The sequence below is a fragment of the Nocardiopsis sp. NPDC057823 genome (assembly GCF_042797335.1).
GTDB lineage: Bacteria > Actinomycetota > Actinomycetes > Streptosporangiales > Streptosporangiaceae > Nocardiopsis > Nocardiopsis changdeensis.
This window is the reverse complement of the sequence record NZ_JBHVLR010000007.1, coordinates 1-113,543: the sequence shown is the minus strand read 5'-3', so window position 1 is coordinate 113,543 and position 113,543 is coordinate 1. Positions and strand designations below refer to the sequence as shown.

Genomic DNA, 113,543 nt, shown 5'->3' with positions numbered 1-113,543 from the left:
CGGCCCCCTCCAGGGCGTAGAACCCCATCTGGGCGCCGAGGCTGTCGGTGAGCAGGAAGCGCTGTCGGGTGCGGGCGTGCAGGGCGGCGTCCTCGAAGACGAAGGCCCCGGTGTGGAAGCCCAGGTGGTGCAGGTAGTCCTCCTCCGAGCCGAAGACCAGGCTCCGGACGGTGGAGTGGATGCCGTCGGCGCCGGCGAGCAGGTCGGCCTCCAGGACGCGGCCGTCGGACAGCCGCGCCGCGACGCCGTCGGGGCGCTCCTCCACACCCGTCAGGGCGGTGCCGTAGACCAGGTCCACGCCGGCCGGGAGGGACTCTCGCAGGGCCAGTTCCAGGTCGGGGCGCATGAGCGAGACGACGGAGCCGCCCAGGGCCTCCGCGAAGCGCTGGAATCCGACCGAGGCGCGGCGGCGGCCCCGCTCGTCGACCAGGACGGCCTCGGAGAAGTCGTGGCCGAGTTCGCGCAGGCGGGGCAGCAGGCCCATGATCCGGGCGGCGTCGTAGCCGGGGCCGAAGAAGTCGATCATGTAGCCCTGGGGGCGCGGGCCGGGGGCGCGTTCGACGACGGTGACCCGCCAGTCGTGGTGGGCCAGGCGCCGGGCCAGGGCCAGGCCGGCGATCCCGGCTCCGGCGATGACGGCGTGGGGTGTGCTCATCGTGACTCCTCAACGGCTCCGAGGAGGAGCCTGCGCAGAACGGGGACGACGGTCTCGGCGGTCAGGGAGGGGTCCAGGGGGCGGTGCAGCATGAGCCCGTCCACGGCCGAGGCGAGAACGCGGGCGGTGGTGTCGGGGTCGGGGACGCCGGCGGCGCGCATCCAGTCGGCGAGCAGGTCGCGGAAGTCGGCCAGCAGGCGGGTGAGGGCCTGGTGCAGTTCCGCGTCGCGCCCGGCGGCGAGGTAGGTCTCGATGAAGAGGACCGAGGTGGGGTCGTCGCCGGAGTAGGCGTCCAGCTTGCCGAGCATCAGGTCGAGGCCCTCCCGGGCGGTGGTGCCGGGGAGGTGGGCGGCGCCTTCGAGGACGACGCCGGACATGGTGCGCAGGGCGGCCTCGTTGAGCAGGGCGCGCAGGGAGGAGAAGTGGTAGTGGACCAGCCCGGGCCCCACCCCGGCCCGCTCGGCCAGGACCCGGGTGCTCACCCTCGCCCAGCCCCGCTCCGCGATGAGTTCCGCCGCGGCGGCCAGCAGGCGCTCCCGCACCTCCTGCGCTCGCTGTGTGGTCATGCGTCCTCCCGAACAGGTTTTGGGCGATCGCCTTGGACGAGTGCCCAAATCCGAGCATGCCACATGGCGGGGGCGCTCGTACACCCCCTACCGCTCTGCCGGGCTCACCCCCAAGGCCCCGCCCTCACGCCAGGCAGGCCCCTCGCCCACATCCGGGCCCAGCCCACAAGCCCACCCCCGCATGCGCGGGGAGCAGACGGACCCGGATTCCGCTCCCAAGGAACGCAAGGGATCATCCCCGCGTGCGCGGGGAGCAGTCGGCGTTGGTGACCGACGCGAACGGCCGGTTGGGACCATCCCCGCGTGCGCGGGGAGCAGCCGGGGCCCTGGTGAACGACGTCGGCGTCGTCGGGACCATCCCCGCGTGCGCGGGGAGCAGGTCATCCCCAGGCGCAGCATGATGACGGGCTTGGGACCATCCCCGCGTGCGCGGGGAGCAGTCCTTCACCCGCAGCGCTTCGAGTGCGTAGCGGGGACCATCCCCGCGTGCGCGGGGAGCAGGGGTAGTCGGTGGCGATGGTGCCGAACCCCTCGGGACCATCCCCGCGTGCGCGGGGAGCAGCTCGAGGCGCTGCTCGCGATCGACGTCGCCGTGGGACCATCCCCGCGTGCGCGGGGAGCAGCGCCTCCGGTAGTGCTCCGCCACCCACTCGGTGGGACCATCCCCGCGTGCGCGGGGAGCAGCCGTCCAGGGCGCCAGCGAGGGACGCGCCGTCGGGACCATCCCCGCGTGCGCGGGGAGCAGCGGGTAGATGGCGAAGCCCATGCGCAGGGCGCGGGACCATCCCCGCGTGCGCGGGGAGCAGCCCCCGCACGTGGTCCGTGAGCTTCGCCGGATGGGACCATCCCCGCGTGCGCGGGGAGCAGGCCGGGCGGCGCTGGATGATCAGCGCCCCATCGGGACCATCCCCGCGTGCGCGGGGAGCAGGACGGCTGGACGCCCGCGGGGCCGGAGAGGCTGGGACCATCCCCGCGTGCGCGGGGAGCAGGTGCCGGGGGCCGATTCGAGTTGCCGGGGTTAGGGACCATCCCCGCGTGCGCGGGGAGCAGAGGTGGGCACCGCGGGGCGCGCGCTGTAGGCGTTGGGACCATCCCCGCGTGCGCGGGGAGCAGCGCATGTACGCCAAGTCCGACGCCGACCGGATCGGGACCATCCCCGCGTGCGCGGGGAGCAGAGCCAGCACCACCGAGACCAGGACGCAACGGAGGGACCATCCCCGCGTGCGCGGGGAGCAGGGTCGCGACGGGCGCGGCGCCGGGCAGGGTCAGGGACCATCCCCGCGTGCGCGGGGAGCAGCCGCGACCTGGAGCAGGACGCGGACGGGCACGGGGACCATCCCCGCGTGCGCGGGGAGCAGCGCCGCCACGCCAAACGCGCCGCCCGCACCGGGGGACCATCCCCGCGTGCGCGGGGAGCAGGACGCGGTGACCAAGCTCTACCAGGTGGGGTTGGGACCATCCCCGCGTGCGCGGGGAGCAGACCGCGGGTTTCTTCGACCGGCCCGTTTCGATGGGACCATCCCCGCGTGCGCGGGGAGCAGATGGGCTCCAACCCCATGTCCGACCGGTACCGGGGACCATCCCCGCGTGCGCGGGGAGCAGTCGGCGGGGGGTGCGTACCCTGCGTACCCCAAGGGACCATCCCCGCGTGCGCGGGGAGCAGCCGCGAAGATCACCGGATGGCTGATCGCGCTCGGGACCATCCCCGCGTGCGCGGGGAGCAGCTTCATCATCTGGCTGATCCGCTGGACGGACAGGGACCATCCCCGCGTGCGCGGGGAGCAGGTCATTGCGGGTCTCCTCTAGGCAGGTGATCCGGGACCATCCCCGCGTGCGCGGGGAGCAGGAGGAAGGTACTGCGGATGGTGAAAGCAGAGGGGGACCATCCCCGCGTGCGCGGGGAGCAGATTGTCGCTGCTGGCGTGGGGTACCGGCAGTGGGGACCATCCCCGCGTGCGCGGGGAGCAGAGTAAATGACCTGCGCGGATACCCCTGGGAACAGGCCGATTTTATGACTTTTCAAGAAACGGACAAAACGCCCGGCCTTGCTCGGTGGGCTCTCAGGGGTTTCTACCGGATGGATCGGGTCCGGGCAACGGGAGCCGTGGATCGGCGGGCGGCGGGCGGCACGGATCCCAGCGAACGCGGCGTCTGAAATCCGCCAGCGCTCCTGCGCCCCTCGGGCGACAATCCGCTCATGACCGTTGGAGCACAGGGGATCCGCATCCGGCATCGCGGCCAAGAGCCCCAGGTCCATCCCACCGCCTACGTGGCCCCCACGGCCACGCTCGTCGGTGACGTCCGCGTGGGCCCCAGGGCCCGGGTGATGTACGGCGCGGTGCTCGACTCCGAGGGGTCCCGGATTGAGATCAGGGAGGCCGCGGTGATCTGCGAGAACGCGGTGTTGCGCGCGTCCGCGGTCGCCGGTGACCAGCCGGTGCTCGTCCACGACCACGTCTTCGTGGGCCCGCACGCCACTCTGCTGGGCTGCGAGGTCGACAGGTGCGCCTATGTGGCGACCGCGGCAACGGTTCTTCAAGGCGCGCGTTTGGGGGCCGGCGCGGTCGTCGCCGTGGGCGCACTCGTCCATGCGCGCGCGGTGGTGCCGGACGAGTTCTTCGTGCCGCCGCGCACCGTGGCGCTCGACGCGCCGCTACGGCTGCTGGCCCCGGGCGACCCGGAGCTGGCGGAGGCCATCGGACGGGTGGGCTTCGCGAAGGCGGCCTTCGGCGTCGACGCGGAGTGGACCGACCGGATCAGCCGGTACGAGCGCATCGCGGAGGTGCGCGTCGCCGAGTTCGGCACGCACGCGGACGACGAGGTCCTGAACCCCGACTAGCGCCGCGGCTCCGCCCCCTGGTCCGTGGTGAAGTGACGCGCTTCCCGGGTACCCCTCCGGCCGTGCGGTCTTCTCCGTCTGTGGTGTTCCTGGTGGCGATGGGTTGAGCCACGGGAACGCATCCGCCCGCCGGGCCCGTCCGCGCCGCGGTGGCATGGCCCCGCCGTTCTCCGCTCCCGGACGCCGCCGGTCACGCGGTACCCGCGCCGGGCCGACCACCGACGGCGCGCACCCTCGGGGCGGGGAGCGCCCTGCCGGTTCGCGGTTGCCTGTGCGCCCTCACCGAAGGGGGCCGAGACGCGGTTCGCCGAGATCGCCGCCCGTCACCTCATGCAGAAGGCTCGGGAGTCGTGTCCGTCGTCCCGGCTCCCGTATGCACGGGGAGCATTCACGAACAACCTTCTGGCACATTTATCCGGGTTCTTGTCGTATGTCCGAGAGACAGTCAAGGCGCCCTTCCCTCCCCTGCATTTTGGAGCCCCCCATGATGGGTACCTCGCACGCCGCGACCGGCCTGCTCGCCGGAGCCGCCGTCGCGGTCGCCGTCCAGACCGATCCGTTCACCGCCCTGTGGTGCGCCCTCATCGGCGGCGGCGCGGCTCTGCTCCCGGACCTGGACGAGCCCGGGTCCACGGTCGGCCGGTCGCTGGGACGGGTGACGGAGCTGGCGTCCCGCAAACTCCGGGACGCCTCCAAGGCCGTGTACCGCAGGACCGCCACCGACGTGGAGCGGCGACATCCACAGGAGGGCGGGCACCGGTACCTCACCCACACCGTGCCGGCGTGTGCGGTGTTCGGGCTGGTCGCTCTGCTGGTGTCGCTGGTGCCGTTGGGTGCGGGCCTGGTGGTGTTCGCGATGGTCGCCCTCGGACTGGGGACGGTGCTGCGGCCGATGAAGAAGCTGGGCTCACTGAGGAAGCGCAAGCACGCGACGCTGTGGATCGCCGGAGGACTGGCGGTGGCGGCGATGCTGGGGTACGAGCAGACACCGGCGTGGTGGTTGATCGGTTCGGTGGTGTTCGCGGGGGCTCTGGTGCACGTCCTCGGAGACTGGCTCACGAGGTCGGGGGTTCCGCTGGCGTGGCCGTTCGTGGTGAACGGGAAACGGTGGTGGATGTTCCGCAGCCCGGTGGCGTTCCACACGGGGAAGTCGCCGGTGGAGGTGGGGATCAGGGTGGTGTCGGTGATCGCGGCACCGGTGACGGTGCTGCTGGGGTCGCCGGTGCCGCCGGTGTGATCGGGGCGGTCTCCCTGTGGCTGACAGGCTGACAGGACCAAAGGCCATCCCCGCATGCACGGGGAGCACTGCTCCGGGGTAGCGTCGTCGGCCGACTCGCCGGGAGCATCCCCGCGTGCGCGGGGAGCACGGAAGGTCGCGGCGTAGGCTCCAGCGGGCCCCGGGACCATCCCCGCGTGCGCGGAGAGCACGACAAGACCGCGAATGCCGGGATCCGCCTGGAGAGACCATCCCCGCGTGCGCGGGGAGCACGCCATGGAGTGGTCGCGCTACCTGCGGTCGGCGGGACCATCCCCGCGTGCGCGGGGAGCACCATTTTACCAAATCAGAGGTGGTTAACCACCCGGGACCATCCCCGCGTGCGCGGGGAGCACATCGCGTACCTCGTCATCCAGCGCGCGGACCAGGGACCATCCCCGCGTGCGCGGGGAGCACACCGGAGGCACCTCGGGGAACGGGGTGGACCCGGGACCATCCCCGCGTGCGCGGGGAGCACAGTAAATGACCTGGGCATATGCCACCGGGAACCGGCCGATTTTATGACTTTTCAAGAAACAGACAAAACACCCAAGCTTCGTTCTTAAGCTCCAAGGCTTTCTACCGGACTGAGCGCACCAAGGCAACGGGCACCCCCACAGTCACCGCGATCCCACCACAAACGCCACGACGGAGAAGCCCTTGTCGGGTTCCGGGGAACACAGAACGCCCCGCCCGCATAGGTGCGGGCGGGGCGCGCAGCTCCGGTCAGGCGGCCCACTCCTTCGGAGGACGGGGGCGCCTGGGCAGCGGCCTGGGCGGTCCGGTCGGTGGGCGGGGGCGCGGGATAGGATGCGTCACCGATCCTGCTTTCTTACACGTGGAACTGTGGATTTCGGGATTGAGGGCCCCGGGGAGCGTTGCCGCGCTCTCCTGGGCCCGTTTCGCGTTCGGGACGCGAAGTCCGTTCAGGCCGCGGTGGTCCAGGGGTTGCCGGTCAGGTCGTAGGCAAGGAAGAACCACACCTGCCGGTGGTCGGCGATGCCGTTGTCGCCCCAGGATGTGGCCAGGGCATCGACCAGGGCGAGCCCCCGACCCGATTCGGCTCCCACGTCCAGCCCGGCGGGGTCGGCCACCAGGTACTCGCGCCGCCCCTCCGGGGTGGTGCGCCCGTCCGGGTGCCCCTGGTCGGTGCAGGTCAGGTGCAGGCCGGTGCGGCTGCGCTCGCAGCGCAACGTGAAGGTGCCGAACGGCCGCCCCGAGCGGGAGTGGGTGAGCGCGTTCGCGGCCAGTTCGCTTCCCAGGAGCGTGAAGAGGTACCGGTAGTCGGCGTCGCGTTCGGCGGCGCTGGCGTCCAGGAACGCCCGCACCAGCGGCATCAGCTGCGGCGAGGACCCGAACTCGTAGGAGCGCACCTTGTAGTGCGCCCGGCGGGCGTGCGGGTTGAAGTAGTGCCGGCACCGCCGCGGCACCAGCTCTCCCAGAGGCAGGGTCACCTCCGGCAACGGCGGCATCGGCGGGGGAAAGGGAACGATTGCGAGCATGACAAAGACACTCCTTGGCATGGATGTGGTGAAGAACCTCGAACGAACCCGACCGGTACGTCCATCCGCGCAGGGTGAACTTGCGCATTCCACAGGCGCGGGGGACGGCCGCGGCATAGTCTGACCAGCAAGAACCCTCACCCACCCTAGGTAAGGGAGCGCTCACCAGCCGCACATTCATCATGCTCTGGAGATTCTCCACAGTCAAGCGTTATGGAGAATCTCCAGAGAGCCTTGATAGGTTGCCCCCATGAAGAACTCCCTCAGCCCGACCATCCGCCGCCGTCGGCTCGCCCGCATCCTGCGAGACCTGCGCGAGGACTCCGGCGACACCCTCGACATCGCCGCGAAGAAATCGGGTATCCCCCGAGCCACCCTGGGCAAGTTGGAGACCGCTTCCCTCAAGCGCATCCGCCCCGCCCAAATCGACGCTCTCGCCGAGCTCTACCAGGTGGACCGGAGAGCTTGGGAGAGCATGCACCAACTCGCCAAGGACGCCGCGGAATCGGGCTGGTGGTCCAAGTACAAGGATGTCTTCAGTTCCAGCGGGCTTCCCTCTTTCGAGGTCGAGGCCTCGTTCATCCGGGTCTATGAAGCCCAGGTGATCCCCGGCCTGCTCCAGACCCCCGACTACACGCGGGCCGTCTTCCTTGGCGCCAACGCCTACTCCGAAGAGCGCATTCAGCGCCATGTGCAAGCCCGCATGGAACGCCAGGAGATCCTGAACCGGCTTCACCCACCGGAGTACGCCGCAGTCATCGATGAAGCAGCCCTACGTCGGCATGCGGGTGGGGACGCCGTCATGCGCGAACAGTTCCAACACTTGGTCGAAATGGCTACGAAGCCCAACGTCGCCATCCAGGTACTGCCCTTCACAGCAGGGATGCACGCCGCCAATCTGGGCAGCTTCCAGATCATGGAGTTCCCGGAGCCAAGCGATCCGACCATCGGCTACGCCGAGACCCCCACATCCACCCTGTATGTGGAGGGGCCGGATGAGATACGCCGATACGATGCCATGTGGCGTGAGGCGAGCAGTGCCGCGCTGACCGTGGCCCAGAGCATAGACTTCGTTCGCGACATGAGCGAACCGCTGAAGGATTCATCGTGACAGATCTCGTTTTTCGCAAGAGCAGCTACAGCGGTGCTGGTGAGAACTGCGTCGAGGTCGCGCACATCCCTGTGAACTTCCGGAAGAGCAGCCACAGCGGGCAAGGGCAGAACTGTGTCGAGGTCGCGGACCTGCCCTGCGGGGCGGCCGTCCGGGACTCCAAGCACCCCACCGCCGGGCACCTTCCCTTCCCCTCCCCCGAGTGGGCGGCCTTCCTCCGCTCCACGCTGTCTTAATAGTGGTCCCGCGGGTCGTGGTGCGCCCCTCCGGTCACCGGCGGGGCACACCACGGCCGACCTCGACCCCCCTCACGGTCCTTCGAACCGCAGGTCCTCGATCGCCGACAGGTCGATGCCGTAGCGGGTGTACAGCTTGACGGTGTTCTCCCCCGTCAGCTCCTCCTCCGCGTACCCCAGCAGCGCAGCCACCCGCACCACCTCTCCGCGGCTGTCGGCCTCGATCTCCAGGTACGTAGGGATCCGGGGCCAGCTGTCGATCTCCAGCCGCGCCCCCTCCAGCACGAAACTGTGCCTGCGGTTCTCCTGGTAGGCCTTCGCCGTGTACCCCAGCTTCCCCAGCAGCACGTTCGCCGTCTCGAAGTCCCCCACCTCGGTCTCGGTCTCCCGCGTGCCGTCGATGGCGTCGGAGACGATCTCCTTCACCGCGAGCGTCACCCGCTCCCCCGTGTCCCGCAGCCGCACCCACCGGGACACGTCCCCCTCCGGCGCGAGGTCGTACACGTAACGCCGCTGGAGCACCTCCCCCAGGTCCGTTCCGCCCTTGTCGAGGATGAGCCGGGCCACCCGTTCGGGGTCGACCTCCAGCACCCTGGCCTCGTACTCGACGTCCCCGCCCGCGCTCAAGCGTCCGCCCCCTTGACCAGCGGCGCGTCCCACGTGAACTTGTGGAACCCCACGCTGTAGTACAGCCCGCGCGCCGACGGGTGCCCGGGCGCCCCCAGGCAGGCCACCGTCGCGTGCACGGCCCCCGCCCCCTTCGCCAGCCCCATCCCGCGCAGGAGCATCGCCCGCCCCAGCCCGAGGCGCCGGTAGTCCGGGTGGGTCCCGACCGGCTCGAACTCGACGGTCCGGTTCACCTCGTCGAACCACATGATCCCCGAGGACGCCATCGTCCCGTCCGGCGCCTCCACCAGGACGTGCAGGTCACCGCGGTACGCGGCCGTCGCCCGCACGCCCTCGTACGCCTCGATCGAGTACGCGGAGGGACGCCACGCGTCCAGGTGGGCCTGGACGGCGGCCTCGGCCCCCGCCTCGTCGGCGGTGCGGAACCGGAAGCCGTCCGGCAGCTCCGGCCGTTCGATGTCGGTGAGGTCCCGCTGGTTGAACTGGGTCCAGGACCCCTCGTCCCCGAGCGCGTCCGGGTCGGTCCCGTACCCGTGCGCCGCCCACCGCTCCAGGGCGGCCCCGTCGAGGGCGCACGGCAGCACCGAGCGCTCCAGCCCCGGCGCGGTCGCGTCGAACCAGTCGATCACCTCGTCCAGCAGCCCCGCGTGGTCGGGATGGACCTGGTGAGCCAGGTAGGCACCGGTGACCTCCTTGACCGTCCCGTCGCTGAGCCGCGCCCGGCGCGGCAGCTGCGCCCACCCCCACGCCACCAGGTCACCGTCGGAGAACCACAGCCGGCGCCGCCACTTGTCGGCGAAGGCCGCATGCCCCCTGCCCCAGTTCCAGGCCAGTTCGCCGTAGGACGCGTCGCTGTTCACCAGTTCCGGGTGGGTGGCGGTGAGGCGCTGCGCCAACCCCTGCATGAGTTCCACGTCCGCGGCGGTCAAAAGTTCCGAGCTCGTCATGGTGCCCCACCGTGTCAGGGCGCCGCGGAGCCGTCGACCGATTTTCCGCTCCCGCCCACCGCGTCCGCCCTTGCCAGGCCCTCCCCGCTCCCCCGCCCGCACCCGCCGCCTTCCGGCCGGGCCGACACACCCGCCCCGCACGCCGCCCCGCCCGCCCGCGCCCGGCCCCGGGTCACCCCTCCGACGAACCGCCGTGGACGGCCGCGTAGACGCGTTCGGCGTAGTCGTCCAGGGCGTCGGAGCAGGCGCGCAGGCGCTCGGCGGCGTCCCGGGCCTGCGGAAGCGCGAGGACGTCGCGCTTCTTGAGGTCGCGGAACCAGCGGCGCAGCCGCTCCAGGCTCTGCTCCTCTTCCTCCAGCTCCGCGAAGGTGAACTTCTCCTTCGCGATCTCCTTGGCGATCTCCTCCAGGAACCGGCCGCAGTCGGTGGCGTACTCGCCCCACTCGTCCACCCGCGCCGCCGTGAAGGCGTCCACGATGAACTCCCGCGCCGCCGCGTCGCGCGGCTCGACGTCGAACACCGCCACCCGCCCGCCGCCCTCGGCCGCCAGTTCCCCGGCCCGGGCCGCCGCCTCGCGGAAGACCTCCGCCGCCGGCAGCGCCCAGGTCCCCTGGGACACCGGCACGGCGCCCGCCCGCCGCAGCTCCCGCCACACCGCGACGCGGTGCCGGGACGGCCTGGCCGGCACCTGTACCACCGCGAGCATCCACCGCACCGCATCGTCCGTCACAGGCCCGACCGTAACACTCGGTTCCGCGGCCGGGAGCCGGTGGGGCGGGAGCCGGTGGACCGGGATCCGCTCCCGGCCTCCCGGGCCGCTCCGCTCCGAACCGGTCCGGGCGGTGCCGCCACCATCCCCTTCCCCACCCCTCTTCAGGCCCGCAGTAACAGGTGTTACATTCACCTACGTGACGGCATCCTCCTCCATGCGCCCCGTGGCCCCGCTCTACCTCGCCGGCTTCACCACCGCGTTCGGCGCCCACGGCGTCGCCGGCGTACTCGGCGCCCAGAGCGACGACATCGGCCTGTCCCTGATCCACCTGGGCCTCATGCTCGCCCTCTACGACGTGGCCGAAGTGGTCCTCAAGCCGCTCTTCGGCGCGCTCAGCGACCGGATCGGCCCCAGGCCCGTGATCGTCGGCGGCCTGGTAGCGTTCACCGCCGCGTCGCTGCTCGCGCTCATCTCCCCCACTCCGCTGCTGCTCGGCCTGGCCCGGCTCGGGTAGGGCGCCGCCGCCTCGGCGTTCTCCCCCGCCTCCTCGGCCGCGGTCGCGCGCCTGGCCGGGCGGGAGCGGCTGGGCCGCTCCTTCGGCCGGTACGGCGCGTGGAAGAGCCTGGGCTACGTCCTGGGCCCGCTCATCGGCGTCGGCCTCGCCCACCTGTGGGGCATCGGGTCGCTCTACCTGGCGCTGGGGCTGCTGTCCGCCGTCGCCGCCGTGTGGGTGCTGCTCGCCGTTCCCACCCTGCCGGTCGTGCCCCGCCCCCGGTACACCGTCGCCGACCTGGTCCGGCAGACCACCGAACGCGGCTTCCTCGTCCCCACCCTGCTGCTCGCCACCACGACCGCGGTCCTGGGCGTCGCCGTCGGCTTCCTCCCCCTGCTGGCCGTCCGCCTGGAGCTGCACCCCCTGGCCGGGGCCGCGGCCGTCGCGCTGCTCGCGCTCGCCTCGACCCTGGTCCAGCCGGCCGTCGGACGCCTGCGCGACGAGGACCGGGTGGGCACCCGCACCGGGGGCATGCTGGGCCTGTGGGCGGCCGCCGCCGCGCTCCTGCTGCTGGCACTGCTCCCGAACGCGGTCACGCTGTTCGCCTGCGCCGCGGTGATCGGCCTGGCCGTCGGCACCGTCACCCCGCTGGCCTTCGCCCACCTGGCCGCCGTCACCCCCGAGGAGCGCATGGGCCGGACGATGGGCAACGCCGAACTCGGCCGCGAGCTGGGCGACGCGGGCGGTCCGCTGCTCGTCGGCGCGGTCGCCACCGCGGCCGGTCTGCCCGCCGCCCTCGCGACCCTGGCCGCGGCCGCCCTGGGCGGCGGGGTCCTGAGCCGGACCGCCCTGCGGCCCCCGCGAGAGCACAGAGGGCCCGGTGGCCCCGGTGCCCCTGGAGAACCCGGCGCCCCCGCAGACCCCGGGGAGCCCGGGGAGGGCACGGGCGTCCGACCCGCGCCGTAGGCTGAACCCGCACGTGAGAAAGGGGATCGGCATGGCCGGGGAGACGCAGGTCGAAACGACGGTGGCCGAGGTGATGGCCGAGCTGGCCGCGCTGGAGGACCCCAAGGTCCGCCGGGTCAACGAGAAGCACGGCGACGACCACGGCGTGAACCTCACGAAGCTGCGCGCGGTCGCCAAGCGGCTGAAGACACAGCAGGACCTGGCGGTCGAACTGTGGGCGACCGGCGACACGGCGGCGCGCCTGCTGGCGCTGCTGGTCTGCCGCCCCAAGGCGTTCGGGCGCGAGGAGCTGGACACCATGCTGCGCGAGGCGCGCAGGCCCAAGGTGCAGGACTGGCTCGTCAACTACGTGGTCAAGAAGAGCCCGCACGCCGAGGAGCTGCGCCTGGCCTGGTTCGCCGACCCGGACCCGGTGGTCGCGAGCGCCGGGTGGGCGCTGATCACCGACCGCGTGGCGAAGCGGCCCGAGGGCCTGGACCTGGCCGGGCTGCTCGACACCGTCGAGGCGCGGATGAAGGACGCCCCCGACCGCTTGCAGTGGGCGATGAACGAGTGCCTGGCCCGGATCGGGATCGAGCACCCCGGGTACCGGGAGCGGGCGATCGGGATCGGGGAGCGCCTGCGGGTGCTGGAGGACTACCCCACTCCCCCCGGCTGCACGTCCCCGTTCGCGCCCGTCTGGATCCGGGAGATGGTGCGTCGGCAGGAGGCGTAGGCCCCGCGCGCCGGATCGGACAACGAGGCCGAAAACTCCCCTACGATGTTCGGGCCGACTTCCCGAATCCCCCCGCATCCGCCAATCCCGGGAAGCGGCCGACACCGAGGAGATCGCTGATGGGCTACGCCATGCCCGGGCTGTGGGTCACCGAGCACACGGTCACCGTCCCCCTGGACTGGTCCGACCCCGGCGGGGAGCGGATCGAGCTCTTCGTCCGGGAGCTGGTCGCCCCCGAGCGCAAGGGGGACGACCTCCCCCTGCTCGCCTTCCTCCAGGGCGGACCCGGCGGGGCCAACCCCCGCCCGCTGGAGCCCTCCGGCTGGATCGGGGAGGCCGTCGGCGAGTACCGGATCGTCCTGGTCGACCAGCGCGGCACCGGGCGCAGCACGCCCCTGGACGCGCGGGCCGTCGCCGAACGCGGCGACGCCGCCGCCGGGGCCGACTACCTGTCCCGGTTCCGCGCCGACTCGATCGTGCGCGACATGGAGCACGTCCGGCAGTCCGTCTACGGCGGCAGGCGCTGGACCACCCTGGCCCAGAGCTACGGCGGCTGGCTGACCCTGGCCTACCTCTCCCACGCCCCCGAGGCCCTCAACGCCTGCTACATCTGCGGCGGCGTCCCCGGCGTGCCCGCCGACGTGGAGGAGGTGTACCGCCGGACCTTCACCCGGGTGGAGCGCAAGACCGCCGAGTACCGCCGCCGCTACCCGCAGGACGTGGAGGCCGTGGCGGCGATCGCCGACCACCTGGCCGCGAACGACGTGCGCCTGCCCGACGGCGACCGGCTCACCGTCCGCCGGTTCCAGACCCTGGGCATCGAGTTCGGCCGCAAGCCCGGGTTCGAGCGGATGCACTGGCTGGTGGAGAGCGCGTTCATCCGCCCCGGCCGACTGTCCGACGGCTTCCTCCAGGAGGTGCTGGTGCGCACCTCCAGCGCCGCCGACCCGCTGTACTGGACCCTCCAGGAGGCGATCTACGCCGACCGCCCCGGCACCGCCACCGCCTGGGCTGCCCAGCGCGAGCGCGACCGGCGCCCGGTGTTCGCCGAGGACGCCCGGCCGCTGATGTTCACCGGCGAGATGGCCTTCCCGTGGATGTTCGAGGAGGTGCGGCTGCTGAAGGAGCTGCGCCCGGCGGTGGAGGAGCTGGCCCGGCGCACCGACTGGCCGCCGCTGTACGACGAGAAGCGCCTGGCCGCCAACGAGGTCCCCGTGGCGGCCGCCGTGTACTACGACGACCTGTACGTGGACGCCCACCTGCAACTGGACACCCTGGAGGGGGTGGGGAACTCGTGGGCGTGGGTCACCAACGAGTTCGAGCACGACGGCATCCACTCCGGCCGGGTGTTCGGGCGGCTGCGGGAGTCGGTGCGCGACCGCGGGGGCGAGCCCCGCTGAGCGGCCCGGGGCCCCGGACGGCCGCGCGCCGCCGCTGACCGGCCGCGGCCCCGCCCCCGTGCGGGGGCGGGGCCGCCCGGGTTCAGCCCAGGTCGGCGGCGGTGGGGACGACCACCCCGTACAGGTCGCCGATGGTGGCCAGGGCGGCGGCGTGCAGCTGCGCGGCGGGCACCTCGGCCACCGGGGAGCGCAGCGTCCGGGTGGCGCAGGCGTCGGCGACGACGGTCGGCCGCAGCCCGTTGAGGAAGGCGCCCTCGGAGCTGAAGGTGACGCACATGTGCGTCATGAAGCCCGCGATGACGACGTTCCCGCCGCGGCCGGTGGCGTTGACGCGCTCCAGCAGGTCGGTGCCGACGAAGGCGTTCGGGGCGCCCTTGACGACGACCTGCTCGCCCTCGGCCGGTGCCACGCGCGGGTGGATCTCCCCGATCTCCTCGCGGATGTCGTAGGGGCTGCCCTCGCCGCCGTCGTGGACGACGTGGACGACCGGGGTCCCGGCCGCGCGCGCCCGGGCCAGCAGGTCGGCGGCGGCGTCCAGGGCCTCGTCCCAGCCCTCCAGTTCCATCACACCCCGGGTGTAGGTGTTCTGGTAGTCGATGAGGACCAGGGTCGCGTCGGCGAGCGCGGCCGGGGCCGGGTCCAGGCCGCTGATGTCGCGCAGGGTGGTGGAGGCCATCGGTGTCGTTCTTCCTTTCCGTGCCGTGCCGCGGGGTGCGGCGTCGGCGGTCCGCCCTCGTGGGGCGGTCACCGTCCACGCTAGGATCGGGACCCCGATGTCGGCAATGTCGTGCGAACCGCAGATTCGGACATGCGGGGCGGGCGCTCCGGCCGGAGGGCGGGCCTGCGCGCGGGGCCATGGACGGGGACGAACAAAGGGGGGTGCCGTGGACGGGCGGCTCGTGGTGGTGATGCTCTTCGAGGGGGTCGACCTGCTGGACGTCACCGGCCCCGCGGAGGTGTTCTCGCTGCTGCGGCGGGAGATGGGCGGCCCCACCGGCTACGAGGTGGTGCTGGCCTCGCCGTCCCTGGACCCGGTCACCACCTCGGCGGGGGTGCGGGTGCTGCCCGACGCCACGTTCGACGACGTCGCCGGGCGGCGCATCGACACGCTGCTGGTTCCGGGCTCGGTCGAGACCGGGGAGGGCTCCGGGATCCGGGCGGTCGCCGACCCGGCGGTGGTGGACCAGGTGCGGCGGCTGGCCCCGCGCTCCCGGCGCATCGCCTCGGTGTGCGTGGGCGCGCACCTGCTGGCCGCCGCCGGGCTGCTGGAGGGCAGGCGCGCCACCACGCACTGGTCGACCGCCCGCCAGCTGGCCGCCGAGCACCCCGGGGTGGAGGTGGACGCCGACCCGATCTTCATCCGGGACGGGGACATCTGGACCGGGGCGGGGCTGAGCGCCTGCATCGACCTGTCCCTGGCCCTGGTGGCCGAGGACTTCGGGCGCGAGCCCGCCCTGCGCGTGGCCCGGCAGCTGGTGGTGTACCTCAAGCGCCCCGGCGGGCAGAGCCAGTTCAGCGTGGCCCTGGACCCGGTGTCGACCACGCGCCGCATCGACGACCTGCGCCACCACATCGCCCGCAACCTGGCCGGGCCCCTCACCGTGCCCGACCTGGCGGCCCACGCCCATGTCAGCGAGCGGCAGCTCACCCGGATCTTCAAGAACGAGCTGGGGACCACCCCGGCCGCCTACATCGAGGCGGCCCGGGTGGAGGTGGCCCGCCAGCGGCTGGAGACCACCGACGACGCCCTGGAGCGGGTGGCCTCGGCCTGCGGTTTCGCCAGCACCGACACGCTCACCCGCGCGTTCCGCCGCGTCCTCAACACGACCCCCGCCCGGTACCGGGAGCGTTTCCGCCTCTCCCCCGAGGCCGTGCGCTGATCCCACCCCCGGCGCGCTCGGGCACGGCAGCACGCATCCGCCCGGGTACGGGCCGACGCTCCACGGCCGTCCGCCGACCCCACCGTCCGGCGGTGACCGGGCGGACGTTCGGGCCACCTCCGCCCCGCGGCAGCGCGGGGCGCCGCGCGGCAACCCCGCAGCACCGGGCTCCGGGCGCGGTGTCCTAACCTCCCAGGTGGCGCAGCAGCAGGGCCCGTACCTCCTCCAGGTCCGTGGGCCCGGCCAGCACCGAGTAGGTGTTCTCGCGTTCGCGCCCCCGCTCCAGGACATGGCCGTCGCCGGTGCGGGACAACCGGTAGCGCTCCTCCAGGTACCCGAACGTGATGGAACAGCCGTCCCCGTACGGGTACGCGGGCAGTCCGGCCGCCTCGGCCCGCCGCAGGATCTCGGGGGTGGCCAGGTCGACCGCGGCCCCCTCCGCGAGGACGTCCAGCAGCGGCCCGCCGCGCCCGTCCTCGTAGGCCCGGGCGATGTCGGCGTAGCCGGCCCCGGCCAGCCGCCGGGCCCGCTCCGGCCCCGGCACCCCGGGCGCGAACCCGACCCGGGGCGACCCCAGGGGCCCCGGGGCGCGCGCGTCGCCGGCCAGGGACATGAGCACCCGGCACACGTCCTCCCACACCGGCGTGGAGTACACCGCCTCCCCCACGGTGGGCGGGAAGTCCGAGCGCCGGCGCAGCTCGTAGGCGTCGCCCACGCGCGACAGGCGGACCGACCCCGAGGGGAGCGTCGCCACGAACGGGTTCCCGAACAGGGTCCGCCCGGGCTCGAACCCGCAGTCGCGGATCCACCCGGCGACCGGCCCGGGCAGCTCGCCGAAGGCGAGGTCGCGCGTCCCCTCGGGCGGGCTCTGCGCCGCGACCGCCTCCCACAGGTACGCGCAGGCCTCCTGTTCGGTGTCGAACTCCGCCGGCTCGGGCCCGGTGGTGTCGGGCGGGTACCGGGAGGGCCGGTACAGCTCGCGCAGGGTCACCGCGTACCGGCCGCCGTCGAGCGGGTAGAGGTTCCAGGCGCCGCGGCAGTACCCGCCGCGCGCCCTGTGCTCGGCGGGCAGGTGGGCCAGGAAGGGGTCGCGGCGGCCGTCGTAGGCGAGGTGGGCGTCGTGCCCGGCCGCGCGCAGCCGCCGCTGGAGTTCGGGGAAGTCCACCCCGGTATCATCCCCGCCCGCCCGCCGCCGGGCGCACCCGGCCCCGGGCACGGAGTGCCGGGGCGGGGCGGGGTCCGTCCGGGCTCAGCGGGTCAGGCCCGACTCCAGCAGGCGGCCCACCGGCCCGCGGGCGGCGAACAGCACCAGGCCCAGGCCGATCCCGGCCGTCGCGATGACCGTGAAGTAGGACGCGTTGTCGATGACGGTGAACAGCTGCCCCAGCAGCCCCGACAGGGACGAGCCCAGGGCGAGGGTGAGGAAGTTGAGGCCCACCATCTGCGACCGGAACGCCCGCGGCCCGATCCGGGTGGCCAGGGACAGCCCGATCGGCCCCACGAACACCTCCGAGGACCCGGCGAGCACCATGAACAGCAGGATCAGCACCAGGGGGATGTGCGCCTCCCCGGTGGCCTCGGAGACGACCAGCAGGAACAGGTACGCGCAGCCGATCTGGGTGAGCCCGACCGCGAACTTGGCCACCGGTCCCGGCTGCCGGTCCCCCAGCAGGTTCCAGAGCCCGGCGATGAGCGGGGTGATCAGCACGGCCGCCAGCGGGCTGGCCGTCGTGATCCAGGCGACCGGGAAGGTCCACCCGCCGATCTGGAGGTCGATGCGCTCGGTGATGAGGATCGAGATCGCCGTGAACTTCTGGAACAGGAACCCGAAGTACAGGCCCGAGACCAGGAACAGCGGCAGGAACCCCAGGATGCGGCGGCGTTCGTCCCGGGAGACCGCCGACGACCTCGTCATCGTCACGAAGTAGACGGCGGCGGCGGTGAGCGCCGCGAAGGTCACCACCGTGGCCAGGTTCTCCGCGCGCAGCAGCCCGGTGGCGGCGGCCGCGGCCACCGCTCCGACGGCGGCCAGGGCGACCAGCGCCACCAGGGGCCGGCGGTGGGCGGGCAGCGGGTCGTTGACCACGCGGGCGCGTTCGGGGAGGGACTTCATCGAGGGGATGTACTGCACCAGGGCGGCGCCCATCCCGATCGCGGCCAGTCCGAACCCGTAGTGGAAGCCGAGCTCGTTCTGGGCCAGCCCGGTGGTGAGGGGGCCCACCACCGCGCCGATGTTGATCGCCATGTAGAAGTACGAGAAGCCCTCGTCGCGGCGGCGGCCGTCGGCGGCGTCCATGACGAAGCCGACGATCGAGGTGATGTTGGTCTTCAGGGCCCCGGTCCCGGCGACGATGAGGGCCAGGCCGACGCCCAGCCCGGCGAGGCCGGGCGCGAACGCGAGCACCAGGTGGCCGGCGGTGATGACGACCGCCCCGTACAGCACCATGTCCTTGGGGCTGACGAGCCGGTCGCCCAGCCACGCCCCGAGGATCTGGGACAGGTACACCGCGCCGCCGTAGGCGCCCACGATCCCGGCCGCCGCGGCCGGGTCCAGGGCCAGGCCGCCCTGGGACAGCTCGTAGAGCAGGTAGAACGAGAGGATGCCCTGGAGGCCGTAGAAGGAGTAGCGCTCCCAGAGCTCGGTGAAGGCCATGCTCCACAGGCCGCGGGGCAGGCCGCGCCGGGAGGCCCGGCCGGGGGCGGCGTCGGGGGCGCCGTGGGTGTCGGGGGTCCCGGGGTTCCGGGGATCGGTGTGCGTCATTCTGCCAGTCCCGCCAGTCGTGCTCCGAAGCGTGCGATGAGCGAGGTCTCCCGCGAGCCCCGGCTCTCCTCCCAGTGGTCGGCGACCCCGAAGAGCCGGTACATGCCGTGCACACCGGTCCAGCGCAGTGGTTCGGGCTCCCACCTGCCCGAGTCGTGATCGTTCCATGGCAGCCGGGTCGCGACGGTGTCGCGTCCGGCGGCGCGGTCCACCAGGGTCCGCGCGGCCAGCCGGGTCGCGGTCACCCCGTGTCCGGCGAAGCCGCGGACGACGCCGACGCGGGTGGCGGGGTCGAAGGTGACGCCCGCGCACCAGTCGCGGGTGACGCCGATGGCACCGCGCCAGGCGTGCTCGATCCCGAACTCCACGCCGGGGAAGAACAGCCGGAGCCGTTCGCTCAGGGTGCGCACGGTGCGGGCGTCCACGACGCCCTGGCCAGGGGTGCCCGAGGCGTAGGCGTAGGGGGTGCCGCGGCCGCCGATGGCGATGCGGCCGTCGGCGGTGCGCTGGGCGTAGACGAAGGTGTGCGCGGCGTCGCCCAGGCACTCGCGGCCCCGCCAGCCGATGCGCTCCCACACCTCGTCCGGGAGGGGCCGGGTGACGATCATGGACGAGTTGACCGGGATGACCCGGCGCGGGCCCAGGCCGGGGGCGGTGCCCGCGACCGTCCCGGAGTAGGCCTCCAGGCAGACGAACACCGTGGCGGCGCGCACGGTGCCGCGGTCGGTGGCCACCGCGCCGGGGTCGACGCGGGTGGCGGTGGTGCCCTCGGCGATGCGCACGCCCCGGCGTTCGACCAGGTCGGCCAGGCCGCGGACGAGCTTGGCCGGGTCCACCCGGGCGGTGGCGCGGGTGAACAGCCCGCCCAGCGCCGGGCCCACGGCCACGCGCTCGGCGACCCCGGCGGCGTCCAGCAGCGACAGCTCGGACTCCTCGTACCCGAAGGCGAGGTCGGCGGCGTGGGCGCGTTCGAGGCGGCGCATGGCGGCGGGGGTGGTGGCGACCTTGAGGTGCCCGCCCCGGTGCTGGTCGGCCTCGATGCCCTCCTCCTCCAGCAGGCGCAGGGTGTCGTCGACGGCGGTGATCATCTCGCGCTGGAAGACGCGGACCGCCTCGACGCCGTCCCGGCCCCGCGCCTGCGCGGCGCGGGCGTAGACGGCGCGGTTGCCGGGGATCAGCGGGGACATCCAGCCGCCGTTGCGGCCGGAGGCGCCGTAGCCGACCTCGCGGGCCTCCAGGACGGTGATCCGCCATCCGGGGTTCTCCAGGCTCGCGGTGTGGGCGGCCCACAGCCCGGTGAGGCCGCCGCCGACGATGACGAGGTCCTGTTCCTCCTCGGGGAGCGGAGTGGTGCGCCGGTCCGCCGCCCGGCCGGGATCGGGGGGCGCGGACATCCAGTGCGAGATCGCACCGTTGCGGTAGCCGGTCATGGACGTCTCCTGTGGGGGTCGTGGGGTGTGCGCGGCGGGGGTCAGTACGTGGGCGGGGCGATCGCCCACAGCACCCGGGCCTCCTCCCGGCCGGTCGTCTCGACGACCTTGTGGGGGCTGCTGCTGCGGTAGTGGATCGAGTCCAGGGCGGAGAGGCGGTGGACCTGGCCGTCCACCTGCACCTCGACCTCGCCGGACAGGACCAGGAGGATCTCCTCGGAGTCCCCGTGGGTGTAGGGCTCGACCCCGGTGGAGCCGCCGGGCCCGAAGTGCCCGAGCAGAACCTCCAGGTGGTCGAAGGCCCCGGGGGTGAGCTTGAACTTGGTCGCGCCCTCCCCGAAGGCCATGCCCCGGGTGTCGCTGAAGCGCAGGACGGCGCTGGCCGCCGCGCCCGGCGGGGCGAACAGGTCGCCCACCGAGAGCTTGAGGACGGCGCACAGGCGCTGGAGGGTGCGGACGCTGGCGTTGGCCTGGTCGCGTTCGATCTGGGACAGGTACCCCTCGGTCAGGCCGGTCTGCTCCGCGACGTCCTTGAGGGTGAGGTGGAGGGCCCGCCTGCGGCGGCGGAGGCGGGAGCCGACGCCCGCCTCGGCGCCGGTCTGGTCGTTCGGCATGGTGAGGAACCTAACAGAACCCCGACTGGGAGCACAATGGATGTTGCCAGCACTAAAGTTTTCTTTAGTGCCCGGCCGTGAGCAGCCGCGATGCCGAAACGCGCGGGTGACGCCGACCGGTCCGGGTCAGCCGTGCCACTCGCAGAAGAGCACGGTGGCGTCGTCGTTGAGCGTGTCGTGGTGGTAGGCCAGCACCTCGTGCACCAGGCGCCGCAGGGTCTCGGGGACGGGCAGGTTGTCCGCCTGGTTGCGGATGACGAAGTCCACGAACCGATCGACACCGAACTCGTTGCCGTCGGCGTCGCGGGCCTCGATGACGCCGTCGGTGTAGAAGAGCAGGCGGTCGCCGGGTTCGAGCCGTTCGCGGCACACCGTCACCGGCAGCCCCAGGTCCATGCCCAGGGGATGGGAGGGGTCGCACTCCAGCTCGCGCACCTTCTCCCCGCGGATGAGCACGGGTGGCAGGTGGCCGCAGTTGACCCACTCCAACATTCCGGTGGTGAGGTGGAGCTCGGCCAGGACGGCGGTGGCGAACCGGGTGCGCACGAACTCCTGGATCAGGGTGGCCTCCACCCCCTGGGGGATCTCGGCCAGCGGCGTGCCCCTGCGGCGCTCGTTGCGGAAGGCCCCGACCGCGAGGTTGGCGATGAGCCCCGCGGCGGTGTCGTGGCCCATGGCGTCGAAGATCGCCAGGTGGACGGTCTCCTCCGTGATGGCGTAGTCGAAGGAGTCCCCGGCGTTCTCGTAGGCGGGCTCGGCCGCGGCGGAGATCGTCACCCGGGCGTCGGCGAAGGTGCCCGGGGGCATGAGCGTCCACTGCATCTCGGCGGAGACCGACATGGGCTCGGTCCGGATGAGCCGCGCGTAGGAGTCGCTGTTGGAGCGCTTGGCGATGACCAGCAGGCCCACCATGGCGGCCAGGTCGCGCATCGCCGAGCGGTCGGGGTCGCCGGCCCAGGCCACGTGGAGCACGCCCAGGCGTTCGGCGCCGTCCAGGATGGGGACCCAGTAGCGCGGCCCGCCGTCCGAGCGCACCGCCACGCCGGTGATGTAGGCCTGGCCCGCCGGCGAGTGGTCGATGGACAGGTCCTCGCCGCCGCCGTGGGCGTCGGGGCCCACGCCGGTGACCTCGCGCAGGACCTGCTGCTGGTGGTCGGAAAGGTAGAACCGGGCCTCGGGCAGGCCGGCCGCGTCGGCCTTCTTGGCCACCAGCTCCGGTAGCTCCTCGAAGGTGGCCAGGTGCCCGGCCCGCACCAGGGAGACCATCAAGTCGTTGGACGAGTGTTGTACGGGCATGGCAACCCCGTTCCCCCGAGGGCCTCTCGGCCCTCCCCTCCGCGGTGTCTTCGCGACCGAACGTCCATGGTCGCACATCCGCCACACCAGGCACAGATACCCACATAGCACTCATTTCGACCAGACCCGGCCATCCAATCCGCATCGGATTAGGTTAGGCTCCCCTCACCACATGGCGGGATCGAGGAGGAACACCGTGACGGGAGCACGAGGGCGCACCGCCCGGCTCGGGGGTATCGCACTGGCGGGGCTGCTGGCGGCCGCGCTCACCGGCTGCGGGGCGGCGGCGCAGGACGACGCCCCGGCCGCGGCAGACGGGGGCGGGGGCGGGGGCGGTGGTGCCTACCCGATCACCGTGGCGACATCCCAGGGCGAGGTCACCGTCGAGTCGGCGCCCGAGCGGGTGGTGGCGCTCGGCTTCTCCTCCGCCGACGAGCTCATCTCCCTGGACATCGACCCCGTCAAGGTCGCCGTCGACCCCGACACGCTGGCCGAGAACGCCCCCTGGCTGGTCGACCCCCTCACCGAGGCCGCCGGGGACGGCGACCTGGCGTCGATCGCCGACCCCTCCCTGGTGACCGCCGACGGCAGCCCCGACCTGGAGGCGATCGCCACCGCGGCGCCGGACCTCATCATCGCCGAGGTCTACCAGGTGCCGGACCGGGCGGCGTTCGACCGGCTCAACGCCATCGCCCCCACCATCACCCCCGACACCGACGCCTTCAACCCCGACTGGGACGAGCGCCTGCTCTCCACCGCCGCCGCGGTGGACCGCACCGAGCGGGCGCGGGAGCTGATCGCCGAACTGGAGGAGGAGTTCGCCGCCGTCGGCGCGGAGGTGCCCGGGATCGGGGACCGGACCTACCAGTGGGTGCGGGCCGACGACAACGGCTACGTGTTCGGCAACGGCTCCCTGTTCGAGCTGTTCGGGATGCGCCCGGCCGACAACCAGGACAACACCCAGACCGCGGCCGCGCTCTCCCTGGAGAACACCGGCGACCTGGACGCCGACCTGCTGGCGGTGTGGGCGCAGACCGAGGAGCGGCAGGCGGAGCTGGAGGCCGACCCGCTGTTCCGGGAGCTGCCGTCGGTCCGCAACGGCACCGTCTACTTCGCGGGCCTGGACTTCGCCAACGCCATCAACTCCCCCGCGCCGATCTCCCTGCGCTGGCTGCGCGACGAGCTGGCCCCAGTGGTCGGCGCCCTGGCCTAGACGGCCACACGGGAACGCCCCCGAGCCCCGCGGCCCGGCGAGGAGCCGGTCCGGTCACCGAACCCCGGCCCCCACCACCCCGCCGGGAACCGGCACCGATGGGCGCCCGGCCGGGTGGGGCGGGCGCCCCTGTCCCCGCCCGGGCGGGGACGGCACCGGTGGGCGCCGCCCCGGGGCGGGGCGTCATCACGCCGGGGTGTCCTCGGGGGCGGGTGCGGCCGCCCGGGCGCGGGACCGCGCCCGGGCGATCCCCACGAAGGCGACGGCCGCCAGGACCACGGTGTAGATGCCCAGGGTGATCGGCCCGGCGAAGAGGACGCCCACGTCCCCCTGGCCGATCGCCAGCGCGCGCCGCAGCTCGGTCTCGGCCAGCGGCCCCAGGATGACCGCGATGAGCACCGGGGCGAGCGGGATCTCGTAGCGGCGCATCATGAAGCCGAGCAGCCCCAGCAGGATCAGGAGCCACAGGTCGGTGGTCGAGTACGACGCCGCGTAGACCCCCAGGACCGCGAACCCGGTGATGCCCGCGTACAGGTACCGGCGCGGGATCAGCAGCAGCCTGGCCCACAGCGGCGCGAACGGCAGGTTGAGGACGAGCAGCATGACGCTGCCGACGAACAGGCTGGCCAGCAGGGTCCAGACCAGGTCCGCGTTGCGCTCGAAGAGCAGCGGACCGGGCTGCATCCCGTACTGCTGGAAGGCGGCGAGCATGATGGCGGCCGTCGCGGAGGTGGGCAGCCCCAGGCCCAGCAGGGCGCCCATCGCGGTCCCCGCCGTGGAGCTGGCCGCGGACTCCGGCGCCGCGACCCCCTCGATCGCGCCCTCCCCGAACTCGTCGGCCCCCCGGCCGCGGCGGGCGCGGAACCGGGCGAGCCGGCGCTCGGTCCCGTAGGCCAGGAAGGTCGGGATCTCCGAGCCGCCCGCGGGGATCGCGCCGAAGGGCAGGCCGAATCCGATGCCGCGCAGCCAGGCGGGCAGCGCCCGGCGCAGGTCGCCGCGGCCGAGCCAGGGCGTCCCCCCCGCGCTGACGGGCGCCGCGGCGTGGCCGCCCCGGTGGACGCGCGACGCCACGTGGAGGACCTCGCCCAGGGCGAGCAGGCCCACGGTCACGGTGACCACGCTGATGCCCTCGAACAGGGAGGGCACGCCGAGGGTGAAGCGCGCGGCCCCGCTCTGGGAGTCGATGCCGACCATCGCGATGGCCAGGCCGATGGTGAGGGCGATGGTGCCCCGGACCATGGACTGGGCGACCACCGCGGAGGTGGCCAGGAACGCGAAGACGGCCAGCGCCAGGTATTCGGCCGGGCCGAACCGCAGGGCGATGTCGATGATGACGTTCGAGAAGAACGCCACGACCGTGGTCGAGACGACCGCCCCGAGGAACGCCCCGACGGCGGCCGTGGCCAGGGCCTGCGGGGCCCTGCCGCGCCGGGCCATCCGGTGCCCCTCGATCGCCGTGGCGATGGCGGAGCTGTTGCCGGGGGTGTTCATGAGGATCGACGTGGTGGAGTCGCCGAACAGGCCGCCGTAGTAGACGGCGGTGAACATGATGAACGCCCCGGTGGGGTCGAGCTTGAAGGTGACCGGGAGCAGGAGCGCCACGGCCATGGCCGATCCCAGTCCGGGCAGGACGCCCACCGCCGTGCCCAGGAGCACGCCGACGAGGGCCCACAGCAGGTTCTCGGGGGTCAGCGCCGCGGCGAAGCCGCCCGCCAGGAGTCCGAAGGTCTCCATGTCAGAGCACCCCTCCCAGGATGCCGGAGGGCAGGTTGAGTCCGAGGCCCGCCACGAAGGCCAGCTGGACGACGGACGAGTACACGAGGGCGACGGTCGCCTCGAAGAGGGGGCGGCGGCCGCCGAAGGCCCAGGCGACGCCGAAGAACAGGAGCGCCCCGGACAGCAGCCACCCGACGGGCTGGAGGAGCAGGGCGAACAGGACCACGGAGCCGAGCACGGTGCCGACGGTGCGCCAGTCGCTGTGAGCGGCGGGCGCGGCGGTGTGGGGGCGCTCGCCCTCCATCAGGGCGCCGACGACCCCGGCGCCCTCGGGCCGGTCGGCCTCCCCGCCGTCCGGCTCGGGGGCGGGGCGGCGGACGACCTGGAGGACCAGGACCGCGCCCAGGACGATCATGAGGGCCGACACCAGGGAGGGGAAGAGCCGGGGGCCGGGCGAGGCGGAGTTGTCCGGCACGTGCATGGCGCCGGTCTGGACGGCGAGGAAGACGCCGATGGCGACGGTGAGCAGGCCGACGAAGATCTCGCTGCGCCCCCGCCACCAGGAGCGGGCCCCGGGGGCCGCGGGGGCCGTGCCGCCGGGGGCGGCCTCGGTGCGGTGGGTGGTCATGACAGTCCCAGCTCCTCGGTGACCTCGGTGATGCGGGCGATCTCGGCCTCCAGGAACTCCTCGAACTCGGGTCCGGACTGGAAGGTGTCGTCCCACCGGTTGCGTTCCAGCGTGTCCTGCCACTCCGGGGTGGCCACCATCTCCTCGACGACGGCGGTGAGCTCGGCGCGCTCCTCCTCGGTGATGCCGGGCGGGGCCATGAAGCCGCGCCAGTTCGGCAGGACCGCGTCCACCCCCTGCTCGGGGAGGGTGGGGTGCTCCTCCAGGCCGTCCACGCGCTCCGGGGCGGAGACGCCGAGCACCCGCAGGTTCCCGGCCTCCACCTGGTCGCGGAACTCGTTGTAGCCGGAGACGCCGACGTCGATGCTGCCGGAGAGCAGGGAGGTCAGCGCCTGGGCACCGCCCGCGAAGGGGATGTAGTTGACCTCGTCGGGGGAGACCCCCTGGGAGCGGGCGGCCAGTCCGGCCAGGAGGTGGTCGGTGCCGCCCAGGGAGCCCCCGCCGACGGCGACCGAGCCCGGGTCGTCCCGCCACTCCTCGACCAGGTCGCCCATGTCCTGGAGCGGCGAGTCGGCGCGGACCACGAACACCTCGTAGTCGTCGGCGACCCGTGCGATGGGGACGACGTCCTCCAGGGTCTGGGCGGAGTCGTTGACGATGATGCCGCCGATCATGACCGTCCCGGTGGTCATGAGGGTCGTGGCCTCCCCCTCGCGCCGCACCGTCTGGGCCAGCCCGATGGTGCCGCCCGCACCGGGCAGGTTGAGCACCTGGGTGTTGTCGACGATGCCGTTGACCCGCAGCGCGTGCTGTGTCTCGCGGGCCACCAGGTCCCACCCGCCGCCGGGGTCGGCGGGGACGAGGATGTCGATCCTCGCCCGCGCCTGGGACTCGTGCGTTCCTGTGAGCGCGGCGTTCACCGCGGCGGCGCCCACGACCAGGGCCGCGCACACGGCCCCGGTCGCCCGGAGGGCCCGCTGCTTGTCCATCTTCACTCCCTCTCGCCCCGATTGGTCCGCCTGGCGGACCGAACGGGCCGCTGTTCGGTTCAGGAAATGATGCGGATCACGTTTGTCCGTGTCAATGGGGCCGCGAAACCTTTGTGCAACATTCCCCCTCCCTCCGGCCGAGGAAGGGGGAACCCCTGGTGAATCCGGGATTTCCCGATCAGGGGAGGGCGGCGACCGGCCCCCGGAGCGCTCTGGCGGGGGCGTGGGCGATGCGTTACGCTGACCACCACAGTCCACTTGATGGTCTTATAGGTCCACCTAGCGGACCACATGAGAGGAGGGCGCATGTCCGGTGACTCGGACGGGGGCGTCCGGAGCGTGACGCGCGCGATCGACATGCTCGACCTGTTCGACGAGCGGAACCTGCGCTACACCACGCGCGAGCTGGTGGAGCGCACCGGCCTGGCCAAGACCACCGTCCTGCGCCTGGTCGGCACGCTGGAGCAGCGGGGCCTGCTGTGGACGGGCCCGGACGGCAGGATCGCCGCGGGCCCCGGCCTGCTCCGCTGGGCCCGCCTGGCCCACGCCGTCTGGCAGGTGCCCGAGGCGGCCCGCGCCGTCATGCGCGAACTCGTCGCCGACACCGCCGAGACCGTCAACCTGTACGTGCGCGCCGACGCCGTCCGCGTGTGCGTGGCCCAGGAGGAGGGGCCGCAGCGCCTGCGGCACGTCGTCAACACCGGCGACGAGATGGTGCTGTGGGGCGGTGCCGCGAGCAAGGTCCTGCTCATCGGGGCCGACGACGCCACCCTGCTGCGGGTGGCCGCCGCCTCCCCCTACGGCCCGGCCCACGTGGACCGGCTGCGCGCGCAGGTCGAGGACGCCGCCGAACGCGGCTACGCCGTCAGCCACGGCGAACGCGAACACGGGGCCTCGGGTGTGGCCGCCCCCGTCTTCGGGCGGACCGGGCGGACCCCCATCGCCGCGCTGGCCGTCGGCGGGCCCACGGCCCGCTTCACCGACGCCGCCGTGCGGGGGTTCACCGAGTCCGTCATGGGCGCCGCCCGGCGCATCTCCGAGATCGGCCTGGACCCGGCCGGCGGCGCCCCGGCCCCGGGGGAGGACCGATGACCGGCACCGGCGGAGACGGCCCGCCCCTGGCGGGCGTCCGGGTCCTGGACATGACCAACGTGCTGGCCGGCCCCTACGCCGGCTACCAGCTCGCCCTCATGGGCGCCGACGTCGTCAAGGTCGAGGTCCCCGGGACCGGCGACCTGGCCCGGCGGCTGGGCGCCTCGGCCGAGCTCAACGACCGGCGGCTGGGCGCGTCCTTCCTCGCCCAGAACAGCGGCAAGCGCTCGCTCACCCTGAACCTGAAGTCCGCCTCCGGCCGGCGGGTCATGCGGACGCTGCTGGCCGGCGCGGACGTCCTGCTGGAGAACTTCCGCCCCGGGGTGCTGGAGCGCCTCGGCTTCGGCCCCGACGTGCTGCGCGAGGTCAACCCGCGCCTGGTGTACTGCGCCATCTCCGGGTTCGGCGCCGACGGCCCGCTGAGCGACCGGCCCGCCTACGACCAGATCGTGCAGGGCCTGTCGGGGATGATGGGCGCCACCGGCACCCCCGACACGGGGCCGCTGCGGGCGGGCTTCCCCATCGCCGACGTGCTGGGCGGCCTGGCCGCCGCCTTCGCCGTGTCCACCGCCCTGGCGCGGCGCGAACGCACCGGGCAGGGCACCCACCTGGACGTGTCCATGCTGGAGACCGCGATCACCGCCATGGGCTGGGGCGTGTCCAACTACCTCTCCACGGGGGCCGAGCCCGAGCGCATCGGCAACGAGAACGCCACCGCCGCGCCCTCGGGCACCTTCGCCACCGGCGACGGAGCGCTCAACATCTCCGCCAACAAGCAGGAGCAGTTCGAGGTCCTCTGCCGCGTCGTCGGGGCCCCCGAGCTGTGCGGGGACCCCCGTTTCGCGCGGCGCGAGGACCGCAAGGCCCACCGGGAGGAGCTCCGCAAGGCCCTGGAGGAGCACTTGCGGGCGCGGTCCGCCGCGGAGTGGGAGGAAGAGCTCTCCGGCGCGGGCGTACCGGCGGGACGGGTGCTCGGGGTCCGGGAGGCCCTGGAGTCGGAGCAGATCGCCCACCGCGGCCTGGTCCACACCCTGCCCTTCCCCGGCTCCGGCGACCGCGGGCTCCGGGTGCTGGGCAGCGGGGTGCACGTGGACGGGTCGCCCCTGGCGCCCCGGACCCCTCCTCCCCTGCTGGGCGAGCACACCGTCCCCGTGCTGCGCGAGGCCGGGTTCGACGACGCCGAGATCGAGGCCCTGCGAGAGGAAGGCGCGGTATGAGCACACAGGACACGGCGGGGTCCATGACCCACGAGGAGATCGGCGCGTGGTGGTCGACCGCCATCACGCGGATCGCCCCCGGGGAGATCGACCTGCGCGGCTACCCGGTCCAGGAGCTGATCGGGCGGGTCTCCCTGGTGGAGACCGTCTGGCTCCTGCTGCGCGGCGAGCTGCCGGACCCCGAGCGCGCCCGCCTGCTGGAGGCGGCCCTGGTGGCCGCGGTCGACCACGGGCCGCAGGCGCCCTCCATCGCCGCCGCCCGGATGGCCGCCACCTGCGGTGTGGGGCTCAACAACGCGGTCGCCACCGGGGTCAACCTCCTGGGGGACGTGCACGGGGGCGCGGGCCAGCAGTGCATCGCCCTCCTGGAGCGGATGGCCCTGCTGCGTGAGGAGGGCGCGTCCGCCGACGGGGCCGCCGAGGCCGTCGTGGCCGAACACCGGGAGCGCGGGCAGCGGGTCCCCGGCTTCGGCCACCGCTTCCACCCCCGCGACCCGCGCCGCGACCCCCTCGTCGACCGGGTCCGCGAGGCGGTCGACCGGGGCCTGGTGCCGCCGACGCACCTGGAGTCGGGGCTGGCGCTGGAGGCCGCGCTGGCCCGGGGGCGCAGCCGCCCCGTGCCGATGAACATCGACGGCGCCACAGCGATCGTCTACGCCTCCCTCGGGTTCGCCGCCGAGCTGGGGCGCGGCCTGTTCGTCCTGTCCAGGTCCGTGGGCATCCTCGCCCACGCCTGGGAGGAGAGCGGCGGCGGGGCCCGGATCAAGGGCCCGCTGCCCCGGCGGGTCCTGGCCGGGCACCACGGGCCGGAGACGCGCCACCTGCCGCGGTGACACCGGCACCCGGGGTGGCCGCGGGGTCTCACGGGCACCCCGGGGCGGGGGCGGGACGGGGCGCCGTTAAAGTGCCGATCATGGACGGGCACCCCGGTACACGCGGCACGCGCACCCTCGCGGTGCTGCTCGCCGTGCTCGTGCTGGCCTGCCTGGCCTGCGCCCTGGTGCGCACCGGCACCGCGGCGCACACCGCCCCGCCCGCGGGCGCCGGGGGCGTCCCGGTGGCCGCGGCCACCGACGCCCCGGCGACCGACAGCGGCGGCGCCGGGCACGGGGACCACGCCTGCGGGGTGGCCCCCGCTTCGGCGTCCGCCTCGGGCCCGCCGCTCCTCCTGGCCCCACTCCCCCTGCTGTGGGCTCTGGTCCGCGCCGCGCACGCGCCGGCCCCGCCCGTCGAGGACGCCCCCGCGGCGCCCCGGCACGGGCCCGGGCTGCTCACCCTGCTCTGCGTGCAACGGGTCTAGAACACGACCGCGCCGACGCCCTCCGCGTCCGCGCCGCCTCCCCCTTCCCCGGACCGCCCCGACCGGCGGTCCCGTCGTGATCCCTCCGTGCCCCGCGCACGGACCCGTTGGAACGGAAGAACCGTGAACCAGAACACGACCTTCACCCTCGTGATGCTCACCGTCCTGGGCCTGCTCGTCGGCACGCTCGTGTACCTGTCGAACCGCCCCCAGGACTCCCCCGGCTCCACCGGCGCCTCCGCGGCGGCGCTCGGGGACCAGGCCTCCCCCTCGCCCGCCCCCGCCGAACTGCTGGTCCGCGAGGACAGCCGGTACCTCGACCGGGTCGAGGGGGCGCCGGTCACCGTCGTGGAGTTCCTCGACTTCGAGTGCGAGGCCTGCCGCGCCCAGTTCCCCGTGATGGAGCGCATCCGGGAGGACTACGAGGGCCGCATCGACTTCGTCGTCCGCTACTTCCCGCTGCCCGGGCACACCAACTCCGAGCCCGCCGCCGCGGCCGTGGAGGCGGCCGCCCGCCAGGGCGCGCTGGAGGAGATGTACGCCCTGATGTACGAGACCCAGGCCGAGTGGGGCGAGTCCCAGGAGGACCAGAGCGAGGTGTTCGTCGGCTTCGCCGAGGAGCTGGGCCTGGACGTCGGGGAGTTCACCGCCGACATGGAGTCGCAGGAGGTCGCCGACCGGGTGCGGGCGGACTTCGACGACGGCGTGGCCCTGGGAGTGCAGGGGACCCCGACGATCTTCGTCAACGGGTACCGGACGCCGAGCATGCCGACCTACGAGATGCTGGCCTCCCTGATCGACGCCGGGCTGGCCGAATGAGCACCGCCGCCGGGCTCCGGCGGCGGGGCGCGGGCGTCCCGGCCCGCGCCCTGCCCTGGCTGCTGGCCCTGGGCGGGGCCGTCGGCCTGCTCGCCGCCACCGCCCTGCTGGTGGAGAAGGTCCGCGTCCTCCAGGACCCCGGCCACGTGCCCTCGTGCAGCATCGACCCGGTGCTGTCGTGCGGAACGGTCATGGGGACCTGGCAGGCGGAGGTGTTCGGGATCCCCAACCCGGTCCTGGGTGTGGTCGGGTTCTCGGTGGTGACCACCGTGGGCGTCGCCCTGCTGGCGGGGGCGCGGTTCCCGCGCTGGTTCCACCTGGGCCTGTGGGCGGGCACGCTGTTCGGGGCGGGGTTCGTGCACTGGCTGATCTTCCAGAGCCTGTACCGGATCGGCGCGCTGTGCCCGTACTGCACGGTCGTGTGGGCGGTGACCGTGCCGGTCTTCTGGTACACCACCCTGCACGCCCTGGACGCGGGCCACCTCCCGGCGCCGGGCGCCCTGCGCCGGGCCGCGGACGTGATGGTCCGCTACCACAGCACGTTCCTGTGCCTGTGGGCGCTGGCCCTGGCCGCGGCGGTCACCCAGGCGTTCTGGACCTACTGGACCACCCTGGTCTGACACCGCCCGGCCCTCCCGGGCACGCCGGCGGGCGCCCGACCGCGTCGGGCGCCCGCCGCCGCGTCGTCACCGGGCGCCGCGGGCCTCCTCGGCGGTGTCGTGCTCGGCGGCGCGCACGAACCTCAGGATGGCGGCCAGGGCGTCCTCGTCGAACCCGGCGAGCTCCTCCCGGGTGCGCGCCACCAGCCCGGCGTAGGCGGCGGTGACGCGGGCCACCCCCTCCTCGGTGGGCTCCACCAGGACGCGCCTGCGGTCGCCGGGGTCGGGCACCCGGCGCACGCAGCCGGCCGCGACGAGCCGGTCGACCATGCGCGAGGCCGAGCCGGTGGTCAGGTTGACGTGCTCGGCCAGGGCGCCCGGGGTCATCGGCCCGTGCCGGGCCAGGGCGTGCAGGCACTGCACGTCGGTGTCGGTGACCCCCAGCCGGGCGGCGACGACGCTGTTGAGCTGGACGACGCGGATCCCCCAGGCGGGTATCGCGTCCTCGACGAGCGCCCTGACCAGGGCGTCCCTCTCGTTCCGTGCCATGGGCGGCGCTCCGTTCCACTCCCCGTTCGCTGCACCGCGCAGCAAAGCCATGCTACTTTAACTGTGTCACGCAGCTACCGCGTCACGCAGCTACTGCATGACACATCTACTGTGCTGCACAGCAAACGGCCACCAGGAGAGGACCCTCACCATGACCGCACCGCCCGCCGCCGCGACCGGCCCACCGCCCCTGCTCACCGGGCGGACCGCCGCCGTCGCCCTGGCGGTCGTCCTCGTCGCCGCCTTCATGGAGCTGCTGGACGCCACCATCGTCGGGGTCGCCGCCCCGGCGATCGCCGCCGACCTGGGCGCGGGCGAGGCGGCACTGCAATGGACGGTCGCCGGGTACACGCTCGCCGTCGGCGCGGGGCTCGTCACGGGCGGACGCCTCGGCGACCGGTACGGGCGCCGCCGCCTCTTCCTGCTCGGCCTGGCCGGATTCGCCCTCGCCTCCGCCGCCTGCGGCCTGGCGCCCTCCCCCTGGGCCCTGGTCGCCGGGCGCGTCGCCCAGGGGCTGGCGGGCGGGCTGATGATCCCCCAGGTGTTCGGCGTCATCCGCGCCTCGTTCGCCCCCGCGGCACGGGCCCGCGCCATGGGCGCCTACGGCGCCGTCCTGGGGCTGGCCTCCGTCGCCGGGCCCCTGCTGGGCGGCCTCCTGGTGGAGGCCGACCCGTTCGGCCTGGGCTGGCGCGCGGTGTTCTGGGTCAACGTGCCGGTCGCGGCGGCCGGCCTGGCCCTGGGCGCGCGCTTCCTGCCGGAGTCGCGGAGCGGGGACGGGACCGGGTTCGACGGCACCGGCGCGGCCCTGGCCGCCACCGCCGTGGTCCTGCCGCTGCTGCCGCTGGTCCAGGGGCGCGACTGGGGGTGGCCCTGGTGGGGCACGGCCCTCATGGCCCTCTCCGTGCCCGTCACCGCCCTGTTCCTGTGGTGGGAGCGCCGCCTGGTGGCACGCGGCGGACGGCCCGTCCTGGACCCCGCGCTGCTGCGCGGCCGGGCCTTCGCCCTGGGCCTGGCCGCCTCGCTGCCGTTCTTCGGCGCCCTGGGCGCCTTCTTCCTCCTGCTCTCCCTGTACCTCCAGGGGGGAACCGGCCGCGGCCCGTGGGAGGCCGGCCTGGTGATCCTGCCCTTCGCCGCGGGCTCGGTCATCACCTCCGGTATCGGGGTCCGGTTCGCCGACCGGGCCGGGCGCGCGGTCCTGGTCGGCGGCGCCCTGCTCCTGGCCGCGTCCCAGCTCCTGCTGCTCGCGCTGCTGCACGGGGACGCCCCCTCCTCCACGGCCCTGGCCGTGCCCCTGTTCGCGGGCGGTCTGGGACTGGGCCTGACCGCCCCCTCCCTGGTCAACGTCGTGCTGGCCGGGGTGCCCGCCCGGGACGCGGGAGCCGCGGGCGGTGTCCTGAGCACCGTCACCCAGATCGGCGGCGCGGTCGGTGTGGCCGCGCTGGGCACCGTGTTCTTCGCCCGGCTGGAGGACGCGCTCGCGGGCGGCTCCTCCGCGGCGGCCGCCCACACCCACGCCCTGGCCGCCGTCCTGCCCTGGCAGGTCGCCTGCTACGCGGCCGCGGCAGTGCTCCTGTTCCTGCTCCCCGCCCGACCCCACGAGGAGACCTCCCCATGACACCCCCGACCGGCATCGACCCCTTCGCCCCGGCCGTCCGCGGACTCGACGAGCCCCACCCGGCGCACGCCGCCCTGCGCGCCCTGGGACCCCTGGTGCGGGTCCGGGCACCGGCGGGCGGCCCCGCCTGGATCGTCACCGACGACACCCTGGCCCGCCAGGTCCTCGTCGACCCGCGGATCGTCAAGGACCCGGCGTACGCGCCCGGGCACTGGGACCCGCGGACCGCGGGGCTGGAGCCCACCGCCGCCGCGCAGCCCTCGCTCACCACCACCGACGGCCCCGCGCACGAACGGCTGCGCCGGGCGCACGCGCCGCTGTTCACCGCGCGCCGGATCGGCTCCTACGCCGGACGGGTCACCGGCCACGCGCGGCGGATGCTCACCGGCCTGGCCGCGGAGGGCGGGCCCGTGGACCTGATGGCGGACTTCACCACGCGCTTCCCGCTCACCGTGGTGTGCGACCTCCTGGGCGTCCCCCTGGACCGGGTCGACCAGGCCGTCGCCGCCTGCCGCCTGATGCACGGCGACGGCCCCGAGGACGTGGGCCGGGCGATGGCGGCCTTCGCGGACCTGGCCGCGGCCGCCCTGGAACCGGGCCGGGACGGCCTGGCCGTCGAGCTGCGCGCACGTGTCCCCGACCTCACCGAGTCCCAGGTGCACTACCTGCTGTTCACCCTGATCTACGCGGGGCAGCTCACCACCGACCCGTCCCTGGGCTTCCTCATCGCCGGCCTGCTCGGCCCCGGGGGCGCTCCGCGGGGGACGCGGACGGGATCGTCCGCGAGACGCTGCGCCGGCACTCCCCCGCGCCCTTCAGCCTGTGGCGGTTCACCGCCGCCGAGGTCGAACTCGCGGGGGTCCGGCTCCCCGCCCGCTCCCCGGTGCTCGTGGACATCCAGGGGATCAACACCGACCCCGACCGCGCCATCGGCCCGGACCTGGCGTTCGGGGCGGGGCCGCACTACTGCACCGGCGCGCAGCTGGCCCGCCTGGAGCTGGCCGCGGTGGTCGAGGTCCTGCGCGCGGACCTGCCCGGGGCCCGGCTGGCCGTGCCCTTCGCCGACCTGCGCCGGCACGGGGTCGGCGGGATCCAGGGCAGCCGCCCGGTCTCGCTCCCGGTCCTGTTCTGACCGTCCCGGGGCCGCCCCGTCCCGGGGGCGGGGATCAGCCGGCCGCGGCCGGGGTGACCCGGACCAGGACGTTCTTCATCAGCGGCTGGTCGCTCTGGGTGCTGTAGTCGGCGATCCCGACCAGGGCGTTCATCTCCGGCATGTAGCCTGCGGCGCTGCCGCGCGGCAGGTCGTAGCGCAGGGCCCGGTAGCCGCTCAGGCGGCGGCGGGTGCCGTCCTTGGAGCGGGACTCGATGTCGACCAGGGCGCCCTCGGCGATGCCGCGGGCGCGCATGTCCTCCGCGTTCATGAGGACCAGGGTGCGCAGGTTCCTCACGCCCCGGTAGCGGTCGTCGTCGGAGTAGACGGTGGTGTTCCACTGGTCGTGGGAGCGCATGGTCTGGAGGACGAGCACGTCGCGGTCGGCGGGCACCACGTCGGGCAGCGCCGCGGTGGAGAACTCGGCCCGCCCCGAGGGGGTGAGGAACACCAGCTCGCGGGCGGGCTGCTTGATGCGGAACCCCAGCGGGAGCCGCACCCGGCGGTTGAAGTCCTCGAACCCCGGCAGGACCCTGGCCATGGTGTCGCGGACGCGGTCGTAGTCCCCGACGTAGTCCTCCCAGGGGGTGGCGCTGTCGGGCAGGGCCGCCCGCGCCATCCCCGCGATGATCGCCGGCTCCGACAGCAGGTGCGGGGAGGCCGGGCGCTTCATGCCCACCGACAGGTGGACCATGCTCATGGAGTCCTCCACCGAGGTGGCCTGGAGGCCGGTGCGCTGCTCGTCCTTCTCGGTGCGGCCCAGGCACGGCAGGATGAGCGCCTCCCGGCCGTGCTCCAGGTGGCTGCGGTTGAGCTTGGTGCTGACGTGCACGGTGAGGTCGCACCGGCGCAGGCCCTGCGCCGTGTACGAGGTGTCCGGGGCGGCCAGGACGAAGTTGCCGCCCATGCCGACGAACACCCGGACCCGCCCCTCGTCCCCGTCGTCCCGGTTCATGGCCTCGATGGTGCCGACGGTGTCCAGGCCGTGCTCGCGCGGGGGGTCGATGCCGCACACCGACGCCAGCCGGTCCAGGAACTCCTCCTTGGGGCGGTGGTCGATGCCGCAGGTGCGGTTGCCCTGCACGTTGCTGTGCCCGCGCACCGGCGAGGGGCCCGCGCCCTCACGGCCCAGGTTGCCGCGCAGCAGGAGCACGTTGACGATCTCGCGGACGGTGTCCACGCCGTGTTCGTGCTGGGTGATGCCCAGGCACCAGCTGATGAGGGTCCGCTCGGACCGGTGGTACACCTCGGCCGCCTCCAGGATGGCGGCGCGGGACAGGCCCGACTGGTGCTCCAGCTCCTCCCAGGGGGTGTCGGCGCACACCTTGCGGTACGCCTCGAACCCGGACGTGTAGCGCTCGATGAACTCGGGGTCGACGGCCCCGGGATCGGTCTCCAGGCGTTCCAGCAGCGCCTTGGCGATGCCGCGCATGAGCGCCATGTCGCCGCCGGGCCGGACCCGGAGGTTGAGGCTGCTGGTGGGGGTGGCCTTCATCAGGGCCATGTCGACGAAGTCGTGCGGGACGATGGCCCTGCGGGCGGCGGCCTCGACCATCGGGTTGACGTGCACGATCCGCGCGCCGCGCTTGCGGGCCTCGGTGAGGGCGGTGAGCATGCGGGGCGCGTTGGAGGCCGCGTTGACGCCCATGATGAACAGGGCGTCGGCGGTCTCCCAGTCCTTGAGGTCGGCGGTGCCCTTGCCGGTGCCCAGCGCCGCGGTCAGCGCGCGGCCGGACGCCTCGTGGCACATGTTGGAGCAGTCCGGGAGGTTGTTGGTGCCCAGCTCGCGGGCCATCAGCTGGTAGAGGAAGGTCCCCTCGTTGCCCAGGCGCCCGGAGGTGTAGAAGGCGGCCTGGTCCGGGGAGTCCAGCCCGCGCAGGTGGCGGCCGACGAGCTCGAAGGCGTCCTTCCAGGCGATCGGCACGTACCTGTCCGTGTCGGCGTCGTAGACCAGCGGTCCCACCAGCCGCCCCTGGGCCTCCAGGTCGTGGTCGCTCCAGGTCTTGAGCTCGGTGACGGTGTGCCCGGCGAAGAACTCCTTGCCCGCGCGCCTGTGCGTCATCTCCCAGGCGACGTGTTTGATGCCGTTCTCGCAGATGTCGAGCTTGAGGCCCTTGGTGTCGTCGGGCCAGGCGCAGCCGGGGCAGTCGAAGCCGCCGTTCTCGTGGTTCATCCTGAAGACGGCCCGGGGGCCGTCGATCCACTCGCCCTCGCCCTTGAGGACGTTGGCGACCGACAGCGCCGCGCCCCATCCGGCCGCGGGGTGGCGGTAGTCGCGCCGGGACCACCGTTCCTTCTTCTCGTCCGCCATGAGGCCCTCCCCCGTCGTCGTCCGCGGTCCCCGCCGCGGCGGACGGAAAAAAGGAATTCCTTGCGGACGTTTGAATCGGCCGATACCGACACCTCCGGGGATATCCGGAATACCCCCGGAAGCGCACCGGCACCGATCGCACGGACACGCTCCTGTGCCGTGGAACCGCAGCTCACGGCGCCGCCATCATACGGCCCGGGAGATGCCCCGACAATCACCGGGGGAATCCGCGGGCGCCGCCCCGCCACGACACACCGCGACCTTTACCGCCCGGGGAAAGGGGCCGGCGCATGCGAACATGAACGGCGGACAATGGCGGCTTCGGCCCCTTCCGGTGAAATCTCCGGCGGCCGGCACGCCGCGGCCTCCGCACCGAACGCCCTGGTGTTCCGTGTGCGGGCGCACCGCACGGACCCGCGCCCCCGGGGGGCGGCCGGTCACGGGGCGCCGCGGGAGGCGGCGGGGAGGGACGCCGCGGCCGCGGCCAGGACGCGCCTGAGGGTCTCCTTCTCGATCACCGCTCCGAGCCGGGCCAGCGCCCGGGCCCCGTGCGGCCCGCCCCATCCGGCCAGGACGCGCACGGCGGCCGAGGCGGCGCGCTCCGCGCGCACCTTCCGCGAGCCGCCCGGGCCGGTGCCCGTGAAGACGGCCGTCCGTTCCAGGACGGGCACCGCCGCCTCCCGGGCCTCCTCGGGCAGCAGGTCCGCGCACCAGACGGCGCCGTGCAGGATGTCCTGGACGTGCGGCCGCAGGTGGTCCGCGGAGGTGTCCCACCGGTCCCGGGGCCCCGCCTCCGGCAGGGACGGCGCCAAGTCGAGGATTCCCAGCACCGTCGCCGCCGCGTCCGGGAGCGCGGCCAGGTGTCCGGCGGTCCGGCGCCGCCACGCGGCGGAGGGGCGGGTGGACGGCGGTTCCAGGAGGTGGACCAGCAGGTCGGCCGTGCCGGTGCCGTTCCACAGGTCGGGGCGGGCGGTCGACAGCAGGTCGCCGAACAGGTCGCCCGGGGGGAGGACGTCCTTGGGGGTGCGCGACCGGTCCAGGCGCTGGAGGAGCCGCAGCAGGCGCACGTGCTCGGGCCCCCGGGCGGGCGGGCCGGAGCCCTGATCCCCCCGGTCCCCGAACCGGCGGGCCCCCATCTCCTCCAGCCGCTCCAGGTGCTCCGCCGGGGCGCCCGCGGTCAGGCGCTCGCAGACGGCGAGCACGGAGTGCACGTCCACGACGTGGGCCAGGCACATGTCCAGGTACAGCGACAGCAGGCCGGCCTCCCAGGGCGCCCCGTCCTCCCGCAGGTGGAGGTGCAGGACGCGGTACACGTCGTTGGCCGCCGCGTCCGGCGGGGTGAGGGTGCGGCCGATCCCGTGCCGGCGGGCGGGGACGAGCTCCGTCCAGACGAGCAGCCGGTGGCGCAGGTCGGCGGGCAGCGCGTCGGTGAACACGCGGGGAGCCCAGGCTGGGCGCGGCCCGGTGCCGGCCCGCCCGCGCCGGGCGGTGCCCACCGCGGGGGTGTCGCGGACCACGGCGTCGAGCCCCTCCACCGCCGCGGCGAGTTCGGGGGTGTACAGCAGCGCGAGGAACTCCGCGGTGCGGATGCCCCCGAGCGAGAACCGGGCGGCCGCCCCGTCCGCCCAGGCGCGCGCCCCGTCCCCGGGGCCGGGCGCGGACGTCACGGCCGTCCGCCCGTCCGGGGCGCGGGGCGGGCGGGCGCGGTCCCGGGCAGGCCGGAGGCGGCGCGGCGGCCGCTCCGGGGGCTCTCGTCCACGGCGGTTCGGGGCACGGGGGCGTCTCCTCCACGGCAGGGGTCCGGCGGTCCGCCCACCCTAGCCGCCGGGCCCGACACCGGCCGGTCCTGCGGCCGGTCCTGCGGTCAGTCCGCGGAGGGGTCGTGGTGGCGGCCGATGGGCAGCATCAGCGGCCGCCCCGACACCGGGTCGGTGATGATGCGGCTGCGCAGCCCGAAGACCGCCTCCACCGTCTCGGGCGTGAGCACCTGCTCGGGGGCGCCCGCGGCGTGCAGCCTCCCGTCGGCCAGGGCGATGAGGTGGTCGGCGTAGCGGGCCGCCAGGTTGAGGTCGTGCAGCACCATCACGATGGTCGTGCCCAGGGACCGGTTGAGGTCGGTGAGCAGGTCCAGGACCTCCACCTGGTGGCTGACGTCCAGGAACGTCGTCGGCTCGTCGAGCAGCAGCAGGTCCGTGCGCTGGGCCAGCGCCATCGCGATCCACACCCGCTGGCGCTGCCCGCCGGAGAGCTCGTCCACCGGACGGTCGGCCAGCCCCAGGGTCCCGGTGGCCTCCAGTGCGGCGGCCACCGCCTCGTCGTCCTCGCGGGTCCACCGCGAGAACACCCCCTGGTGGGGGTGGCGGCCGCGGCCCACCAGGTCGCTCACCGCGATCCCCTCGGGGGCGATGGGCGACTGCGGCAGCAGCCCCAGAGTGCGGGCCACCTGCTTGGACGGCATCCGGTGGACCTTCTCGCCGTCCAGCAGCACCTGCCCGGACCGGGGGGACAGCAGCCGCGACATGGCCCGCAGCAGCGTGGACTTGCCGCAGGCGTTGGCGCCGACGATCACGGTGATGCGCCCCGGCGGCACCGCCAGGTCCAGGTCCTCGATGACGGTCCGGTCCTGGTACCCCAGGGTCAGGTCCTCGACGAGGAGTGAATGGGCCGTGGTCACAGGGAGCCTCCCGCGCGGTGGGTGCGGACGATCAGGTACACGAGGTAAGGCGCGCCCAGCACGCCGGTGACGACGCCGACGGGGAACCGGGTGCCGAGCAGGAACTGGCCCGCGAAGTCCGCGACCAGCACCAGCAGCGCGCCGACCAGGGCGGCCGGCAGCAGCAGGGACCCGCCCGGGCCCACCAGGCGGGCCGCGATGGGGCCGGACAGGAACGCCACGAACGCGATGGGGCCCGCGGCCGCGGTCGCGAACGAGATGAGCCCCACCGCCGCGACGATGAGGACCAACCGGGTGCGGTCCACCCGCACCCCCAGCGCCGCGGCGGTGTCGTCCCCCAGCCGCAGGGCGTCCAGGTCCCCGGCCCGGGCCAGCAGCACCGGGGCCAGGAGCGCCAGGGCGGCCGCGGCGGGGACGACCGCCTCCCAGCCGGCCCCGTTGAGGCTGCCGGTCAGCCAGCGCAGCGCCTCCTGGAGGTCCCACTGGGCGGCCCTGTCCAGGATGTGGTCGGTGATGCTGTGGAGCATCGCGGCGATGCCGATGCCCACCAGCACCAGCCGTCCGCCCGCCACCCCGTTGCGGTACGACAGCAGGTACACCAGCAGCGCCACGGCCAGGCCGGAGGCGATGGCGAACGCCGACACCCCGAGGCCCTCCAGGGAGAGCACCACGATCGCGAAGGTGGCGCCCGTCCCGGCCCCGGCGCTGATGCCGATGATGTCGGGGCTGGCCAGCGGGTTGCGCAGCATGGTCTGGAAGGTGACGCCGGCCAGGCCGAAGCTCAGTCCGGCGACCACGGCCAGCACGGCCCGGGGCAGCCGGAGCCGTCCGACGGTGAACGAGGCGCCGGGCACGTCGCGGCCCAGGATCACGCCGATGACGTCGCCGGGCGGGTAGAAGGTCCTCCCGACCATGAGGGTGACGGCGAACCCGGCCGCGATGAGGACGCCCAGGACGGTGATGACGACCAGGCGCCGCCGGCCGCGGGCGCGCCGCCCCCGGGCGACGGCGGACACGACGGCCTCGCCGGGGGCGGGGACGGGGGACCGGGTGGTGTCGATGGCGGAACCGCTCACAGTGCACGGACCTTGTGTCGGCGGACGATGGAGATGAAGACGGGGGCGCCGATGAGCGCGGTCACGATGCCGACGTCGAGTTCCGCCGGCCGGGCGACGATGCGGCCCAGGATGTCGGCGGCGGTCAGCAGGGCGGCGCCGCCCAGGGCGGAGAACGGCAGCAGCCAGCGGTGGTCCCCGCCGATGAGCATGCGGAAGGCGTGCGGCACCACCAGGCCGACGAACGCGATGGGCCCGGTGACGGCGGTGGACGCCCCGCACAGGACCACGGCGCCCAGGGAGGCCGTGGCGCGGGCGGTGGCCACCCGGGCGCCCAGCCCGGCGGCGAGTTCGTCGCCCAGGGCGAGCAGGTCCAGGCCGCGCGCGGACAGCAGGCACAGCAGGAGGCCGACCACCAGGAACGGCAGGACCTGGGACACGGCCTCGAAGGTGCCGCCGCCCACGCCGCCGATCTGCCAGGAGCGGACGCTCTCGGCGATGTCGCCGCGCGGCAGGGCCACGGCGGTGATCAGCGAGGTGAGCGCGGCCGAGGTGGCCGCTCCCGCCAGGGCGAGCTTGAGGGGGGTGGGGCCGCCGCGGCCCAGGGAGCCGACGACGTACACGGCGACGGCGGTGGCCGCGGCCCCGGCGATCGCCACCCAGATCCGGGAGGTGGCGGTGGCCAGCCCGAAGTAGGCCATGCCGGTGACCACGGCCAGCGAGGCGCCCATGTTGACGCCCAGGATGCCGGGGTCGGCCAGCGGGTTGCGGGTGACGCCCTGCATGACCGCTCCGGCCAGGCCCAGCGCGGCACCGGCCAGCACCGCGAGCACGGTGCGGGGGATGCGCTTGGCGACGGCCGCCCGGCCGAAGCCCTCGGTGTCGCCGCCCAGGGCGGCGAGGATGTCGGGCCAGGAGACGCTGCGCGAGCCCACGGTGACCGAGGCGAACATCAGCCCCAGGAGCACCGCGGCGAGCAGGAGCAGCCACAGGGCCTTGGCGCGCCGGGGGCGCCGCACGACGGCGGCGCCCACGGCTGCTGAGGTGTCGTGCACGGTCACTCGGCCTTGTCGGCGGCCTCGGACAGCAGCGACAGGTAGTCGTCCAGGACCCAGGAGATGGCCAGCGGGGTCGGGTTGGCGGCGGTGCCCAGCGGGTCGGTGCCGGGCAGGGCGACGATGGCGCCGCTCTCGACGGCGGGCATCTGGGACAGCAGCGGGTCGCCCTCCAGCGCCTCGACCAGCTCGTCGCCGCCGTAGGTGACGATGATGTCGACGTCGCCGAAGGCGTCGGCCTGCTCGGCGCTGTGGGTGAGGGAGAACGCCTCGGTCTCGGCGGAGGCGGTGGCGACGCTCTCGGGGGTGGACAGGCCCAGGTCCTCGAAGAAGAGGGCGCGGGTGTCGTGGGTGGTGTAGAAGCTGACCTCGCTCAGGTCGGAGGTGTCGACGTGGGTGAGGAACATCGTCGACTTGCCCTCCAGGGAGGGGTGCTCGGCGGCGGCCGCGGCGATCTCCTCCTCCAGGTCGGCGACGAGCGCCTCGCCCTCCTCGGCCATGCCCATGGCCTGGCTGTTGAAGCGGATCATGTCCTGCCAGGGGGTGCCCCAGGCGGTCTCGGGGTAGGCGACGACGGGGGCGATCTCGCTGAGGGTGTCGTAGTCCTCCTGGGTGAGGCCGGAGTAGGCGGCCAGGATGACGTCGGGCTCGGTGTCGGCGACCGCCTCGAAGTCGATGCCGTCGGTCTCGTCGAACAGCACGGGGGGCTCGGCGCCGAGCTCCTGGAGCTTCTCGTCGACCCAGGGCAGCAGGCCGTCGCCGTTGTCGTCGCCGAAGTCGGCGGCGGCCATGCCCACGGGGACGACGCCCAGGGCCAGGGGGACCTCGTGGTTGGCCCAGTTGACGGTGGCGATGCGCTCGGGCTCGGACTCGATGACCGTGGTGCCCAGGGCGTGCTCGATCGTGATCGGGGTCCAGTCCCCGGAGGCCCCGCCCTCCGGCCCGGCGGGCTCGTCGGAGGAGCAGGCGGTGAGCCCGAGGGTGAGCAGCGCCGCCGCGGCGGCGGCGGTGGGCGTGAGAACGCGGGACATGGTGTCCTTCCGATCAGGGGACCGCGCCCCGGCGGCCGCGGCCGTCGCCGCCCGCCGGGGAGTCGTCGCAGGGCAGGGGCACCCGCGACAACGGAAGATAAGGGTTGCCTAACCGAACTTAGGGTGCATTTACCCGACGCGCAATCACGCAGATGTGACAACCTTTGTCGCGAAACGGACATCCGTCCCCCGGGACGCCGTCACCCGGCCCGGAAACGGCCGGGGCTGGTGCCCGTGATACGGCGGAACGCCGTGCCGAACGCGCTCGCCGAGTGATAGCCGACACACGCCGCCACGTCCTCGATGTCCTCCCCGCGCGACAGCAGCGCGATCGCGTGCCGCACCCGCGCGGTGGCCACCCAGCGGCTGAAGCCCAGCCCGGTCCCGGCCCGGAACGCCCGCGTGATGGTGCGGGTGCTCACCCCCAGCCGGGCCGCCCACGCGGCCAGGGTGGTGGTGTCCGCCGGGTCCGCCAGCACCGCCTCCACGATGGGGGCCAGCAGCGGGGAGTCGGGGATCTGCAGCAGGATCTCGTTGCGGGCCGGGGCGATCAGGTCCGGCACCATGCCCTCGGTGCGGGCGCGCTCGTCCCCGGACAGGTCCCCGTGGTCCAGGCGGTCCAGCAGCAGCCGCAGCAGCGGCGTGACCTCGACCGCCACCGGCCGGTCGGCGATCGCGGGCACCGCGTGCACCCCGAAGTGCGCGGCCCGGTGCCGGGTCCCGGCGGGCGTCCACCCGCTGTGGCGCACCCCGGCGGGGATCCACAGGCCCACCGTCGGCGTGATGGTCCACACCCGCGTCCCGACCGTCGCCGAGGAGGCGCCGTGCTCGTTCCACAGCAGCTCGTGGGTGGGGTGGGCGTGCTCCTCCCAGAAGGTGTCGCGGGCGATGACCTCCTCCGAGCCCCACACCACGAACGGCACGTCGATCTCCCCGGCCTCGTACACGGGCAGCCGGCGGTTGTCGAACCCCGGGTCCGCACCGGGAAGGACGTCTCGTATGACCACGTCGTTCAGGGTACGGCCCCGGTCCGCGGGCGGTCGGCCGCCTCCTCCTTCCCGCCGTCATGAGAGTGGTGGCGGCCCCGGTCCGCGCACAGTCAGCCCCACCCGTCGCGGTCCCGGGCAACGGGAGCCGGGACGGCCCCGGCCCGCGCGGTCGGCCCCACTCGTCGCGGTCCCGGGCGACAAGGGCCGGGTACGGCCCCGGGCCGCGGTCGGCCGCGCCCCCGCCCGCGCCCGCGGGGGCGGGCGGTGCGATGCTGTCGGTGACCCGCAGGCATTCGACGGAGGAGCCCCATGACGGCGTTCGACCTCGGCGCGTTCCGCGCGCAGTTCCCCTCCCTGGATTCGGGGATCGCCCACTTCGACGGGCCCGGCGGCACCCAGACCCCGGTCCGGGTCGGGGAGGCGATCGCCCGAACGCTCACCGGGCCGCTGTCCAACCGGGGGACGTCGGCGGTCTCGGAGGCCAACGCCGAGGCGGCCGTGGCGGCGTTCCGCCGCGCCTACGCCGACCTGCTGGGGTGCGTGCCCGAGGGCGTGGTGTACGGGCGCAGCGCCACCCAGATCACCTACGACTTCTCCCGCCACCTGTCCAAGGACTGGGGCCCCGGCGACGAGGTCGTGGTCACCCGGCTGGACCACGACTCCAACGTCCGCCCCTGGGTGCAGGCCGCCGAGCGCACCGGCGCGGCCGTGCGGTGGATCGACTTCGACCCGGCCACCGCCGAGCCCGACCTGTCCGGGCTGGACGCGGTGATCAACGAGCGCACCCGGCTGGTGGCCGTCGGGGCGGCCTCCAACCTGCTGGGCACCCGGGTACCCGTGCGCGCGATCGCCGACCGCGCCCACCGGGCGGGGGCGCTGGTCTACGTCGACGGGGTGCACCACGCCGCCCACGCGGTGGTGGACGTGCGGGAGCTGGGCGCCGACTTCTACGTGTGCTCCCCCTACAAGTTCCTGGGCCCGCACTGCGCGGTCCTGGCCGCCGACCCGGCGCTGCTGGAGACCGTCGTCCCGGACAAGCTGGTGCCCTCCACCGACGCGGTGCCCGAGCGGTTCGAGTACGGCACCCTGCCCTACGAGACCATGGCCGGGGCCACCGAGGCGGTGGAGGTGCTGGCCGACCTCGCCCCCGCGGGCGGCGACCGGCGCGGGCGGCTGGCCGCCGCCCGCCGGCTGCTGGAGGAGCACGAGGTGTCGCTGCGCGACAGGGTCGAGGCGGCCCTGGCCGGGCTGGGCGGGGCGGTGGAGGTGCACTCGCGGGCGGCCGAGCGCACGCCGACGCTGTTCATGACCTTCCCCGGCCGCCGCAGCGCCGACGTCTCGCGCCTGCTCGCCGAACGCGGCGTGCTGGCCCCCGCCGGGAGCTTCTACGCCTACGAGGCGTTCGCCCGGCTGGGCGTCGACGACACCGCCGGGCTGCGCGTGGGCATGGCCCCCTACACGGCGGAGGAGGACGTCGACCGCCTGCTGTCCGCCCTCGCCGACGCCCTGCGCTGACCGGCTGCCGCGGGCCCCGGGTCAGCGGGCCAGGGCGCGGTGGGCGGCGGCCAGGCGGTCGGTGTCGGTGCCCTTCCCGGCACCGGTGACGGCGTCCGCCCAGGTCAAGAGGGTGTCCACGGCCGAGTCGGCGGGCGGGGGCGCGGTGGGGCGCTCCCCCAGGGCGACCCGGCCGGTGGTGCCGTCGAGGGTGAGGAGGTCGCCCTCGGCGGCCCAGCGGTCCCCCGCGCGCACGCGCCCCGGTTCGACGTGCAGGCCGGCCGCGCCCACCACCGCGGGCCGGCCCAGGGCGCGGGCCACCACGGCGGCGTGCGAGGCGGCCCCGCCCCGGGCGGTGAGCACCCCCGCCGCGGCGGCGAGCCCCGCCATGTCCGCCGGGGAGGTCTCCGGGCGCACCAGCACCACCGGCCCGCGGGCGGCCATGCGCACCGCCGACGCGGTGTCGGTGGCGATGCGCCCCACCACCGCTCCGGGGCCCGCGGGGGTGCCGCGGGTCCACAGGTCGGCGCCCTCGGCCAGGACGGGCAGCCGGGCGCGTTCCAGGTCGGCGGTCGCGACCCGCGCCAGCGCCTCGGCGCGGGTGATGACGCCGCGTTCGGCGAGGCCGACGGCGGTGCGCACGGCCGCGGCGCCGGAGAAGCCCGCGGGGCGCACCTGGAGGAGCCACAGCCGCCCCGTCTCGACGGTGAACTCCAGGTAGCAGGCGTCCCGGTAGTGGGCCTGCGTGCGCTCCAGGGCGTCGCACAGGTCCGCCCACGCGCGCGGCTCGCGCTCGGCCAGGGCGGTCAGGGGCAGCGGCAGCGCACGCCCGGAGACCACGGCGTCGCCCCGGCTGCGGAAGAGCACGTCGCCGGCGGGGCCGGGCGACCCGTCCACCGGGTCGCGGCCGAACGCCACGCCCGAGGCGCTGCGGTCGTCGCGGTCGCCGTCCGCCATGGCCTGGACGACCACCGCCGTGCCCGCGTCGCCGTCGATCCCGTGCAGCGCCCGGTAGGTGCGGGCCCGCGGGGCGTCCCAGGACCCGAGCACCTCGACGAGGGCCGCCGTCAGCCGTTCCCTGGCCCCGTCGGGCCCGGCGCCGGCGTCCCCGTCGCCGACGGGCGGTGCGCCCAGGCCCAGGACGGTGGCCATCATGCCGGGCATGGACACCGCGGCGCCCGAGCGCACCGACACGGTCAGGGCCGGGGTGCCGCCCAGGGTGCGGCCGGTCCGCCGTTCCAGGGCGGCCAGGGCGGTGCGGACCTCCGCCTCCAGCCCGTCCGGGAGGCGGCCCAGGCGGCGGAAGGCCCGGCAGGCCCCGGTGGTGACGACGAACCCCGGCGGCACGGGCAGGCCCAGGCGCCGCAGGGTGATGAGGCCGTGGGCCTTGCCGCCGATGTCGCCGGGCCCGTCGGCCACGGCCGGGTCCAGGGGCCGCACCCACCTCATCGGGGGACCCCCAGGGTGGCGAGCAGGTCCTCGTGGAGCTGGAACCAGAGCGTGTGGTAGGAGGCGAGGTGGTCGGTCAGGTACTCCGTGCGCCCCGCACGGGCGTGCTCCAGGGCGCGGGCCAGGCCGGGCCGGTACCGGCCGAACCGGGGCAGCGCTGCGGCGAGCGCGTCGCAGACCGGGGCCGCCCGCCGGTCCAGGTCGGCGAACAGGTCCAGGACGCGGGCCTCGGCGGCCGGGTCGCCGGGGCGGCGCAGCTGCCAGGCCGAGCACAGGTCGAGGAGTTCGGGGTTGAGCTCCAGGAACCGCTCGTAGGCGGCCGCGACGGCCGGTCCGGCCCCGGCGGCCTCCAGCTCCCGGGCCCGCGCGCGGGCGTCGGCCTCCCGTCCGGCCGCGGTCTGCCCCCAGCCGCCGAAGGGCCCGCTGTGGCGGGTCACCAGTCCGTCGACGGCCAGGTCGATGAGGGCGGACTCGGCCTCGCCCGGGTCCAGGCCGGTGACGGCGGCGACGGTCTCCACGGAGCTGAACCCGATGCAGCGCAGGGTGGACAGCACCACGGCGGGGGGATCGGTGGACGCCATGTCCGCACCTCACGCCTTCTCAGATGTCGATGACATCCAGATGATAACCACATCTGAATACCAATGGCATCCGAAAGCCCGCCGCTCAGCCCGGGGCGTCCAGCTGGGGGGCGACCAGGCGCCGGTAGGCGGGGCAGTCCCGGAGCAGGTCGGCGTGGGTGCCGTCGCCCACCGGGACCCCCGCGTCCAGGACGATGATCCGTTCGGCGCGCACCAGCGTGGTCAGGCGGTGGGCGATGGTGATCGTGGTGCGGCCCGCCCGGGTGGCGGCGATCGCCTCCTGGACGTCGTGTTCGCCGACGGCGTCGAGCTGGCTGACGGCCTCGTCCAGGACCAGCACCCGGGCCGGGTTCAGCAGGGTGCGGGCCAGGGCCAGCCGCTGGCGCTCACCGCCCGACAGGGAGCGGCCGTTGTCGGCGAGCACCGTGTCCAGGCCCTCCGGCAGCCGCCGGACCACGTCGTCCACCCGCGCCGCCTCCAGCACCCGCCACAGGTCGGCGTCGTCGAGGTCGTCGTCGGTGGCCAGCAGCAGGTTGTCGCGCACCGTCTCCCGGAACAGGGCGACGTCCTGGGGCAGCAGCGACACCACCCCCGGCAGCCCCGGTCGGGTGTAGCGGGGCAGGGGCGCCCCGGCGGCCTCCACCCGGCCCTGCCCCGGGTCCACGCACCGGGCCAGGACCTGCGCGAACGTGGACTTGCCCGACCCCGACCTCCCGGCGATCGCGATGTGCTCCCCGGGCCGGACGTGCACGGTCAGGTCCCGCACGGCCGGGCGGGCCGACGCCTGGGGGTCGACGTCGCTCCACCGGAAGGACACCCCCTCGGCCCGGACCCGGCCGCCCTCCTCGGGCGGCGCGGCCAGGTCGCCGTGGGCGGCGACCGGCGGGCGCGCGGTCAGCAGCGCACCGATCCGCGCCGCGGCCTCGCCGGTGGTGCCGTAGTGGCGGGTCATCGCCGCCCATTGCAGGACCGGGGCGGTCGCCATGGTGGCCAGCACGATCGCGAAGGGCACCGCCTCGGGGGCGAGGGTGCCGCGCTCCAGCTGCCAGGCGGCGGCCGCCGCGGTGGCCACCGCCGCCAGCAGGGCGACCGCGCCCAGCACGGCGGTCTCGGCCCCCGAGCGGCGGGCGTTGCGGAACTGGGCGGTGAGCAGCCGGTCGTCCAGGGCGGCCAGCCGCTCGGCCCGCCGGGGCACCAGCCCGTAGCCGACGATCTCGCGGACGGCCCCGGTGTTCTCGGCGACCTCGCCGCCCAGCTCGGCCAGCGCGGTGCGGATCCGCTCGCCCTGGGGGCGCGCCCACCGCCGGGCGGCCAGGGTGAGGGCGACGGACAGGGCCAGGACGGGGGCCGTGAGCAGGGCGGCGGGCGGGCTCACCGCGGCCAGCGCGCCCCACAGCAGCGGGGTGGCCGCCCAGGCGCTGAGCGTGTAGATGGAGGAGTGGGCGTAGAAGATCTCCAGCGCCTCGGCGTCCGACAGGGACGAGGTGAGCAGGTCGCCGGAGCGGCGGCGGGAGAGTCCGGCGGGGGCGAGCCGGGCCAGGGCGTCGTACACCCACAGCCGCACCCGGGCCAGCACCCGGAAGCTCAGGTCGTGCGAGAGCCAGGACTCCAGCCACGAGGCGGCCGACCGGACGGCCACGGCCGCCAGGGTGGCGGCCGCCGGTGCCGCCAGGTCCGCGGGCCCGCCGCCGGCCAGGACCGTGACGACGGCCCACACCCCGCCCAGCGCGGCACCCGCCTGGGCCAGCAGGGCCAGGGTGTTGAAGGCGACGGCCGCCAGGTACACGCCCCGGTGGCCGGCCAGGGCCGCCCACATGCCGGGCCAGGTGGCGAGCCCGGCCGCGGGCGGCACCGGCCCGGTCGCGGCGGTCATCGCACGCCTCCCGTCCCCGCGCGCTGGGCGTCGACCAGCCGCGCCCAGTGCCCCTGTCCCAGTGCCAGTTCCCCCGGCGGGCCGAACTCCGCCACCCGCCCCCGGTCCAGGACCAGGACCAGGTCGGCGTGCGCGACGGTGGAGAGCCGGTGCGCGATGACGACCATGGTGCGCTCGCCGCGCCCGGCGCGCAGGAAGCCGGTGATGAGCGCCTCGTTCTCCGCGTCCAGCGCGCTGGTGGCCTCGTCCAGGAGCAGCAGCCGGGCGTCGGCGGCCAGGGCGCGGGCCAGGGCGACGCGCTGGCGCTGGCCTCCCGAGAGCAGCCGCCCGCCCTCGCCCACCGCGGAGTCGAGGCCGTCGTCCAGCTGCCCGGCCACGTCGTCCACCCGGGCCCGGGCGACGGCGTCGGCGACCCGGGCGTCGGCCTCCGGTCCGGGGGGACCGGCGGCGAGGGCGATGTTCTCCCGGATCGTGCCGGACAGCAGGACCACGTCCTGTGCGACGCGGGCGGTGCCGCGGCGCAGCCCGGACAGCGACAGGTCGGTGAGGTCGCGGCCCTGGAGCAGGACCCGCCCGGAGTCGGGGTCCATGTCGCGCAGCAGCAGCCGCCCCAGGGTGGTCTTGCCCGCGCCGGAGGCGCCGACCACCGCGAGCACCGAGCCCGCGGGGACGGCGAACGACACCCCGCGCAGCGCGGGCCCGGCCGCGCCCGGGAAGGTGAAGTCCACGTTCTCGAAGGCCACCGAGGGCGGCCCCGCCCACTCCACCGGTGCCGCCCCGGGCCGGTCGCGGACGGGGGGCTCGGTCTCCAGCAGCCGGGTGATCGCGCCGGCCGCGGCGATGCCGTGGAACCCCTCGTGCCAGTACCCGCTCAGCTCCTGCTGGGGGCGGAAGCACTCGGCGGACAGGAACAGCACCAGCAGCACCGACTCCAGGGGCAGCGAGCCGCGGGAGGCCTCCAGCGCCGCCGTGAGCGTGGCCCCGGCCGTCCCGACGGACATCGCCGCGTTCATCACCGCCGACACCCCCAGCGAGGCCCGCATGTTCGCGGTCGTGGCCGCGCGCAGGTCCTCGGCGGCCCCGGCCAGGTGCGTGCGCCGCCGGTCGGCGGCGCCCAGCGCCACCAGGGTCGGCAGGCCGCGGACGGTGTCGCCGACCCGGTCGGCGAACGCCTCGAACCTGTCCCAGTGGTCCCGGGCCCGGTCGCGCAGGACCAGGCGCCACAGGCGCTGGGCGAAGGGGACCGTGAGCACGCACACCAACACCACGACCGCCACCGGCGGGGAGACCGCGACGAGCACGGCGAGCAGCACCGCCGGGACCGCCCACGACACCAGCAGCTGGGGCAGGTAGAACCCGATGTAGCCCTGGAGGTGCTCGACCCCGTCGACGGCGGTCGGCTGCACCCCGCCGCGCCCCCGCGGCCAGGTGTGGCCGGGGCCCAGTTCGTAGATCCGGTCCATCACCCGGGCCCGGACCGCCCGTTTGACCCGGGCCGCGGTGGCGGTCGCCAGCTGGTCGCGGACCCACAGGCAGACCCCGCGCCCGGCCGCGCAGGCGGCGGTGGCGGCCAGGGCTCCCGCCACCGCCGGCGCGCCGCCGTCCCCCCAGCGCAGCAGGGCTCCGGTCACGGAGGCCAGGCCGAAGGCCACCCCCACGGAGAACCCGGCGGCCGCCACCGCGGCGGCCGCGGTGGCGGCGACGCCGCCGCGTACGGGGGCCAGGAAGGGCCGGATCCCTCGGTTCAGGTACATCGCCGGGCCTTTCGTCTGCGGTAGGGGGCGGTGGCGGACGGGACCGGTCAGAACAGGTCGGGGTGCAGTTCGGCGGCGATCCGCTCGACCGCGTCGATGTTGCCCAGGGTCCCGGGGAACAGGTCCGAGTTCGGCACCGCGACGAGCCGGTCCCGGGCGACGGCCGACACGTCGGGGAAGGTCTCGGCCAGGTACGCGCGGGTGGCGGCCTCGTGCTCGGCGTCGTTGACGGAGAACACGATGACCTCGGGGTCGCGCGAGGTGATCTCCTCCGGGGTGACGACGGCGGCGAAGAACTCGGCGAAGGCGGGTTCGTCGCGCTCGAAGACGTTGTCGCCGCCGGCGCGGTCGATGATGTCGTACTCCACGCCGCCGCCGATCGCGGAGAGGGTCGTCCCCTCGACGTAGAGCTGGGCGACGCTCGGCCGCTCGGCCCCCTCGACGGTGTCGGCGACCTCCTCCAGGCGTGCGCGCCCCTGCTCGGAGAGCTCCTCGGCCCGCTCGGTGACGGAGAAGATCAGGCCGAGGTCGGCGATGTCGGTGAACAGGTCGTCGACCGTGCCGGCGGCCCGGCGGTCGGAGCAGCCGCCGGTGGCGGTGTAGGCCTCGGCCCCGGCGCCGGCGAGCTGTTCGATGCTGGCGAAGCCCTGCTCGGCGGTGAACTCGTAGTCCGTGGGCGAGTAGACGAAGTCGGGGGCCGCGCCGAGCAGGTCCTCCCGGGCGGGCGGGGCCTCCTCGCTGAGCACGGGCACGTCGGTGAGCTGCGCCGTGATGTCCTCGTCGAGCTCGTGGTGGGCGACCTGGGCCTGGCCGACGAGGCGGTCCGCCAGCCCGAGTTCGACGAGGAGCTCGGTCTGGGAGGGGCTCAGGCCGACGACGCTCGCGGGCGCGGACTGGAACGTCAGCTCCCTGCCGCAGTTCTCGACGGTGACGGGGTACCCCCGGCCGGCCTCCTCCCCGGCCGCGGGCTCGGGCTCCACCGAGGTCCCGCAGGCGCTCAGGGCCAGGGCGGCGCCCGTGAGGAGGGCGAGCGCGGCGAGGGGGCGGCGCCCCCGGGGTGCGTGCCGCCGGGTCGTGTGCTGCCGGTTCATACGGTTCCTTCCGTGAGGGTGTCGGGGGCGGCGGGGCGGGCCACGCCGTGCAGGAGCAGGTGCGGCCGCCGGGGGCCGTGGACGATGTCGGCGTCGACGCGGAAGCGGTCGCGCAGGACGTCGGGGGTGAGGACCTCGGCGGGGGTGCCGGCCCTGTCCAGGCGGCCCTCGACGAGCAGGGCGACCCGGTCGCAGTGGGCCAGGGCCAGGTCGAGGTCGTGCAGGGCGATGAGGGTGGTCAGCCCGAGTTCGCCGATGAGGTCCATGAGTTCGAGCCGGTGGGCGGTGTCCAGGTGGTTGGTGGGCTCGTCCAGGACGAGCACCCGGGCCTGCTGGGTGATCGCCCGGGCCAGCAGGACCCGCTGGCGCTCTCCCCCGGACAGTTCCGCGACCTGGCGGCCGGCCAGTCCGAGCACGCCGACCCGGTCCATCGCCTCCCGGGCGATCTCCAGGTCCCGGTCCGTGTCGGGGGAGAACCCGCGGTGGTGGGGGGTGCGCCCCAGCAGGACGGACTCCAGCGCGGTGATCCCGAAGTCCTCGTGGGAGTCCTGGGCGACCACGGCGACGCGGCGGGCGACCTCGCGCGGCCGCAGGTCGCGCACGTCGTCGCCGTCGAGCAGGACGCGCCCGGTGCTGGGGCGCAGCACCCGGCACACGGTGCGCAGCAGCGTGGACTTGCCGCTGCCGTTGGTGCCCAGGACGCCCAGGACCGATCCGGGGGCCGCCTCGACGGAGACGTCGTGGACCACGGTGCGGCTCCCCCGCGCCACGGAGACCCCCTCCAGTACGACCCTCACCGGTCCATCCCCACGGTCGAGGCGCGGTCGCGCCGCAGCAGCCACAGGAAGAAGGGGGCGCCGACCACGGCGGTGAGGATGCCCAGGGGGACCTCCACCGGTGCGGCGACGGTGCGGGCCATCAGGTCGGCGGCGGCCAGGAAGACGGCGCCGCCGAGCACGCTCACCGGGAGCATGACCCGGTGGTCGGTGCCCACGAGGATGCGCGCGATGTGGGGGATGATCAGGCCGACGAAGCCGATGCTGCCGCTCACCGAGACGACGGCGCCCACCAGGAGGGCGGAGACCAGCAGCAGGACGGTGCGCAGCCGGTCCACGGAGACGCCCAGGGAGGTGGCGGCCTCGTCGCCCGCGAGCAGGGCGTTGATCCCGCGCACGTTGGCGCCGACGACGACGAGCGCGACGAGCAGCGCCAGGGCGGGCGCGAGCAGGGACCCCATGGTGGCGGCCGACACCGAGCCGAGCAGGAAGAACATGACGCTGAAGACGTTCTGCGCCTCGGTGGTCAGTGTGAGGTAGCTGGTGACGGCGCTGAACAGGGCGCCGAGCGCGACCCCGGCGAGGATGAGCCGCTGCGGGGCGACGCGGCCGTGCCTGCGGGCGATGAAGTAGACGGCGGCGGTGGCCGCGGCGGCCCCGGCGAAGGCCGCCGTCGAGAGCGACAGGCCGCCGACGGCCCCGCCCACGACGACCAGGACCGCGCCGACGCCCGCCCCGGAGGAGACGCCCAGGACGTACGGCTCGGCGAGCGGGTTGTGCACGACGGCCTGCATGAGCGCGCCCGCCAGGGCCAGGGAGGCCCCGGCCAGGGCGGCGAGCAGGGCCCGGGGGAGCCGGAAGCCCCACACCGCCTGGTCCTGGAGCACGGTGTAGGTGCCGTCGGTCATCCAGGGCATGCCCGGGACGAGGTGCCCCAGCAGCAGCCGGGCGGCGTCCAGCGGGGTCAGGTCGACCGCCCCGGTGGCGGCCGAGGCCAGGATCACGGCCACGAGGGCGGCCGCCAGGAGGAGCGCGGCGGGGAGGCCGCGCCGCCGCCGTCCGGGCCGGGCGGCCGGGGGCGGTGGCGCGGGGAGCCCGGCGTGGTGCGGGCTGCGCGTGCTCATGGGTCGGGGGTTCCTCTCCGGGGCCGTGGGGGCGGTGCGGGGGCGCGTCCGGCCGGGAGGGGGCGCACACCGGCCACACGGACAATGAAAACGGTTTTCGTTTCATGAGTATAGACCTCCGCGAAACGGGACGGATCCATCGCCCGCCACTCCGGCCCCTCGGTCGCCCCGGGGCCCCGCGCCCGGAGCACGCGAAAGGGGGCGGAACACCCGTTCCGCCCCCGTGGCCCCGCCCGTCCCGCGCCGGTCAGGAACCGGTGGAGTGCTCGTCCCAGTGGCCGTCGTGCTCGCGGTGCAGGTGCCCGTCGTGCACGTAGTCCACGTGTCCTTGGTGGGGCACCGCCACGTGCCCGCACCCCTCCCCGTGCCGGTGGTCGTGGTCCTCGTGGACGGCGTGCCCCTCGTGCGCGCACTCGTCCCAATGGCCCTCGTGGCCGTGGTGCAGGTGCCCGTCGTGCACGTAGTCCACGTGCCCCTGGTGGGGCACCGCCACGTGCCCGCAGGAGGCACCGTGCTCGTGGGTGTGGTCCTCGTGTACGAGGTGTCGCGTCGCCATCGCTCCCCCAGGGGCTCGGTCGGTCCCGCGCCGGCCCGCCGCCGCACCGCTCCGCGGCCGCGCGGCGGACCGGCCGCACAGGGACCAGTCGATCAGAGAACACCCCCGCGGGGAACCTCGGTGGCGGCGGACCGGCGAAAGCTTGACCCGCGCCTCACCTTTCGGCGAGCGCCCCGCCGGCCTCCCGGGGCAGCCCGCCCCGCATCCGCAGGACGAGGTCGGCGCGCGCGGCCTCGCGTTCGGAGTGAGTGGCGTGCACGACGGTGACCCCTCGGGCGCGCTCCTGCTCCAGCACCTCCCCGATCCGGGCGCGGGAGTCCGCGTCCAGGCCGGTCGCGGGCTCGTCGAGCAGGAGCAGGTCCGCCTCCTGGGCCAGCCCCTGGGCCAGCAGGACCCGCTGGCGCTGTCCGCCGGACAGCTCGCCCAGCTGCCGCCGGGCCAGGTCGGCGACCCCCAGCCGCTCCATGCACGCCCCGACCTCCTCCCGGTCCCGGCGGGTCAGCCTGCGCCACGGCCCCCGCAGCCCCCACCTGCCCATCTCCACGGTCTCCCGCACCGTGATGGGCAGCGCGTCGGAGACCGCGCTGCGCTGCACCACGAGGGCGGGGCGGCGCGGCGTGCCCAGGCTCACACTCCCCGCCCGCGGGGCCAGGACCCCGGCCATGACGGACAGCAGCGTGGACTTGCCCGAGCCGTTGGCCCCCACCAGGGCGGTCACCGTCCCCGCGGGAATCGCCAGGGTGACGCCGCGCAGGACGTCGCGGCCGCCGTGGCCCGCGTACACGTCCGCCAGTTCGACCGCCGGCGCCCCTGCCGTACCGGCCCCGTCCGAGGTCATGCCCACCTCCGATTTGGTAGTGAAAACGGTTTTCATTATAGAGTGCCCGGCATGGAAGCCCTATTCGCCCCCTTCGAGGTGGTCTTCGTGCAGCGTGCGCTGTGGGGAGGCGTCCTCGTGTCCCTCATCTGCGCACTGGCCGGAACCTGGGTGGTGCTGCGCGGGATGGCCTTCCTGGGGGACGCCATGTCCCACGGAATGCTCCCCGGGGTCGCCCTGGCCGCGCTGCTGGGCGGCAACCTGTTCGTCGGCGCGGCCGTGGCCGCGGCCGGGATGGCGCTGGGGGTCACCGCGCTGAACCGCTCGCCGCGCCTGTCCCAGGACACGAGCATCGGCCTGCTCTTCGTCGGCATGCTCTCGGCGGGGGTGATCATCGTCTCCCACTCGGGGTCCTTCGCCGTCGACCTCACCGGCTTCCTGTTCGGCGACGTCCTCGCCGTACGGGAGCAGGACCTGGTCCTGCTCGCCCTGGCCCTGCTGGCGGCCCTCCCCGTCGCGGTCCTGGGCCACCGCTCCTTCACCGCCCTGGCCTTCGACCCGCGCAAGGCGACGACCCTGGGCCTGGCCCCCCGGGCCGCGCACGCCGCCATGCTCGGCCTCATCACCCTGGCGGTGGTCGCCTCGTTCCACGTGGTCGGCACCCTGCTCGTCTTCGGCCTGCTCATCGCCCCTCCGGCCGCGGCCGCGCTCTGGGCCAGGAGCATCCCCGCGATCATGGCCGGCGCCGCCGTACTGGGCTGCACCGCCACCTTCGTCGGCCTGCTCGTGTCCTGGCACTGGGGCACCGCGGCCGGGGCCAGCATCTCGGCCACCGCCGTGGCCCTCTTCTTCTGCTCGGCCGCCCTGTCCCGGCTCCGGCCCGGCGGCGGCCCCACTCCCCCCGACGACGATCCCCCCGCACCCCTGCACACGGACGAAAGGTCGAACGCGTCATGATCCGCACCCACCGCAGAGGCCGGCTCCCGGCGTCGGGCGCCGGGCTGCTCGCCGCCGCGCTGCTCGCCGGATGCGGCCCCGCGCCGCAGGAGGAGCCGCCCGCGGACGCCGAGCCGACCCCGCACGGCTACGTCGAGGGGGCCGAGGAGGCCGCCGAGCCCCAGTCGCGCCTGGTCCTGGCCGACGACGAGGGCCGGATCCAGGTCCTGGACCTGATCACCGAGGAGTCCACCCTGCTGGACCCCGTCGGCCCCGTCGACGGGATCACCGGCGACGGACGGTTCGCGTACCTGTCGTCATCCGATGAACGGACGACCTCCGTCGTCGACAGCGGCGTGTGGACCGTCGACCACGGCGACCACTCCCACTACTACCGGGCGGAGATCCGCACGGCCGGGACCGCCGGCGTCGCCGCCGCCAGCGCGGCGACCGACACCGCCCTCACCGCCCTGAACGGCGCCGACGGAACGCTCGCGCTGCTGGACCGGCCCTCCCTGGAGGACGGGACCGCCGCCGCTGCCGCCGCCGACCCGCGGGCGGCCGGCCTGACCCTCCCCTACGCCGGGCGGCTGATCGTGGCCGAGGACGGCCCCGTACAGGTCCTGGACCGCGACGGCGGACCCCTGGAGACCCTGGGCGAGGAGTGCGCCGACCCCGGGGCCTGGGCCGTCACCCGCCGCGGCCTCGTCCTGGGCTGCGCGGACGGCGCGCTCGCGGTCACCGAGGACGACGGCGCCCTCACCGCCGAGCCCCTCCCCTACCCCGACGGCCTGCCGGCCGGGGCCGCCGTCACCGGGTTCCACCACCGGCCCGGGGCCGCGGCCCTGGCGGCGGTCCCCGCCCCGGACACCGTCCTCGTGCTCGACCTCGCCGAACGGCGCTGGGACCACTGGGAGCTGCCCGGCGTCGTCACGGCGACGGCGGTCGGCGAGGGCGCCTCCGTGCTCGCCCTCACCGAGGACGGGGCCCTGCACGCCCTGGACCCCGCCACCGGCGAGGAACGGGCCCGCACCGACCTCTTGGAGCGGGTCGACGCCGAGCACCCCCCGGCCCTCCAGGTGGACACCTCCCGGGCCTACGTCAACGACGCGCACGCCGGACGGGTCCACGAGATCGACTACAACGACGACCTGCGCGTGGCACGCACCTTCGAGACCGAGGTCGCGCCCCACCACATGGTCGAGACCGGACGGTGAACCGATGAGCAGCCCTCGCACCCGGCCGCGCACCGCGGCGCTCGCCCTGGCCCTGGCCGCCGCCCTCGGCCTCTCCTCCTGCTCCGCCGGCGACGGCCCCGGCGAGGGGATCGTGGTCACCACCAACATCCTCGGCGACCTCACCCGCGCGGTGGTCGGCGACCAGGCCGAGGTGACCGTCCTGATGAAGCCCGACGCCGACCCCCACTCCTTCGGGGTCTCCGCCCAGGAGGCCGCGCGCATCGAGGGCGCCGCCCTGGTGGTGCACAACGGCCTGGGCCTGGAGGAGGGCGTGGCCCGCAACGTGGCCGCCGCCGAGGAGGCGGGCGTCCCCGTCCTGGCGGTGGGCGAGGCCGTCGACCCGCTGCCCTACACCTCCGATGAGAACGAGGGCGAGCCCGACCCCCACTTCTGGACCGACCCCGCGCGGGTCGCCGCCGCCGTGGACCTCATCGCCGAACAGGTCGTGGAGCGGGTCGACGGCGTCGACGCCGAGGCGGTCCGCGCCAACGCCGAGGCCTACGGCGGGGAGCTGGCCGAACTGGACGAGTGGATGACCGCCGAGTTCGACGCGATCCCCCGGGAGGAGCGCCGGCTGGTGACCAACCACCACGTCTTCGGCTACCTCGCCGACCGCTACGGCTTCGAGGTCATCGGCGCGGTCATCCCCTCCGGCACCACCCTGGCCTCTCCCAGCGCCTCGGACCTGCAGTCCCTCGCCGAAGCGGTCGAGGCCGCCGGCGTGCGGGCGGTGTTCGCCGACTCCTCCCAGCCCGACCGGCTGGCCACGGTCATGGCCGAGCAGGCCGGCGTGGAGATCGACGTCATCCCGCTCTACTCCGAATCGCTGACCGGCCCGGACGGCGGAGCGCCCACCTACCTGGACATGATGCGCGCCAACACCGAGGCCATCGTCGACGGCCTCACCGCGCCCTGACCCCCGCCCCCGCCCGCGGCGCCCCGCGCCCCGGAGAACACCCGTCCCCGCAAGAGAACGACACAAGGATCGGAACACCATGAGATCACCCCGCACCGCGGCACGGGCGGCCCTGCCCGTCGCCCTCTCCGCCGGACTGCTGCTGAGCGCCTGCTCGGCCGGTCAGGACGGCGGGGCCGAACAGGCCTCCACGGACGCCTCCCCCGCCGAGGCCGCCATCGCGAACCCGATCGCGGTCACCTACGACGGCGGCATCTACGTCCTGGACGGCGACACCCTGGAGGTCGCCCGGGACATCGGGATCGAGGGCTTCAACCGGCTCAACCCCGCCGGGGACGACCGCCACGTGTTCGTCTCCACCTCCGAGGGCTTCCAGGTCCTGGACGCCGCCGCCGGCGAGCTGACCGACACCGTGTTCGCGGCCGACACCCCCGGCCACGTCGTCCGCCACGCCGGGCGCACCGTGCTGTTCGCCGACGGCAGCGGCGAGATCACCGCCTTCGACTCCGACGCCCTGGGCGACGGGATCCCCGAGGACGCGGAGACCCACACCGCCGAGGAGGCCCACCACGGGGTGGCCGTCGAACGGGAGAACGGCGAACTCCTGCTCACCATCGGCACCGAGGAGGAGCGCACCGGCGCCCTCGTCCTGGACGCCGACGGCGAGGAGATCGCCCGCAGCGAGGACTGCCCCGGCGTCCACGGCGAGGCCGCCGCCGAGGGCGACACCATCGTCATCGGCTGCGAGGACGGCGTCCTGGTCTACGACGACGACGGGTTCACCAAGGTCGACGCCGAGCACGACTACGGCCGCATCGGCAACCAGGCCGGATCCGACACCTCGCCCATCGTCCTGGGCGACTACAAGACCGACCCGGACGCCGAACTGGAGCGCCCCGAGCAGGTCTCCCTGATCGACACCTCCGACGCCTCGCTCACCCTGGTCGAGCTGCCCTCCAGCTACACCTTCCGCTCCCTGGGCCGCGGCCCCGGGGACGAGGCCCTGGTCCTGGGCACCGACGGCTCCCTGCACGTCATCGACCCCGAGACCGCCGAGCTCACCGACTCCATCGAGCTGATGGACGCCTGGGAGGAGCCGCTGGAGTGGCAGCAGCCGCGCCCGGCCCTCTTCGTCCGCGGCGGCACCGCCTACGTGACCGACACCGCCACCCGCCAGGTTCACGCCCTGGACCTGGAGACCGGCGAGGTCACCGCGTCGACCACCCTGGAGGAGACCCCCAACGAGCTGAGCGGCGTCGCCCCCTGACCCGCCGGGGCCGGTGCGCACGGCGCGCGCCGGCCCCCGGGCTCAGCCCCCGGCGCGGGCCGTGTGGTCCCCGACCAGGTCCACCAGCCGGTCCACCACCCCCGGGGCCAGGTGGTGGGCCATCCCCGCGATCTCCACGAACCTGGCCCCGGGCACGGCCCGCGCGGTGGCCCGCCCGCCGCTGGGGTGCACCATGAGGTCCACGTCCCCGTGCACCACGAGCGTGGGGGCGCCGATCCGCGCCAGCTCCCGGGTCCGGTCCCCCGAGGCGTGGATGGCCCCGATCTGCCGCGGCACCCCGCTGCGGGCCCGCACTCCCCCGGCCCGCTCCCACAGGCCCCGCGCCCAGGCGACCTCCTCGTCGATGTCCGGCGGGAAGACCGCCGACCCGATGTGCCGCAGGAACGCCAGGTGCTTGCGCACGGACTCCTCGACCGTGCGCGCCGGGCGCCCGCCCATGCGGGCCAGGCTCGACCACGCCACCCGGCCCACCCGCCGCTCCCCCGTGGTGGAGAAGACCGACGTGAGCGACGCCGCCCGGTCGGGGTGGCGGGCCGCGAGGGTCTGCCCGATCATGCCGCCCATCGACATCCCCACCAGGTGGGCGCGTTCGATGCCCAGGTGGTCCAGCAGGCCCACGGTGTCCGCGGCCATGGCGCCCAGGTCGTAGGAGTCCGGGCGCGGCCGGCCCAGCACGCTGTGCAGCGGGGACGGCGACGGCGTCGGCACCCGCGTGGAGCGGCCCGCGTCCCGGTTGTCGAAGGCGACCACCCGCGCGCCCCGGTCCAGGAGCCCGTCGACCATCCGCCCGGGCCACGAGGTCAGGTCCAGCCCCAGGCCCGCGATGAGCAGCACCGGGACCCCCTCCGGCGGCCCCTGGACGCGGTAGCAGATCCGCGTGCCGTCCGACAGGTCGGCGAACCGGTCCTCCCCCCTCACGCCGACGCCTCCGTCCGCACCGGCGCCGCCGCCCTAGCGAAGCGCAGTTCGGGGTCGGCCACCCGGTCCGCCCGCAGCAGCGCCACGTCCGCGGTGTAGCCCGTGGAGGTCAGCCACGGGGCGCGGTCGCCCTGGCGGGGCAGCTCCGCCACCGACCGCCGCACGTACCCGGCCGCGAAGTCCAGCAGCGGGCGCGTGGGCATCCCCGGATCCGAGGGCTCGGGCACGCAGATGTCGTACCCGCGGGCGTCCATGTGCTCCAGCAGGCGGCAGAAGTGCTCGCACAGCAGGCCGACCTTGAGCGTCCAGGACGCGTTGGTGTACCCGATCGCGAACGCCAGGTTGGGCACCCCCGACAGCATCATCCCCTTGTAGGCGACCGTGTCGGGCAGGTGCACCGGCGCGCCGTCCACCGCCAGCTCCACACCGCCGAACGCCTGGAGGTTCAGGCCGGTGGCGGTGACGACGATGTCGGCCTCCACCTCCCGCCCCGACTCCAGCAGCAACCCCTTCTCGGTGAAGGAGGCGATCCGGTCGGTCACCACCGACGCCCGGCCCGAGCGGATCGCCCGGAAGAAGTCGCCGTCGGGCGCCGCGCACAACCGCTGGTCCCAGGGGTCGTAGGGCGGGGAGAAGTGCTCGTCCACCGGGTACCCGGCGGGCAGCTGGGCGACCGTCACCCGGCGGATGAGCCTGCGCGCCGTCTTGGGGAAGCGCCGGCAGAACCCCCAGACCAGGGCGCCCTTCCAGATGTTCTTGCGCCGGGCCATCCGGTGGCCCCGCTCGTCCCCGAAGACCCTGCGCAGCCGGTCGGCCAGGGCGTCCCCGCGCGGCACCGGCATGATGTACGTGGGCGTGCGCTGCACCATGGTGACGTGCCCGGCCTCGCGCGCCATCGCCGGGACCAGCGTGACCGCGGTGGCCCCGCTGCCGATCACCGCGACCCTCCTGCCCGCGTAGTCCAGGTCCCGCGGCCAGTGCTGGGGGTGCACGACCGTGCCGGCGAACCGCTCGCGGCCCTCGAAGCGCGGGGTGAAGCCCTCGTCGTAGCGGTAGTAGCCGGAGGCGCTGAACAGCCATCCGGTGCTCAGCCGCAGCCGCTCACCGGTGTCGGTGCGCTCGACCTCCACCAGCCACCGCGCCCGCTCGCTCGACCACTCCGCGCCCAGCATCCGGTGGTGGTACCGGATGTGCGGCCCCAGGCCGTTCTCCTCGACGGTCTCCCGCAGGTACGCCAGGATGCGGTCGGCGTCGGCGATGGCCTGGTGGTCCCGCCACGGCTTGAACTCGTAGCCGAAGGTGTGCAGGTCCGAGTCCGAGCGGATGCCCGGGTACCGGAACAGGTCCCAGGTCCCCCCGGAGGCCGCCCGGGCCTCCAGGACCGCGAACCGCTTGCCGGGGTGGTGCTCCTTCAGGTACCGCGCGGCCCCGATCCCGGAGATGCCCGCCCCGACGACGAGCACGTCCAGGTGCTCCACCTCTGTCCGCCCACCGGCCATGTACCGCTCTCCTCCGTTCGGCGCGCCTCTACCACCCTGTGTGATCCGGGCCATGTTGTGCCAGCGCACCGCGCACCGTGATCCTGGTCCGCGTGGTGCACAACGCTACTGCGGCCCCCTCCTGGCCGCTCCCCTCGCCCCGCGTCGCGCAGCTGTTCCGGCGCGGGGCCGAGCTCGCGCTGGACCCGCCCGGGGACTGGGTGGAGCAGCTGCACTCCGCCTCCCTGAGCGGGGAGCGGATGCGGCCGGTCGCCGAGGACCCGGTGCTGGCCGCGCAGATTCGCGGCGCCAACCTGGCCAACCTGCGGCACTGGGTCGCCGCCAACCTGGCCCGCCCCGGCGAGAGGGTCCCCGTCGACCTGCGCCCCGAACTCCTCGAGGCCTCCCGCGACCTGGTCCGGCGCGGCCTGGACGAGGGCGCGCTGGACTCCTTCCGCAACGGGCAGAACACCGCCTGGCGCCGCTGGATGGACATCTGCTTCGGGCTGACCGGGGACCCGGCCGAACTGCGCGAGCTGCTGGACGTGTCCTCGCTGTCCATCAACACCTTCGTCGACGACACCATCAGCGCCCTGTCCGAGCGCATGCGCGCCGAACGCGCCGCGCTCACCCAGGGCAGCCACGCCGAGCGCCGTGCCGCCGTCACCCTGCTGCTGGAGGGGGCGCCGATCGGGCGGGCCCGCGCCGAGCAGCGGCTGCGCCACACCCTGTCGGGCCCGCACACCGCCGCGGTCCTGTGGGGCGACGCGAGCGACCGGCTGGAGGCGGCCGCCGAGGACGTGGCCCGCGCCGCGGGGGCCGCGCACCGGCTGACCGTCATCGCCGGGGCCACCGCCCTGTGGGTGTGGCTCCCGGTCGCCGCCGCCCCGCCGCAGGAGGAGCTGGAGCGGGCGCTGGCCGCCCACCCGGACGCCCGCGTCGCGGTGGGGCGCCCCGGCACCGGCGTGGACGGGTTCCGCCGCAGCCACTTCGACGCGGCCACAGCCCAGCGGATGCTCGCCGCCTCTCCCGCCCGGCGCTGCGTGCGCTACGGCGACATCCGGCTCGCCGCCCTGCTCTCCGACGCCTCGCCCCAGCTCGGGGAGTTCCTGGAGGACACCCTCGGCGGCCTGGCCGCGGCCGACCCGGTCCTGCGCGAGACCGTCCTGGCCTACGTGCGCGCCCTGGGCAGCACCACCCGCACCGCCGAGCTCTGCTACACCCACCGCAACACGGTGGTGCGCCGCCTGGCCCGCGCCGACGAGCTGCTGCCGCGCCCTCTGGCCGAGAACCCCGTGGACGTGGCCGCCGCCCTGGAGCTGCTGCGCTGGCGGGCCCCCTGACACGGCGCGGGGCCCGCCCCCGGCCGGGGGCGGGCCCGCGGGGCGCCGGTTCTCACTCCCGCGTGAGCTCCATGCCCCTGGTCTCCCGGATGAACAGGCACGACAGGCCGGTCAGCGCGCACAGCGCCATGATGTACACGCCGAACACCCAGCCCGCGCCCAGGTTCCCGAACAGCTGGTTGAGGTAGGGCGCCGTCCCGCCGAACACCGCCACCGACAGCGAGTACGCGAACCCGATCCCCTGCGTGCGCACCCGGGTCGGGAAGCTCTCCGACAGGATCGCCGAGAGGATCGCCGCCGGGGCCGACACCACCAGCAGCGCCACCGAGGTCGCCACCAGCAGCGTCCACCCCTGGTCGGTGATCATCCGGGTGAGCGGGTACTGGAGGGCGAACATCAGCACCGCGAAGAACAGCAGCATCGGCCGACGCCCGACCCGGTCCGACAGCAGCCCCCAGAACGGCAGCGACACCAGCGCGATCACCTGCGCGGCCACCGACATCCAGTAGGCGGTGCCCGGGTCCATGCCCTGCTGGGTGATGGCGTAGGTGGAGACGTAGGAGGTCCACGTGTAGTGGGCGGCGGTGATGCCCGAGACCATGGCGATCATCACCAGGACGGCGCGCACCAGGCCCGCCCGCGACATGCGCTCGGGGGCCGGACCCGTGTCCCCGCCCCGGTCCCGGTCCGCCTCGAAGACGTCGCTCTCGTCCATGTCCCGCCGCAGGTACAGCGCGACCAGCGCCAGCAGCGCGCCCAGCAGGAACGGCACCCGCCAGCCCCACTCCCCGACCGCCGACTCCGACAGCGCCGAGGTGAGCACGCCGCCCAGGGTGTAGGCGATGACCGACCCGCCGAAGATCGCGATGAACGCGACGCTGCCCCACATGCCGCGCCGGTGCGGCGGGGCGATCTCGCCCACGTAGGAGTAGGCGGTGGCCGACTCACCGCCGTGCGCGAACCCCTGGAGCACCCGGGCGGCCAGCAGCACCAGGGACGCCCACGCCCCGATCGTGGCGTAGGTGGGCATCAGGCCGATGACCAGGCTGCCCACCGCCATCATGAGCATGGTCGTGACCAGCACGAACTTGCGCCCGCGCCGGTCGGCGATCCGCCCGAACACGATGCCGCCCAGCGGCCGCATGAGGAACCCGACGGCGAACACCGCCAGGGTGGACAGCAGCGCCGACAGCGGGTCGCCCTGGTCGAACATGACGACCGCGATGAACGGCGCGAAGACCGCGTAGGCACTCCACTCGTACCACTCCAGGACGTTGCCGACCGTGCTGGCCAGCAGGGACTTCTTCTTCGAACGCAGGGACGCGGCGCCGGGCGCCGGGACGGTGACGCTCATGCGCCGCCTCCTGAGGGGGTGGTGGGAACGGGGGTGTCCCGCAGCGCCCGCCGGCGGATCTTGCCGGTGGGCGTCTTGGGCAGGGTCTCGACGATGTGGACCTCGCGCGGCCGCTTGTAGGCGGCCAGGTGCTCGCGGGCGAATCCGGCCAGCTCCTCGCCGGTCGCCCGCGCCCCGGAGGCGAGGGAGACGTAGGCGACGACGGACTCGCCCCGGTAGGGGTCGGGGCGGCCGACGACGGCGGCCTCGAACACGGCGGGGTGGCGGTGCAGGACGTCCTCGACCTCGCGCGGCCAGACCTTGTAGCCGGACACGTTGATCTGGTCCTTGAGCCGGTCCACCAGGTACACCCACCCGTCCCCGTCGATGACGGCGACGTCGCCGGTGCGCAGCCGCCCGCCGGGGAAGGCGGCGGCGGTCTCCTCGGGCCGGTCCCGGTAGCCGGGGACCACGGACGGGCCCGAGATCTCCAGCTCGCCCTGCTCCCCCGGCGGGACCGGGTTCCCGCCGGAGTCCACGGCGCGCGCGGTGACGCCGGGCAGCGGGCGGCCGATGGACAGCGACCCGCCGACCGGGTCCACCGGGGCCTCGCGGCCGAGCGGGACCGCGATGACGCCCGAGCTGGTCTCGGTCATGCCGTAGGCGTTGTGGATGTACACCCCGAACCGCTCCCGGAAGCGCTCGACGGTGGAGGGCGGGATGGGCGCGCCCCCGGAGTAGAGGGCCCGCACGCTGCGGAAGTGCGCGGGCCGGGCCTCGGGGTGGTCGTACAGGGCGTTGAACGCGGTGATCGACCCGATGGTGAAGGTGACGCGGTGCTCGGCCAGCGCCTCCAGGACGACGTCGGCCCGGAAGCGGTGGGCGAAGACCAGCAGGGTGTCGTGCACCAGCGCCAGGGCGGCGTTGATGACCGCGCCGGTGATGTGGAACAGGGGCGCCAGGGCCAGCACGGCGTCGCCGGGGCGCAGGTCCACGTGGCGGCCGAAGGTGGAGGTCACCGCCAGGACGTTGGCGTGGGTGTTCATCGCGCCCTTGGGCGGCCCGGTGGTGCCGGAGGTGTAGGTGAGCAGGGCGACGTCGCCGGGGCCGACCCCGGTCGCGGGCGGCCGCCGCCCGGCGTGCGCGCGGGCCAGCTCCATGAGGTCGCCGTCGGGCGGGGGCGCGGCCCGCTCCGCCGTCAGCACCCGCGGGTCGTCGCGCCCCTGGAGGTCGCGGTCGCTGGTGCCCAGCACCCAGCGCACGGCGCTCCCGGCCAGCGCCTCGCGCACCCCGGGGTGGTCGGTGTCGGCGCACACGATCCCGACCGGCGCGGCGTCGTCGACCAGGCGCCGCAGCTCCCCGCCCCGGTACATGGGGTTGACGGGCAGCGCCGCGGCGCCGAGCTTCCACAGGGCGAGCAGGACGAGCGCGTACTGCGGGATGTTCTGGAGGCGCACGCCCACGCGGTCGCCGCGGCCGACCCCGCGCTCGGCGAGGGCGGAGGCGATGGCGTCCGAGAGGTCGTCGGCCTCGCGTGCGGTGAGCACCCGGTCGAAGTAGGCGATGGCCGGGGCGTCGGGCGAGGCCTCGACACGGCGACGCCAGGCCCCGGGGAGGGTGTCGGGGGTCCGGGGGAGGTCGGATGGCATGTCGCGGCCCTTCTCTCTGCGGGAACGTCGACGTCCGGGGTACCGACCGAACGATCGCTCGGTCGCCTGTAGTGTTGTGGATCACACCGGCGCTGTCAACACCCCCGCGGCGCCCGCCCATCCCGTCCGCGGCACCGATAACGTGCTGCCGACGGACCACGAGGAAGCGAGGGACACGTTGACGGAGTCCTGGCGTTCGTTCGGCGAGCAGCGGCTGTCCGCCCCCCTGGCGGCGGCCCTGCACTGCTTCGTCGAGCAGGGGTACCACGGGACCACCATCCGGCGGATCGCCGAGCGGGCCGGGCTGTCCGTGCCCGGCCTGTACCACCACTACCCCTCCAAGCAGGCGCTCCTGGAGGGCCTGGTGATGACGGTGATGCGCGAGCTCCTCGACCACACCCGCCGGGCGGCCGCCGAGGCCGGGGACGACCCCGGGCTCCGGTTCGACAACCTCGTCGAGTGCCTGCTGCGCTTCCACATGCACCGCCGCGACCAGGCGTTCGTCGCCTCCACCGAGATCCGCGGCATGGACCCCGACGTACGCGAGGCCTACATCGCACTGCGCGACGAGCAGCAGCGCATGGTCGACGACGCCGTGCGCGACGGGGCGCGGGAAGGAGTGTTCACCACCCCCTACCCCAAGGACGCCGGCCGCGCCGTGACCACCATGTGCGTCGCCGTCGCCTCCTGGTACCGCCCCGACGGGGAGCTCTCCCCCGACGAGGTCGTGGACCACTACCTGACCCTGTGCCGGGCCACCGTCGGCGCGCGTTGACACCGCCGCGGGGCCGTGCCACGCTGTGCCCACCAACACCGACCGAGCGATCGCTCGGTGGTAAGGGAGGCTCCACGTGATCGACCTTCAGCCCACCCCCGCCGCGGCCGACCTCACCCGGGCCACCCTGGCCTTCGTCCGCGACGAGATCCTCCCCCTGGAGGAGGAGCACGGGGGCGACATCGCCCGCGGCGGCGAGGCCCTGCGCGAACGGATGCAGGAACGGGCCCGCGCCGCCGGGGTCTTCGCCCCGCACGTCCCCCGCGAGTACGGCGGCCACGGCCTCGACATGCGCGACCGCGCCCCCGTGTTCGAGGCCGCCGGGCACTCCGTGTTCGGCCCCCTGGCCCTCAACATCGCCGCCCCCGACGAGGGCAACGTCCACCTGCTGGACCACGTCGCCACCCCCGACCAGCGCGAGCGCTTCCTGGAGCCGCTCTGCCGCGGCCGGGTCCGCTCCGCGTTCGCCATGACCGAACCCGCCCCCGGCGCGGGCGCCGACCCCTCCGCCCTGGCCACCACCGCCACCCGCGTCCCCGGCGGCTGGCGCGTCGACGGCCGCAAGACCTTCATCACCGGGGCCGACGGCGCCGGGTTCCTCATCATCATGGCCCGCACCTCCGGCTCCCCCGGCGACCGCGGCGGCGCCACCATGTTCCTCTCCCCCGCCGACGCGCCCGGGCTCACCGTGGGACGCCACGTGCGCACCATGGACACCTCCATGCTCGGCGGCCACTGCGAGGTCGCCTTCGACGGCCTGTTCGTCCCCGACGAGAACGTCCTGGGCGAGGTCGACCAGGGCTTCCACAACGCGCAGGTGCGCCTGGGGCCGGCCCGGATGACCCACGTGATGCGCTGGCTCGGCAGCGCCCAGCGCGCCCAGGACATCGCCGCCGCCCGGGCCGCCGAGCGCGAGCTGTTCGGCTCCCGCCTGGGCGACCTGGGCCTGGCCCGGCAGCTCATCGCCGACAACGAGATCGACCTGGCCGCCACCCGCGCCCTGCTGGTCCGGGCCTGCTGGGAGCTGGACACCGGGGCCGACGCGCGCACCTCCACCTCCGTCGCCAAGACGTTCGCCGCCGAGGCGATCCACCGGGTGGTCGACCGGGCGGTCCAGCTCTGCGGCGGCCTGGGCGTCAGCGAGGACCTGCCGCTGGCCCGGCTGCTGCGGGAGGTGCGGCCCTTCCGGATCTACGACGGGCCCTCCGAGGTGCACCGCTGGTCGATCGCCGCCCGCGTCGTGAAGGGGGCCCGGGCCCGGTGACCGCTCCGGCCCTGGACACCGCCGCCCTGGCCTCCTTCCTGGGCGTCCCCGGCCCGCTGCGGGCCGTCCCGCTCTCCGGCGGCAAGTCCAACCTGACCTACCGGATCGACGACGCGGGCGGCCCCCGCTGGGTGCTGCGCCGCCCGCCGACGGCCGGGCTGACCCCCTCGGCCCACGACATGGGGCGCGAGTACCGGACCGTGGCCGCCCTGCGGGACACCGGCGTCCCGGTGGCCGGGGCCGTGGCCCTGTGCGAGGACCCGCGGGTCCTGGGCGCGCCGTTCTCCCTGGTGGAGTACGTGGACGCGCGGGTGGTGCGCACCCGCGACCAGCTGGCGGACTGGGACGACCGCACGGTCGCCGGCTGCGCGCACGCCCTGGTGCGGGTGCTGGCCGCGCTGCACGCCGTCGACCACCGGGCCACCGGCCTGGCCGGGCGGCCGGACGGGTACCTGCGCCGCCAGGTGGACCTGTGGGGCCGCCAGTGGCGGCGGGTCCGCACCGGGGACCTGCCCGACCTGGACCGGCTGCACGGGCTGCTGTCGGAGTCGGTCCCGGACTCCTCCGCGCACGCGGTCGTGCACGGCGACTACCGCATCGACAACGTCATGCTCGACCACGGCGACCCCTCCCGGGTGCGGGCGGTGGTGGACTGGGAGCTGTCCACCCTGGGCGACCCCCTGGCGGACGCGGCGATGATGTGCGTGTACCGGACGCCGGGGCTGGACCTGGTCCTGGGCGAGCCCGCGGCGTGGAACAGCGAGCGCCTGCCCGACGCCGACGCGCTGGCGCAGATGTACGCCGACGCCTCGGGCCGGGACCTGGAGCACTGGGCGTTCCACCTGGGCCTGGCCCACCTGAAGCTGGCGGTCATCGCCCAGGGCATCGAGTACCGCGCCCGCCAGGGCGCCACGGGCGCGGGCCGCGACCGGGCGGGCGAGGCCGTCGCCCCGTACGCGGCGGCGGGCCTGCGGGTGCTGGCCGCGGAGCGGCACGGGGTGTGAGGCGGGGGCGGGGTTCGGGGCGGCACCGGGTCCCGGGCGGGTGAGGGGAACCGCCACCTTTACGGGGTAGATTTCCGGCATTTCAGGCACAGCGCCTCCCTGGCGGACGGGACGCCGCGCTCCCCGGCACCCGGGCCGCCCCGGGCTTCCCCGGTTCCTCGCACGACCGGGCCCGCTCCCGGCCCGGGCTGCGGGCCCTCTCCCCCGGCGGACAGACGGGTGCGGCAGTCACGCGGGCGCGGCAGACAGGCGAGCACGGCAGACAGGCAGGCGCGACGGACGGTCCGGCACGACCGTCACTCTGCCACGGCGGACACCCGGGCACAGCGGACAGTCAGGTTCGGGGAACACGCGGGCTCGGCGGACAGGCAGGCCCGACGGTCACGCGGGCGCGGCGGACAGGCGGGCGTGGCGTTCGCGCCCGGGCCGATTCCCCCGCGGATCCGGACCGCACCGATCACCGGGATTTCCCGCGGGCGGGTGCGGCCGCCCCGCCCGCGGCGCCGGTGGCCCCGCTCCGCCGCCGTGCCCGCGACCGCGGATCCGGCCCCACCACAACCCTCCCCCGCCCCGAAAACCCGTGGCGGACACCGGTTCCCCGGAGGCAGGATCACACGGCCGACGCCCCCGAATCCGCGAGGAGCCCTATGCGTCGATCCCGCAGCCGATCCACCGATCCCGCACCGGCGGCCGAGACCGGAGAGCCCGGAGCCGCCGCCCCCTCCGACACCGGCTCGGAGGAGGACCTCACCGCCCCCAAGTGGAACTTCTTCGCCGACGAACTCCAGCGCACGAGCCTGTGGACCAAGCTGACCCGCATGCCCTCCCTGACCGCGGCCGCCGTCGGGTGGGCCTGGCGCGCCAACCGCCGCGACCTGCTCCTCGCCCTGGGGGCCAGCACCGTCGCCGCCGTCCTGGCCGCGGTCAGCCTGGTCTCGGTGACCTGGGTGCTCGACGCCCTGCTGGCCGAGGGCCCCATCACCACCCGGGTACGGGCGGCGCTTCCGGCGGTGGCCGTGGTGGCCGGGGTCGCCGCCCTGTCCCTGGCCGTCCGGCTCGTGTCGGAACTGGCCCTGTCCCGGTTGAGCACCCAGACCGAACGCATCGTCGAGACCGAACTGTTCGACCTCACCACCCAGGCCCGGCTCATCGCGTTCGACGACGAGGAGTGGGCCGACGCGATGTACCGGGCCCGCGACCGCGGCATGTACGAGGTGCCCCGCATGGTCACCGCCACCCTGGACGGGCTGACCGGACTCGTCTCCCTGCTCTCCCTGGGCGGGGTCCTCGCCGTCCTGCACCCGCTGCTGCTGCCCCTGCTGCTGGTCAGCGTCGTGCCCACCGGGTGGGCGGCCACCCGGGCGGCGCGGATGGAGTACGAGGCCCAGCGCAGGCTCAGCACCGGGCGCCGGCGGCGGTGGATCCTCGGCGACCGCATGGCCTCCCGGGACTCGGCCGCGGAGCTGCGCTCCTACACCATGCGCGACTCGCTGATGGCCGACTACGGTTCCCTGGCCGACCGCGAGCGGGAGACCATGCTGGCGGTGGCCTGGTCCCAGACCCGCACCCGCGCCGTGGGCGGCATCATCTCCGGGGCTGCGACCGCCCTGACCTACACCGCCCTGGGCGTCCTGCTCGTCACCGGGGCGATGCCGCTGGCGGCGGTGGGCACCGCGGTGCTCGCGCTACAGCGCACCCAGGGGCAGATGCAGCAGCTCCTCTACACGTTGAACAGGGTGTACGAGTGCGGCCTGTACTTCGCGGACTTCACCGAGTACTGCACGCTGGCGCGGGCCGCCCTGCCGCCCGCCCCCACCGCGCCGCCCCCGGCCCGGCTGGAACGGCTGGAGGTGCGCGACGCGGTCTTCACCTACCCCACCGGTGAGGAACCCGCCCTGCGCGGGGTGAGTGTGCGCGTCGACAAGGGCGAGACCGTCGCCCTGGTGGGCGAGAACGGGTCCGGCAAGTCCACCCTGGCCCGGCTGCTCGGCGGCCTCTACTCCCCCCAGGAAGGCGAGGTCGCCTGGAACGGCGTCGACTTCACCGCGCTCGGGCCGGCCGTGTGCGAGCGGATCAGCGTCATCATCCAGGACCACACCCGCTGGCCCATGACCGCCCGCCGCAACGTCACCATGGCCCAGGGCTGCGACCCCGCCCGGTTGGAGGAGGCGGCCCGGCTCAGCGGCACCGACGAGGTCGTCAGCGGCCTGGCCAGGGGGTGGGACACCCTGCTGGACACCACCTTCGCCAGCGGGGTGAACCTGTCCGGGGGGCAGTGGCAGCGCATCGCCGGGGCGCGGGGCTTCTACCGCACCGCCGACCTGCTCATCGCCGACGAGCCCACCTCGGCGCTGGACGCCCGCGCCGAGGCCCGCTTCTTCACCACCATCGGCGAGCACGCCGCCCGCACCGGGGCGGCCGTCGTGCTCATCACCCACCGCATGGCCTCGGTGCGGATGGCGGACCGCATCTACGTCCTGGACCACGGCCGCGTCATCCAGCACGGCACCCACGCCGAGCTGATGGCGGTACCGGGCCGGTACCGGGAGCTGTACACGCTCCAGGCCGACGCCTACGGCGGCGCTGACCGGGAGTGACGCGCGGCGGCGGTGCGGGCGGGGCCGCGGATGGCCCGTCCGCACCGCCGCCGGTCCGCGGCCGGTCCGCGGCCGGGCGCAGGCGCGCCCGGTCGTCCGTCGGTGCGGCGCCCCCGGAGGGCCGGGGTGCGGGGGCTCACCGGCCGCCCGCACGGTCTCGGACAGGGGGTGCCCCCGGCGGGCCGGGAGGGCGGGAGGCCCCGGCTCCCCGGCCCTGCGCGTCCCGGCCGCCGGTCAGGGGGTGAGGACGATCTTCCCCCGCACCCCGCCGCGTTCGAGCATGCGGTGCGCCCGGACCACGTCGTCCATCTCCAGCACGGCGGCGACCACCGGCGCGACCGCGCCCCGGTCCACCAGCTCGGCCAGCTCCTCCAGCTCCCGCGGGGAGGGGTCGTTGCTGAACGCGGCGATCCGCGTGCGCCGGTCCAGTCCGGCCGCCGCCGTCCACAGGGCCGACCGGACCGGCCGCGCCGGGTCGAGGGCGAGCGGCACCAGCGCGCCCCCGCGGACGAGGAGTCCGCGCAGCTCGGACAGGCGCGTGCCGACCAGGTCGAGGACCACGTCGAACCGGCCCAGGCCGCCCAGGTCCGTCGTGCGGTGGTCGAAGGCCTCGGCGGCGCCCAGCCCGCCCAGCCAGGAGAGGTGGTCGGCCCCGGCCAGCGCGGTGACGTGCGCGCCCAGGGAGGCGCCGAGCTGCACGGCGACCACCCCCACTCCCCCGGCCGCCCCGCGCACCAGCAGCCGCTGCCCCCGATCCAGGCGCACCCGGCGGGTCAGCGCGTGCAGGGCCGTCGTGCCCGAGGACGGCAGCGCGGCGGCCTCGTGGGCCGGGACCGAGCGCGGGGCCGCGGCGACGCGCTCCTGGGGGACCACGACCGACTCGGCCAGGGCCCCGAAGGTACCGTGCGGCATCACCCCCCACACCGCGTCCCCGACCCCCGCGCGGGTGACGGCCGGCCCCGTCTGCACGACGGTGCCGACGAAGTCGACGCCGGTCCCGGCGGGGAACCGCTGGCGCAGCACGCGGCGCAGCCTTCCGGCGCGGATGGGGGCCTCCCCGCCGCCGACCGCCGCGGCGGCGACCTCCACCCGCACGTCGGCGGCGCCCACCGGGGGCGTGGGGAGCCCGTCGGCGACGGCCAGGACCTCGGGTCCCCCGTAGCGTTCGTAGCGGACTGCGCGCATGATTCCTCCTCGTGCGGGGAAGCCCCCGCCTCCTCCATGGGTTCTGACCGGTGTCGGCCGGTGCCGACATGGGCAACCGGGACCCGTCGGCGGCCCGTCCCGACAGCGCGGAAGTGAGACGAGAAGTGGACGAGGACACGCAGATCCGCCCGGGGGGCGGCGCAGCCGGGCGGCTGCGGCAGGACGCCCGGCGCAACCGGACCACCGTGCTGCGGGCCGCCCGGGCGGTGTTCCGCGACCGCGGCCTGGAGGCGACCGTGCAGAACGTGGCCCGCCGCGCCGGAGTCTCGGCCGCCACCGTCCACCGGCGCTTCCCCGGCCGGGACGCGCTCGTGCGGGACCTGGCCGAGCACGCGGCGGCGGAGCTGACGGAGCACTTCGCGGAGCTGGCCCGCACGGTGTCCGCCGACCTGGCGCTGGAGCGCGCCCTGCGGTTCGTCGCCGCCGAGGCGGTCGCCACGCGCGTGTGCGCGCCCGACCACCGGGAGCGCTTTCCCGAGCGGGCGCGCGCCCTCGACGAGCACGTCCACCGCGAACTGCACCGGCTCCTGGCGAGCGCCCGGGCACAGGGCCGGGTCTCGGCGGCGATCACCGACCGGGACCTGCGGCTGGCCACGTCCGCCGTCGCGGCGGCCGCGGCCGCCGAACCGGACCCGGAGCGGGCCGGCCGGGCGGCCCAGCGGCTGGTGACGCACTTCCTGCGGTCCTTCCGCAGCCCGGACTGAGCCCAGGCGGAACCGGCCCGCCTGCCGCGCGAATCGCCGCTGAAGGCCCCCTCGCACACCCGGCCGTCCGCCATCCCGTCTCAGCACCGCCGGCACAGCCTCGAGCTACAGGAGTTCACCGCGGACAGGGGAAGCCGACGGACCCGGCGGCACCCATGCGCCTCGAGTCGAACGCAGGAAGCGTGCCGCCGCACACGGCGGCGTCCACCAGATTCGCGACCCACTCCACCCACCCGGCGGAACTGTCGACGAACTCCTCCGAGTCCGCCGAACCGAAACAGAGCACAGAGCACCGCAAGTGGGTTCCACCGCGTTACTCGGGCCGAACGGCTACTTCCCGCCCCGGGCCCGCAGCATCCGCGCCGCCTCGGTCAACGTCACCGTGGCGTCGCTCCACCACGCGACCTCCACCCAGGCCAGACGACCGTCCCGCACGAACACCAGCACCTCGCCCGAGCACCCGCCGTCCCCGTCGTAGAGCAGCGCCTGCACGGCGATCCTCAGTCCGGCCTCGCCCGGCACCGGCTCCGCCTGGGCCACGCCCTCCACCGCCTCGAGATCGGCGGTCCCGCAACCGCACCCGCACCGCCGGCCCACCCGCATCCGCCCGGCCTGCGCCCGCAGCGCCGCGTGCACGGGATCGGCCGGGTCCAGCACCGCTTCCAGCACGCCCGCCACATCCGCGGGAAGATCCTCGATCACCGCGCGATCGTACCCGTGCCCCTCCCGCCCCGCCCAGGGCCTCTCCGCCGCCCCCAAGACCCTTCCTTCATCCGATGACCGCAGGTTCAAACCCTGCCGAGTTCACCACAAAACCCCAGTTCACAGGGGTTACACGAGGAGCTCGCAAGAGGTCCTCGCCACATTCGAGCCCCGAAATGCTCCCTGTGTGCTCCCCAGTCCAAGGTCCGTGCAGCTAGGGCACCCACCTCCGAAGCACTTTGTCCTCCCGTGACCCTGTGGGCCCGGGCCGGGACACCCCGCGTTCGCCCATCAGCGCCCTCACCACGGCGTTGATACGGCCCTGTAGCGCCATGTCCGCCCCCAAACCTGGTTGCCCCTACCCCAGGGCCAGCAGGACCTGTCCGCTGTCCACGCGCACTGCCTGGATACCCAGCCCGCCGAACCGTCCCCTCCAATCTCCGGGCATCCACCACCTCACCATCTTTGAGATACCCCAACACATCAGGACCCCTGGAATAATCGCGCGTGGCAACGCCACCACGGCAACTCTCGTCGAAAGTGAGCCACGGTTGAAGCCCTTGCTGCCGACCGACCCCCCACACATCGGCCGCTACCGACTCAACGCACGCCTTGGCGTTGGTGGCATGGGGCAGGTCTACCTCGCCCACACCGTCGGTGGCAGACCCGTCGTCGTCAAGGTCATCCGCCCCGAACACACCAACGACACTGACTTTCGTGCTCGATTCGCCCGTGAGGCTGAAGCGGCCCGTCGTGTGGGCGGATTTCACACCGCCCAAGTCGTGGACTCCGACCCCAACGCCGATCCGCCCTGGATCGCCACCGCCCACATCCCCGGTCCCTCCCTCCAGCAGGCGGTACAGGAACATGGCCCGCTTCAGTTGCCTGCTCTACGCGCCCTGGCGGCCGGGCTCGCCGAAGGCCTTGAGGCCATCCACACCTGCGGCCTGGTCCACCGCGACCTCAAGCCTGCCAACATCATCATGGCCAACGACGGCCCCCGCATCATCGACTTCGGCATCGCCCGCCCTCTGGACGCCAGCGGCATGACCCAGACCGGAGCGCTGATCGGCACCCTCTCCTACATGTCCCCCGAACAGGCCCAAGGACAGCCGGTCGGACCGGCTAGCGACGTGTTCTCCCTCGGCACCGTGCTCGCCTTCGCCGCCACCGGTGCCAACCCCTTCGCTGCCGACACCATGGCCGCCACTGTCCTACGTGTCATCGGTCCCGCCCCGGAAGTGGACGAACTACCGGCCGAATTATGCCCTCTCATCGGCTCCTGCTGGAACCACGACCCCACACAACGACCCTCGCCCGAATCTATTATCGGATCCTTCGAAGACAGCACGAACATACCTTTTCAAGGGCCAACAACCCCAACTTCCACCCAAGCAACACCCAGCCATCTCCCCCATAAAAACATCACCCCAGACACCCCAGGAGAAGAGGCAGAGTCAGAACTACAACGATCTTCCATCCTCAGATCTCTTCCGAGAACGAAAACCTTCAACGACTCGATCCACACCCCAGCCAAGCCATCCCAACCTGAAAATCCGACATCCTACAACCAACACCGGAGAGACACACGGAACGAAACTAAAGGGCGCAGATTCAGGTGGATTTTGATTCGTATAGCGGCTTGCATTTTCGCCCTCGTGTTTCTCATGGGGTCTTTCTACTTCTGGCCTTACCATGAAATCGAACTTGCATCGATTGCGATCGATACAGAAAGCGCCACCACGTCAGTTTCTTTCAGTCCAGACGGGAGCACGATCGCCAGCGGCGGCCGCGACGACACGATCCGGTTGTGGGATATCGAAACCGGCGAGAACGTTTCTAATTTCACCGGCCACGAAAGCTCCGTATATTCGGTGGCTTTCAGCCCGGACGGAACAAAGATCGCTTCCGGCAGCATGGACGACACCATCCGCCTGTGGGATGTTGAGACGGGTCAAACTATCCACGTTCTCACCGGGCACGGCGACTGGGTGCAGTCGGTCGCGTTCAGTCCGGACGGAGCAACGCTTGTCAGCGGCGGCGGTGACGGATCCGTCCGCCTGTGGAACGTTGCAAGTGGAGAAAATATCGATATCCGCACGCATAATACGACAGTTTATTCGGTTGCCTACAGTTCAGATGGCAGCACTTTCGCATCCGGCAGCAGCAGCGACTCTCAGGTAAGGGACAGTGACACCGGAGACAAAATTACCTCTTTTGATCATGATGTACTGAATCTTTCAGTAGCACTCTCCCCCGACGGGAGGACACTGGCAACAGGAACCAGCAGTGGGGCCGTTCACCTGCGGGATATCAGCTCCGAGGGAGATGGCATCGACTTCGAGGCAATGCATATCATTCCGATTCAAGAGGTCCTTTGGAGAAACAAGGTTGAGTTTCACTCAGTGGCCTTCAGCCCCGACGGATCGATGATTGCCGCCGGCGGCAGTGACGATACTGTACGCCTTTGGGACGTCGACAACGAGAAGAGAATCGGAGCCCTCTTGGGACACGAAGATCGTGTTCTCTCGGTAGCCTTCAGCCCTGACGGAAACACACTGGCCTCTTCAAGCGAGGACGGGACTATCCGCCTCTGGAAAATTCCTTGATCTTTAACCCTCGACGCACCAGATGAGACGAAATGTAGATCTATACACAGTGCGAAATTTTTATCGCCACACATCCTACACATTTAACAGGATTCTAACAATCATCTGGAAATCCGATTTCCTCCCATTTGCAAGTGGGGGTCAAGTCTTCATCCGTGGCCACCTGAACCAAGTCAGGCGCCCAAGCAAAAAACATTTTACCAGCGGGAGATTGAGCCAAGTAGAGCTTCACATCGTCTCCCACTTCAGGGAGTTCTCTCTGCTCAGAAAAGGTCATTTCAGGGTGCCGAACGAAATATCGATGAATTGGCATCTACAAACCTTCCACCCTGAACGACCAACAGGTTGAGAGGATGGCTCATAGATACCAGAAGAATCTCTTGCAGGTTTGGATGTCGACGATGATGTCTCCGAACAACGAGACGGGGGAGGCCTTGCTGGCGTTGCTTGTCCCCAGGGGTACTGACGGAGGAGAACGTGGTGCCTCCGGCAATCCCCACGCTTCTCACCAGGTGTCGTCGCCTGCACCACTACGACGAATACACAGCAGCATGCTCCCTCACCTTCACCGACATCGCCTGTGCGTTGATCCTCTTCTGTGTACTCGCCTAATGAGATGCCTTCTCAGGAGTAAGCCTGCCAGGAGACCTTTGATCCGATGGCCCACCAGCACCGCCCACAGCGAAGCCCCAGGTGGGGTGGGGTGAACCCGCCACGCAGCCCGGGGCTCGGGGCGCTGATTCGCTCCTGGTGTGCTCTCCCGTCCCGCTGCCCGGCAGAGACCAGCGTCCCGCGCAGCAGCGCGGCGGTCGCCTCGGCCGCCGCTTTTGCGACGTCGGGACAGACCGATTGGTAGGTGTCCTGAGTGAAGTGCGTGGTCGCGTGACCCAGCTCGGAGGAGACCACCTTCACGTCCGTACCCACCGCCAGCGCGAGCGAAACGGCCCCGTGGCGCAAGCCGGACATCGACCGGGCAGCCAAGAGGAACCGGTCCTGGAAGGTCTGGGTTTGAGCCACACAAGGACAGGTGGGCAACAGACGGCTGCCGGGGAGGGTACGCGGGGACGGGAACGCCCTCGCACACTCCCGGCGCCGCGCACTCTACGTGAAGGAACCCTCCTACTGGGTATAAGTCTGGATTCCTATAGGCCCACCCACAGGGACGTTGACCTGCACTGATAACGCGCTAGGGGTGGGCCGCTCAAGGCGGCCCACCGATCGGCGGAGTCACTGGCCCCCGGAAGGGCCCACCTAACGGCGGAGTGATCGGCGGCGTTATCGGCCCCTCGACGGCCCACCCTGATCAGCTTCTCTCGACGACTGCCGGGACGCCTCCAGGCCGCTTCGACGGTCCGAGAAATCACCTCGGGTTCCTTCTTCCCGACCATTGGCCGAGAAGTCCGCGACGGCACCCTGCGGCTTCAGAGAAGCGTCGGAGGGCGCCTCCTCCCGCAGGAGAGGACGCCCCCAGCCTGTTCAGGTTTTTGTCAGCCCCGCAGTACCAGGTAGGTGCGGATGCGGTCGGTCAGCTCGGTGAACTCCTCCTCCACCGGCTCTGGCTCGACACCCGAAGATGTGGCCGGGTAGTCGCCCGGTTCCGCCGCGCGGGGGTGAGGAATGGCCGCGAGGTCGAGGTAGGGGCGCACCAGGGCCCCGGCGATCTGGTCGGGGTCGGCGTCCGCCCGGTCCTCTGCTTCGAACAAGGCGGAGCGATCACGGTAAGCCTGCTCCCAACGGGCCGAGGCGGCGGGTGCTCCGCTTCTCCAAGCGTGCTGTTCAGGGAAGCCAGCCGGATCGGCGAGCAGATCGTCCCGCCTGAAGACGGTGGTGGCCGAGGAACCGAGGGCAGTGCGCTCGGAAGACCGGCGGCCGGCAGGTCCCGCCCTTCGGGCGGCAACTGCGGCCCCCGAAGGCCGTGCCTTACAACAAGCGAAGTCGCAGGCTAGGACTGCTCGCGGCACTCTCCGCCGGGCACCGGGTCGCACACGGTCCCGGGCCACGCTTCGGGGTCGGTGCCCCATGCGTCGGTGAATCCCTCACCCGCGAAACCGTACTCTTCGATTCCCAGGTTTTCGGCGAACGCACACTCGTCGGCACCCCGCTCAACGGGGTAGAGGGCGCCATTGGAGAGGTCCTGAACGGCAACGGCCTCGAAGGTCGGAACGCAGGAGGTCCCGGTTTCGGAGGACAAGGTGGCCAGAGGGGCTTCGACCGGAGTCGGGGGAAGCTCTTCTACCGGTGGGGCGACCGCGGGTTCCGGGGCCGTGGGCGCTCCGTAGGTGGTGTCATTCGGAGTGACCTCAGGCTCCAGGGATACGTCGCCGATGGCAACGGAACCCATGACCACGGCACCAGCGGCCACGATGCCGACCGCTATACCAGGGTAGATGATTCTTCGCTTCACTTTGAATCCTCGGGCTGGACGAAATGGTTTCCAGAGTTGATGACCGATTCCCTCCGATTATCTCCCAGAAACATGTATCCAGCGCAGGGCGATCCATAACTCCCGAGAATTTTGCTGCCCCTCGCTCCCGGCGACCCATGCCTGAGACGTCCGGCGCCCGCCGGCGACGAGCTCATCTGCGCAGCTCACGCTCTCTTGCACAATTGGAATCGACATAGAACGGCCAGTACGGCCAGAAATATCCGATAACGTCCAAGCAGGGCAAGATCCCCTGGTGAGCAGGCCGGTCACCGGCCGGCGCCAACCTTCCCAGGCCAGGGCAACCTCCACGAGCAAGGCTCCCCCATGTCCCATGACACCCCCGCCGCCAAGCGAGCTCAGCTCCTCGACGCCTTCCCGGAGCTGCACCGGTACGGCGCCCCGGCCCTCCTGCTCCACCCCCATCTGGCGGACCCTGGACCGCAGGACAGCTCGGTCGGCGGCCCTCTCCTGTGGCCCTCCGACGAGCCCTGGCCCACCTGCGACCTCCCCCACCACACCGCCAACCTCGGCGAGGGTGCCTCCGAGGAAAGCCCCGAAGAGCCCGTCGCCCTGCACCCGGTGCTCCAGCTCTTCGCGCGCGACCTTCCCAAGGGACGCTCCCTTCCCGGGAACGCGGAACTGCTGCACATCCTGTGGTGCCCCAACGACCACCCCGAACCGCCGGATGCGAACGGCCACGGCCATACTCCCTGGCTCACCCTGCGTTTCCGCCAGAGCATCGAAGGACTGTCGCCCCTACAGGAGCAGCCCCGCCCGCACACGTCTGTGCCGCGCCACGAGCTGCCTCCCTGCGCACTCGCCATCGAGGAGATCACCGACTACCCCACCGACGAGGAACTTCCCGAGGAACTCGCCGAACGCATCCAGGAATGGGAGGACGACGTCCCCCAGACCGGTCATGTGATCCCCAAGCCCAGCTACTTCTACGACGTCGCCCACCGGAAGGGCATGAAACTCGGCGGATTCCAGCGGTGGAGCCTGACCGATGCCTTCCCCGTCGAATGCGACTGCGGATCCCCCATGAAGTACCTGTTCCAGATCCAGAGCATGGAGGCGGGAGGTCTGGAGAGGCTCATCATCGGTCGCGGATACTCGCTCAGCGTCCACCTCTGCGAAAAGTCCCTGGAACACCCCCACCGCACGGTCATGCAATAGAGGACTCGACCAGCCAGGGCAGCGGTGTTCCGCCATTGAGCGCCCGCAGGAGGTGGTCCACCAGGGAGCACTCCTCGCGCCACATGGCCCCGCAGTGGGAGACCACCACAGGCCACTGGTCCGGGTCCCCCACCGCGTGCCAGTAGCCCACCGCCCCGGAGGGGTGGTGCCCCCACGGCACGAGCTCGAACCGGCCCGGAGCCATCGAGAACACGGAACGCTCGCCGGTGTCCGCGTCCTCCCACACCACCCGCCCCAGCTCTTCCAGATGTGCGCGCATCGACTCCGCGGGCATGACCTCCCCTTCGAACAGGGCCCTGCCGTCGGTGGCCGCCGAGATCTCCTTTTCCAGCCGTGTGCGCAGGTTCAGCCGCGCAGGTGAGCCCACAGGGAAGGACACCTCCTCCAGCCGGGGGATGTGCACCTCCAGATCCCCTGCCCGCAGTCTCTGGCAGCGGTCGGACAGCGTCTTGAAGTCCGTGGGCAGGCGCTGTCCGAGCATCGTCTCGACCAGCTCCCACTCCTGCTCTTGGCGCGGGTACCTGCGGCGGGGGGCACCGGTCCTGCGGAGCAGTTCCTCGACCTGTTCCTCCAACTCCACAACGCTCCCTTCGAAAGCCGAGGACCCGAGATCCCGGACGTGACCTCCGGCAAACGTACGCCGAGGTGGCGACAGCATTCGAAAGCCGGTGCCAGGGAGTGAAGGCCGCCCCAGAGGAAACGAGAGAGCACCACCGGAAGCGATCTGTCGCATGCCCGTGGAAGTCTTCGGCCATGGGCGACGGCCCGGCCGTCCGGAAAGGCGAACGCCCCGGACGGTACGGCCGCCACCTCTCGCAGAGACGGGGCCATCGACCCGGTCTGTGACCGACCGCCCCAGGGACGCCTGGGCGATGATGACGCACCCGAGCACGATCACCGAAGCACGCACATCCCCCGGAGAAACCCTTGACACGCCACACCCCGCCTCGCCCCGTGGACATGGAAGCGCTCTTCCCGGAATTGACGCCCTTCCGCCGGGACACGATTCGGCTCCACCCCCGCCCGGGTCGGCCCTCGCCCCGCGACAGCTCTGTGGGCGGCCCGCTCCTGTGGCCTGCCGAGGAGATCTGGCCGGTGTGCCGCCAGGAGCACTACCTCCGGACATTCTCCGGAGAAAGGTATTATGACGAGGGCGAGGTCTACCTTGTTCCCATCGTGCAGATCCATCGGAAAGATGTTCCTGCGCTCCCTTTCCCTGAAGGCTGCGACCTACTCCAGGTTCTGTGGTGCCCTTTCACGCACATCGGCCTCTACTGTCCCGAACCGCGTGTCTTCTGGCGTGACTCGCGCACCGTAGAGCACGTCGCTGAGGCACCTTCCCCGGACGAGAACGCACCCGAGCAACACATCCCCCGGCCATGCGTCATCCACCCGGAAACCGTGCAGGAGTATCCGTCCTGGGACTTGCCTGAAGAGATCGATGATGCGCTTCTGGATCGCTTCGAAAATCTCGAACAGGAACAAGGGTGGAGCTACCATTACCATCTTTCAGAGGTTCCCGGGATCAAGCTGGGCGGCTACCCGGGCTGGACCCAGGATCCGCTCTGGCCAGAGTGCCAGTGGTGCGAGCGGCAAATGGAGCATCTACTCACCGTCTCCAGTCGGGAGTACGACGGCGAGTCCTGGCGGACCTGGCTCCCGGTCGAGGACAGGGAAACCGACAGCGGTGAGGAAGGAGGGCGTGCGCACTGGGGCGAAGACGCGCACAGCCCGACCGGGATGATGCTGGGAGACGCGGGCGGCGTGTACATCTTCGAATGCCGTTCCTGCCCCGAACGTCCCATGGACTACCGCTTCGATTGCTCCTGAGTTCCGCTTGTACCGGACATGGGCACGCTGATCGCAGCGGCTGTTTTCCACCCGGCGCATCGGCGAGCCGGGCCAGGGGACCTTTTGGCCGAGGGCCGACCAGCCACGCCAACGGCGAAGCCCCGGGCCGGGCGGGTGAACCCGCCCGCCCCGGGGACCGGGGGTCCGGGCGCCCCGGGGCGCTCCCCCGTGCCGCCGACCGGCTGGCCGGGGCGCAGCGCAGCCGCGCGGCAGCGGCCTCCGCGGCGCCTGGACACCGGCCGCCGACCCCGGTCGGCTCGGCGAGCCGGCCGGGGTTCGGTGGTCGGCTCCGGGCTCGGCTCCGGGCTCGGATCCGAGCCCGGATCCCGGGCTCAGGGGCAGGCGAACCGCTGGATGAACGTCAGCGCCGTCCCGCAGACCTCGCGCCAGCCGCTGTCGATGGTCAGGGAGTGGCCGCGGCCGGGCATCTCGACGATCTCGGTGACCGCGTGCTCGTTACGCGCCTGCTTCTTGTACGAGGCGTTGGTGATGGCCCACGGCACCGTGTTGTCCTTCTCGCCCGAGATCAGCAGCAGCGGTCCCCGCTCGGGGCCGGTGCTGTCGACCTTCGTCTCGCTCCACGGGTTGAAGTTGGCGACCGCGGCCTGGAACAGGGGTGCTCCGGGCGCGGGCACGCAGAAGGTGCCGTACAGCTCCTGGGCCTCCTCCTCGCCGACGGCGTTGGCGAAGGAGTAGCGGAACTGGTCGTAGGTGAGCGGGACGGCCCGGTGGATGTTGGCGGGGTTCGTCAGCACCGGCGCGGCCGCACGCAGCGAGGAGACCGGCAGGGGCAGCACTCCCTGGAACGGGGCCGGGTCGATGGCCACCGACGCGACGGACATGCCGCGCCCCGCCAGGATCTGGGTGAGCAGCCCGCCGAAGGAGTGCCCGACGATGGCGGGCCGGCGGCGCAGCCCGCCGATGAGGTCGCAGTAGTGGTCGGCGACCTGGCCGACGGTCTTGTGGGCGAACACCTCCGGGTGGGCCCGGGCCTCGTCGACGGTGTCGGGGTCGTCGGGCCAGCCGGGGGTGAGGGGGGCGTATCCGGCGTCCTCGAACACCTGCGCCCACCGGTCCCAGCTGCTGGGCAGCAGCCACAACCCGTGCACGAAGACGACCGGGATCCGGCCGGAGGCGTTGGCACGCTCGATCTGGGCGAGGTCACGGGCGTGGGACGCCCCGGGGGTCGAAGCCATGAATCCGTCCTTCGGAAAGAGGGGAGGGAATGCACCGCGGCCCGTACGAGACGGACCCGGTGCCCCCGGCGCGCGACCGGCACCGCCGAGCGCGCCGGGGCGTCATCACATGTGCGCCGGTGGAACGTCCACCAGGTGCTCGGACAGGGACCACACCTGGGCCTCCCCGGTCCTGATCACGCCGGACACGACCAGGTCGTTGCCGCCGTCATCGCCCAGGGACGCCAAACGGGCCGCGGCGTCGCGGGCGTCGGCCAGGATCGCCTCGTGCGCCCGCAGCAGGCGCGACAGCATGGCCGGCACCTCCTCCACCCCGTCCGGCGGCCGGGGCACCGCGGTGATCTCGGCCGCGTGCCGGGGGTCGCCCACCGGCACACCGCCGAGGCTGCGCACCCGCTCGGCGAGTGCGTCGACGATCGCCGCCTGTTCCCCGGCGTGCTCGTCGAACAGGAGGTGCAACTGGTGGAAGGTGGCGCCGTGCACCAGCCAGTGGTGCTTCTTGTACAGGCCGTACAGCATCTGTGTGTCGGCCAGGATCCGGTTCAGCCGCCGGCAGCCGTACACGCGGACATCGTGGGACAGGCCGATGGGCAGGTCCCGGACCGTGTCGAAAGCCTGCGGCCCACCGCCCCCGGGTCGCGGGGGCGGCCGGTCACCGCCGCCCGGCGGCGCGGTGGTCGAAAGCGAGGTCATCATGGACTCCGATCATCTGAAGGGCGCGGCCTCCCGGGCCGGCCGGCGGCCGCCGCGGAGGGGTCGTGCAGGAGCAGCCGCACGGCCAGGCCGGTACCGACGCCGCCCACCGCCGCAAGGGCGGACTGCCAGGCGGGCCAGGGTGCCAAGTGCAGGAGGTGGTCGGCGGACCAGCGGCCGGGCCCGGTCAGCGCGAGTGCGGCGAAGAGGGTGATGAGGACCAGCGGGTACTCGTAGCCGTCGTTCTGCACCCACAGGCCGCGGTGCCACTTGACGGTGAGGGCCACCGTCATCACGCCGACCGCCCCGGCCGCGGCGAGCGGCGTCAGAGCTCCGCAGGCGATCAGGAGACCGGCACCGATCTGGGTGGCGCCCGCGGCGAGCGCGGTCAGCGCCCCGCCGCGGAAGCCGTCCTGCCGGAACTCCCGGGCACCGCCCGCCAGTCCGCCTCCTCCGAGCCGGAAGCTCACCTTCTGCACCCCGTGGCCGGCCAGGAGCAGTCCGGCGACCAGGCGCAGAAGGAACAGGCCGCAGTCGATCGGCACCCCGCTCAACCGCCCGCGTGCGCGCCGAGCATGGACTGGGCGTAGACCACGCCCATGCCGTAGGCGCCGCCGTGCTCCTTGACCACCTCGAGCGTGGGCGCGTAGGTCTCACCGCGCGCCCAGTCGCGCTGGAACTCCAGCAGCACCTGCAGCCAGGTGACCGGAACGGCGCCCGCGGCGGTCATGCGCTGCACGGCGTGCTCATGGGCGACGGGCGTCACGCCCGCCGAGGCGTCGGCGACCACGTACACCTCGTAGCCCTGGGCGAGCGCGGACAGAGCGGGCAGCACGACGCACACCTCGGTCCACAGTCCGGCCAGGACGATCTTCTCCCGGCCGGTGGCGCGGACGGCGTCCACCAGCGCCGGGTCCTCCCAGGCGTTCATGGTGGTGCGGTCGATGACGCCGTGGTCCGGGAACACCTCGGCGAGCCGGGGCAGGATCGGGCCGGAGAACGACTCGGCGGCCACGGTCGAGAGCACGACCGGGACGTCGAACACCCGCGCCGCCTTGGCCAGGCCGACCGTGGCGTTGATGACACCCGCCCGGTCGGAACTGGAGGCGCCGAAGAACATCTGGGGCTGGTGGTCGACGAACAGCACCATCGCGTTGTCCGGCGTCAGCAGGTCGGGGCTGGGAGCGGCGTGCACACGGGAGGAATCGATCACGGTTCTTCCTTTCGGAAAGGGATGGGGGGACATCGGGGAACGACGGCGGAGCGCACGGCGAATGCCGACCGCCCGCCATGAGGGGGAGGGGTCAAAGGGTGAAACAGGGATCGGAGGCCGGCCCCGGGCGGTCGGTCGCGGACCCGCGCGCGATGCGCCACCGGCGGTGCTCCTCGGCCTCCGCGGACGCCTCGCCCACCAGGTCGGCCTGGCGCGCCCCCGCGACACCGGGGCCGGCGGCGGCCTGGTAGCCGCCGAAACGGGCGACCGGACTCCAGGCGGGGCTGACCGGCGGTAGGGCCTCGTCCGAGCCGTCGTACTCGGCCGCGGCGTACACGATGCGGCCGCCGACCACGGTCAACACCGATTCGATGTGCGGCACGACCTCGTCGGGAACGGTGAAATAGTCCTGGTCGAGCACCGCCAGATCCGCGTAATGCCCCGGCTTGAGCACACCCTTGACGTCCTGTTCACCGGTCAGCACGGCACCGGCGCGCGTGTACAGCCCCAGTGCCTCGCTCCGGGAGAGGAGCTGCTCGGGCGGGTACAGGCGCAGGCCCCCCACCGTGCGGCCGGTGACGAGCCAGTGCAGCGCCACCCACGGGTTGTAGGAGGAGACCCGGGTCGCGTCGCTGCCCGCCGCCACCGGCAGGCCGCGGTCCAGCATCTGGCGGACGGGCGGCGTACGGGACGCCGCCGCGGCGCCGTAGCGATCGGCGAAGACCCGGCCCTGGAACGACATGCGGTTCTGGACACCGATCGCACCGCCGAGTCGGGCGATGCGGTCCAGGCCGGCCGGCGAAACGGTCTCGGCATGGTCGAACAGCCACCGGTTGCCGGCCGGGAACAGCCCCTCGGCGGCCAGTTTCTCGAACACGTCCAGGTGGCGGCGGATCGACTCGTCGTAGGTGGCGTGCAGGCGAAACCCCCAGCCGTTCTCCATCAACAGCCGCACCGCCTGCTCGAACTCCGATTCATAGCCGGAGGCGAGCTCGGGACGCGGTTCGGAGAAGTTCTCGAAGTCGGCGGCCGCCCAGATCAGGTTCTCGCCCGCTCCGTTGAGCCGCAGCCAGGCGTCGCCGTCTCCGGGGCGTACCGTCTCGGTCCACCGCTTCAGATCCGCCAGTTCCTGTCCGGCGGTCTGGGGGAACAGGTGGTAGGCGATGCGCAGTGAGAGCTCGCCGTCCCGGGCCAGCTCCACGACCGTCCGGTAGTCGTCGGGGAAGCTCTGGAAGCCCCCGGCGGCGTCGATGGCCGAAGTGAGGCCGAAGCGGTTCAGTTCCCGGAGGAAGTGCCGGGTCGAGGTCCTCCTGTCGGCGTCGTCGAGCGCGGGCGCGCCGGCCAGCGTCGAGTACAGGATGAGCGCGCTCGGGGCGGCCAGCAGGACCCCCGTCGGCTCGCCGTTCCGGTCGCGGACGATCTGCCCGCCCCCGGGGTCGGGGGTGTCGCGGGTGAACCCCGCCGCCCGGACCGCGGCCCGGTTCAGAAGGGCCGACTGGTACAGGTGCAGGACGAACACCGGTGTGTCCGGGGCCGCCGCGTTCAACTCGGCGACGGTCGGCATGCGCCGTTCGGCGAACTGGTCGGACGTCCATCCGCCCACGACCCGGATCCACTGGCCTCTGGGCGTGCGCGCCGCCTGCTCGCGCAGCATCGCCAGCGCCTGCCGGAGCGAGCCGACACCGTCCCACCGCAGTTCCAGTACGTAGTTGAGGCCGCCGCGGATGACGTGCAGGTGGGAGTCGTTCAGGCCCGGGACGACCCGCCGTCCCAGCGCGTCCACCACTTTGGTGCGCCTGCCGACGTGTTCCGCGATATCACGGTCGTCGCCGAGGGCGAGGATCCCGCCCCCGCGGACGGCGACGGCGGAAACGGCCGGGTTCCGGGGGTCTCCGGTGAACACCTTCGCATTTCTTACGACCAGGTCGGCGGGCTCGCGCCCGTCCCGGCAAGGTACCGGGGTGATACCGGCGACCGGCATCGTGGTCATGGCTCTCCCTTTCACGATGAGCACTCACAGGGTGCGGCGGACCCCGGCATGGCGTTCTAGGTCGCGCAGCTGGACGGTCAGATCGCCCTCCACGGCGCGGTGCGCGGGGCCGCTGCGGCCGATCGGCAGCACCTCGTGGCCTCGCATGTCCTCGAGCATCAGCGCGAAGGCGGCGTACAGCGCCACGGCCGCCAGCAGCAGCCCGAGCACACCGGAGGCGGTCGCCAGCCAGGGCAAACCGGTCAGATTGGCCGTCCCGGCCACGGCGAACCTCGGCACGGCCGTCACCAGCACCAGCCACAGCGCCCGCTTCGGCCTCGCCACACTCGCGATCAGCACGGCGAACAGGGCGAAGACCAGGTTCAACACGCCCAGCACGGCACCGCCGCCGGGCGGCTGGAGCCCCGACACCAGTGCGCCGGCCAGCCACATCCCGGAAAAGCAGGACATCAGCGTGGCCGCGACCACATCCCGCGCGCCGAAGGCGATGACGCCCACGACGAGCTGGAGGACGAAGGCCGGGAGGATGGTCAGGGCGACCGCCCTGTCCGCCCCGGCCGGGAACAGGCCCAGCTGGAGGCAGGCGACCATCACCGAGGCGATGGCCACCGCGTAGAAGCCCACCGGCATCGGAGAGGCGATCGGCCTCAGGTTGATCCGCGTCATACCGCGCAGATCCGGTTCGAACCGGCGGCCGGCCGGGGCTTCCGCCCCCGCGGGGGGACCGTCAGCGCTGCTCATCGGCCCGGACCCGGGAGAAGGCCCCGCGCAGTACGCCGACGGCCAGGCCGATCGCGGAAGCGGCCGCCGGGGTGTCGCGCAGCGCGTTGAGCATGACGAAGTCGTGGATGATGCCCAGGTAGCGGACCGCGGTCACCTCCACTCCGGCGGCGCGCAGCTCACCGGCGTAGGCCTCGCCCTCATCGCGCAGCACGTCGGCCTCGGCGGTGATGATCAGCGCCGGAGGCAGGCCGGCCAGGTCCTGCCGGGTGGCGCGCAGCGGGGAGGCGGTGATCTCGGCCCGCTCCTCCGGGTCGGTGGTGTACTGGTCCCAGAACCACTCCATGGCGTCGCGGCGCAGGAAGTAGCCCTCCGCGAACTCCTCGTAGGAGCCGGTGTCGAAGGCGGCGTCCGTCACCGGGTAGAACAGCACCTGCTGCACCAGCGGCAGCCCTCCGCGCCGTTTGGCCATCAGGGTCAGGGCGGCGCTCATGTTGCCGCCGACGGAGTCGCCGGCCACGGCGATCCTGGACGCGTCCAGTCCCCTGGACGCGCCCTCGGCGACGACCCACCGGGCCACCGCCCAGTTCTGCTCGATGGCCACCGGGTAGCGGTGCTCGGGGGACAGGTCGTACTCGGGGAAGACCACGGCGGCGTCCGCTCCGGTGGCGAGTTCGCGCACCAGGCGGTCGTGGGTGCGGGCGTTGCCGAACACCCAGCCCGCGCCGTGGATGTAGATGATCACGGGCAGATCGCCCGTGCTGCCCGCCGGCCGGACGACACGGGCCCTGACCCGGCCGGTGGGGCCGCCCTCGACCGTCACCCACTCCTCGTCCACCGGGGGCGCCTCCACGGGGCCGGACTGCACGTCGTCGACGGCCTTGCGGCCTTCCTCGGGCGGGAGCTGGAACAGGTACGGCGGCTTCGCGGTGGCCTCGGCGAAGGCCTGCGCCGCGGGTTCGAGGACGGGCTTGCTCATGATCACTCCATGGGGGGACGGCGATTGCGAACGGTGTCACCGGTCCGCCGTGTGCGCCCCGCCTCCATCGGCGGTGTCCGGCGGCGCTCGGCTCCGGTTCACCGCAATACAAACAAGCCTCCGGAAGCCGCACCATGCAGAACGACAGGCAGAACAGGGCGAGCGGCCGAACCGCCTCCGGCGGTAAGGCCCCGGCACCGTAGGGACCGCTCTGTCCGTCCGGGGCCGCGTCGGTCCCCGGGGGGAGCACTCGGTACATTCACGTGCGGCGCATCGACGGCCACCGATGGCCCGTCCCACGCCCCGGTGTCCCAAGGAGGATGGATGGTCAGTCCGTTCGGTCTTCTGCTGCGGCGGTTGCGGCAACAGGCGAAGATGACGCTCGAGGAGCTCTCGGAGGCCTCCGGGGTGAGCGTGCGCGCCATCAGCGACATGGAACGGGGCAAGAGCCGGGGCCCCCAGCGCCGCACGGTCGAGGCGCTGGTCGAAGCCCTGCAACCCGATGACGACCAGCGGGCCGCTCTGATCGAGACCGCCAGAGCGGGTCGCCCCAGGCCGACGAACGCGCCCCCGGGCGCGTGCGAGCTGCCCCGCGGCATCGGGGACTTCACCGGCCGGACGCAGGAGCTGGAACTACTGCGCCGGCTGGCCGGGCAGGCCGGGGACGGGCAGGTCGCGCTGGTGGCCGCCATCTCCGGTACCGCCGGCCTCGGGAAGACCGCCCTGGCCGTACACGCGGCCGGGCACCTGGCCGACTCCTTCCCCGACGGCCGCCACTACATCGACCTGCGCGGAATGGACGCCCTTCCGCTGGACCCCGCCGTGGCGCTGTCGCGCCTGCTCAAAGCCATGGGTGTACCCGAGCGGCGCATACCCGCGGACGAAGAGGAACGGGCCGGGCACTACCGCGCCCTGCAGCGCGACCGGCGCTGCCTGGTCGTGCTGGACAACGCCGCGCACGAACAGCAGGTCCGCCCGCTCCTGCCCGCCGACGGCCCCGGCATGACCATCGTCACCAGCCGCAAGACCCTCACCGGCCTCGAAGGCGTCCACCAGATGCCCCTCACCCACCTGGCACCCGACGAGGCGACCGCCCTCCTGGGTGCGATCGTCGGCGCCGGAAGGGCCGCGACCGACCCCGACGGCATCGCGCGGGTGGCCTACCTGTGCGAGAACCTCCCCCTCGCACTGCGCATCGCCGGGAACCGGCTGCAGAGCCGCCCGTCCTGGACCGCCGCCCAACTGGCCGCACGGCTCACCGACGAGGAACGCCGAGTGGAGTCCCTGGCGGCCGGAGACCTGTCGGTCTCCGCCGCCCTCGCCCTGTCCTACCGGCAGCTGTCGCCCCCGGCCCGGCTGGGCTTCCGGCGGCTGGCACTGGCCACGGCGCCCGACTTCGGCGCACCGCTGACCGCGGTCCTGACCGGGACCGGCCTCGGCGAAGCCGAGGACACCCTGGAAGAACTGGTCGACCTCGGCCTGCTGCAGTCCCCCTATCCCGGCCGCTACCGCTTCCACGACCTGGTGCGGCTCTTCGCCCGGGCCCGCCTGTCACAGGAGGAACCGATCCAAGCGCAGCGGCAGGTCCGCCGGCGCATGGACGACTGGCTGCTGGAAGTGGCGACGGTGGCCGGGCGCTGGTTCGAGCCCGGCTATGGCGCACCGCCGCCGGACTGGGACTCGCTGGTCTCCCTGGACTCCGCCGACCAGGCGGCCGCATGGCTGGAACAGGAGGGCCCCGCCTGGCTGGCCGCGCTCAAGGCGGTGGCGGCGGACGGCGAGCACCGCCGGGTCGTCGAGGTGGCCGAGGCGATGCACTGGTTCTCCGACCGATGGATCCACTGGGGGCACTGGCACGAGGTGTACGGGCTGTCCGCGGATGCCGCCGCCGCGCTGGACGACGACGGGCTGGACGACGACGGGCTGGTGGCCGAACACGCCAACTACCTGGCATGGGCGCTGACGATGTGCGAGGGCCGCCACGAGGACGCCATCGAGGCGGCCCTGCACGGCCTGGAACTGGCCGCTCGGAGCGGCGACGTCCGCCAGCAGGGGTGGGCCCTGCAGTACGCCGGAAGCGCGGCCCGTGACCTCCAGGACGGCGAACGCGGCGCCGACTTCGCCCGCCGAGCGGCCGCGTACCTCCTGCAGGCGGGCGACCTGGACGGATACCCGCAGGCCATGGGAACCGTCGCCGACTGCCTGCTGATGGCCGGACAGGCGGAGCAGGCGCTCGACCATCTGGAGACCCTCCTGACGACCCTGCGGGATCCGGCCTACGGCGGTTCCCCCAACGTCAGGGAGATCAGCCTCGGCCTGACCCTGGGCCGGGTGGGGCGCACCTGCATGGCCCTCGGCCGCTGGTCCGAGGCCGTCGCGCACCTGGAGGAGGCCCTACCGCTGCTGCGCCGCCAGGGGATGGGCGCCGGCTGCCGGGCCGTGCTCTACGACCTGGGCCGCACACTGCGCGAACTCGGCCGCACGGCCGACGCCCGCCGGGTCTTCGACGAAGCCGCCGACATCTACGAGTCCATGGGGGAAAAGGACATGTCCGACAGGATCCGGCTCGAAGCGGCGTCCATGGGCACCTGACCACCGGGCACCGGGCCTGCGGCGCCGTCCCCACGGTCCTCGGACGGCCGTCGGGCACGCGGACGGACACAGGGCCCGGTCGGCGGAGCGGCCACCGCTTCATCGCGGGCTCCGGCCGACCGGCCGTGTGACATCGGCCGGATGGAGGGCTCGGCGTTTTCCAGAGGCGCCGACGCCCGGTAGCGTCGAAGCATGGGTGGCGCGGCCGCTGCGGAGCCGCGCACCACCGGCGCGAGGTCGGCTTGGGGGAGCTGTCGAAGATGTTCCAAGGGCTGGCGCGGTAGGTGCCTCGGTGAACGACCCGGCGGTGCGCGGCGTGGTCTACCCCAGGCGGTCCCTGGTCCTGGTCACCGGGGTGCCCGGGGCCGGGAAGAGCACCCTGCTGCGGCGGCTGTTCGGGCTCCGCGAGGATCAGGAGCGCACCGTGCTCACCGCGGAGGGCGTGCGGGTGATCGACTCGCTCCAGTCGCGGCACCGGCTGGGCCCCCTGCTCAGCCGGATCCCCTACCCGCTGTGGCGCTGGACGGTGCACGTACTGCACCTGGTCCGGACGGCCGCGGCGCTGCGCGGCGGCCCGGTGGTCCTGCACGAGTGCGGGACCCGGCGCCCGGTCCGCGTGCTGCTCGCCCTGCTCTGCCGGCTCCGCCGGTACGAGCTGCACGTGGTGATGATCGACGCCACTCCGCGGGAGGCCCGGGCCGGGCAGGACGCGCGGGGGCGGCGGGTGACCGAGCGCAGCCACCGGGCGCATTCGCGGCGCTGGCGGCGGCTGCGGGCGGCCACCCGGCGCGGGCCGGCGGCCTTCGCTCCGGGCGTGCGCAGCCTGCTCGTCCTCGACCGGCGCCGGGCGCGGGAGCTGGCCTGGATCCGCTTCGGCCCCTGCCCGGACGCCCGCGGCCCCCTGTGCACCTCGGCGGAGCCGCCCCCCGTCCCGCCCGAGCCCGTGATGTCCGATACCCGGACCGGCGGCGGAACCCGCGGCCGGGACGGCGCGGCCCCCGACCCGCAGGGTCCCCGGACCGGCTTCGCCGACGTGTGCCCCCACCGCCTGGAGCCGGTCCTGCCCTGAGCCGGGGCCTTCATCCCCAGTGCTCCTGTGCTCCTGTACCCCCGTGCCCCGGGTCCGGCGTGCCGGAGCGCCGCGGCCGCCGGCGGCGGGCCCCTCCCACCGCGCCGCGCGCCGGTCTCCCCGGTGCCGGTCCGCCGGTCCGCCGGACCTGTCGAGGATGCCGGGACGGGTGTACCGGGGGCGTATCGGAAAACGGATACGCCGCCGCAACGCCCCGCGGTCTTGGCTGGAGGCACGGACCACAGCGGTCCGCGCCGGGGGCCCGGTTCCCGGCCCCGGAGGGCGATCACGACAGGGAGAAGACCGTGGCCGAGGCCAGAGGATGGGACCGGCGCTCACTGCTCCGGGGGGCGGCCGTGGTGGCCGGCGCCGCCGCGGCCGCACCGCTGCTGGGCACGACGGCGGCCGGGGCCCAGGGCGGCGGCGGTGACGCGGACGCGCTGTTCAGGGCCGGGAGGTTCGAGCGGGCCGGCCGCGCGTACGAGGAGATCCTGAGGAGGGATCCCGCGAACCTGCACGCCGCACGGCAGCGCGGGTACATCGGGCTGCTGGGCAACAGGTTCCCCGAGGCGGAGGAGTACCTCACGACCGCCCTGCGCCTGGACCCCGGGGACAGGCAGACCAACGAGCTCCTGGCCGACTGCCACATCAGGCAGGACGCGTTCTCCCTCTCCGTGCCGCGCTGGCGGGCGGCCGGCGAGACCGCCATGGCCGAATGGTTCGCGGCGGTCCCCGACGACGCGTACCGGATCCACGGCGACGTCGGCCGGGTGCCGTGGACACAGATGGACCCGGAGCCGCAGATCGAGGCCTCGCTCAACGGCGGACCGCCGAAGCGCTTCACGTTCTACACCGGCGCCTCCTGGCTGGGCCTGTCCGCGAGGGCCGCCGAGGAGGCCGGGGTGCGCCCGGTGTACCAGGAGAAGAGCGAGTTCGAGGGCCGCACCGTGTGGTCGTACTACGGGGTGCTGGACTCCTTCGGGCTGGGCGGCATCGAACTGCGCGGCGTGCCCGTGGCCTGGTCGGAGTCGGAGCCGGCCGGCGGCGAGCCCCCCGCGGCCAACGACGGCATGATCGGCACCTGGGTCTTCTACCACCTGCTGACCACCTTCGACTACAGGGGCCGGGAGCTGATCCTGCGCCGCCCGACCCCCGAAGCCGCCGAGGAGGTGCGCGCCGCCGCGGCCCGGGCCGGCGCCGAGCCCCTGCCGCTGTGGCTGGCCCGGGACCACTACGTGCACAGCCAGGGGAGTATCGCCGGCTCCGGCACGCGCGTGGTGGGCGTGAACCTCGGCGGGCGCGGCGAGGCCGTCGCGGGCATGCCCGGGGACGTGGCCCGGGAGCTGGGGGTCCGCACCGACCGCGACCGCCCGATCGAGACCGGCGCCCAGGGCCACCCGGCCGTCACCTACCCCTGCTACCCGGCGGAGATCCGCCTCGGCGACGCCGTCGCCGAGGAGGTCTACTGCGAGACGAACCCGGACATGCCGGTCAACGTGCCCTGGCCCTACGGGACCGGGATCGACTCGACGGGCTGGTTCGCCCACGCCTTTTTCAAGCCCTACAACATCACCCTCGACTTCACCGGCATGAACGTCTACATCGTCCGCGGCAAGGCCTCCTGAAACAGTCGGCTCGCGCTCGGCGCCGCCGGCACAGGACGCGGGCGGGGAGGGACGCTCCCTTCCCGCCCGCCCCCGGTACGGGCGCGCGCTCAGGCGAGCAGGCGCTCGCTGAGCCCCCACAGCCGGAGCGCCGCCTCGGGGTCGATGGCGTGGGGGGCGACGTCGGTGGGCGGCGGCCCGTCGAAGTGCGGGTCCGCCGGGGCGGGGTCGACCGCCGAGACGTCGTTGTCCTTCAGGTAGACCCCGCCGAGGGAGGCGAGGAGGGGGCTCGTCGCCGCGAACACCATCGTGCTCGCGCCCTGCTCGATGTTCTTGAGTCCGCGTTCGGGGTCGTTGACCCGTACGCCGTCGGCGTCGATCAGCCCCTGGGCCCGCAGCACCTCCTCGGGCAGCCCGTCCGGGACCGGGGCGCCCTCGGGACGGTAGGCGCCCAGCGACGTGCCCAGGATGATCCCCGGGTGCACGGCGTAACCGCGGATGCCGTCGGCGGCCCAGCGGCGGTCCAGCTCGACCGCGGTGAGCACGTTCGCCGTCTTCGACTGGCCGTAGGCGATGTGGGGGTCGTAGTCGCCCCGGGTGAAGTGCGGATCGTCGAAACGGACGCCCGTGAGGCGGTGCGCGCCCGAGGTCATGTTGACGACGCGGGCGCCGCCCGCCGCCCGCAGCGCGGGCAGCAGTCCCGTGGTCAGCTGGAAGTGGCCGAGGTGGTTCGTCGCGAACTGCGACTCGTACCCCCGCGCGTCGCGCACGAGGGGGCCCGCCATGATGCCGGCGTTGTTGATCAGGATGTGCAGCGCACGGCCCGAGGCGAGGTAGGCCGCGACGAACGCGTCGACCGACGCGGGGTCGAGCAGGTCGAGCCGCGCCGTCTCCACGCGCTCGACACCCCGCAGCGACTCCGCGGCCCGGCGGGGGTCGCGTGCGGCCACGGTGATCGACGCGCCCGCCTCGCCGAGCACGCGCACCGCCTCCCGGCCGAGGCCGTTGTGGCCGCCCGTCACGATCACGTTCCGGCCGGTCAGGTCGATGCCGGCGGCCACCTCCCCGGCCGTCGAGGCCGGGGTGAATCCGGTGCCGATGGGGTGCTGCCGACCTGTCATCTCTGCTCCTGTCGTAGGCGTGGAAGGGGGCGTGGATGTCGCCATGGGGATCCGTTCCGTCGATGTGGACGGCATCCACTGTGCGTTCTCGCCTCACCGGGGTGAAGGCACGGTTCGTCCACGGATCATCTGTCCCTGGATGGCCGCGGCACGACCGCGGATACTGGAGGGGTGACGGATCGACAGGGCCTTGCCACCTTCCTCCGGCGTCGGCGCGAATCGCTGCGGCCGACGGACCTCGGGATGCCCGAGGGCGTGCGGCGGCGCACCCCCGGGCTGCGCCGGGAGGAGGTGGCGCAGGCCGCCGGCATGTCGGCCGACTACTACTCGCGCATCGAGCAGGGCCGCGGCCCCAACCCGTCGGAGGCGATCATCGCCTCACTCGCGCGGGCCCTCCGATTGGACCTCGACGAGCGCGACTACCTCTACCGGCTGGCGGGGATGGCGCCGCCGGCGCGGCGGCCGGGGCGCTTCATCAGCCCGGGGCTGATGCGCATCGCCGATCGGCTCACGGACATCCCCGTCGTGATCGCCACCGACCTGGAGGTCGTGCTCTGGCAGAACCCGCTGGCGACGGCGCTCACCGGGCCGGCGGCCCCGGCCGACGGGGTGCGCGCCAGCATCACGTGGCGGTGGTTCACCGAACCGGGCACCCGGGCCCGCTTCCCCGAGGAGGAGTGGCCGCTGCATTCGGCCGCGCACGTCGCCGGGCTGCGCGGCACGGCCTCGCGCCGCGGCGGTGACCACGACGTGCGGGAGCTCGTCCGGCTGCTCGGCGGGGCGAGCGACGAGTTCCGGGCGCTGTGGGAGGCGCACGACGTCGGCGTGCGGCGGTTCGACCGGAAGACGTTCCTCGTGCCGAACGTGGGCGCGTTGCAGTTGACCTGCGAAGACGTTCTCACGACCGAGAACGACATCAGGATGCGCGCCTTCTTCCCGACCGAGGGCACGGACGCGCGCGAGAAACTCGAACTGCTCGCGGTGATCGGAGTGCAGCGGTTCGACGGCTCGGCCCTGTACTGAACCGCGCCGGATGCGCGCGGCGGTGCGAGGGGCACCCTGATCCGCCGCCGGAGGGCCGCCCTACCCCGGAGCGCGGAAGGCCCCTCGGCGGTCAGCCGCCCGTGCCGGTGGCGCCGCCCTCCGGGGGCTCCTCGGAGGCGGGCATCGCGGCGCGCATCAGGGTCGACAGCAGCAGGAGCACCGCCGCCGCGGCGAACCCGAACCGCAGGTCGCCGGTCAGCTCCCCCAGGGCGCCCGCGGCCATCCCGCCCAGCGCGGTGCCCCCCGTCATCACCAGCTGGTTGCCCGCCGACACCCGCGACAGGTGGCTGTCGGGGGTCGCGCGTTGCAGGGCCGTGATCGCCATGACGCCGAAGACCGCGGCGGAGGCCGACCCCGCCATCAGGCCGGCGGAGATCGCCCAGACCTGGGTGGTCAGGACGAGCACGACGCTGTCCACGGCCATGAACGCGCAGGAGAGCGTGAGGAGGCGGAGCTCGCCCACACGCGCCGCCAGCCGGCCCGTGAGCGAGGCCCCGACCAGGCCGCCGACCCCCAACGACGCCATGAGCAGGCCGAAGCCCCAGGTGTCCAGCCCCACCGGTCCGGGCGCGACCAGGTACAGGGCGAGCACGGCGAAGGTGAGGCTCCCCGCGAAATTCGCCACCCCGCCCCAGAGCGCGACGACGGCGATGCGGCGGCTGCGGACCAGCAGGACCAGCCCCTGCCGTATCTCGGTGAACAGGGCGGTGCGCTCACCCGCCGGTCCCGGCGGCCTGCGGGGACCGACGCGCACGCGCCAGAGCAGGAGCGCGGACAGGGCGTGGCACGCCGTGGACACCAGCAGCGGCGCGGCCTTGGAGAGCGCGAACAGGGTTCCGCCCGCGGCCGGTCCGACCAGCTCGTTCCCGGCCAGGGACACGGCGTGCCGGCGGCCGTGCGCGCGGGAGAGCTCCTCCCGGGGCACCACCCCGGGGACCATGGCCGGGGTGGAGGTGTCGAAGAAGGCCTCGCCGACCCCGAGGAGGAAGGCCGCGGCGAACAGCACCGCCAGGGTGAGGTGGTCGGTGAGCAGGAGGACGCCGACCGCTCCCAGCAGGACCGTCCGCAGGGCGGCGGCGCACAGGGCGATGGTCCGCCGGTCCAGCCGGTCGCCGAGCGCTCCGGCGGGGAGGCCCGTGACGAGCCAGGCCAGGGTGGTGGTGACCGAGACCCCGGCGACCAGTGCCGGGGACCGGGTCAGCTCGACCGCGACCAGGGGCAGCGCGACCCGGACGAGCCCGTCCGCGAGGTTCGCGCTGCCGGAGGCCCCCCAGAGCAGGGAGAAGTCGCGGCCCAGCGGACGCGGCCGCCGTGCCGGTGCGGAGGGGGTGGGGGGCACTTCGCTCATTCTGGTCGGGGGTTCCGGAGGGGTTCGGGGACGTGGTGGGGGCCGTCGCCCGGCCCGCGCCGCCGGCACGGGCGGCGGCCGAGGCCCCGGGACGACCCGACAAGGGTAAGGGAAGGAGCCGCCCCCGCGGACGCGCCCGGGAGCGGCGGTTCCGGCGTCCGGCCGCGCGGGCGGGGCGGGCCCGCGGCGGCCCGCGCCCGGACCGCGCGACGGGTGTCGGCGGGTGTTCAGGAACGGCGGCCCGAGAGCGCGTCGCGCATACGGTCGATGAGCCCGGCTCCCGGGGCCAGGATCCGGTTGGCGGGCGGGGTGTCCGGGGCGCTGGGATGGGGGCGCGTGGGCGCCCACTCCTTGGCCTTGACCACCTTGGCCCCCAGGTCGCGCAGCTCCTCCCGGGTGCACGCGGCGCGCAGCCGCGGCAGCAGGTCCTTCTCCTCCTCGTCGATGTGGTGGCGGATGTCCGCGATCAGCTCGTCCAGCAGCCGCTGGAACTCGGGATCGTCGGCCTCCAGGCCCTCCAGGTCCTTCATCACCTGTTCGGCCTCGGCGTGCTCCCGGAGCTCGTGGTCGACGAGCCGGTCGCCGTCCTCCAGTACCCGGCGCGCCGCCGGGTACATGTGCTGTTCCTCGGCGACGGAGTGCCTCACCAGCTCGGTGATCACGTGTTCGGTCAGCTGCTTGCGCACCTGGGGGGAAGAGGAGTTCTCCAGCTCGGTGAAGATCTGCTCGACCCGGCGGTGGTCGGAGATGATGACATCGATGAGGTCGGGTTCCTGCGTTTCCGCGGTCATGGTCTCTCCCTCGGGTCACGGACATCGACGACCGGTGTTCGGGCGGCTCCGCCCTCGGGTGGCGCGCCGGTACCGTGCACGTCCGGCTGCGCCCGGGCCTCGCCGACCCGGTCGTCACACGTGGCAACGGAGGTCAGACGTTACCAGTCTGTGACCTCACCGGCCCTGATGTGCGCGCGTGTCCCCGGGATCTCCCGTTCGACGGACGCCGCGGTCGGGTCCCGTGCCCCGCGAAGCGGTCCGCGGGGTGCCGTGGGCGAGCGGGCCGAGCCGCGGGCGCCCGTGCACAGGCGGGCGCCCGGCCGGGCGGTGGGGCCGCGCTCCTACGGGGCGTCCTCAGGAGAGAGGTGGACGTTCACCCACCGGGCGCCGTCCGGCCCTCGGGAGTCCAGGTCGACCTGCACCAGCCAGCGCCCGGGGCGCAGGGGGATCTCGTCGAAGTGGTCGGCGTCCCCGATCGAGAGCACCCCGGAGCGCAGGACGATGACCGACGCGTGGTCGGCCGAGGCCACGGGAGCGGTGCGGACGTGGACGTTCAGCTCGACGTCGGCGTCCTCGGGCTCCACCATGCGGCTGTTGACGACCTCGATGGTGACCTGGTCCTCCACGGCGAAGAAGGGGCCGCCACCGGTGAGGTGCCCGTAGTCGCCCGTGTACTCCCCGGGGCCTTCGCAGTAGATGCAGCCCCAGTAGTAGTCGCGGACGCTGTGGAGTACGGGATCGGTCGCCATGGCACCGAGTGTGCACTCCCACGGGGACATTGCGCCCCGTGCGGCGCGGAGCCGGGACGTTCCGCCGGTGGACGGCGGTGAGCCCCTCGAAGGCGGCGCCGACGGGCACCGCGGGGGGCCGACCGGCCCCACGGCGGCGCGCCGGTCCCGGGCACGGCGCCTCCGCCCCGCGCCTTCCCGCACGGCGGCCGTTCGCGCGCCCGTAGGGGTCTGGGCAACCGGCACGGAAGGTGTTCTGATGGTCACCCGCCGATCGGAACAAGGAACCCCCATGCCCTCGCCCTCCTCCCCCGGGCCGTCCCCGACCGCCGCCGCGGCCCCCGCGCGCGTGGACGTCCGCACCCTGCGCACCGACCTGCGCCACCTCCTCCTGGACGCGTCGGTCGCCCTGGCGGTCACCGCCGCCGTCTTCGCCCTCCTGCGGCACCGCATCGTCGAGGGGACCTCCCAGACCCTCGCCGTGATGCCGTACCTCGCCGACGCCGACCGCTACCTGCTCTACTGGCTGTGCCAGGCCTTCGGCTGGTCGGGGCTGCTGTGGGCGTGGATCACCGTCATGCTCGGGCTGCTGCGCGCGACCGCGCCGGGGCGGTGGACGGTGGTCTCGCACGCCCGGATCGAACGGTGGCACCGGGTCACGTCCATCACCACCATCGGGCTGATGTTCGCGCACGCCCTGGCCTTCTTCCTCGAACTCCTGCGGGAGAACGCCGACGGCCTGGGGACCGCCGCCCTGCTCTGGTCGGCGTTCGTGGACGTGTTCGTCCCGGGCGGGTACGACTCGGGCACCGGCCGTGTCGCGATCCTGCTCGGCCTCATCGCCCTCTACCTGGCGGTCCCGCTGGGGCTGTCGTTCTACGTGCGCTCCTGGACCGGGACCCGGCTGTGGCGGGTGCTCCACCGGTTCGTCATCGTGGTGTACGCCCTCAGTGTGTGGCACACCCTGCTGTACGGCACCAACGTGTGGTTCGACGGCTGGTTCCGCACCGCCGTGTGGGCGCTCCAGCTGCCCGTGGCCCTCCTGCTGCTGGCCCGCCTGCTGGCGCCGCTGCGCCGGGAGGAGCGGCTCGCGGTGAAGGATCTGCGCCGCCCCGGCCCCCTGCTCCGGCTCGCCGGACGGGTCGTCACGGCCGCCGGGGTGGTGGTGCTCCTCCTGGTCACCGTCACCGGCCGCGACGGCGGGCGGACGCCCGGGGCCGAGGGCGGCGACATGCTCGTCACGCAGCCGATGGTGTGGGGCGCCCTCGCGGTCCTGCTGACCGTCATGGGCGCGGTGGCCCTCGCCGTACGGCGGGACCGCTCCGCCGCCCCCGCCGGGTGAGGGCCCGGCCCGGTACCGGGGGCGGAGGCCGCCGGTGCCGGGCGGGCCGCGGGAGCCGTCCGGCCGCCGCGTCCGGGGCGCCCGCCGGGTGGCGGCGGACGGTGGACGCGGCCCCGCACGTGCCCGCAGCCGTCCCCCGGGGCGCGATCCGCCGCGGGCCGGGGCCTCCCGGCCGAGTCGATGCGCTCCCCCGGAGACCCGGATGCGGCCGGGGGCCTCCCGGCCGGGCGCCCGGGGTCACACGGGCGGCATCAGGTCGCTCTCGCTGACGGTGTACGCCAGCGGGGGGTAGGTGAAGTCCGTTTCGTTGTTCTCGCGGCGGCGCATCCGGTAGAACTCGACCCTCTGCTCCTCGTCGGCCGGCGTGAGGCGGACCCCCTGCGGGAGGTACGCGTGTCCGTCGCGGAAGCGGACGCGGGTCTTCGACGTCCGGAAGGTCACCCCCAGCCACTCGGCGTCCCCGTCCCCGGTCCCGCCGGACGCGTCCAGCACGATCCTGTGCTTGAGGCGCCGGTTCGACGCGACGGAGAAGGCGACGATCCCGTTGTGGACGAGGGGGACCTCGAACCTCTCGGCACCGCCCCCCTTGGACTCGAAGACCAGTTTCCTCAGCGGCCCCGCCCCGGGGTCCCGGTAGCAGGAGAGAACGGCGATGAACGACCCCTCGGCCAGGTCGAGGGCCTGGTCGGAGTGGGCGCCCATGGTCCTGTAGGCGTTCGTGTAGCTCTCGACGAGGGCGTTGTCGAAGCCGACGGGGACCGCCGCGCGTTCGCGGACCCGTCGCGCCAGCCGTTCGTGCACCTCCCGGAAGCGCTGCGCCGGGAGGCCGTACCGGGTGGTGGTGCGCACCAGGGGCACCCCGCCCGCCTCGTCGACCCTGGCGAGCACGGCGCCCCGCCGGCCCTTCCCCAGGTCCTCCCAGCGGACCGACGCGGACAGCTCGGTGAAGAGGTCCTCCCCCGCCGGAAGGGCGCAGGAGACGACCTCATCCGAGATCGTGGATTCGGGGGGCAAGGTAGTCTCCCGTGTTCATACTGAAGCGGAACCGGTCGCCGTAGTCGATGAAGGACGAGGTCCTGTTCTCCTCGGCGTACAGCCTGCGCAGCTCGTCCATGCCCTCCGGGGTGGGCGGCTCCAGCGCCACCGGGCCTCCGGGCGCCTTGAGGAACGTGCGGCCGTCCCTGTGGACGGCCTCGGTGTCCGAACAGCGCACCACGTACCCCAGGCGGGTCGGGAGCAGGGCGGCGTCCAGGGACGAGGGCCGGATCTCGTGCGTGTACAGGCGGTTGGTGGACAGCGGCATGAAGAACACGGAGCCGGGATACAGGGTCAGCGTGAACTGCGGCGGGAGCGCGTCCCCGCCGTGTTCCGCGGCCGGCTCCTTGAGGCGGAAGCGGAGCCGCGTCAGCCCGCTGGTGGTCTTCACCCCGCGGTCGAAGGCGTCCCCGGCCAGGGGCCGCAACCCGTCGAGCCCGTCGTAGAAGGTGCAGAAGGCCATGATCCCGTTGACGGGCATGTCCTTGGTCTTGTCGGCGTGGGAGGAGATCCTGGCCTTGGACTGCTTGCGCCCGGCCGCGGCGGCGGTGTTGTGGTAGATCTGCGCGAGGACGTGGTTGAGCGGCGCGTGGCCCCGGAAGACGGCGGCGGCCTCGCGGTTCAGGGCCCCGACGACGGCCGTGTCGGTCGGCCCGAAGTCCTCGGTCGGCCCCGACAGGTTCGTGGAGCACCGGAGCAGGCGGAAGTGCAGTTCGTCGCCGCTCCCGGTGACGGGTGTCAGGTAGATCCCGCTGCGGTGGGCCGTCCCCGGCTTGGTGGACTCCGTCAGGGACTGGAACGCGTGCTCCGCGCGGATCCGCCCGAAGTGGTCGGCGCCCGGGTCGAAGAAGCGGCGGTAGTACACGCCGGCGCCGTGCACGCGGACGGGGACCCGGCCGGGGCCGACGGTGGTCCAGGGCCCGTCGGCGTCCCCGTGGCGACCGCGCTCCGGGTCCCGGACGGCGAACACACGGTCCGCCTCCCGCAGCCGGTCGGCGCCGGCGGCGGACACGTCGCCGTACAGGTAGACGGTCTTTCGCGCGGGGTCGAACGCCCCGGAGGCGAGGTCCTCCGGCGTGATCACGGTCCCGAAGAAGTTCCCGGCCGGGTCGTCGTCCCGCGACGCGGCGGGGACGACCAGGACGTTGTCCGCGTCTTCGAGTCGGGCCTCCCCCGGCCCTGTCGTGCGCATCAAACGGACCTGCCATTCGCTGATGTCGAGGGATCGCTCGGAGCCGTGGACGTGAGAGCGGCCCGGGTCCTTCCCCTGCCACGGAGGAACGTGGAGGAAAGGGGGCGGACCATGGGGGCCCGATGCTCTCACGGGGCCGAACAGAGGACAACGGATTATGCCATACCGGGGCACGGAGCCGACCGGTGTGGTTCCGGGGCCCGAAGCCGCGCGGAGAGGCCGCGACCGGGGCCAGGCCGAGACCTCCTGAGCCGGGGTGTGATGTGATCGGCCCCGTCGGCTGTACCGAGGGCGCCCGGCGCCACCCGCGCTCAGCACTATGGGAGAACAGGCCGCCGACGGCTGCGGACCGCGGCGGCCCGTGGGGCGGACGGTTCCGCATTGCCCCCGGAAAGGCGGCTGCGTAGGCTCTTGGCCGGATCATCGCGGGTTGCGAGCCGACGGGAGAGACCGGGCCGTGAAAGCAGGAGCGACACCGGAGCGGACGGTGGGCGGGCGGTACCGGCTGGTCGAACAGCTCGGGTCCGGCGGCTTCGGGCGGGTGTGGAGGGCCCATGACGAGGCCCTCGGGGTCGAGGTCGCGGTCAAGGAGATCCTGCTGCCACAGCGGTCGGGAACAGCGGAGCACCGGGAACAGGTGGCCCGAGCCACCCGCGAGGCCCGCAACGCCGCCCGCCTGCGCGACCACCCGCACGTCGTCGCGGTCCACGACGTGATCGTCGAGGACGGGGTCCCGTGGATCGTGATGCGCCTGGTCCGGGGGCGCTCGCTCGAGGAACGCCTACGCGAGGAGGGGGCGCTGCCCTCCGCGATGGTCGCCCGGGTGGCCTCGGCGCTGCTGGAGGCACTCAGAGCCGCGGAGGCCGCCGGGATCGTGCACCGGGACCTGAAACCGGCGAACGTGATGCTCGCCGAGAACGGACAGGTCCTGCTCGCCGACTTCGGCATCTCCGTGCACGAGGCCGACACCCGCCTCACCGCCACCGGAGGGGTGATCGGCTCCGTCGAGTACATGGCCCCCGAGCGCCTCAACGGTGCCGGGGAGCACATCTCCGCCGATCTCTTCTCCCTGGGCGCGACCCTGTACAGAGCCGTCGAAGGCGTCTCCCCGTTCCACCGGGAGACCGCCACCGCCACCATGGCCGCCGTGGTGCTGCACGACCCTCCCCCGCCGCGGCGGGCGGCCCCCGCACTGGCCGCGCTCATCACCTCCCTACTCGCCAAGCGCCCCGAAGACCGGCCGACGATCGACGGCCTCGCGGCCCTCCTCGACACCATCGTGCCCACGATCGCGGTACCGCCGCTCTCGGGACCGCCCGCGCCGCACACCCCGACCCTGCGGGCCCCGGCGGTACAGGCGTCGCGGTCCGTCCGCGCGGGACGCCTGGCCGTCGCGGCCTGCCTTTTCACGTTGGGGATCGGCGGTATCGCGTTCGGCTGCTACATGTACATCACCGAGGGCGGCTGGGCGGGCGCTTATCTCATCGGCACCGTCGGCGCCGCTTTGTCAGCGTTGTGCCTGGGCCTGGCGGCGATGTTCCAGCGCTGGAGGGACCGGGCCGGACCGCCCGTACGTGTCGTCCTGGCGACCTTCCTGTCGGTCTTCCTGCCCGTGGCCGCGGGTTTCGCCGTGTGGAACACGGTGCTGCTCGCGTAGCGCCTCCAGCCGCCCTCCGAACTCCTGCGGGCCGCTGGCGGTCGCGGGCCCGGGGCGATCGCCCGGGGCCGTATTCGTCCGCGTGTCGGCTCTCGTTCAGGCGGGGGACGGAAGTTCCGGATAGAAACCGTGGGTGACCACTCCCCCACAACGAGGAGCCTCCATGGTACGCACCCACCTCTCGCGCCGGTCCGCCCTCCGCCTGGGCGCCGCGGGCACCGCGAGCGCGCTCCTGGCCGGGGGCGGGGCCGCGCCCGCCCTCGCCCAGGGCCGGAACCGCCCGGTGCTGACGCACGGCATCCAGCTCGGCGACCCCCGCGCCGACGGGGCCGTGGTCTGGACGCGGTCCGACCGCCCCGCGCGGATGGTGGTCGAGGTCGCCACCCGGCCCGACTTCCGCGACGCGCGCACGGTCCGCGGGCCGCGGCTCACCCCGGCCGCCGACGGCACGGGGCGGGTCCGCATCACCGGCCTCCCCCCGGGCCGGGAGGTGTACCTGCGGGTGCACGCCGAGAACGGGCGGTACTCCAGCGAGGTCCTCGAAGGCGGCTTCCGCACCCCCGGGGGCGGCGGGGGCGACACGATCCGCTTCGTGTTCTCCGGAGACGTCGCGGGCCAGGGCTGGGGCATCAACCCCGACATCGGCGGCATGCCGATCTTCGCCTCCATGGCCGACCGCGACCCGGACTTCTTCCTCCACCTGGGCGACGCGGTCTACGCCGACGGCCCGCTCCAGGAGAGCGTCGTGCTGCCCGACGGGCGCACGTGGCGCAACGTGGTCACCGAGGAGAAGGCGGCGGTCGCGCAGACGCTGGCCCAGTTCCGCGGCCAGTACGCCTACAACCTGCTCGACGGGGCCCTGCGCGACTTCGCCGCCCGGGTCCCGCAGATCGTGCAGTGGGACGACCACGAGGTCGTCAACAACTGGTACCCGGGCGAGATCCTGGACGACCCCCGCTACACCGAGACCGACGTCGACCTCCTGGCCCGGCGGGCCCACCGGGCCTTCCACGAGTGGATGCCCATCGTCCCGGCCGAGGCGGTGGACGGCAGGATCCACCGCAAGCTGTCCTACGGCCCCGACCTGGACGTCTTCGTCATCGACATGCGCCCCTACCGGGACGCCAACTCGGCGGGGACGGCCGCCTTCGAGCGCGTCCTCGGGGCCGCCCAGGCGCGCTGGCTGGTCGAGGAGGTCTCGGCGTCCACCGCGACCTGGAAGGTGATCGCCTCCGACATGCCGCTCGGCGTGATCGTGCGCGACGGCGAGGGCATCGAGGCGGTGGCCAACGGCCTGCCCGGCGAACCGCGCGGGCGCGAGGCCGAACTCGACGGGGTGCTGCACGGCCTGCACCGCCGGGGCGCGCGGAACGTGGTGTGGGTGACGGCCGACGTCCACTACACCGCCGCGCACCACTACTCCCCCGACCGCGCGAGCAGCCGCGAGTTCACCCCGTTCTGGGAGTTCGTGTCCGGGCCACTGCACGCCGGCGCGTTCGGGCCCAACGCGCTCGACCCCACCTTCGGGCCCGAGGTGGTGTTCCAGCACGCCCCGCCCGTGGCGAACACCTCGCCGCTCGACGGCTACCAGCACTTCGGCGAGATCGAGATCGACCGCGGGAGCAAGGAGCTCACCGTCTTCCTGCGGGACGCCAACGGGGACTCCCTCTGGACGCGGACCCTCACCCCCGAGGGCCGCTGACGCCGACCGGTCCCGGCCCCGGCCCTGCTCCGGGGCGGGGCCGGATCCGCCGCCGGCGCGGAAATCGGCCGCGCACCTCCCGGGCGGCGGCCCGGTGGTGAGAGGGTGGAGCGACCGGCGCACAGGACGACGGCGGACACGGACGGGGCGGGCATGGACGAGACCGAATTCGACGCGGTGGTGGTAGGGGCCGGGCCCGGTGGCGAGGTCGCCGCCGGAAGACTCGCCGACGCCGGGCTGAGCGTCGCGATCGTGGAGGCCGACAAGGTCGGCGGGGAGTGCTCGTACTACGCCTGCATGCCGTCGAAGGCCCTGCTGCGCCCGGGCGAGCTGCTGATCGAGGCCCGCCGGGTGCCGGGGGCCGCGGCCGCGGTGACCGGGCCGGTGGACGTCGGCGCCGTTCTGCGCCGCCGGGACGAGATCATCGGCGGGCGCGGAGAGGACGGCGGACTGCGCGACGACGGCCAGCTGCCGTGGCTGGAGGAGCACGGGATCACGCTGTTCCGCGGGCGGGGGCGGCTGGTCGGCGACCGGCGGGTCGCGGTCGGCGACACGGTGCTGCGGGCCCGGCGCGCGGTGATCCTGGCCGGGGGCACCCGGGCGGCGCTGCCGCCGATCGACGGGCTCGCCGACGCCCGGCCCTGGACCAACCGGGAGGCCACGACCGCCCGGGAGGTCCCGGGGTCGCTGGTCGTGATCGGCGGCGGGGTCGTGGGCACCGAGATGAGCCAGGCCTACCGGTCGCTGGGCGCCGCGGTGACCCTGGTGGCCGGGAACCGGGGGCTGCTGCCCCGCGAGGAGGCGTTCGTCGGCGAGCAGGTCGGCGCGTCCCTGGTGGAGCAGGGCGTGGACCTGCGCACGGGGCGGCGGGCGGTGTCCGTGCGCCGCGAGGGCGAGCGGGTGACCGTGGTCCTGGACGACGGCGCGGAGCTGCACGCCGACGAGGTGCTGGTGGCCGCCGGCCGGGTGCCCCAGAGCGCCGGGCTGGGGCTGGCGGAGGTCGGCGTCGAGACCGAGGGGTTCGTCAAGGTCGACGAACGGATGCGGGTGCCCGGCCTGGAGTGGCTCTACGTGATCGGCGACCTCAACGGGCGCGCCCTGTTCACGCACATGGCCAAGTACCAGGCGGCGGTCGCGGCCGCCGACGTCCTGGGCTCCGACATCGTGGTGGAGCACCTGGCGGACGGCCCCGGCGCGCCGCGGGTGGTCTTCACCGAGCCGCAGGTGGCCTCGGTGGGGCACACGGCGGCCAGCGCGCGGGAGGCGGGGCTGCGGGTGCGCGTGGTCGATGTGCCGACGGACGGGAACGCGGGCGGGGCGTTCACCGGCGCCACCCGGGGCACGGCCCGGTTCCTCGTCGACGAGGACGCGGAGGTGCTGGTGGGCGCCACCATCACGGGGACGGGCGTGGCCGACATGCTCCAGTCGGCGACGATCGCGATCGTCGGGGAGGTGCCGGTGCGCAGGCTGCGGCACGCGGTCCCGGCGTTCCCCACGCGCAGCGAGGTCTGGCTGCACCTGTTCGACGCCCTGGGCGTCTGACCCCCGCAGGCGCCCCGGGCCCGGCCCGGGGCGCCTGCGGGGCGGAGCGGTACCGGGACGCCGGCGGACCGCCGGTCTCCTTCCGGCCGATCGACGAGAAGGAGCCGCACGGGCTCGCCCTGCTGGAAAGCGACCTGACCACGGAGCGGGAGTACCGCGTCCGCTGGGACCGGGCGCAGGCCCGTCAGGCGCCGGCGTCCTCGAGGGCGGCGGCCCAGGCCGGCAGGGGCTCGCGGCTCGCCCACCACGGCTCCGGCGCACCGGCCACACCGGTGCGGGCCGCCACGACGCCCCCGGCGATCGCGCAGGTGGTGTCCCGGTCGCCCAGGCCCGCCACCGTCGTCCAGAGCGCCTCGGCCAGGTCGTCCGGATGGCCCGCGGCCGCCCAGAGCGCGAACGGCACGGTGTCCTGGGCCGACATGAGGGTGCCGTTGCCCAGCATCGCGGCCGCGTGCTCGGGCGCGGTGCCCGGCGCCAGCCGGGCCGCCCGCTCCAGGCCCGAGCGCACCCGGGAGGGTTCGAGCCGTCCGGCGACCGCGCGGAGGAAACCCGCGCGGTCGGGCGCGGGGTCTTCGCGGTGGCGCGCCGCCAGGGCGGCGGCCAAGGCCACCGCGACCGCGCCGGCGACGGCCTCGGAGTGGGTGTGGGTCACCGTGGCGGACAGGGCCGCCTCCTCGGCGACGCGGTCGAGGTCGTCGGCGAAGTAGGCGCCCAGCGGGGCCACCCGCATGGCGGCGCCGTTGCCGTGGGAGCCCTCGCCGCCGAACTGCCCGGCGGCGGCCGGGCGCCACGGCTCCCCGTCGGCGATCCGGCGCAGCAGCCGGTTCATCGACGGCCCGTAGCCGCGGCCCGGGTCGTACCGGGCGGCGAAGTCCGCGGCGAGGGCGTCCTGGTCGATCCGCCCGTGCCCGATGAGCACGGCGAGCACGGAGAGCGCCATGGCGGTGTCGTCGGTCCAGGGCCAGACGGGCTCGGCCGGCCACCGCCGCCGGCCGACCGCCTGCTCCGCCTCGTCCGGCGGGAGGAAGTACCGGTCGCCGAAGGCGTCCCCGAGCGCGAGCCCGCCCAGGCTCCGCACGGCCCGCCCGATCCGCTGCTCCGGCATCCGCCGCCTCCGTCCGCCGTGTCGCCGCCCCCATCATGCCCGGTACCTCGGCGGCCGCGCCGCCCGGGCCGGGCGCTAGCCTCGGCGCATGCACGTCATCGAACGCGGATCGGGCACGCCGGTCGTCCTGCTGCACGGTTTCGGGGTCGACCACCGGCTCCTGCTCCCCCTGGACCCGGTCTTCGAGGCGCAGGGCGGGTGGCGGCGGCTGTACGTCGACCTGCCCGGGACCGCCGGCACGCCGGCCGGGGCGGCCGCGGGCACCGAGGACGTGGTCGCCGCCGTGGAGGACGAGATCGGGCGGCGGCTGGGCTCGGAGCCGTTCGCGCTCGTGGGCAACTCCTTCGGCGGCATGGTCGCCCGCCGGGTCGCCCACGACCTGCGGCCGCGGGTCCTGGGCCTGGCGGTGCTGGCCGCGGTGTTCGTCGCCGACCACGCGGAACGGGACGTGCCCGCGCGCACCGTGCTCGTGGAGGACCCGGCGGCGGTCGCGGGCCTGGGCGGGGCGGGCGGGGAGTACGCCGAGATGGCGGTGGTGCAGTCGGCCGACAACGCGCGGGCGTTCGCCGAGCACGCCCTCCCCGGGCTGCGCTCCGCCGACGGGGCGGCGCTGGAGCGCATCGCCCGGCGCTACGCCCTGGACCGGGAGCCCGAGGAGGAGGCGCCGGAGCCGTTCACACGGCCGTCCCTGTTCGTCACCGGCCGCCAGGACCAGGTGGTCGGCTACCGCGACGCGTGGGCGCGGGTGGAGCACTACCCGCGTGCGGCGTTCGCCGTGCTCGACGCCGCCGGGCACAACGTGCACCTGGACCGGTCGGCGCTCGTCGCGGCGCTGGTCGCCGACTGGCTCCGGCGGATGCGCACCGTTCCCTGACCGGGTTCCCCCTCCGCGCGGCACGGAGGTGCGGGCGGGCCCGGCCGGTGCCGCGCGGCGTATCGGCGCGGGCCGGTCCCCGCCCACCGGCCCGGCGCCGGGCGGTCTCCGCCGGAGTGCGCGGTCCCCCGGCCGAGGGCCCGCGGTCCCCGCGCGGTCCGGGTGCCGCGGGCCGCGGCGGCGGTGTGCGCACGCCGCGGTCACCCCCCTTGGAACACGGGGCCGCGGCGGCTACGCTACAGCCGCGCCCCGTCCGGGGCCGGTCGTCCCCGCGCGGTGCGCGGGCGACGGCGTGCGGGGCACGGAAGGGGAACACGGTGAGCGAAGCCGTCCTGTCGGTGGGTCTGCACCCGAGCACGGTCGACTTCGACCGGTACCCGGGTGTCACCGAGGAGATGCTGCGGGCCAGGATCGCCGAGGGCGACAGGGCCGTGCGCGACGCCGGGTTCGACGTCGTCACCTGCCAGGTCACCGCCGACCCCGACGAGGCCGAGGCCGCGCTCCGCGCGTGCCTGGACGGCCGGCCCGTCCGCGTCGTGATGATCGGCGCGGGGCTGCGCATGGCCCCGGAGCACACGCTGCTGTTCGAGCGGGTGGTCAACCTGATCACCTCCCTCGTCCCGGGCGTGGTGTTCTGCTTCAACACCTCGCCGGACACCACACTCGACGCGCTGCGCCGGTGGGTGCGGCCCGACCTCTGACCCGTGGCCGGGGTTCAGGGGGTGCGGAGCGCGGCGAAGAAGGCGCGGATGTCGGCGGCGAGGACGTCGGGCACCTCCAGGGCGGCGAAGTGGCCGCCCCTGTCGAACCGGCTCCAGTGCACGATGGCGGAGTTGTCGCGCTCGGCGAGGACCCGGATGGTCTGGAAGTCGTCGGCGAAGACCGCGACGCCCGTGGGCGCCCTGTTCACGCGCGGCCCGTCCTGGGCCCGCGCGTTCTCGAAGTAGGAGCGGCCCATCCCGGAGGCGGCGTTGGCGAACCAGTTCACGCTCACCTCCAGGAGGATCTTCTCCAGCGGCACCAGCGAGGTGCCGTTGCCGAAGGAGTTGAACAGCTCGCTGTAGGCGAGCAGGCCCACCGGCGAGTCGCTGAGGCCGACCGCGACGGTCTGCGGCCGCGAGGCGTTCATCGTGTTGTAGCCGCCCACCGACTGGAACCACCGCATGTGCTCCAGGCCGGCGTGGTCCCGCGGCTCCATGCGCTCGAACTCGGCGGGGTCGCCCGAGGGGAACGAGAAGAGCTGCAGCACGTGCAGGCCCAGGAACCCGTCGGGCTCCAGCAGTCCCAGCTCCCGGGCGACCATCGCGCCGTTGTCGGAGCCGTGCACGCCGTAGCGCTCGTAGCCGAGCCGGCGCATCAGGGTGTCGTAGGCGGCGGCGACGCGGGCGGTGGTCCATCCCCCGGAGGCGAGCGGCTGGGAGAAGCCGTAGCCGGGCGCGTCCGGGATGACCAGGTGGAAGGCGTCCTCGGCGCGGCCGCCGTGGGCGACGGGGTCGGTGAGGGCGTCGATGAGGTCGAGGTAGTCGACCGAGGAGCCGGGGTAGGTGTGCGCGAGCAGCAGGGGCGTGGCGCCGGCGTGCGGTGAGCGGACGTGGACGAAGTGGATGTCCTGGCCGTCGATACCGGTGGTGAAGTGCGGGACGGCGTTGATGCGCGCCTCGGCGGCGCGCCAGTCGAAGTTCCGCCAGGCGGCGACGGCCTCGCGCAGGTAGGCGTTGGGGGTCCCGGTCTCCCAGTCGTCGGCCGGGGAGGGCTGGGGCAGCCGGGTGCGGGCGAGCCGCTCGTGCAGGTCGGCGAGTTCGGCGTCGGTGACCGCGACGGTGAAGGGTCGGATGTCGGTGGCGGCGGAAGCGCTGGTGTTCTCCATGTCTCCGACGCTACGGTCCTATCAGGAACGTTCCGTTCCTCTTTGAACATACGGCCTGTGAAAAAATCCCCGGGGGTACCGGATGTCCGACACGGCGGCCAGGCTCCTGGCCCTGCTGTCCCTGTTGCAGTCGCGGCCCGACCGGTCCGGCCCCGAACTCGCCGAGCGGCTCGGGGTCAGCGGCCGCACCGTCCGCAAGGACGTCGACCGGCTGCGCGGTCTCGGCTACCCGGTGGAGGCGTCCCGCGGCTCGGCGGGCGGGTACCGGCTCGGACCGGGCGGCCGGATGCCCCCGCTGCTGCTCGACGACGAGGAGGCGGTCGCCGTGGCCGTCGGCCTCCGTGCGGCGGCGGGCGTCTCGGGGGTCGCCGAGTCGGGCGGCCGGGCGCTCGCCAAACTCGAACAGGTGCTGCCGTCGCGGCTGCGCCCGACGGTCGACGCGCTGCACGGGGCGATCGAGCACGCCCCGGAGAACACCGCCACCGACGCGCCCGACCCGGAGGTCGACCCGGGGGTGCTGCGGGCGGTGGCGCGCGCCGTCCGCGACGGCGAGTGGCTGCGGTTCGACTACGGGGGCGACCCCCGGCTGGTGGAGCCGTACCGGCTGCTGGCCTGGCAGCGCCGCTGGCACCTGGTCGCCCGCGACCCGCGCGACGGGGCGTGGTCGACCTACCGGGTCGACCGGATGGAGCCGCGGACGCCGACCGGGCGGCGCTTCGACCCGGTGCCGCCTCCCGGCGGCGACCACACGGCGTTCGCGATGCGGACGATCGCGTCGCAGGGGTGGAAGGTGCACGCGCGGCTGCGGGTCCACGCGTCGGCGGAGCGGGTGCTGGAGCGCATCAACCCGGCGGTGGGGGTGGTCGAACCGGTGGACGGGGGGATCTCGGTGCTGGTCACCGGCGCCGACAGCCTGGACACGGTCGCCGTGTACGCGGGCATGCTCGGCATGGACTTCACCGTGGAGTCCCCCGCCGAACTGGTGCCGCTGCTGCGCGCGCTGTCCGAGCGCTACGCCCGGGCGGTCGCGGGCTCCCCGGGGTGAGGGCGTCCCTGAAGTGAGAACGAGGACCGACGCCGGGCGCGGGCGGCCCCCCCGGGGCGCGCCCCCCCCCGGCGGGGCCCCCCCCCGGGGGCGCCCCCCGGGGGGCCCCCCCCGGGCGCCCCGCGGGCCCCATGAGAAGGGGGGCGGGGTGTTTTTG

General features: G+C 73.9%; 97 protein-coding genes, 2 pseudogenes and 2 CRISPR repeat arrays (1 of these 101 running past the window's edge). Of the genes and pseudogenes, 42 read left to right on the top strand and 57 right to left on the bottom strand.

Translation table 11 applies throughout. The features are described 5' to 3' along the window. Together ACFVNO_RS14365 and ACFVNO_RS14360 are read right to left on the bottom strand one after the other, a co-directional pair. Positions 1-655, bottom strand: partial view of an FAD-dependent monooxygenase gene (locus ACFVNO_RS14365; protein WP_378892641.1) — the 5' portion only. Its footprint begins 557 nt before the window's first position; the window shows 655 of its 1,212 coding nt (coding positions 1-655); the start codon lies at positions 653-655; its stop codon lies beyond the left edge, outside the window. Further along, positions 652-1,221, bottom strand: a complete 570-nt coding sequence (locus ACFVNO_RS14360; RefSeq protein WP_378892638.1) for a TetR/AcrR family transcriptional regulator — start codon at positions 1,219-1,221, stop codon at positions 652-654. The genes ACFVNO_RS14365 and ACFVNO_RS14360 overlap by 4 nt, the downstream gene beginning before the upstream one ends. A 167-nt stretch (positions 1,222-1,388) precedes the next feature. Beyond that, positions 1,389-3,189: a CRISPR direct-repeat array (repeat unit 29 nt; unit sequence GGGACCATCCCCGCGTGCGCGGGGAGCAG). Between the two features lie 229 nt (positions 3,190-3,418). Here ACFVNO_RS14360 and ACFVNO_RS14355 point away from each other — a divergent pair. Next, positions 3,419-4,060, top strand: coding sequence for a gamma carbonic anhydrase family protein (locus ACFVNO_RS14355; RefSeq protein ID WP_378892635.1), 642 nt, complete (start codon positions 3,419-3,421; stop codon positions 4,058-4,060). Positions 4,061-4,544: 484 nt separating this feature from the next. Then, positions 4,545-5,297, top strand: a complete 753-nt coding sequence (locus ACFVNO_RS14350) for a metal-dependent hydrolase (RefSeq protein WP_220560859.1) — start codon at positions 4,545-4,547, stop codon at positions 5,295-5,297. 40 nt (positions 5,298-5,337) lie between these two features. Then, a CRISPR array of direct repeats spans positions 5,338-5,793; the repeat unit is 29 nt; unit sequence GGGACCATCCCCGCGTGCGCGGGGAGCAC. Between the two features lie 448 nt (positions 5,794-6,241). On the opposite strand, the gene ACFVNO_RS14345 is transcribed toward ACFVNO_RS14350, so the two are convergent. Then, the gene (locus tag ACFVNO_RS14345) at positions 6,242-6,817 is read right to left on the bottom strand and encodes an ATP-binding protein (protein ID WP_378892631.1); all 576 of its coding nucleotides are present in this window, start codon (positions 6,815-6,817) and stop codon (positions 6,242-6,244) included. Between the two features lie 250 nt (positions 6,818-7,067). On the opposite strand from ACFVNO_RS14345, the gene ACFVNO_RS14340 reads away from it, so the two are divergent. Then, positions 7,068-7,928: a DUF5753 domain-containing protein gene (locus ACFVNO_RS14340; protein ID WP_220560858.1), complete on the top strand. Its 861-nt coding sequence runs from the start codon at positions 7,068-7,070 to the stop codon at positions 7,926-7,928. Then, the gene (locus tag ACFVNO_RS14335) at positions 7,925-8,164 is read left to right on the top strand and encodes a DUF397 domain-containing protein (RefSeq protein ID WP_378892627.1); all 240 of its coding nucleotides are present in this window, start codon (positions 7,925-7,927) and stop codon (positions 8,162-8,164) included. Before ACFVNO_RS14340 ends, ACFVNO_RS14335 begins: the two co-directional genes overlap by 4 nt. Before the next feature lie 72 nt (positions 8,165-8,236). Here the strand turns inward: ACFVNO_RS14335 and ACFVNO_RS14330 are convergent, their stop codons facing one another. The 3 genes from ACFVNO_RS14330 to ACFVNO_RS14320 all read right to left on the bottom strand — a co-directional run bounded on the left by ACFVNO_RS14330 (position 8,237) and on the right by ACFVNO_RS14320 (position 10,468). Next, positions 8,237-8,791, bottom strand: coding sequence for a CYTH domain-containing protein (locus ACFVNO_RS14330; RefSeq protein ID WP_378892624.1), 555 nt, complete (start codon positions 8,789-8,791; stop codon positions 8,237-8,239). Further along, entirely contained in the window at positions 8,788-9,738 is a 951-nt protein-coding gene (locus ACFVNO_RS14325; protein ID WP_378892621.1) for a GNAT family N-acetyltransferase, read from the bottom strand. Before ACFVNO_RS14325 ends, ACFVNO_RS14330 begins: the two co-directional genes overlap by 4 nt. Positions 9,739-9,910: 172 nt before the next feature. Continuing rightward, positions 9,911-10,468 carry a Chromate resistance protein ChrB gene (locus ACFVNO_RS14320; RefSeq protein WP_378892618.1) on the bottom strand — a complete coding sequence of 186 codons (558 nt, stop codon included), beginning with the start codon at positions 10,466-10,468 and terminating at the stop codon, positions 9,911-9,913. A gap of 196 nt (positions 10,469-10,664) precedes the next feature. Between ACFVNO_RS14320 and ACFVNO_RS14315 the strand changes: the two are divergent. The 3 genes and pseudogenes from ACFVNO_RS14315 to ACFVNO_RS14305 all read left to right on the top strand — a co-directional run bounded on the left by ACFVNO_RS14315 (position 10,665) and on the right by ACFVNO_RS14305 (position 14,024). Next, positions 10,665-11,909, top strand: a pseudogene (locus tag ACFVNO_RS14315) (MFS transporter). A 31-nt stretch (positions 11,910-11,940) separates the two neighbouring features. Further along, entirely contained in the window at positions 11,941-12,624 is a 684-nt protein-coding gene (locus ACFVNO_RS14310) for a DNA alkylation repair protein (RefSeq protein ID WP_378892615.1), read from the top strand. Positions 12,625-12,743: 119 nt separating this feature from the next. After that, positions 12,744-14,024 carry an alpha/beta fold hydrolase gene (locus ACFVNO_RS14305; protein WP_378892612.1) on the top strand — a complete coding sequence of 427 codons (1,281 nt, stop codon included), beginning with the start codon at positions 12,744-12,746 and terminating at the stop codon, positions 14,022-14,024. Between the two features lie 82 nt (positions 14,025-14,106). Here the strand turns inward: ACFVNO_RS14305 and ACFVNO_RS14300 are convergent, their stop codons facing one another. After that, positions 14,107-14,700, bottom strand: coding sequence for an isochorismatase family protein (locus tag ACFVNO_RS14300; protein ID WP_355261669.1), 594 nt, complete (start codon positions 14,698-14,700; stop codon positions 14,107-14,109). 232 nt (positions 14,701-14,932) lie between these two features. On the opposite strand from ACFVNO_RS14300, the gene ACFVNO_RS14295 reads away from it, so the two are divergent. After that, positions 14,933-15,904 (top strand): GlxA family transcriptional regulator, encoded by a 972-nt coding sequence (locus ACFVNO_RS14295; protein ID WP_378892960.1) that lies wholly within the window; start codon positions 14,933-14,935, stop codon positions 15,902-15,904. Between the two features lie 184 nt (positions 15,905-16,088). Here ACFVNO_RS14295 and ACFVNO_RS14290 read toward each other — a convergent pair whose 3' ends face one another. The 5 genes from ACFVNO_RS14290 to ACFVNO_RS14270 form a co-directional block, all read right to left on the bottom strand. Beyond that, positions 16,089-17,069, bottom strand: coding sequence for a hypothetical protein (locus ACFVNO_RS14290; RefSeq protein ID WP_378892609.1), 981 nt, complete (start codon positions 17,067-17,069; stop codon positions 16,089-16,091). Between the two features lie 84 nt (positions 17,070-17,153). Next, positions 17,154-18,665, bottom strand: coding sequence for an oligopeptide:H+ symporter (locus ACFVNO_RS14285; RefSeq protein WP_355261682.1), 1,512 nt, complete (start codon positions 18,663-18,665; stop codon positions 17,154-17,156). Next, on the bottom strand, positions 18,662-20,095 hold the full coding sequence (locus tag ACFVNO_RS14280; RefSeq protein ID WP_378892606.1) for an NAD(P)/FAD-dependent oxidoreductase: 1,434 nt from the start codon (positions 20,093-20,095) through the stop codon (positions 18,662-18,664). The genes ACFVNO_RS14285 and ACFVNO_RS14280 overlap by 4 nt, the downstream gene beginning before the upstream one ends. Positions 20,096-20,136: 41 nt before the next feature. After that, a complete protein-coding gene (locus ACFVNO_RS14275) occupies positions 20,137-20,709 on the bottom strand; it encodes an XRE family transcriptional regulator (RefSeq protein ID WP_355261688.1) in 573 nt (190 codons plus the stop codon). Between the two features lie 126 nt (positions 20,710-20,835). Continuing rightward, positions 20,836-22,005, bottom strand: coding sequence for a PP2C family protein-serine/threonine phosphatase (locus tag ACFVNO_RS14270; RefSeq protein WP_355261691.1), 1,170 nt, complete (start codon positions 22,003-22,005; stop codon positions 20,836-20,838). A gap of 196 nt (positions 22,006-22,201) precedes the next feature. Here ACFVNO_RS14270 and ACFVNO_RS14265 point away from each other — a divergent pair, with 196 nt between their 5' ends. Further along, positions 22,202-23,218 carry an ABC transporter substrate-binding protein gene (locus ACFVNO_RS14265; RefSeq protein ID WP_378892601.1) on the top strand — a complete coding sequence of 339 codons (1,017 nt, stop codon included), beginning with the start codon at positions 22,202-22,204 and terminating at the stop codon, positions 23,216-23,218. Between the two features lie 186 nt (positions 23,219-23,404). On the opposite strand, the gene ACFVNO_RS14260 is transcribed toward ACFVNO_RS14265, so the two are convergent. Genes ACFVNO_RS14260 through ACFVNO_RS14250 form a run of 3 tightly spaced genes read right to left on the bottom strand, consistent with a single transcriptional unit; the run spans position 23,405 to position 26,551 of the window. Continuing rightward, complete coding sequence (locus ACFVNO_RS14260; RefSeq protein ID WP_355261697.1) at positions 23,405-24,952, bottom strand: tripartite tricarboxylate transporter permease; 1,548 nt, start codon at positions 24,950-24,952, stop codon at positions 23,405-23,407. A 1-nt stretch (position 24,953) separates the two neighbouring features. Continuing rightward, entirely contained in the window at positions 24,954-25,562 is a 609-nt protein-coding gene (locus ACFVNO_RS14255; protein ID WP_378892593.1) for a tripartite tricarboxylate transporter TctB family protein, read from the bottom strand. After that, positions 25,559-26,551, bottom strand: coding sequence for a Bug family tripartite tricarboxylate transporter substrate binding protein (locus tag ACFVNO_RS14250; RefSeq protein ID WP_378892590.1), 993 nt, complete (start codon positions 26,549-26,551; stop codon positions 25,559-25,561). Before ACFVNO_RS14250 ends, ACFVNO_RS14255 begins: the two co-directional genes overlap by 4 nt. A 306-nt stretch (positions 26,552-26,857) precedes the next feature. On the opposite strand from ACFVNO_RS14250, the gene ACFVNO_RS14245 reads away from it, so the two are divergent. The 6 genes from ACFVNO_RS14245 to ACFVNO_RS14220 all read left to right on the top strand — a co-directional run bounded on the left by ACFVNO_RS14245 (position 26,858) and on the right by ACFVNO_RS14220 (position 31,599). Beyond that, entirely contained in the window at positions 26,858-27,643 is a 786-nt protein-coding gene (locus tag ACFVNO_RS14245; RefSeq protein WP_378892587.1) for an IclR family transcriptional regulator, read from the top strand. Continuing rightward, a complete protein-coding gene (locus ACFVNO_RS14240) occupies positions 27,640-28,860 on the top strand; it encodes a CaiB/BaiF CoA transferase family protein (protein ID WP_378892584.1) in 1,221 nt (406 codons plus the stop codon). The genes ACFVNO_RS14245 and ACFVNO_RS14240 overlap by 4 nt, the downstream gene beginning before the upstream one ends. Continuing rightward, entirely contained in the window at positions 28,857-29,693 is an 837-nt protein-coding gene (locus tag ACFVNO_RS14235; protein ID WP_378892581.1) for a citryl-CoA lyase, read from the top strand. The genes ACFVNO_RS14240 and ACFVNO_RS14235 overlap by 4 nt, the downstream gene beginning before the upstream one ends. Positions 29,694-29,773: 80 nt before the next feature. Further along, complete coding sequence (locus ACFVNO_RS14230) at positions 29,774-30,160, top strand: DUF2946 family protein (RefSeq protein ID WP_378892578.1); 387 nt, start codon at positions 29,774-29,776, stop codon at positions 30,158-30,160. Between the two features lie 123 nt (positions 30,161-30,283). Continuing rightward, the gene (locus ACFVNO_RS14225) at positions 30,284-30,979 is read left to right on the top strand and encodes a DsbA family protein (protein WP_378892575.1); all 696 of its coding nucleotides are present in this window, start codon (positions 30,284-30,286) and stop codon (positions 30,977-30,979) included. After that, on the top strand, positions 30,976-31,599 hold the full coding sequence (locus ACFVNO_RS14220; protein ID WP_378892572.1) for a vitamin K epoxide reductase family protein: 624 nt from the start codon (positions 30,976-30,978) through the stop codon (positions 31,597-31,599). Before ACFVNO_RS14225 ends, ACFVNO_RS14220 begins: the two co-directional genes overlap by 4 nt. 66 nt (positions 31,600-31,665) lie before the next feature. Here the strand turns inward: ACFVNO_RS14220 and ACFVNO_RS14215 are convergent, their stop codons facing one another. Beyond that, positions 31,666-32,127 (bottom strand): MarR family winged helix-turn-helix transcriptional regulator, encoded by a 462-nt coding sequence (locus ACFVNO_RS14215; RefSeq protein ID WP_378892569.1) that lies wholly within the window; start codon positions 32,125-32,127, stop codon positions 31,666-31,668. Positions 32,128-32,278: 151 nt separating this feature from the next. Between ACFVNO_RS14215 and ACFVNO_RS14210 the strand changes: the two genes are divergently transcribed. After that, positions 32,279-33,742, top strand: coding sequence for an MFS transporter (locus ACFVNO_RS14210; protein WP_378892566.1), 1,464 nt, complete (start codon positions 32,279-32,281; stop codon positions 33,740-33,742). A gap of 883 nt (positions 33,743-34,625) precedes the next feature. Continuing rightward, positions 34,626-34,874, top strand: a complete 249-nt coding sequence (locus ACFVNO_RS14205) for a hypothetical protein (protein ID WP_378892563.1) — start codon at positions 34,626-34,628, stop codon at positions 34,872-34,874. A 34-nt stretch (positions 34,875-34,908) separates the two neighbouring features. On the opposite strand, the gene ACFVNO_RS14200 is transcribed toward ACFVNO_RS14205, so the two are convergent. From ACFVNO_RS14200 to ACFVNO_RS14170, 7 genes are all read right to left on the bottom strand, one after another. Continuing rightward, positions 34,909-37,203, bottom strand: a complete 2,295-nt coding sequence (locus ACFVNO_RS14200; RefSeq protein ID WP_378892560.1) for an FdhF/YdeP family oxidoreductase — start codon at positions 37,201-37,203, stop codon at positions 34,909-34,911. 437 nt (positions 37,204-37,640) lie between these two features. After that, positions 37,641-38,870: a hypothetical protein gene (locus ACFVNO_RS14195; protein ID WP_378892557.1), complete on the bottom strand. Its 1,230-nt coding sequence runs from the start codon at positions 38,868-38,870 to the stop codon at positions 37,641-37,643. Between the two features lie 197 nt (positions 38,871-39,067). Further along, complete coding sequence (locus ACFVNO_RS14190; protein WP_378892554.1) at positions 39,068-39,877, bottom strand: ABC transporter ATP-binding protein; 810 nt, start codon at positions 39,875-39,877, stop codon at positions 39,068-39,070. Continuing rightward, complete coding sequence (locus ACFVNO_RS14185; protein WP_378892957.1) at positions 39,874-40,938, bottom strand: FecCD family ABC transporter permease; 1,065 nt, start codon at positions 40,936-40,938, stop codon at positions 39,874-39,876. Before ACFVNO_RS14185 ends, ACFVNO_RS14190 begins: the two co-directional genes overlap by 4 nt. An 11-nt stretch (positions 40,939-40,949) precedes the next feature. Next, positions 40,950-41,993 carry an iron ABC transporter permease gene (locus ACFVNO_RS14180; RefSeq protein WP_355261742.1) on the bottom strand — a complete coding sequence of 348 codons (1,044 nt, stop codon included), beginning with the start codon at positions 41,991-41,993 and terminating at the stop codon, positions 40,950-40,952. Further along, positions 41,990-43,018, bottom strand: coding sequence for an iron-siderophore ABC transporter substrate-binding protein (locus ACFVNO_RS14175; protein ID WP_378892551.1), 1,029 nt, complete (start codon positions 43,016-43,018; stop codon positions 41,990-41,992). The genes ACFVNO_RS14180 and ACFVNO_RS14175 overlap by 4 nt, the downstream gene beginning before the upstream one ends. Positions 43,019-43,218: 200 nt before the next feature. Continuing rightward, positions 43,219-44,025 (bottom strand): AraC family transcriptional regulator, encoded by an 807-nt coding sequence (locus tag ACFVNO_RS14170; RefSeq protein WP_355261748.1) that lies wholly within the window; start codon positions 44,023-44,025, stop codon positions 43,219-43,221. Between the two features lie 291 nt (positions 44,026-44,316). Here ACFVNO_RS14170 and ACFVNO_RS14165 point away from each other — a divergent pair, with 291 nt between their 5' ends. Further along, a complete protein-coding gene (locus tag ACFVNO_RS14165) occupies positions 44,317-45,522 on the top strand; it encodes a cysteine desulfurase-like protein (RefSeq protein WP_378892549.1) in 1,206 nt (401 codons plus the stop codon). A gap of 21 nt (positions 45,523-45,543) precedes the next feature. On the opposite strand, the gene ACFVNO_RS14160 is transcribed toward ACFVNO_RS14165, so the two are convergent. The 9 genes from ACFVNO_RS14160 to aztA form a co-directional block, all read right to left on the bottom strand. Continuing rightward, on the bottom strand, positions 45,544-46,950 hold the full coding sequence (locus ACFVNO_RS14160; protein WP_378892547.1) for a PEP/pyruvate-binding domain-containing protein: 1,407 nt from the start codon (positions 46,948-46,950) through the stop codon (positions 45,544-45,546). Then, a complete protein-coding gene (locus ACFVNO_RS14155; RefSeq protein ID WP_378892545.1) occupies positions 46,947-47,531 on the bottom strand; it encodes a transcriptional regulator in 585 nt (194 codons plus the stop codon). The genes ACFVNO_RS14160 and ACFVNO_RS14155 overlap by 4 nt, the downstream gene beginning before the upstream one ends. Positions 47,532-47,616: 85 nt before the next feature. Then, entirely contained in the window at positions 47,617-49,404 is a 1,788-nt protein-coding gene (locus ACFVNO_RS14150) for an ABC transporter ATP-binding protein (RefSeq protein ID WP_378892542.1), read from the bottom strand. Further along, positions 49,401-51,158: an ATP-binding cassette domain-containing protein gene (locus tag ACFVNO_RS14145; protein WP_378892539.1), complete on the bottom strand. Its 1,758-nt coding sequence runs from the start codon at positions 51,156-51,158 to the stop codon at positions 49,401-49,403. Before ACFVNO_RS14145 ends, ACFVNO_RS14150 begins: the two co-directional genes overlap by 4 nt. A 47-nt stretch (positions 51,159-51,205) precedes the next feature. Next, entirely contained in the window at positions 51,206-52,249 is a 1,044-nt protein-coding gene (locus tag ACFVNO_RS14140; RefSeq protein ID WP_378892536.1) for an ABC transporter substrate-binding protein, read from the bottom strand. Continuing rightward, the gene (locus ACFVNO_RS14135; RefSeq protein ID WP_378892533.1) at positions 52,246-53,046 is read right to left on the bottom strand and encodes an ABC transporter ATP-binding protein; all 801 of its coding nucleotides are present in this window, start codon (positions 53,044-53,046) and stop codon (positions 52,246-52,248) included. The genes ACFVNO_RS14140 and ACFVNO_RS14135 overlap by 4 nt, the downstream gene beginning before the upstream one ends. Then, positions 53,043-54,149: a FecCD family ABC transporter permease gene (locus ACFVNO_RS14130; protein ID WP_378892530.1), complete on the bottom strand. Its 1,107-nt coding sequence runs from the start codon at positions 54,147-54,149 to the stop codon at positions 53,043-53,045. Before ACFVNO_RS14130 ends, ACFVNO_RS14135 begins: the two co-directional genes overlap by 4 nt. Before the next feature lie 247 nt (positions 54,150-54,396). After that, positions 54,397-54,705: a threonine dehydratase gene (locus ACFVNO_RS14125; RefSeq protein ID WP_355261775.1), complete on the bottom strand. Its 309-nt coding sequence runs from the start codon at positions 54,703-54,705 to the stop codon at positions 54,397-54,399. Between the two features lie 154 nt (positions 54,706-54,859). Beyond that, entirely contained in the window at positions 54,860-55,543 is a 684-nt protein-coding gene (gene aztA, locus ACFVNO_RS14120) for a zinc ABC transporter ATP-binding protein AztA (protein ID WP_355261778.1), read from the bottom strand. 51 nt (positions 55,544-55,594) lie between these two features. On the opposite strand from aztA, the gene aztB reads away from it, so the two are divergent. From aztB to aztD, 4 genes are all read left to right on the top strand, one after another. Beyond that, entirely contained in the window at positions 55,595-56,479 is an 885-nt protein-coding gene (gene aztB / locus ACFVNO_RS14115; protein WP_355261781.1) for a zinc ABC transporter permease AztB, read from the top strand. Beyond that, a complete protein-coding gene (locus ACFVNO_RS14110) occupies positions 56,476-57,675 on the top strand; it encodes an ABC transporter (protein WP_355261784.1) in 1,200 nt (399 codons plus the stop codon). The genes aztB and ACFVNO_RS14110 overlap by 4 nt, the downstream gene beginning before the upstream one ends. Before the next feature lie 4 nt (positions 57,676-57,679). Next, positions 57,680-58,612: a zinc ABC transporter substrate-binding protein AztC gene (gene aztC / locus ACFVNO_RS14105; RefSeq protein WP_355261786.1), complete on the top strand. Its 933-nt coding sequence runs from the start codon at positions 57,680-57,682 to the stop codon at positions 58,610-58,612. 79 nt (positions 58,613-58,691) lie between these two features. Beyond that, the gene (gene aztD / locus ACFVNO_RS14100; protein WP_355261789.1) at positions 58,692-59,879 is read left to right on the top strand and encodes a zinc metallochaperone AztD; all 1,188 of its coding nucleotides are present in this window, start codon (positions 58,692-58,694) and stop codon (positions 59,877-59,879) included. 42 nt (positions 59,880-59,921) lie between these two features. Here the strand turns inward: aztD and ACFVNO_RS14095 are convergent, their stop codons facing one another. Both ACFVNO_RS14095 and ACFVNO_RS14090 read right to left on the bottom strand, forming a co-directional pair. Beyond that, positions 59,922-60,818, bottom strand: a complete 897-nt coding sequence (locus ACFVNO_RS14095; RefSeq protein WP_378892522.1) for an alpha/beta fold hydrolase — start codon at positions 60,816-60,818, stop codon at positions 59,922-59,924. Next, positions 60,815-62,317, bottom strand: a complete 1,503-nt coding sequence (locus ACFVNO_RS14090; protein ID WP_355261795.1) for an NAD(P)/FAD-dependent oxidoreductase — start codon at positions 62,315-62,317, stop codon at positions 60,815-60,817. Before ACFVNO_RS14090 ends, ACFVNO_RS14095 begins: the two co-directional genes overlap by 4 nt. Positions 62,318-62,409: 92 nt before the next feature. On the opposite strand from ACFVNO_RS14090, the gene ACFVNO_RS14085 reads away from it, so the two are divergent. Next, positions 62,410-63,639: a PucR family transcriptional regulator gene (locus tag ACFVNO_RS14085; RefSeq protein ID WP_378892518.1), complete on the top strand. Its 1,230-nt coding sequence runs from the start codon at positions 62,410-62,412 to the stop codon at positions 63,637-63,639. 52 nt (positions 63,640-63,691) lie between these two features. On the opposite strand, the gene ACFVNO_RS14080 is transcribed toward ACFVNO_RS14085, so the two are convergent. Next, entirely contained in the window at positions 63,692-64,993 is a 1,302-nt protein-coding gene (locus ACFVNO_RS14080) for an MFS transporter (RefSeq protein WP_255646536.1), read from the bottom strand. After that, on the bottom strand, positions 64,990-66,621 hold the full coding sequence (locus ACFVNO_RS14075; RefSeq protein WP_378892513.1) for a class I adenylate-forming enzyme family protein: 1,632 nt from the start codon (positions 66,619-66,621) through the stop codon (positions 64,990-64,992). The genes ACFVNO_RS14080 and ACFVNO_RS14075 overlap by 4 nt, the downstream gene beginning before the upstream one ends. 178 nt (positions 66,622-66,799) lie before the next feature. On the opposite strand from ACFVNO_RS14075, the gene ACFVNO_RS14070 reads away from it, so the two are divergent. The 4 genes from ACFVNO_RS14070 (at position 66,800) to ACFVNO_RS14055 (ending at position 72,261) form a co-directional block, all read left to right on the top strand. Next, on the top strand, positions 66,800-67,396 hold the full coding sequence (locus tag ACFVNO_RS14070; RefSeq protein ID WP_220560799.1) for a TetR/AcrR family transcriptional regulator: 597 nt from the start codon (positions 66,800-66,802) through the stop codon (positions 67,394-67,396). A 76-nt stretch (positions 67,397-67,472) separates the two neighbouring features. Next, a complete protein-coding gene (locus ACFVNO_RS14065; RefSeq protein WP_378892509.1) occupies positions 67,473-68,660 on the top strand; it encodes an acyl-CoA dehydrogenase family protein in 1,188 nt (395 codons plus the stop codon). Then, positions 68,657-69,664, top strand: a complete 1,008-nt coding sequence (locus ACFVNO_RS14060; protein ID WP_378892506.1) for a phosphotransferase family protein — start codon at positions 68,657-68,659, stop codon at positions 69,662-69,664. The genes ACFVNO_RS14065 and ACFVNO_RS14060 overlap by 4 nt, the downstream gene beginning before the upstream one ends. A gap of 647 nt (positions 69,665-70,311) precedes the next feature. Continuing rightward, the gene (locus tag ACFVNO_RS14055) at positions 70,312-72,261 is read left to right on the top strand and encodes an ABC transporter ATP-binding protein (RefSeq protein ID WP_378892502.1); all 1,950 of its coding nucleotides are present in this window, start codon (positions 70,312-70,314) and stop codon (positions 72,259-72,261) included. A 234-nt stretch (positions 72,262-72,495) separates the two neighbouring features. On the opposite strand, the gene ACFVNO_RS14050 is transcribed toward ACFVNO_RS14055, so the two are convergent. Beyond that, on the bottom strand, positions 72,496-73,446 hold the full coding sequence (locus tag ACFVNO_RS14050) for an NADP-dependent oxidoreductase (RefSeq protein WP_355269864.1): 951 nt from the start codon (positions 73,444-73,446) through the stop codon (positions 72,496-72,498). Between the two features lie 113 nt (positions 73,447-73,559). Between ACFVNO_RS14050 and ACFVNO_RS14045 the strand changes: the two genes are divergently transcribed. Beyond that, positions 73,560-74,171, top strand: a complete 612-nt coding sequence (locus tag ACFVNO_RS14045) for a TetR/AcrR family transcriptional regulator (RefSeq protein WP_378892499.1) — start codon at positions 73,560-73,562, stop codon at positions 74,169-74,171. A 330-nt stretch (positions 74,172-74,501) separates the two neighbouring features. On the opposite strand, the gene ACFVNO_RS14040 is transcribed toward ACFVNO_RS14045, so the two are convergent. Continuing rightward, positions 74,502-74,873 carry a hypothetical protein gene (locus tag ACFVNO_RS14040; protein ID WP_378892496.1) on the bottom strand — a complete coding sequence of 124 codons (372 nt, stop codon included), beginning with the start codon at positions 74,871-74,873 and terminating at the stop codon, positions 74,502-74,504. 551 nt (positions 74,874-75,424) lie between these two features. On the opposite strand from ACFVNO_RS14040, the gene ACFVNO_RS14035 reads away from it, so the two are divergent. After that, positions 75,425-77,482 (top strand): WD40 repeat domain-containing serine/threonine protein kinase, encoded by a 2,058-nt coding sequence (locus ACFVNO_RS14035; RefSeq protein ID WP_378892493.1) that lies wholly within the window; start codon positions 75,425-75,427, stop codon positions 77,480-77,482. 789 nt (positions 77,483-78,271) lie between these two features. Here the strand turns inward: ACFVNO_RS14035 and ACFVNO_RS14030 are convergent. From ACFVNO_RS14030 to ACFVNO_RS14020, 3 genes and pseudogenes are all read right to left on the bottom strand, one after another. Further along, positions 78,272-78,451: pseudogene (locus tag ACFVNO_RS14030) on the bottom strand (site-specific integrase); the annotation flags it as partial. Between the two features lie 518 nt (positions 78,452-78,969). Next, positions 78,970-79,185, bottom strand: coding sequence for a hypothetical protein (locus ACFVNO_RS14025; protein WP_378892490.1), 216 nt, complete (start codon positions 79,183-79,185; stop codon positions 78,970-78,972). Positions 79,186-79,424: 239 nt separating this feature from the next. Beyond that, positions 79,425-79,886 (bottom strand): hypothetical protein, encoded by a 462-nt coding sequence (locus ACFVNO_RS14020; protein ID WP_378892487.1) that lies wholly within the window; start codon positions 79,884-79,886, stop codon positions 79,425-79,427. A 345-nt stretch (positions 79,887-80,231) separates the two neighbouring features. Here ACFVNO_RS14020 and ACFVNO_RS14015 point away from each other — a divergent pair, with 345 nt between their 5' ends. Beyond that, on the top strand, positions 80,232-81,083 hold the full coding sequence (locus tag ACFVNO_RS14015) for a hypothetical protein (RefSeq protein WP_378892484.1): 852 nt from the start codon (positions 80,232-80,234) through the stop codon (positions 81,081-81,083). Here the strand turns inward: ACFVNO_RS14015 and ACFVNO_RS14010 are convergent. Further along, entirely contained in the window at positions 81,073-81,684 is a 612-nt protein-coding gene (locus ACFVNO_RS14010; protein WP_378892481.1) for a hypothetical protein, read from the bottom strand. The genes ACFVNO_RS14015 and ACFVNO_RS14010 overlap by 11 nt on opposite strands. A gap of 380 nt (positions 81,685-82,064) precedes the next feature. On the opposite strand from ACFVNO_RS14010, the gene ACFVNO_RS14005 reads away from it, so the two are divergent. Further along, positions 82,065-82,934, top strand: a complete 870-nt coding sequence (locus tag ACFVNO_RS14005) for a DUF1963 domain-containing protein (protein WP_378892954.1) — start codon at positions 82,065-82,067, stop codon at positions 82,932-82,934. Positions 82,935-83,287: 353 nt separating this feature from the next. On the opposite strand, the gene ACFVNO_RS14000 is transcribed toward ACFVNO_RS14005, so the two are convergent. The 7 genes from ACFVNO_RS14000 to ACFVNO_RS13970 all read right to left on the bottom strand — a co-directional run bounded on the left by ACFVNO_RS14000 (position 83,288) and on the right by ACFVNO_RS13970 (position 89,746). Next, positions 83,288-84,151 carry an alpha/beta hydrolase gene (locus ACFVNO_RS14000; RefSeq protein ID WP_378892478.1) on the bottom strand — a complete coding sequence of 288 codons (864 nt, stop codon included), beginning with the start codon at positions 84,149-84,151 and terminating at the stop codon, positions 83,288-83,290. Positions 84,152-84,256: 105 nt separating this feature from the next. Then, positions 84,257-84,847 (bottom strand): Dps family protein, encoded by a 591-nt coding sequence (locus ACFVNO_RS13995; RefSeq protein ID WP_378892475.1) that lies wholly within the window; start codon positions 84,845-84,847, stop codon positions 84,257-84,259. Next, positions 84,844-85,389, bottom strand: coding sequence for a DoxX family protein (locus ACFVNO_RS13990; RefSeq protein ID WP_378892472.1), 546 nt, complete (start codon positions 85,387-85,389; stop codon positions 84,844-84,846). The genes ACFVNO_RS13995 and ACFVNO_RS13990 overlap by 4 nt, the downstream gene beginning before the upstream one ends. A gap of 5 nt (positions 85,390-85,394) precedes the next feature. Then, complete coding sequence (locus tag ACFVNO_RS13985) at positions 85,395-86,057, bottom strand: hydrolase (protein ID WP_378892469.1); 663 nt, start codon at positions 86,055-86,057, stop codon at positions 85,395-85,397. A gap of 91 nt (positions 86,058-86,148) precedes the next feature. Continuing rightward, positions 86,149-88,047: an amidohydrolase gene (locus ACFVNO_RS13980; RefSeq protein ID WP_378892466.1), complete on the bottom strand. Its 1,899-nt coding sequence runs from the start codon at positions 88,045-88,047 to the stop codon at positions 86,149-86,151. Between the two features lie 24 nt (positions 88,048-88,071). Further along, entirely contained in the window at positions 88,072-88,713 is a 642-nt protein-coding gene (locus ACFVNO_RS13975) for a GPR1/FUN34/YaaH family transporter (protein ID WP_378892463.1), read from the bottom strand. 61 nt (positions 88,714-88,774) lie between these two features. Further along, positions 88,775-89,746, bottom strand: coding sequence for an alpha/beta hydrolase (locus ACFVNO_RS13970; protein WP_378892460.1), 972 nt, complete (start codon positions 89,744-89,746; stop codon positions 88,775-88,777). Positions 89,747-90,070: 324 nt separating this feature from the next. On the opposite strand from ACFVNO_RS13970, the gene ACFVNO_RS13965 reads away from it, so the two are divergent. From ACFVNO_RS13965 to ACFVNO_RS13955, 3 genes are all read left to right on the top strand, one after another. Further along, entirely contained in the window at positions 90,071-92,338 is a 2,268-nt protein-coding gene (locus ACFVNO_RS13965; protein WP_378892457.1) for an ATP-binding protein, read from the top strand. Positions 92,339-92,630: 292 nt separating this feature from the next. Beyond that, on the top strand, positions 92,631-93,407 hold the full coding sequence (locus tag ACFVNO_RS13960; RefSeq protein ID WP_378892454.1) for an AAA family ATPase: 777 nt from the start codon (positions 92,631-92,633) through the stop codon (positions 93,405-93,407). A gap of 305 nt (positions 93,408-93,712) precedes the next feature. Further along, on the top strand, positions 93,713-95,032 hold the full coding sequence (locus ACFVNO_RS13955) for a tetratricopeptide repeat protein (RefSeq protein WP_378892451.1): 1,320 nt from the start codon (positions 93,713-93,715) through the stop codon (positions 95,030-95,032). Positions 95,033-95,121: 89 nt separating this feature from the next. Here ACFVNO_RS13955 and ACFVNO_RS13950 read toward each other — a convergent pair whose 3' ends face one another. Further along, positions 95,122-96,132 (bottom strand): SDR family NAD(P)-dependent oxidoreductase, encoded by a 1,011-nt coding sequence (locus ACFVNO_RS13950; protein WP_355269876.1) that lies wholly within the window; start codon positions 96,130-96,132, stop codon positions 95,122-95,124. Between the two features lie 171 nt (positions 96,133-96,303). On the opposite strand from ACFVNO_RS13950, the gene ACFVNO_RS13945 reads away from it, so the two are divergent. Further along, a complete protein-coding gene (locus ACFVNO_RS13945; RefSeq protein ID WP_355269878.1) occupies positions 96,304-97,155 on the top strand; it encodes a helix-turn-helix transcriptional regulator in 852 nt (283 codons plus the stop codon). A 91-nt stretch (positions 97,156-97,246) separates the two neighbouring features. Here ACFVNO_RS13945 and ACFVNO_RS13940 read toward each other — a convergent pair whose 3' ends face one another. The 3 genes from ACFVNO_RS13940 to ACFVNO_RS13930 form a co-directional block, all read right to left on the bottom strand. Continuing rightward, positions 97,247-98,524, bottom strand: a complete 1,278-nt coding sequence (locus tag ACFVNO_RS13940; RefSeq protein WP_378892447.1) for an MFS transporter — start codon at positions 98,522-98,524, stop codon at positions 97,247-97,249. 227 nt (positions 98,525-98,751) lie between these two features. Beyond that, a complete protein-coding gene (locus ACFVNO_RS13935) occupies positions 98,752-99,315 on the bottom strand; it encodes a hemerythrin domain-containing protein (protein ID WP_355269881.1) in 564 nt (187 codons plus the stop codon). A gap of 323 nt (positions 99,316-99,638) precedes the next feature. Continuing rightward, positions 99,639-100,046, bottom strand: coding sequence for a hypothetical protein (locus ACFVNO_RS13930; protein WP_355269883.1), 408 nt, complete (start codon positions 100,044-100,046; stop codon positions 99,639-99,641). Positions 100,047-100,317: 271 nt separating this feature from the next. Here ACFVNO_RS13930 and ACFVNO_RS13925 point away from each other — a divergent pair, with 271 nt between their 5' ends. Continuing rightward, positions 100,318-101,367, top strand: coding sequence for a ferric reductase-like transmembrane domain-containing protein (locus ACFVNO_RS13925; RefSeq protein WP_355269885.1), 1,050 nt, complete (start codon positions 100,318-100,320; stop codon positions 101,365-101,367). Between the two features lie 237 nt (positions 101,368-101,604). Here the strand turns inward: ACFVNO_RS13925 and ACFVNO_RS13920 are convergent, their stop codons facing one another. Then, entirely contained in the window at positions 101,605-102,381 is a 777-nt protein-coding gene (locus ACFVNO_RS13920; protein WP_355269887.1) for a hypothetical protein, read from the bottom strand. Continuing rightward, a complete protein-coding gene (locus ACFVNO_RS13915; RefSeq protein WP_355269889.1) occupies positions 102,353-103,594 on the bottom strand; it encodes a hypothetical protein in 1,242 nt (413 codons plus the stop codon). Before ACFVNO_RS13915 ends, ACFVNO_RS13920 begins: the two co-directional genes overlap by 29 nt. A 457-nt stretch (positions 103,595-104,051) precedes the next feature. Here ACFVNO_RS13915 and ACFVNO_RS13910 point away from each other — a divergent pair, with 457 nt between their 5' ends. The 3 genes from ACFVNO_RS13910 to ACFVNO_RS13900 all read left to right on the top strand — a co-directional run bounded on the left by ACFVNO_RS13910 (position 104,052) and on the right by ACFVNO_RS13900 (position 108,495). After that, positions 104,052-105,251 carry a serine/threonine-protein kinase gene (locus ACFVNO_RS13910; protein ID WP_355269891.1) on the top strand — a complete coding sequence of 400 codons (1,200 nt, stop codon included), beginning with the start codon at positions 104,052-104,054 and terminating at the stop codon, positions 105,249-105,251. Positions 105,252-105,414: 163 nt separating this feature from the next. Beyond that, positions 105,415-106,953, top strand: a complete 1,539-nt coding sequence (locus ACFVNO_RS13905; protein ID WP_355269893.1) for an alkaline phosphatase D family protein — start codon at positions 105,415-105,417, stop codon at positions 106,951-106,953. Between the two features lie 153 nt (positions 106,954-107,106). After that, the gene (locus tag ACFVNO_RS13900; RefSeq protein WP_378892435.1) at positions 107,107-108,495 is read left to right on the top strand and encodes a dihydrolipoyl dehydrogenase family protein; all 1,389 of its coding nucleotides are present in this window, start codon (positions 107,107-107,109) and stop codon (positions 108,493-108,495) included. A gap of 184 nt (positions 108,496-108,679) precedes the next feature. On the opposite strand, the gene ACFVNO_RS13895 is transcribed toward ACFVNO_RS13900, so the two are convergent. Further along, the gene (locus ACFVNO_RS13895; protein ID WP_378892432.1) at positions 108,680-109,600 is read right to left on the bottom strand and encodes an ADP-ribosylglycohydrolase family protein; all 921 of its coding nucleotides are present in this window, start codon (positions 109,598-109,600) and stop codon (positions 108,680-108,682) included. An 88-nt stretch (positions 109,601-109,688) separates the two neighbouring features. On the opposite strand from ACFVNO_RS13895, the gene ACFVNO_RS13890 reads away from it, so the two are divergent. Then, complete coding sequence (locus tag ACFVNO_RS13890; RefSeq protein WP_355269899.1) at positions 109,689-110,474, top strand: alpha/beta hydrolase; 786 nt, start codon at positions 109,689-109,691, stop codon at positions 110,472-110,474. A 317-nt stretch (positions 110,475-110,791) separates the two neighbouring features. Continuing rightward, entirely contained in the window at positions 110,792-111,175 is a 384-nt protein-coding gene (locus ACFVNO_RS13885) for a hypothetical protein (RefSeq protein WP_355269901.1), read from the top strand. Between the two features lie 14 nt (positions 111,176-111,189). Here ACFVNO_RS13885 and ACFVNO_RS13880 read toward each other — a convergent pair whose 3' ends face one another. Beyond that, positions 111,190-112,341, bottom strand: coding sequence for an epoxide hydrolase family protein (locus ACFVNO_RS13880; RefSeq protein ID WP_378892428.1), 1,152 nt, complete (start codon positions 112,339-112,341; stop codon positions 111,190-111,192). An 82-nt stretch (positions 112,342-112,423) separates the two neighbouring features. Between ACFVNO_RS13880 and ACFVNO_RS13875 the strand changes: the two genes are divergently transcribed. After that, positions 112,424-113,386 carry a helix-turn-helix transcriptional regulator gene (locus ACFVNO_RS13875; protein ID WP_378892425.1) on the top strand — a complete coding sequence of 321 codons (963 nt, stop codon included), beginning with the start codon at positions 112,424-112,426 and terminating at the stop codon, positions 113,384-113,386. Positions 113,387-113,543 lie beyond the last annotated feature (157 nt).

Excerpts from the sequence above, each read along its gene's own strand:
- ACFVNO_RS14220 (WP_378892572.1), top strand. The coding sequence starts at position 30,976 with ATGAGCACCGCCGCCGGGCTCCGGCGGCGGGGCGCGGGCGTCCCGGCC.
- ACFVNO_RS14355 (WP_378892635.1), top strand. The coding sequence starts at position 3,419 with ATGACCGTTGGAGCACAGGGGATCCGCATCCGGCATCGCGGCCAAGAG.
- ACFVNO_RS14090 (WP_355261795.1), bottom strand. The coding sequence starts at position 62,317 with ATGGCCGGTGGGCGGACAGAGGTGGAGCACCTGGACGTGCTCGTCGTC.
- ACFVNO_RS13890 (WP_355269899.1), top strand. The coding sequence starts at position 109,689 with ATGCACGTCATCGAACGCGGATCGGGCACGCCGGTCGTCCTGCTGCAC.
- ACFVNO_RS14165 (WP_378892549.1), top strand. The coding sequence starts at position 44,317 with ATGACGGCGTTCGACCTCGGCGCGTTCCGCGCGCAGTTCCCCTCCCTG.
- ACFVNO_RS14325 (WP_378892621.1), bottom strand. The coding sequence starts at position 9,738 with ATGACGAGCTCGGAACTTTTGACCGCCGCGGACGTGGAACTCATGCAG.
- ACFVNO_RS14245 (WP_378892587.1), top strand. The coding sequence starts at position 26,858 with ATGTCCGGTGACTCGGACGGGGGCGTCCGGAGCGTGACGCGCGCGATC.
- ACFVNO_RS14005 (WP_378892954.1), top strand. The coding sequence starts at position 82,065 with ATGGAAGCGCTCTTCCCGGAATTGACGCCCTTCCGCCGGGACACGATT.
- aztB (WP_355261781.1), top strand. The coding sequence starts at position 55,595 with ATGGAAGCCCTATTCGCCCCCTTCGAGGTGGTCTTCGTGCAGCGTGCG.
- ACFVNO_RS13940 (WP_378892447.1), bottom strand. The coding sequence starts at position 98,524 with ATGAGCGAAGTGCCCCCCACCCCCTCCGCACCGGCACGGCGGCCGCGT.
- ACFVNO_RS14110 (WP_355261784.1), top strand. The coding sequence starts at position 56,476 with ATGATCCGCACCCACCGCAGAGGCCGGCTCCCGGCGTCGGGCGCCGGG.
- ACFVNO_RS13980 (WP_378892466.1), bottom strand. The coding sequence starts at position 88,047 with ATGACCACGATGCCGGTCGCCGGTATCACCCCGGTACCTTGCCGGGAC.
- ACFVNO_RS14075 (WP_378892513.1), bottom strand. The coding sequence starts at position 66,621 with ATGCCATCCGACCTCCCCCGGACCCCCGACACCCTCCCCGGGGCCTGG.
- aztD (WP_355261789.1), top strand. The coding sequence starts at position 58,692 with ATGAGATCACCCCGCACCGCGGCACGGGCGGCCCTGCCCGTCGCCCTC.
- ACFVNO_RS14050 (WP_355269864.1), bottom strand. The coding sequence starts at position 73,446 with ATGCGCGCAGTCCGCTACGAACGCTACGGGGGACCCGAGGTCCTGGCC.
- ACFVNO_RS13905 (WP_355269893.1), top strand. The coding sequence starts at position 105,415 with ATGGTACGCACCCACCTCTCGCGCCGGTCCGCCCTCCGCCTGGGCGCC.
- ACFVNO_RS14300 (WP_355261669.1), bottom strand. The coding sequence starts at position 14,700 with ATGGCCTCCACCACCCTGCGCGACATCAGCGGCCTGGACCCGGCCCCG.
- ACFVNO_RS14155 (WP_378892545.1), bottom strand. The coding sequence starts at position 47,531 with ATGGCGTCCACCGATCCCCCCGCCGTGGTGCTGTCCACCCTGCGCTGC.
- ACFVNO_RS13975 (WP_378892463.1), bottom strand. The coding sequence starts at position 88,713 with ATGACGCGGATCAACCTGAGGCCGATCGCCTCTCCGATGCCGGTGGGC.
- ACFVNO_RS14285 (WP_355261682.1), bottom strand. The coding sequence starts at position 18,665 with ATGACGCACACCGATCCCCGGAACCCCGGGACCCCCGACACCCACGGC.
- ACFVNO_RS14080 (WP_255646536.1), bottom strand. The coding sequence starts at position 64,993 with ATGAGCGTCACCGTCCCGGCGCCCGGCGCCGCGTCCCTGCGTTCGAAG.
- ACFVNO_RS14275 (WP_355261688.1), bottom strand. The coding sequence starts at position 20,709 with ATGCCGAACGACCAGACCGGCGCCGAGGCGGGCGTCGGCTCCCGCCTC.
- ACFVNO_RS13965 (WP_378892457.1), top strand. The coding sequence starts at position 90,071 with ATGGTCAGTCCGTTCGGTCTTCTGCTGCGGCGGTTGCGGCAACAGGCG.
- ACFVNO_RS14310 (WP_378892615.1), top strand. The coding sequence starts at position 11,941 with ATGGCCGGGGAGACGCAGGTCGAAACGACGGTGGCCGAGGTGATGGCC.
- ACFVNO_RS14215 (WP_378892569.1), bottom strand. The coding sequence starts at position 32,127 with ATGGCACGGAACGAGAGGGACGCCCTGGTCAGGGCGCTCGTCGAGGAC.
- ACFVNO_RS13880 (WP_378892428.1), bottom strand. The coding sequence starts at position 112,341 with ATGGAGAACACCAGCGCTTCCGCCGCCACCGACATCCGACCCTTCACC.
- ACFVNO_RS13970 (WP_378892460.1), bottom strand. The coding sequence starts at position 89,746 with ATGAGCAAGCCCGTCCTCGAACCCGCGGCGCAGGCCTTCGCCGAGGCC.
- ACFVNO_RS14000 (WP_378892478.1), bottom strand. The coding sequence starts at position 84,151 with ATGGCTTCGACCCCCGGGGCGTCCCACGCCCGTGACCTCGCCCAGATC.
- ACFVNO_RS14160 (WP_378892547.1), bottom strand. The coding sequence starts at position 46,950 with ATGAGGTGGGTGCGGCCCCTGGACCCGGCCGTGGCCGACGGGCCCGGC.
- ACFVNO_RS14200 (WP_378892560.1), bottom strand. The coding sequence starts at position 37,203 with ATGGCGGACGAGAAGAAGGAACGGTGGTCCCGGCGCGACTACCGCCAC.
- ACFVNO_RS13915 (WP_355269889.1), bottom strand. The coding sequence starts at position 103,594 with ATGCGCACGACAGGGCCGGGGGAGGCCCGACTCGAAGACGCGGACAAC.
- ACFVNO_RS14125 (WP_355261775.1), bottom strand. The coding sequence starts at position 54,705 with ATGGCGACGCGACACCTCGTACACGAGGACCACACCCACGAGCACGGT.
- ACFVNO_RS14240 (WP_378892584.1), top strand. The coding sequence starts at position 27,640 with ATGACCGGCACCGGCGGAGACGGCCCGCCCCTGGCGGGCGTCCGGGTC.
- ACFVNO_RS14345 (WP_378892631.1), bottom strand. The coding sequence starts at position 6,817 with ATGCTCGCAATCGTTCCCTTTCCCCCGCCGATGCCGCCGTTGCCGGAG.
- ACFVNO_RS14145 (WP_378892539.1), bottom strand. The coding sequence starts at position 51,158 with ATGTACCTGAACCGAGGGATCCGGCCCTTCCTGGCCCCCGTACGCGGC.
- ACFVNO_RS13930 (WP_355269883.1), bottom strand. The coding sequence starts at position 100,046 with ATGGCGACCGATCCCGTACTCCACAGCGTCCGCGACTACTACTGGGGC.
- ACFVNO_RS14255 (WP_378892593.1), bottom strand. The coding sequence starts at position 25,562 with ATGACCACCCACCGCACCGAGGCCGCCCCCGGCGGCACGGCCCCCGCG.
- ACFVNO_RS14270 (WP_355261691.1), bottom strand. The coding sequence starts at position 22,005 with ATGCCCGTACAACACTCGTCCAACGACTTGATGGTCTCCCTGGTGCGG.
- aztC (WP_355261786.1), top strand. The coding sequence starts at position 57,680 with ATGAGCAGCCCTCGCACCCGGCCGCGCACCGCGGCGCTCGCCCTGGCC.
- ACFVNO_RS14210 (WP_378892566.1), top strand. The coding sequence starts at position 32,279 with ATGACCGCACCGCCCGCCGCCGCGACCGGCCCACCGCCCCTGCTCACC.
- ACFVNO_RS14350 (WP_220560859.1), top strand. The coding sequence starts at position 4,545 with ATGATGGGTACCTCGCACGCCGCGACCGGCCTGCTCGCCGGAGCCGCC.
- ACFVNO_RS13925 (WP_355269885.1), top strand. The coding sequence starts at position 100,318 with ATGCCCTCGCCCTCCTCCCCCGGGCCGTCCCCGACCGCCGCCGCGGCC.
- ACFVNO_RS14175 (WP_378892551.1), bottom strand. The coding sequence starts at position 43,018 with ATGTCCCGCGTTCTCACGCCCACCGCCGCCGCCGCGGCGGCGCTGCTC.
- ACFVNO_RS13935 (WP_355269881.1), bottom strand. The coding sequence starts at position 99,315 with ATGACCGCGGAAACGCAGGAACCCGACCTCATCGATGTCATCATCTCC.
- ACFVNO_RS14260 (WP_355261697.1), bottom strand. The coding sequence starts at position 24,952 with ATGGAGACCTTCGGACTCCTGGCGGGCGGCTTCGCCGCGGCGCTGACC.
- ACFVNO_RS14340 (WP_220560858.1), top strand. The coding sequence starts at position 7,068 with ATGAAGAACTCCCTCAGCCCGACCATCCGCCGCCGTCGGCTCGCCCGC.
- ACFVNO_RS13995 (WP_378892475.1), bottom strand. The coding sequence starts at position 84,847 with ATGATGACCTCGCTTTCGACCACCGCGCCGCCGGGCGGCGGTGACCGG.
- ACFVNO_RS14130 (WP_378892530.1), bottom strand. The coding sequence starts at position 54,149 with ATGAGCACGCGCAGCCCGCACCACGCCGGGCTCCCCGCGCCACCGCCC.
- ACFVNO_RS14230 (WP_378892578.1), top strand. The coding sequence starts at position 29,774 with ATGGACGGGCACCCCGGTACACGCGGCACGCGCACCCTCGCGGTGCTG.
- ACFVNO_RS13875 (WP_378892425.1), top strand. The coding sequence starts at position 112,424 with ATGTCCGACACGGCGGCCAGGCTCCTGGCCCTGCTGTCCCTGTTGCAG.
- ACFVNO_RS14140 (WP_378892536.1), bottom strand. The coding sequence starts at position 52,249 with ATGAACCGGCAGCACACGACCCGGCGGCACGCACCCCGGGGGCGCCGC.
- ACFVNO_RS13895 (WP_378892432.1), bottom strand. The coding sequence starts at position 109,600 with ATGCCGGAGCAGCGGATCGGGCGGGCCGTGCGGAGCCTGGGCGGGCTC.
- aztA (WP_355261778.1), bottom strand. The coding sequence starts at position 55,543 with ATGACCTCGGACGGGGCCGGTACGGCAGGGGCGCCGGCGGTCGAACTG.
- ACFVNO_RS13900 (WP_378892435.1), top strand. The coding sequence starts at position 107,107 with ATGGACGAGACCGAATTCGACGCGGTGGTGGTAGGGGCCGGGCCCGGT.
- ACFVNO_RS14295 (WP_378892960.1), top strand. The coding sequence starts at position 14,933 with ATGCTCTTCGAGGGGGTCGACCTGCTGGACGTCACCGGCCCCGCGGAG.
- ACFVNO_RS14280 (WP_378892606.1), bottom strand. The coding sequence starts at position 20,095 with ATGACCGGCTACCGCAACGGTGCGATCTCGCACTGGATGTCCGCGCCC.
- ACFVNO_RS14305 (WP_378892612.1), top strand. The coding sequence starts at position 12,744 with ATGGGCTACGCCATGCCCGGGCTGTGGGTCACCGAGCACACGGTCACC.
- ACFVNO_RS14015 (WP_378892484.1), top strand. The coding sequence starts at position 80,232 with ATGTCCCATGACACCCCCGCCGCCAAGCGAGCTCAGCTCCTCGACGCC.
- ACFVNO_RS14250 (WP_378892590.1), bottom strand. The coding sequence starts at position 26,551 with ATGGACAAGCAGCGGGCCCTCCGGGCGACCGGGGCCGTGTGCGCGGCC.
- ACFVNO_RS14150 (WP_378892542.1), bottom strand. The coding sequence starts at position 49,404 with ATGACCGCCGCGACCGGGCCGGTGCCGCCCGCGGCCGGGCTCGCCACC.
- ACFVNO_RS14235 (WP_378892581.1), top strand. The coding sequence starts at position 28,857 with ATGAGCACACAGGACACGGCGGGGTCCATGACCCACGAGGAGATCGGC.
- ACFVNO_RS14360 (WP_378892638.1), bottom strand. The coding sequence starts at position 1,221 with ATGACCACACAGCGAGCGCAGGAGGTGCGGGAGCGCCTGCTGGCCGCC.
- ACFVNO_RS14055 (WP_378892502.1), top strand. The coding sequence starts at position 70,312 with ATGCGTCGATCCCGCAGCCGATCCACCGATCCCGCACCGGCGGCCGAG.
- ACFVNO_RS13950 (WP_355269876.1), bottom strand. The coding sequence starts at position 96,132 with ATGACAGGTCGGCAGCACCCCATCGGCACCGGATTCACCCCGGCCTCG.